The organism is Rhizobium sp. BK196 (assembly GCF_014193255.1).
GTDB lineage: Bacteria > Pseudomonadota > Alphaproteobacteria > Rhizobiales > Rhizobiaceae > Rhizobium.
Map to the genome: position 1 here is coordinate 54707 of NZ_JACHZB010000001.1, position 111144 is coordinate 165850.

Below are 111144 nucleotides of genomic sequence, written 5' to 3' on the forward strand. Positions count from 1 at the left end.
AAAGCCGGCGGGCCGTTGCCTGCCGATGGGGAATAAACTAGGTCTGATATCGCAAGGGTGGGAGTTACAAGTGTGACGGGATTCCGATGGACTCGCTGATCCTGGCTGCCGCACAGGCGCTGGCCGTGGGCGATGCGCTGGGCGCCATGAAGCGCGTAGCGCTGCGCGACGACCCACCGGCGCTGGCGCTCCGCGGCATTGCCATGGCCCAACTCGGCGACCTCCCCCGCGCCAAGGCGCTTTTGAAGAGCGCTGCCCGGGCATTCGGTCCGCGCGAGGCTGTGGCCCGCGCCCGCTGCATCGTCGCGGAAGCCGAAATCGCCCTCGTCTCGCGCGATCTCACCTGGCCGGAAAAGGCGCTGGAAGGCGCGCGCGTGACGCTCGAAAGGCGCGGCGACCGCGTCAACGCCGCCCATGCCCGCCACCTGCAGATCCGCCGCCTGCTCCTGATCGGCCACCTCGATGCCGCCGAAAAGCTCCTCGCCGGTCTCGACCCCTCGCCGCTGCCGCCGGCCGCCCGCGCCGGCCATGAGCTCGCCCTTGCCGGCGTCGCGATCCGCAGGCTGCGCACGGAGCCGGCGCGCCAGGCCCTGGCGAGGGCGGCAGAGGCAGCATTGAAGGCCGATATACCATCCCTCGCCATAGAGGTACGCGATGCGGCAAAGGTTCTGGAAGCACCCGCCGCCCGGCTGATCGATGGCGGCACGGAACGGCTGCTGCAGCTTCAGGAGGTCGAGGCGCTGCTTGCCTCCGATACGCTCGTCATCGATGCCTGCCGCAACGTCGTGCGCGCGGGCGGCGAGATCGTGCCGCTCGCAAGCCGGCCGGTACTGTTTGCGCTCGCCCGCGCGCTCGCCGAGGCCGCGCCATCCGATGTCTCCCGCTCAACCCTGCTTGCCCGCGCCTTCCGCGCCCGCCACGCCGATGAATCCCACCGGGCGCGGCTGCGCGTCGAGATCGGCCGGCTGCGTGCGGCCCTTGCCGATCTTGCTGACGTAAAGGCGACGAGCCACGGCTTTGCGCTGATCCCGCATGATGGACGCCCCGTTACGGTGCTCGCGCCACCAATCGAGGAGGAGCATGCCTTCCTGCTGGCACTTCTCGCCGATGGCGAATCCTGGTCCAGCACGGCGCTAGCGATTGCGCTGAACTTGAGCCCGCGCACGGTGCAGCGGGCGCTCGACGCGCTTGAAGCGGCCGGCAAGGTGCAGTTTTTCGGCAACGGGAGAGCACGCCGCTGGATGATGCCGCCTGTCGTCGGCTTCCCGACGACATTGTTACTCCCCGGCCCGCTGCCGAGCGACTAACATCTCTCCTGTAACAGAGGACGGAAACACCATGAAAACATCGCAGGCAGAGGTCATCCGCGAATATGGCCCCTTCGAAGGCGCGCGCAACATCGGCGGCGTCACTTATGACGGCAGCAAGGTCTGGTTTGCCGCCGGTGAAAACCTGCGGGCGCTCGATCCCGACAGCGGCACGGAAATCACCGCCATCGACGTCGCCGCTCATGCCGGCACCGCCTTTGACGGGCGCTATCTCTTCCAGATCGCCGAAGACAAGATCCGCAAGATCGACCCTGAAACCGGCACCGTCGTCGCCACCATCCCCGCCCCCGGCAAAGGCGCCGATTCCGGCATGGCGTGGTGCGAAGGCAGCCTCTGGGTCGGCCAATATCGCGAAAACTGCATCCACCAGATTGATCCGGAGACCGGCAAGATCCTGCGCACCATCGAATCCAAGCGCCATGTCACCGGTGTGACCTGGGTGGATGGCGAGCTTTGGCACGCCACCTGGCAGGATGACAAAAGCGACCTGCGCCGCATCGATCCCAAGACCGGCGACGTTCTGGAACGGCTGGACATGCCTGATGGCACGGGCATTTCCGGGCTGGAATCGGATGGCAGCGACGTATTCTATGCCGGCGGCGGAAGCAGCGGCAAGGTGCGGGCGATCCGCCGACCGCGGTGAGGAAGCGCGGGGCAACGAAACCTTAACCATAGGAGAACCGCTTCGGAACCGTCTCTCCTGCCGGAAGTTTTCCTTCTGCAATCGAGCAGGTGAAGTGCCATGGTTCAGTCGTTTCGGGAGCGGTATATCACGCGCGAAGAGCATCAGCGGATCGTCGATTATTACCGGAAGCTGGTGGCGCGGCTCTATGGCGATGTCCGGGACCTGCGAGCGCAGGCTGAGGTGCCGGTGAAGGAGGCTCAACCGGCTACCGAACGCGCGGGCAAAGCGCCGCACGACCTTGGGCCGAATGTCGTCAGCCTCGGTTCTTACCGCAACCGCCGGAAATCCCGTATCTGACAACCGATATGCTTCAGGGCTGACACGCTCTGCTGCCCGCCGGAGTGGAACCTTCCGGAATCGCACCCGTTGTCATCATAAGGCGCCGAAACCGGCTGCGAGAGCAGAGGCGGCATCCGGCGCATCGATGATGATCGAATGCAAGGGAGTGATCACATGGCAAATCTTCACAACGAGAACACCCCGACCTTTGCGACGGACACGGCCACGAGCAGCCTGACCGCCTTCTTCGACAGCCGCGACAACGCCGAACGCAGCGTCGAGCGCCTCAAGGATGCGGGCATTCCGGCGGATTCGATCCGCCTGTTGCCAGGCTACGAGGCTGACGGCGACCGCGCCAATGTCGCAAGCGACGACCGCTCCGGCTTCTGGGCGATGCTGGCGGGCTGGCTCTTTCCCGATGAGGATCGCGCCGTCTATGCCGAAGGCCTGCGCCGTGGCGGCTTCCTCGTTTCCCTGCAGGTCGACGATGCAAACTATGAGACCGCGCATGATATCCTTGACGACGAAGGCTCGATCGACATGGACGAACGCGCCGACCACTGGCGGCGCGAAGGCTGGGAAGCCCAGCGCTCCACCGAAGCCCATGACGTCTCGAGCTACGAACGCAACGGTGCGGCGGAAGGCGACATCACCGTATCGGAAGACGCGTTCGCGCCGGATCAGTCTGCAACGGAACGCGCGATGGCATCGTCGACCGTATCGGATGATGCCGCACCGGCCGCCGACGAACCCGCCGTCTCCAATGACGCTCAGGTTGGCGAGGAAACTGGCGTGCCGAAGATGGCATCCGGCAGCAGCGAGACGCTCGAGGAAAGCGCGAAGAAGATGGAAGCGAAACCTCGTAACGATCAGGCAGGCCAATCGCAATCGCAGAGCAGCAGTGGACTGAGCCAGTCGCAGGGTTTTCGGCGGGAATAGACCACGGCAGCTAGCGCCGGCTCACCCCGGCACCCTGCCCCGGCAGGCCCAGGCCACCGACGCAAACGACCGCGGTCCATCAGGCTCTCCGGCCTCATATGCATCCCTGACCGCAGCATCGACCCTCCTGCGCATTTCCGCATCCAGCCCTGCCACATATTTGCCGAGCGGGCCTTCGCCGGCAGCGATCGGCGCCCAGTAGTCGGCAAACGAGCCGTAATCCATGCGGATAGTCAGCGAGGTTTCCTCGACATCGACAAGGCCGTTGCCGACAAAGCTCGCCTTCATCTCTCCCGGCTGTGTCATCGGCTGGAAAGAATAGCGGTGGCGCATGGCTCGCGCATTGGCGTCGATCATCACCACGGTATCCCACATCATGCGCATGCCGGACATGCCGCCATAATGATCCCAGACGGCAGCGGCAACGACACCATCAGGACGCACGACCCGCCGCATCTCGGCCACCGCCTTGCCGGCCTCGGGTACGAAATGCAGCACGAGCAGCGAGAGCGCCCGGTCGAAGCTGTTATCCTCGAAGGGCAGCGCGCAGGCATCCGCCTGCTGGATCGTGACGCGCCGGTCCGTGTTGCGCCGGTTTGCGGCCTCGACGAAGACAGGCGAAAAATCGATGGCCGAGATCGCGCCGAGACGGGGATTTTCCGCCAGCGTGAAGGCGAGGCTTCCCGTGCCGCAGCCTACATCGAGAACGCTTTCCCCATCCGCAAGTCCGGCGAAATCGATGAGCTGGGGCGCGAGCTTTTTGCTCCAGCGTCCCATCAGCTGCTCGTAACCATCGGCACTTTCGACATTGAAACTCGACGGCATAGCAGTCTCCCCTCGAAAACGGCACAATGTCCGCCCCATTTTTACGACTGCGTACCAATCGCCGCAAGCAGAACCAAGCCCTAATTCATCGAGACGATCGCCGCATTGAGCGCAGTCGCATACCCGACCCACAGGCCGTAGGGAATGAACAGCGCCGATGATATCAGGTCCCGCCGCCATGAAAGGCCGATGAAGGCAAGGATCGAGAGCAGCAGGGCGATGATGATCGCCAGGCCGAGTGCGGGAAGCTGCAGGCCGAAAAAGGCCGGCGACCAGGCGAAATTCAGGACAAGCTGGGCGATCCAGGCGATCATCGCAGGCGAAGTCCTGCTCTGCTCGAAAGTCCGCGCGCCTGCTATGCCGATCAGGATATAGAGGATCGTCCAGGCAGGACCGAACAGCCAGTTCGGCGGCGTGAACCAGGGCTTGGCAAGCGCGTCATACCATTCGCCCGGCATATTGATGAGGCCGATCAGAAGCCCGCCGCCCAGGCTCAGCAGAATGAAAACCAGATAATGATCGAACCGGTGCACCGGAACCCCCGCTTTAAGTGACGGTTGAAGTGGCGTCCGGCTGCCGGTCGTCAAGAGCGGTCTCTTCTTCGCCCTCCGTTTCGCAATCACCCAGGTGCCTCCCGAGAACGCAGGGGTGAGAAGAACGTTGCCACGTGACCACAGGCCCGGCCCCACCTCCGTCATGCTGGGGCTTGTCCCAGCATCTGCAACGCCTCTACGAATAGGACCAGGAATAGATCCTCGGGACAAGCCCGAGGATGACGGAAGCTGCGGTTGTCACACCTATAAACCTACGCCCCTCACGCCTTGTCGAGCACGCTCCAGTCGTACCCCTTCGCCCAGTCGGCATAGCTGTGCCAGGCGACATCGGGAAAATCGCGGCGCAGCGCAGCGATATCGGCGGAATAGCCCGTGCGGTCGAACCATTCATACATCAGCGCCGCATCCTCGCTTTGCTGGCGCATGGCCGCAATCGGCAGCTCCTGGAAACGGATCGGCCGGCCGATTGCTTCGGCGAGAATCCTCGCCTGCTCCTCGCCGGAGAGTTCGTCGCCGGCAATATCGAAACGCTTGCCGAAGACCTGTTCGCGGCGCTCGGCAAGCGCGGCGACGAAATGGCCGATATCGTCGATGGCAATCTGCTGCAGCTTGCGGGCCGGCGGCAGGGCTGCGGCATAGACGCCCTGCTTCAGGCCGCCGATCGCCCAGGGAGCGACGGTGTTTTCCATGAAGGCGACCGGGGCGCTGATCGTACAGGGAATGCCGAGCCCGGCGACATGCTGTTCGACCAGATATTTGCTGTCGAAATGCGGAATGCCGGTCTTCCTGTCGGCATCGGCGACCGAGCCATAGATGAGATGGCCGATCCCGGCCTCCTTGGCCGCATCGGCAGCCGCGATCCCCTGGCGTGTCTCCGCTTCGACGCCGGCCTCGTAGCTGTTGCCCATCAGGTACATCGTGTCGACGCCCCTGGCGGCCTTGACGACCGACGCCTTGTCGTCGAGATCGCCGACGACGACCTCGATACCGTCAGCGGCAAGCCGCTTGGCGTTATCGCTGTCCGGCCGCCGTGTCAGCCCCTTGACGCGGTGGCCGCGTGCGGCGAGCGCGCGGGCGACGGCGCCGCCCTGCTGGCCGGTTGCGCCCGATACGAGAATGGTTCTGCTATTGCTCATGTCTCTGCTCCTTCTATTGCCGATGACAATTGCTGATGATGCAGATTTAGGATTGTTGCATTGGGTCATAATGGCCTAAAAATGCCAAACATCGTCCCATTGAGAGCAACAATGATCGATCTCAACGATATCGTGATCTTCTCCCGCGTCGTCGAAACCGGCAGCTTCACCGCCGCTGCCCGGCTGCTTTCCATGCCCAAGACGACGGTCAGCCGCCGGGTTGCGGCCCTCGAACGCGACCTCGGCGTGCGCCTCCTGCAGCGCACGACCCGCAGCCTCGGCATGACGGAGGCCGGGAGGCTCTACTATGCGGAGGCGAGCGCGGCGCTCAGGAAGATCGAGGCCGCCAACATCAGGCTCGCCGAAGCGCAGGCCGAGCCCTCCGGCACGATTCGCATATCGGCTCCCGTCGGCTTCAGTGGCCACTTCCTGCAGGAGGCGATTTTCGAATTCATGGCGACCTATCCGAAAGCCAAGGTTGAGCTGCGGCTGACCGACGAGCGGCTGAACCTCGTCGACAATGGCATAGACCTCGCATTCCGCACAGGACTGCTGGAGGGTTCCACCCTGATTGCCCGCCGCCTCGGCCCCACCTATCGCCTGCTCTGCGCCAGCCCCGCCTATCTCGCCCGCGCCGGCCGGCCTTCCGCACCTGATGATCTCGCGGGCCATGACTGCGTCATCGCCGGGCCATCTGCCGCCCATGCGCAATGGGTGTTGGACGGCCCACAGGGGCCGGAAACGGTGTCGGTATCAGGACGCTTCGCCGCCAATGAAATGCAGGCGGTCATGGAGGCGGCGATCGCCGGCTACGGCATCGCACAGCTGCCTTACGGGGTCGCTTTCGCCTGCATCGCAGATGGGCGGCTGCTGCGCGTGCTCGAGGATTATACGACGGCCTCGGGTGGCCTGCATGTGGTCTATCCCAGCAGCAAGCACCTCTCGCCGCTGGTGCGCGCCTTCATCGCGCTCGCTGAAAAGCGGCTGCGTGCGGCAGACGCGCGAAATGTCCTGCCGGACAGCGCATAGGCACCCTGCCTCAGCTGAACAGTTGCCAAAACCGCCCGATAGGCAGAAGCTCCTTTTCTGTCATCAGGAGAATGCGGCAATGGCGATATCAGCGATATCAGGACAGCCGGCACGATCCGGCAGCGCAGGCATCTGCCGCGGCTGCTGGGACCAGATGCATATGCCGATCCCCATACGCGGCCCGCTCTCGCTGCCGTTGCGCGCCTTCGGCATTACGCGCAGCAAGATGAACCCCGACATCTGCACGATCTGCGAGCGCTCCTTCCAATATGTGAAGAAGCAGCGCCACATCACCGCAGGCGCCACCATCCTCTTTGCCGATATCCGCGGCTATACCGGCCTGTCGGAACGGATCGGCGCAATCGAGCTCAGCCAGATCGTCAGCCTGTTTCAGGATCGCGCGGCACAGGCGATCTGGGCCAATGACGGCATCGTCAACAAGCAGATGGGCGACGGGCTGATGGCGATCTTCAATTTCCCGATCAAGCGCGCGGACCATGCCGCAGCCGCGATCATGGCGGGCAAGGACATCCAGCGCTTATGCGAAGAGGCGCTGGCCGCCCTCGATATCGGCCAGCCGCTCGGCGTCGGCGTCGGCATCCATACCGGCGATGTGCAGATCGGCGAATTCTCCAGCTTCCGCAGCGATTTCACCGCGATCGGCGGCGTGGTGAACCAGGCGGCTCGGCTGGAGTCGCAGGCAGCCCCCGGCGAAATCCTCGTCTCGCTGGAAACCGCCCTCCAGGCCCCCGAACTGATGGGCGGCACCGAAGCACGATCGCTGTCGCTGAAGGGGATCGAGCAGCCGGTAGAGGCGCGGGTTCTGCGGGTCGTCTGAAGCGAGGGCGTGCCACGTGGCACCCCCCGATCGACGCCTCGACCATCCGTGCTATATCTGCCGTCAACCTCTCGCCGCCGAAAACCACAGCAACCGGGGAAGCCCAATGCCATCCACCTTCATCGCCAAGGGCGCCGACGCCTATGAAGCCAGCATGGGGCGCTGGAGCCGCCGCCTCGCAGACCCTTTCCTCGCCTTCGCCGGCATACCGCCCCACGGCCGCGTGCTGGACGCCGGCTGCGGCACCGGCAGCCTGACATTGGCACTATCAACCCACCCCGAACTTACCGCCATCGAAGCCCTGGATTTCGAGGAAAACTTCGTCGCAGCACTCCGCGCCCGCACAGACGACCCGAGGGTAACCGCCCGCCAGGGCGACGTCTGCGCCCTGCCCTATGAAGACAAGAGCTTCGACGCCGCCTATTCCCTGCTCGTCCTGCACTTCGTCTCGAATGCCGAAGAGGCCATCTCCGAAATGCGCCGCGTCCTGAAGCCTCGCGCCATCGCAGCCGCCGCCGTCTGGTCCCATGACGGCATGCCGAGCTGGCGCCTCTTCTGGAACACGATCCGCGCCATCGAACCCGAAGCCGAAGGCAACGGCATACCATCAGGCCCGCGGCCGATGACGGCCGAAGGTGAATTGCGGGCGCTGTTTGAAGGCGCGGGCTTCGCCGATGTCGCGGAGGCGAGGCTGACGATCATGATGGACTACGCCGATTTCGATGATTTCTACCTGCCGAAGGTCTATGGGCAGGGACGGTTTTCGGCGTTCTTCGAGGCATTGCCGGAGGCGCGGCGGGAGCGGCTGCGGGAGGCGCTGAAGGTAGCTTATCTCGATGGCAGGCCGGAGGATGGACCGCGCGGGTTTGAGAGTGTGGCCTGGGCGGTGCGAGGCAGCGCGTAAGACGGTTTAGCGCCGCCTGCCCGTATTGGTGGCCGAACCCGGCTCTGTCAGTACTTCATGTTCCGCAGCTCAGGAAAATCGTAGTAACGCAGCCGCTCATCGCGGCAGCGGTAGTCATTCTTTGAGACGCCCATGATCATGTTCTGCTTTAAGGTAAGGTCGATATAGGACCAGTTCGGGTTGGCACGCTCCGTCGTCCGCGTGCAATAAGCGTAGACCTGCTTTTCAGGATCGAGCAGCACAACGCTCGAAATCTCAGCCTTCACGAAATATCCCGGTTTGATGGTCCCGCGCAGGGCATCCACATTCTCGCGTTTAACCGAGCTGGACGGAGGACGCTGCGAATCCAAGACAGATTGTGGTGCTGGCGTCTGGCAGCCAGCCAGTGTCATCGCGGCGGCACAGAGAAGTACAGTCGTCCTTATCAAGTTCAATCTCCCAAAACGCAAAGCACAAGGCACACAATATTTCCTACAAATATTACGAGAATAATATCCGCAATACACGGTCATCCACAGCCGATGCCGCGAAGCGACACCGGCTTTATGCAAAGGTCAAGAATGCGCCCGACCAATCACCAAGCCTGCTGCGTCGGCATCACAAACACCTCGGCAATATCCATATGCCTGGGCGACTGCAGCGCAAACAGAACCGTCTCGGCAATATCCTCGGCCTTCAGAAACTCCATCTGCGTCTTCAGGTCTTCCATCTGCTGGCGCACGGCCGGATCTGAGATCTGGTCGTAGAGTTCGGTCTCGACAGCGCCCGGCTGCACGCAGGTCACGCGGATATTGTGCTTCTTGCCAAGCTCCATGCGCATGCCGTCCGACAGCGCCGTGATGGCATGTTTCGTCGCGCAATAAACCGTCAGCCCCACAAAGACCTTGCGGCCGGCAATCGAGGAGGTGTTGACGATATGGCCGGATTTCTGCCGGATCATGTGCGGCAGGACAGCGGCCGTGGTGTTCAGCACGCCCTTGATATTGACGTCCACCATCCGCTGCCATTCATCCACCTTCAGCGCTTCGATATCCGAAAGCGGCATCAGGCCGGCATTGTTGAAGAGAATATCGATACTGCCGAAGGCCTCGGCGAGCCTGGAAACGCCAGCCTCTACGGAGGCGACATCGACGACATCCATTTCCAGCGCGATCGCCTGCCCGCCGGCCCGGCCGATCTGCGAGACGAGCTCTTCCAGCCGCTCAGTGCGACGCGCGGCAAGCCCGACCTTGGCGCCATTGGCTGCAAGCTTGAGTGCCGTGGCAGCGCCGATCCCGCTCGACGCGCCAGTGATGAGAGCGATTTTTCCTTGGATTGACATGGTCATTCCCTTTCATTGCCGTCCCTGAGACGGTTGGTTTCGACGGGAACAAACTAGAAGAACCAGACCGGTCCTTCGCTCGGCCGCTTGCTGAGACTGTCGCGGATTTGCTGCAAACAGGAGCAATGCCAGCAAAACTGCGCAACGGCTTTACGCCCGGAATGCGCAGGACAAAAGGCGCTAGCCGCGATACTCACGCGGGCTGACGCCCACCTGCCGGCGGAACACCTGCGCAAAATGGCTGGGGCTGGAATAGCCGAGATCGAGCGCAATAGAGACGATGCTCTGATCCGTCTCCCGCAGCAGCCGGCGGGCCTCGGCCATCTTGAGCTGGATGAAATAGTCTGACGGCGACGAGCCGGTCGACTGCTTGAAGACGCGGGAGAAATGAAAGGGGCTAAGCTCTGCCTCTGTAGCCAGGCTTTCGAGATTGAACGCCTGATCGAGCCCCGCCTCCATCAAGCGAACCACCCGCTGTAGCTTGAACGCTGGCAACGCCCCGCGCCGGGCGGGCGCCGAGAGATCCCGCTTGCCATAATGCCGCACGAGATGAACGGCGAGCGCCTGCGCAATGCCCTGCACAACCATTTCGCTCGGCCCTGCCGATCCCTTCAATTCCCCAAGGATCATCCCCATCAGCCCCGAAATCCTCTCGTCCCGCTCCCCGGAAATATCCGCCAGCCGAAACCCCTCGCCGCCCCCGGCCCCGAAGACTTCCGCAACCGCCCGCTGGTAGATCGGCAGCCCGAGATAGAGATGCATGACACAAAGCGCCTCCCCGCTGCACGTCTCCCACCGCATCTCATAGGGTGTCTCACTCTGCGTCAGATAGAAATCACCGGCGGAGACCTCGACCGACATCCATTCGCCGCCGATGTCGCGCTCCTCGATGCGAGCCGAGCCGGAGACGATCCAGACGAGAAGCGGCTCGGCGACGGCGGGGACGAGGAGATTGGTTTCGAGTGGCTGGTGGGAGAGAAGGTGGACGGAAATGGTGCTCCATGCCGGGCCTTGACTGCGCGCGAGAAGACGGGCGTGGATGCGCTGGCTCAGGGCTTCGGGGGTGGATTTTTCGGGCATGGGTGGATGACACGAGCTACATACGAAAGTCACATTGAAACACGGGAACTGATGCGCACGAGGATATATTCAAAGATACTTTATCGCTCCAGCTTGGTTGTGGGAAAAGTGGATTTCAAAGTAACTTAGAATTGCACACGAAGTCCCAAATTTGTAAGACAAACCGTTGACTTCGTCGATTCGCTGGATAACAACCCGGATGCACTTACGCGAATGGCATTTTAGCTTGGTCGGGCGTTTCGCTAGACCTCACTCGATTGGTTTCCTTTTTGCGGCTCGGAAGGTTCCAAAGCCTTACCGCCTCAATGAGGACGCTCCGCTCGGCAAGACTTTGTAACCTTCCGAGCCTTTGGTAAGTGATCGACGATCTCAACATTGAGAATATACTCGAACTGATAGACCCGGATAAAATCCGGGTCTATCAGCCAACAAGAATAATATTTGTTTGCGGAGGAAAAACCGATATCGCAGCGCAGCCTCCAATATCGCTGCGTGATGCATTTATGCGGATCGCTTATTCCCGCTCCTTTGAGCGCTTCACCCCGATCCTTGCTGAAGAATTGAATGCGTTCTTCCCTAACGGCAACTATAAAGATTTCCTCAGCCTCGAAAGCGATATCGCACAGATTTCGGCAATAATATTGCTATTTTCTGAGAGCTTTGGAAGCGCCGCCGAGCTTGGCGCCTTCGCAATGATTAGCGAGATCGCGCAGAAGCTTTTAGTCGTCATCGATGACAAGCACTATGAGGAAAATTCCTTCATTAAACTCGGTCCCCTGAGGGCACTCGAGATAGCAAATGGTGATGGCTGCGTATGTGTTGTAAACTTAATAGATCTCGGAATTGCCAATATTACCGAGCTCGAGAAGCTAAATGTGGATTTATTCTCTCGCATTATCCAAGACGCATTTCAGCACAGAGAACGGTCAATACCTGATCACAGCACGTTCAATTCAAAGCTGAGCGGACACATTATAAAACTAATAGTTGGACTCATACAATGGTACGGAGCATTAACGGTCGCTGAGATTGAGACCGCGCTATATTGCCTCAACGTAAATTGTCCTCCCGCGCGAATTCAAGATTACCTTCTGTGCGCCCAATTTGCCCAGTGGGTCACACCAAAAAAACGCGGTGTTCAAACATTCTATGTGGCAAAATCAGATACGATGGCTGTGCAATTCGTTGCACGTGCGGGAAAAAAGATGGTCAATCGACAGCGCTGGCAAGCCGAAATTAGAGCACATTGGAAGGCAAATGACGATCTGCGATTTCGCTCAATAGCCGAAGTGATGATTGAGGCGTGATGTGACAGAACTTCTCAAACAGCTTTCGATTGAGACTGGATTGGTGGAAAGCACGGTTCGCCAAATCATTGCAAATGCGCCCGAACGCTACAAAACTTATCACATTTCGAAAAAAAATGGCGGTACGCGAAAGATTGCGCAACCTGCACGAGAGGTAAAACTCCTACAGAGAGCTTTGACTGCCCTCCTGCTAAGCAAGCTTCCTGTACACCCGGCGGCGACCGCATACGTTAAAGGTCGCAACATAAGAGATAACGCGGAGCTGCATTGCCACTCGGGGCCAATTCTAAAAATGGATTTTAAGGACTTTTTCCCTTCAATAACCGCGCGCGACTGGGCTGCATATTGTACTCGAACGAATTGCCTTGCCGATCCTGAGGACATACGTCTTACGTCACTTCTGCTTTTTCATCGTCCGGCGGGGGGGAGAGTCCTTCGACTCGCGATCGGCGCTCCATCGTCACCGATCGTTTCTAACCTAATCATGTTTCCTTTTGATCAGATGATCTCCGAGGCAGTTGCCGTCGACCATGTGATTTATAGCAGATACGCCGATGATCTCACTTTTTCAGGTCCACGTACCGGCCACCTAACCGTCGTCGCAAAAGCTGTCAAAAATGCTCTTAAAGAGATCCAATATCCATCGCTAAAGCTCAACCCTGAGAAAACTACTTACGCGACGATGAAGTATCATCGTCAGGTGACTGGACTGACGCTCGCAAACGACGGTCGGGTTACGATAGGGCGTGACAGAAAGCGAGCATTGAGAGCGCAACTTGATCACTACTACAAAGGTATCTTGCCCTTGAAAGAAATCCCACGACTGGCTGGTAACCTGGCGTTCGTAAGGTCTGCGGAGCCCAGTTTCTTTTTCAAGCTTGTAGAGCGGCATGGCTATCAAAAAATCCATGACATACTTCGCCAAAGCAACCGTAAAAACAAAAAGTTACCGAGTGGACGTAATGAAAGTCCAATATAATACTTAAGAAAATCGTATGCTGCCCGATTTCAGCAAAAGCACTATCGATACTCTTGCAAAGAGAGCGGGTTTCATTTGTTCGAACCCCGATTGTCGAGTTTCGACAGTCGGGCCGAATGCTGAATCAAGCAAATACACGACGATAGGTGAAGCGGCGCACATATGCGGGGCACGTCCCAACTCCGCCAGGTATAATAAGGAGATGTCGGACAGCGCGCGCGGAGAGATCACGAACGCTATATGGTTGTGCAGCAATTGCCACACGCAAATTGATCGAGATCCTGCGCGTTTTCCGGTGGCCATCCTTTTCGCGTGGCGAGAAGAGCATGATAAATTTGTCGCCGTTAAACTTGGAACGCCAAGCGACCGAATAAGAGCCGAGATTGTGTCAGCCCAACTCGACCAGTTTAAGAACTATCCGCCAATAGTAAGACGAATTGCTGCCGATAAACCAATCGGTTGGGAATGGCGGCTCACCGCGGAACTGTTGCGCTACCTTAATCGCCCTGCATTTCGGCAGCTTCATGACTTAACTGAGGGACTATACACACGGCCGACAGAAATAATTGAAGATAATGCGATTACGTGGATACGAGCTAGACTAACCGAAATGGAGACTCTGGTCCCACCGTTGGAGAAGCTTCTATCACGTCTGAGCCACAGTTGGGGGCCACCACGGCAAGAAGGGGATATCTCAGAAATTCATCACATCTGCTTGCTTATAAAACAAGCGCTTGAACAAATAGTTCGGCACGAAGAGCGGCTTCTTTTTGTAGATTTACCGGGAGAATATCGGCCGATTCTCGGAATGTTACGAGATTGCTTAGGCTCGCAAGCACACAAGCTCGCAGATTTGCCGTCGGAACTGGAAGCTATCCTTGCCTTGGTCGGGACGGATAACGGAGGGACGGCTGAAGAGCCGCTTGTCCTTGAGAAAACGATTACGTTTGAACTCCCTCCAGACTGGGAAAACCACATGAGACAGGAGATCGCTAAACTCGCTAAGATCGAAAGAAAAAAACATGAATATAGCGGATCTATTTTCGGCTATACATTGATTATATTTGTCTCTCTTTGCGTAATTTATTCACTGCTGCTATGATTCCTTGATCAAATTTGGCCTGCTCGCCGCAGCTCCGTACCTCACTCCCCCACCACCCCTCCAGCCTTCTTCCAAGCATCAATCCCACCCTCAATATGACACGCACTCCCCACCCCCGCATCCTGCGCCGCCTGCACCGCCATCGCCGACCGCTCCCCGAACGCGCAGTAAAACACCACCCTTTTCCCCGTCGCCACCGCCAGCTCATGCAGCATCCCGCCCTCTGACAGGTTCTCCTGCAGATCCGCATAGGGCGCATGCAGCGCGCCGGGGATCACCCCATGCCGCTCGCGCTCGCTCTTCTCGCGCAGATCCACGATCACCACATCCGCCCGCCCGCGCAGATCAAGCGCCTCCTTCGCGCTCACCGCCCAGCCCTTCCGCGCTATCTCCTCCTGATGCAGCCCGATATGGATGTTGGCGGGGACGGCGACGTCCATCATTTTCGGGTTGGGCAGGTGCAGGTTGTTCATCAGCTCGACATATTCGTCGATCGATTTCACCTGCAGGCGCGGGTTGAAGCGTTTTTCCTCGCCGATGGTGGAGACGGTGTCGCCCTTGTAGTCATGGGCGGGGAAGAGCAGCGTCTCCTCCGGCAGGCGGAGCAGCTTGTTGAAGATCGAGTCATATTGGGCGCGGGGATCGCCGTTCTGGAAATCGGTGCGGCCGGTGCCGCGGATGAGCAGCGTGTCGCCGGTGAAGATGCGGTCGCCCATCAGGTAGGAATAGGAATCGTCCGTATGGCCGGGCGTGTAGAGCACGTCGAGGCTGATGCCCTCGATGCCGACGCGGTCGCCTTCGGAAACGCGCATGGCGACGACATCCGCCTTGGTCTGTTCGCCCATCACGGTGATGCAATGCGTCTGGTCGCGCAGCGCCCCGAGGCCGGTGATGTGATCGGCATGCAGGTGCGTATCGACGGCCTTGACCAGCTTCAGGTCCAGCTCGCGCACGAGCTGCATGTAGCGATCCACCTTTTCCAGGACGGGATCGATGATCAGCGCCTCGCCGCCGCGCCTGGAGGCGATGAGATAGGTATAGGTGCCGGAGACACTGTCGAAAAGCTGGCGGAAAATCATCTGTCCACTCCATTGCGCCGGCGCCAGCGCTTTCTGGCTCTGAAATCGCCAGCCTCGCCTTCGACTGCGAACCGCATCGGACGTGTGCCGATGATATCTTCATGCCGGTAAAAGCGGAAGAAGCCGGAGGGGATGAGGGCCATGGTCCGCCCTCGCCCAATGTGAGTAACTGACGTAAGGCAAGGCTCACTCTCCCCTAAGGTAAGGTCCCGCCGAGACGCTTTTGTTGTGTAAAAATAAAGCAAATGGCCGGCGGCAAGCGCCCCCGGCCATTAATTAAGCAATAGCTGAAATAATTCGCCGCGACTCAAAAAGTGAGCTTACGGTTTCGTCATTCCGGCCTACAATGCTCCACGCTGGATGCTGCAAACCAGTGGAGAAGGGTTGCCCACCACTCCTGTATCGCAGGCGGCCCTTCTCCTTCCATATCGCAAGCGCCGGCCGGTTTCTATTACATGCGTAACATTGTGCGTCTGCATGAAGAATTCTCCTTGGTGGGCCCGGGCTGCACGATGACGTGATCTTCCAAAAGTTGAAGAACACAATCTGCGCCCTAGAACGTTCGGGGGGACGTTTGAGGGAATCTCGATGATCAGAGAGAAAATGTCGGCGAGCCAGACGCCGATGCAGGAAGAGGATGTCGCTCTTTGCCAGCGCGTCTATGAGCATATCTGCGCGGCGAGGCAGATCGCCAGCGACGACGAACGCGAGGAACTGGCCATTCAGATCCTCCATTTCTATCAGCATGGGGTGAAGGATCAGGGAAGCCTGGAGCGGTTGTTGCTGTAGGTGGACGGTTTCTTTTGGTATAGTAGCCGAAGGCGTGAGGATGGTCGGCATATTGCTCCGCTACGCTGATGGCTTTGGCAGCGCGGCCACCCAATCTCCCTCATTCCTGTGCTTGTCACAGGAATCCAGCGGCCGCGTGTCCACGCGGCGGAAGAGTTTGACGTAAGCGCGTCCCAATCGATGAATGGTTTCCGCAAGCACTCTCGTTCAAGAGTCCTCTCGGCTTGCAGACGCAAGCCGGCTGGATTCCTGTGACAAGCACAGGAATGAGGGTGGCCGCATCACCTATCCCACCGCCCCGACAGTTGACCTCCCCACACGAGCCCTACCTAAAACTCCGCTGATATGCTCAGGAGGCACTGGTGACGGCACTTATCGAGGATTACGCGCTTATCGGAGATTGCGAAACCGCGGCACTCGTGTCCAGAAACGGCTCGATCGACTGGCTCTGTTTTCCCCGCTTCGATTCTCCCGCCTGCTTCGCCGCCCTGCTCGGCACGCGGGATAACGGTTTCTGGTCGCTCTCGCCCTCCGGCGGGAAATACAGCGTTTCGCGCCGCTATCGCCAGGACACGCTCATTCTCGAGACCGAGTTTCAGACCGAGACGGGCACCGCCGTTCTCACCGATTTCATGCCGCTGCGCGATGGAACGAGCGATCTGATGCGCATCGTCGAGGGCAAGAGCGGCACCGTCGCCTTCGATATGGAGCTCAACCTTCGCTTCGATTACGGGCGAACCGTTCCCTGGGTCACGCATGGCGAAGACGGCGGCATTACCGCCATTGCCGGTCCCGACAGGCTGACGCTGAACTGCGCCGTGCCGCTGGAAGGCCGCGGGCTGAGCACGGTCGGCTCCTTTTCCGTTGCGGCGGGCGAAAGCCAGGTTTTCACCCTCACCTGGTCCCCCTCGCATCTGCCGCCGCCGGCCCGGCGGCAGGTGGAATATGCGCTGCCGGATACGGAGGAATTCTGGCAATCCTTCGCCGGCAAGTGCCCAAAGGTCGGCAAGTGGACGGAGCAGGTCAAACGCTCCCTCATCACGCTGAAGGCGCTCACTTACATGCCGACGGGCGGCATCGTCGCTGCCGCGACCACCTCCCTGCCGGAAAAGATCGGCGGGCCGCGCAACTGGGACTATCGCTATTGCTGGCTGCGGGACGCGACGCTGACCCTGCTCGCCCTGATGAAGCTCGGCTATTACGAGGAGGCCCATGCCTGGCGCAACTGGCTGCTGCGCGCCGTCGCCGGCTCGCCGGCGCAGATGCAGATCATGTACGGCGTCGCCGGCGAACGCAATCTGCTGGAATGGCAGGTGCCCTGGCTGACGGGCTATGAGGGCTCGCGGCCCGTGCGCATCGGCAATGCCGCCGCCGAACAGGTGCAGCTCGATGTCTATGGCGAAGTGGCCGACGCAATGCTGCAGGCGCGCAAGGGCGGTTTGCCGCCGCACCATCGCACGCGCGAATTGGCGACCGCCATCCTGCCCTTCCTCGCAAAGACCTGGGGACAGCCCGACGAGGGCATATGGGAGGTGCGCGGCCAGCGCCAGCATTTCACCTATTCCAAGGTCATGGCCTGGGTGGCCTTTGACCGCGCCGTCAAGATCGCCGAGGAGGACAACGAGCCCGAAGCCGCCGCCCGCTGGCGCGCGCTCGCCGATCGCATTCATGCGGAGGTCTGCAGGAAGGCTTTCGATCCGGAGCTCGGCTGCTTCACCCAGGCCTATGGTTCCAAGGCGATGGATGCCAGCCTGCTGCATCTCGGCATGGTCGGCTTCATCGCGCCTGACGATCCGCGCTATATCGCGACGGTCGAGGCGGTGGAGCGCAAGCTGCGGCGCGACGGCCTGCTGCTGCGCTACGAGACGCAGGAGGTCGACGACGGCCTGCCATCAGGCGAAGGCGCCTTCCTCGCCTGCAGCTTCTGGCTCGTCGACGCCCTCAACATGATCGGCCGCCGCGACGACGCCCTCAGCCTGTTCGAGCGGCTGCTGGCGATTTGCAACGATGTCGGGCTGCTGGCGGAGGAGTATGATCCCGACGCCAGGCGCATGCTCGGGAATTTTCCGCAGGCGTTCAGTCATGTCGGGCTGATCAACAGCGCGCTGAACCTGGCGCGGGCCGAGGGGCCGGCGGATCAGCGGTCGGCGTGATGGGGGTGGGTTGGGCTCCGGCGACTCCTCCTCTCCCTCATCAAGTCAGATCAGGAGAGGCTGTGCGTTGCGCCCCCGCTCATCCGCCCTTCGGGCACCTTCTCCCCGCTGGGGAGAAAGGGCGCTGTAATGCTCCAGCCCAGCAAAGCATTTTATGTTGCGGTAGAACCGCGTCCTGGTTCCCTCTTCTCCCCCTCGGGGAGAAGGTGCCCGAAGGGCGGATGAGGGGGCTCCGGGCACCACCATCTCGCCATCATCCCTGTGCTTGTCACAGGAATGATGGAGGATAGCGTGCTAGGCCGTCTGCTTGACATAGATCTCGGGATCGCAATCGACGCGCCTGGCCTTACCGTCAGGCGTTTTCAGGACGAGTTCTACGCCGCCACCGATCTCTTTGGGGCGCCAGCGCCAAACCCAATCTCCCTCATTCCTGTGCTTGTCACAGGAATCCAGCCGGCTTGCGTCCGCAAGCCGAGAGGACTCCTTGAAACTGTCCGCCATGGAGCGTTTCTTCACAGGCCAATGGCTGATAAGATTCTTCCGCCGCGTGGACACGCGGCTGCTGGATTCCTGTGACAAGCACAGGAATGAGGGAGGTTGGAGTTGGCGCCGGTGCCCAAAGCAAGGTTGGCGCCCATAAAGACACTACTATTCCAAAATCCGAACGATTCATTCGTTTCCCTTTTGTACTCTCAACCCCTTCCATTTCCGCATGACAACAGCCATATTCCGCCCATGGCAAAATCTCCGAAGAAATCCTCCCCCTCGACCGGTTTCGAGGAAGCTCCCCAATCGTCCTTCGAAGGCGCCCCGCTCAGCGGCAGTGTCGCCGACTGGGTGAAGCAGCTCGAAGCCGATGCCGAGGCCGCCGGCGTAGAGAGCCAGCGCGAAATCGCCTCCAAGGCGGGCAAGCACCGCAAGAAGGTGGAGAACGAGGCGCGCAAACACACCGAGGCCGTCAGCGTCAACAAGAAGGCGACGGTGAGCAAGACGGCGCGGGGCGTCTCCATCGGTGGCTCCACCGACCCGAAGACGCGTGCGGCCGCCGGTCTCAATCCGGTCGCCGGCCTCGATATCTCGCTCGAAGACGCCGGCAATCTGGCGCCCGGCGGCGTCACCGCCACGGTCGAGGCGCTGTCGAAGCTGATCGAGAGCGGCAACCCGCTGCACAAGAACGGCAAGATCTGGACGCCGCACCGCCCTGCCCGGCCGGATAAATCCGAAGGCGGCATCACCATCCGCATGGCCTCGGAATACCAGCCGGCCGGCGACCAGCCGACGGCGATCCGCGATCTCGTGGGCGGGCTGGAGACCGGCGAACGCAGCCAGGTTCTGCTCGGCGTCACCGGCTCGGGCAAGACCTTCACCATGGCCAAGGTGATCGAGGAAACGCAGCGCCCGGCCCTCATCCTGGCGCCGAACAAGACGCTCGCCGCCCAACTCTACTCGGAATTCAAGAATTTCTTCCCCGACAACGCGGTGGAATATTTCGTTTCCTACTACGATTATTACCAGCCGGAAGCCTATGTGCCGCGCTCCGACACCTATATCGAGAAGGAAAGCTCCATCAACGAGCAGATCGACCGCATGCGCCACTCGGCGACGCGCTCTCTGCTCGAACGCGACGATTGCATCATCGTCGCCTCCGTCTCCTGCATCTACGGTATCGGCTCGGTCGAAACCTATACGGCCATGACCTTCCAGATGAATGTCGGCGATAGGCTGGACCAGCGCCAGCTGCTGGCCGATCTCGTGGCTCAGCAATACAAGCGCCGCGACATGGATTTCCAGCGCGGCTCCTTCCGCGTGCGCGGCGATACCATTGAGATTTTCCCGGCCCACCTTGAGGATGCCGCCTGGCGCATCAGCATGTTCGGCGACGAGATCGACGCCATCACCGAATTCGACCCGCTGACCGGCCAGAAGACCGGCGACCTGAAATCGGTGAAGATCTACGCCAATTCGCACTATGTGACGCCGCGCCCGACGCTGAACGCCGCGATCAAATCCATCAAAGAAGAGCTGAAGGGCCGCCTCGCCGAGCTGGAAAAGGCCGGCCGCCTGCTGGAGGCCCAGCGCCTGGAACAGCGCACCCGCTACGATATCGAGATGCTGGAAGCCACCGGCTCCTGCCAGGGCATCGAAAACTATTCGCGCTATCTCACCGGCCGCGACCCCGGCGATCCGCCGCCGACGCTGTTCGAATATGTGCCTGACAATGCCATCGTTTTCATCGACGAAAGCCATGTCACCATTCCGCAGATCGGCGGCATGTACCGGGGCGACTTCAGGCGCAAGGCGACGCTGGCCGAATACGGCTTCCGCCTGCCCTCCTGCATGGACAACCGCCCGCTACGCTTCGAGGAATGGGACGCCATGCGCCCGGACACGATCGCCGTGTCGGCCACGCCGGGCAGCTGGGAAATGGAACAGGCCGGCGGCGTCTTCGCCGAACAGGTCATCCGCCCCACCGGCCTCATCGATCCGCCCGTCGAGGTGCGCTCCGCCCGCAGCCAGGTGGACGACGTGCTCGGCGAAATCCGCGAAACGGCCGCCAAGGGCTATCGCACCCTCTGCACCGTGCTGACCAAGCGCATGGCCGAGGACCTGACCGAATATCTGCATGAACAGGGCGTGCGCGTGCGCTACATGCACTCGGATATCGACACGCTGGAGCGCATCGAGATCATCCGCGATCTTCGTCTGGGTGCTTTCGACGTGCTCGTTGGCATCAACCTGCTGCGCGAAGGCCTGGATATTCCCGAATGCGGCTTCGTCGCCATTCTCGATGCCGACAAGGAAGGCTTCCTGCGCTCCGAAACCTCGCTGATCCAGACGATCGGCCGCGCCGCGCGTAACGTCGACGGCAAGGTCATCCTCTACGCCGACACCATCACCGGCTCCATGCAGCGCGCCATGGACGAGACGGCCCGCCGCCGCGAAAAGCAGATGGCCTATAACCAGGAGCACGGCATCACGCCCGAAAGCGTCAAGGCCAAGATCTCCGATATCCTCGACTCGGTCTACGAGCGCGACCATGTCCGCGCCGATATCTCCGGCGCCTCCGGCAAAGGCTTTGCCGATGGCGGCAACCTCGTGGGCAACAACCTGCAGGCCCATCTCAACGCTCTGGAAAAATCCATGCGCGACGCCGCCGCCGACCTCGACTTCGAAAAGGCCGCCCGCCTGCGCGACGAAATCAAACGCCTCAAGGCCGTCGAACTCGCCGCCATGGACGACCCGCTGGCGAGAGAGGAAGCGAAGTCGATGGAAGGCAAGAACCGCGCCTCCTCCCCTTCTCCCCAGCGGGGAGAAGGTGCCCGCAGGGCGGATGAGGGGGCCACACCCACCTACTTCGCCAAACCCCACCTCGACGAAATGGGCCGCCACGTCGCCACCCCGGCCGACGGCAAGAGCCTCTTCCGCCGCAATACGCTGGACGAGATGACCGTGGGCCGGACGGAAAAGCCGGTGACAGGGCATGTGCCGGAGAAGCCGGATGCCGCCAAGGGCACGAACCGGTTTTCGCCGTTGCTTGAGGGCCAGCCGGAGCGTGATGACATGCGACCGCTGGTGCGTGGGAAGACGGGTGTCGGGAGCTATGAGGAGCCGGGCGAGCAGAAGCGCAAGGGCCGGACGAAGGGCAAAACCGGGCGACCGGGGCGGTGAGGTAACGAACCCTATTTGACCGCAACCACCTGAATTTTTTCGTTTGGCTCCGGCTCCGTCATCACTTTGTAGGCTGACAGTCGCATCTTAAGCGTCGGATACAGGGAATTCAGATCATCGATCATCCGGTTGATGAGTTTGCAGGCGTCCGGCAAGACTGAAGGCATTTGCAATACGGATGAGCTAGGAACAACGTGATATCGATGTAACGGGTTCAGGCAATTAACGAACACAGTACTTCTTGTGCTTGCCCATTGGCCATGTACAAACCCTGACGTCCAGTCATAATATTTGTCATAAACATCTTTGACAGCAGCTAGCTCAGCCATCTTGCGTAAGTTCGCTCCAGCCCAATGCCCAAGATCGATGTCTTGAAACTCCATCCAGCGATCCTCATTCGCAATCCTATGCAGTTCCGCCAAATCGATGAAATCTGGTAAGTTTTCCTGTTTCATATATTTCAGAAATGCCAATTTCGTTTGCCCTGCGCCATATTTGCGGTATTGCAGCCAAAGCGTCTCATTGTCTTCTTGCGTCAAATACCGCAGCAAAATGAATGTCTCCACTATAGTCCGCAGCGTCACCCGGCCATCAGTTTGGCTATGGCCCAAAGATCCAGAAATAAGAGCTAATTGGATAGCATAGAGAGCCAAGCCAAATGCTGCCTCATGTCGCGGATCAGCTTTTGTTGTTGTTATTGTCTTCATGTAGTGATCACTGACCACGTCAGCCAACCTTGATATTTCTTCGAGCACGTCTGCAGGAGCTGTCTCTTGGCTTGGATACTCCGACAGGACTAAGCAAGGTGCATCGTTGAACATCTGCTGCCAGAAGGCTTCGGAGTTGTAAATCGCCATTTTCTGCCGGCCCGCCGGCCAATGTTTTTCGGCGTCCTCCAACTGGAACTCAATTTGCCTTAAGCCAAGTTCCAAGGCTCGAATGCTGGGGCGAACTTGCTCCTGTTGTCCGAAGTTCGGAAAATCTACGATTTCTTTGATCTTGTCCTTCAAAGAAATGTCAAACGTTAGCTGGTCTCGACAACACACGACATATAAAGTCTTAAGCCACCTGATATCCGTAGATTTTTCAGACTGGTGGTCGAAGACGTCAGCTATTGCTGCTGCTAATTGCCTAAGCGCCGCGCCTTTGTCACCCAGCTTCAAATGCCGCTCCCAATGCTTCCTATCTGGCAGCGTCTCAATTGCCAGAAGAGTGCTTAATGTCTCATGCAGCCGCTTATCCGCTAAAATCGGCTTCATCATCACATCAAACTCATCCTCTGAAGCAACGGATAGAAAATTGTGAGTGATGTGCAATTCTTTACGTTTTGGCAGATTCTCAAAGCAATTCTCGATTAAACGTCGGAATACATCGAGATATTCCATGCGATCAATCGATGAAACGACTAGAACAGCCCAAAGAATGTTCGGAACACATTCGTCAATCCAACTTGCCGGATGATTGATAGCCCCTAACCCCGCTCCTGAGAAGGTATCTAGGATTTTCCCTTTGCGGCGCTTCAGCTTATCCAACGGAGATATATTGAGGTTTTTAAAATTTTCTTTTCTAACGTTGCCGTTTTTTGCCATAGGATAAACCCATCTTATTCCCAGTCCCACTATATTAAGCTTAAGGCGAACGCTCGGCGGCGCACAAGTATCAATTTTGGGTTGTTGATGCGCGCGATCGCAGGCTAGAGGTAGATTAGCGACGCAGCCGCTAATTTCGAACTTAAATCAGTATAACGCGGAAGAAGAAGTCGGTGATCACGCATAATAGGGGAAAAATCCGAAACGCTTCAATGCTCATCCTCTGCGTTGTCTTAGCGGAACTAGCTGCCTCCCCCGTTTTCGCCGAGACGTTCAAAACCCGAAAGCACTCCTCCAAGCCCTCTACACCTTCAACACCGACACCGCCTCCGACAACGCCCCCTCGCCCCCGCTGGGGAGAAGGGGGGCGCACCGCCCCCGTGCCGAGGTGCTGATGGCCGCGATTTCAACAAGGTGCCGATCCGCTGGAAGAAGCCCAAAATCCCTTTTATGCGCGGACAGATGACGAACGGGACCAGCCATGACAGTCGCTTCACCGCTCATCCCCGCCAATCACGGCCGCTCCGATTGCGGTGAGCAGATGTGACAAGAAGTGAGCAAAAACTCTGAATTGTGGCAGGCATTCACCAGATTCGATGAACATATCCTGATGGCGGCTACACAGAGCCGTCTTATAAGAAAACTACCATGTCTATGCTTCGTAAGATCGCAGTAACGGGTCTTGTCTCTCTGACCCTCGCAGTTGGCTCCATTGCAACAGTAACGCTCGCGCTGGCGCATGGCGGAGGAGGTCACGGGGGCGAGAGCCATGGCGGAGGAGGCGAGCACATGGGAGGCGAGCACTTTGGAGGAATGGGAATGGGCCACTTCGCCGAAAATCGCGGCGGGGGGTTCTTCGGTCACGACCACTTTGGCCGCGACCACTTCGATGGACGGTTCAGAGATCGCGGAGCCCTTCTGTTCGGCAGCAATGACGACTACGACCGCTGCCAGTGGCAGTGGATGGCAGCGCCTGACGGGCATACAATCAGAGGCGAAGTCTGCTACTGACCGAAGCGGAAGGTCTTACCAGCGAGCCGGTGACCGGCCCAAACCGGAAACCGGCCCTCGGGCGAGCCTGACGTGATTTCTGCACTCTTGCCGCTGCTTTTCTCCCTGAAAGGCTGCGGCAAGACATCATCAGCAATTCGGAACGAGAATACGTCCTCCAGCGCAAGCAGCTCATCGCATCGTATTTTGCAGAGCGTGCCCGCGGCGGCTTTTTCTGTCACTTTGCACGGACAGAAACGCCCGATCAGACCGGAGACCACTCCATGCCAGAACTCCGCATCGACCCCTTTCCCTCGGATGAGGAACTCGCCGTGCTCTGGGCCGCCGCCAGGGATGGCGCCGAGGCGCCGGATTTCACCCGCGTCCTGCCGCGTAGCCTCGCCCATCTCGGCGCCTATCACGACAACAGGCTGATCGGATTCGTCAATGTCGCCTGGGATGGCGGCATCCATGCCTTCATTCTCGACACTTCGGTGCATCCGGATCTGCGCCGGCAAGGTATTGCCACACAGCTGGTGATGGAGGCGACGCGGGTCGCCCGCGAGCGCGGGGCGCAATGGCTGCATGTGGATTTCGAGCCGCATCTTCGGGGCTTTTACCGCGCCTGCGGCTTCAGGCCGACTGAGGCCGGGCTGATCCGGCTCGTCGAGGTGTGAAGCTCAGGAAAGAAGCGGCCGGTAGCCGCCGCCGGCTTCGCGCCGGGTCAGGAAGAAATGCAGGAGATTGGCATAGCCGCGGGCATCATCGATGGCGCGATGCGTATGCTCGATATTGCCCAGCCATTCACGCGGATAATGTGCGATATCGCATTCCCAGGGGCTGCGCCCCGTCGCACCCGCCACCAGCGACAGGATGCAGAGCGGCGGATGGCGAAAGAGACGATCGGAAATCCACGGCCCTTCGAACAGCGGCCGGCCGGTAAAGCGCTTCAGGTAATGATCGAGCCACAGGCCATCGAGCGCCACGGGATGGGCGGCAAAGATCGGCTCGGCCCTGAAGGCTTTCACCCAGGCCACGAAGCGGGCCATGACCTCGGCCGCAGCGTCGGGGTTTTCGGTCGCCGCCGCGAAGGCTTGCGGATGGGCCTGCCAGAAGGCCGTTGTCACCGGGTCCCGCTCCGCGCCCTCCAGCGGCTGCAGCACGGCCTCGAACTCACCGAGGATCTGCCCGGTCTCGGAAACGGCGACGGAGGCGAAAGACAGCATCGAATGGGCGCCAGGTATCGGGCCATCGAATTCGCAATCGGTGACGATGTAGATATGCGGCACGCGCGGTGTGCTCCCAGGAGTGTTTGGTGTTGGCGAGCATAGCGGGATATTTACGGGTTGCCATGGGGGTTCGGTCCCGCACTCCATTGCCCTCAAGCCGCTGCGATAGCGCTCCTTTATCCCCACAAGAAAACACCCGGCCATCCCAAGACGACCGGGCATTTCTCGACCCGCGCCATATTCGGCTTCGGGAGATCAATTATTATGTGACGCGCAGGCTTCGTCCATCGGGGTGGCGTTGCTTGTGCCGCCCTGGGTCTGCAGCTTGCCGGAGCCGGTGCCGCTGCTGCTGGCGTGGTCGGGGCAGCGGACCTTGTTGGTCTTCGTGCCCATTTTCGTGCTGCCGGTCTTCATCTTGTCCGTCGCCATCGGCTTCTTGACGGTGGTGCCGGCGCCGCCGCCGGAATCGGTGGTGTTCTTATCCATCGTGGCGCCGGTCGGGGCCGGGTTGGACTGGGCGAAGGCCGATGTGGCCATACCGAGGGCGAGAAGGGATGCTGCAACGATTTTCATATGCATGGGTATTCTCCTGACAGGATCAATTACTGGTCTCTAGGGAACCGCCGACCGCAGACATTGTTCCCTGGATTTTACCCTCTTCGCCCGCCACCCCTTTTCAATCGCTGCGCGAGCACCATCTCAAGCTTCAATCACTCTCTGCCGACAAGATCATTCCAGAGGGGAAAACGGCCCTATAAAGAGGCATGGCGGAAACGAGCCGACACGCCCATCGAAAAACTTCAAGCCCGGAAAACCCCGCCGGGCTTTTTTCCTGCGCCGTCTATAGCGCAGCGCCCCGAAGAAAAGCGGAAATGCTCCAGACTTCGGGGATCCACCTGGCGCACATCGCCCACGCTCGGAAAGTCACGAAGAACAAGGATTTCGCGAAAAGTTGCCGCAATTCTATCAAGCTGCTGATGACATGTGGCTTTGCGAGGTGGAAGGGCGAGTGGTATGTCGAATCCAATGGGGTACTGGTGGCGAAGCATATTGGCCGCGACCATATCGATGCTTGTAGCGGCATCTTCCGGTGCGATTGCAAGAGATCGGGATCAAACCTTCCCGGTTGCTTATGCAATCATGTTTCGGGGTGTCCCGGTTTCAGGGACTGCACTTTGCAAGCAGATGGTGAAATGCCGGCTTCTCGATCAAAAAGATCCACTGCTTTCACTTACTGTCACACGCCAGGGACGTAATAGCTACGAACTTTATATCGAGTGTGACGACTGCTCGTTTTCGGGCGGAAGGCCGCGTCTCTACGTTAGTGAAGAGCGAGAATTCGGCATCCAGTCTGGGCGTGGCTACGGCATCGTAACTAATCTCGTCGTGCAGCGACGAGAACAAATGGGTACAGTTTTGCTGGCATTTCCAGATGATGACAGGTGGTCGAGGTAGCGGCAGAGAAGGAGTAGAGGTCCCCTACTCCGCAGCTTCCCCCCGCTGCGGCTCCGCGACATCCATCTCCACCTCTTCGAGCGGGGCCAGAACCTCCACCTCATACGAATAGCCTTCGAGCATCGTGTAGGTATGCTCGATCGTCTCGATCTGCTTTTCCGTCTTGCGGATGGCCTCGGCGATGGCTTCGCCCCGGGCGCGCAGCATGGAGCCGAGCACGTCGGTTTCCGGGCGGCGGCCGAGGCGGTCTATGTGTTTGCGCACGCGGGCGCGATGGCGTTCGAGCTCCAGGATGTGGAATCGGCTTTTCACGATATCGTCGGAAAGTTTGCGGCGCATGGCGGCGACCGGGTCGAAGCTGCCGGGTTCGCGCTCGTCGAGGATCACCTCGTTGACGAGCGATTCCAGCATCAGCACGCCTTCGAGATCCCGGGGGTCGGCGAGCTGCGGATCGTAGCCCGTATCGTCATAGACGCGCCGGCGCACCGGATCCTGCAGGAGTTCATAGGCGATCTGCAGCCGGTTGAAATGATCGGTGTCGCCGCCGGCATCCGGATGCGCGCCCTTGGCGGCCTTGCGCCAGGCAAGCCTGATCGCATCGGCATTGGCGTCACGCTCCAGTCCAAGCATGGCATAGGGATCGATCACGCCGGCACTTCCTTCATTCACTGCTTCGTCCCTCCGAGACCTAACCGCAGGCGGACGCCGCATCAAGCCCCGAAACACCCTGCCATAATTGCGGCCGCTCGGGACGAAATTGTGGAACGCGCGGATTTTCCCACAGGTGAAGGGTTAAGGCGATGGGTTTTTCCGGTGTTATGACTGGGAGAGAATTCAGGTGGCGCTGGCTGTCAGGACGGCCGGTCTGAACCAGCCGGAGCCCCCTCACCCTGCCCTCTCCCAGAGGGGAGACGGAGTGTCGCGCCTGCCGCAAATGTCTTCTCCCCATCGGGGAGAAGATGCCGGCAGGCAGATGAGGGGACTCCGGGCGCCGACCTCGCTCTCTTCCAATTGGCAAGGAAGATTGGAAACTCGCACGCACCGTCATCTGCAAGTGGCGCCTCGTCATCCACAAGTTGCATCCTTCACCCTGCCCCACCTTGATACACATCCGCCACTTTCTGCTAACGCCCCGCCAACCATTTGAATAGACATCATTTCCCGCATCGCAAAAAGCCATGCCACAATATTGCCGCTTGCTTTTTGCCCGAAATGCTGGCACGAACTGCAACACTCGGGCATTTCGCATGCCGGTGACTGGACTGAAGTGGTAATGCCTCGTCGGAGCGCCAATTCCGGCAGGGCGGCATGGGTGACACCCATGCGCGTAGATGTTCTTTCCCCGTACGTGACGTCTCGACTGACCCTTCGCGTCCGGCTTCCAGGGCCGAAAGCGCGAAAGCTAAAGCCGTCCGCCTCCCCACCGCCGGGGGTGCGGATAAACTAACTACCAATGGGAAAAGGACTATCCCCATGGCCACCAAGGGCACCGTAAAATTCTTCAACCAGGACAAGGGTTTTGGTTTCATCACGCCGGAAGGCGGCGCCAAGGACGTTTTCGTCCACATCTCCGCTCTCCAGGCTTCTGGCATCCAGTCGCTGCGCGAAGGCCAGCAGGTTTCTTTCGACACCGAGCCGGATCGCATGGGCAAGGGCCCGAAGGCTGTCAACATCCAGGCCTTCTGATCTGATTCAGATCTTTCTGCGTTAAGCAGGTGACGGCGCTCCGCAAGGGGCGCCGTTTTTGTTTTCAGATGGTGCGAGAGGTGCTTATCATATTTGCCTCCCCCCGGAGCCCCCTCACCCTAGCCCTCTCCCCGTTGGGTAGAGGGGACGTGGCCTGCGACGCCTTTGAGAGTGCGGAAACGGTGCCGCAAAACCCCTTCTACCCAGCGGGGAGAAGGTGGCCCGAAGGGTCGGATGAGGTGGCCGCCTATTCGACGTGTACGGCTCGAACGCGGATAAGCTAGCCCTCGGTCAGATACCTCGCGAAAACTCCCGCGCCGCCATCAGCACCGGCATCAGTGCCCTTCCCGCCTCCGTCAGCCGATACTCCACACGCGGCGGCTGCTCGCCGTAATCCTGCCGCTCGATGAGCCCGTCCTGCTCCAGCTCCCGCAGATGCTGTGTCAGCATCTTCTGCGAAATGCCCGGCATGTCCCGCTTCAACTGCAGGGCCCGAACCGAGGGCGCGGCAAAGAGCCGGAACAGGATCGGTAATTTCCAGCGCCCGCTGATCATTTTGAGCACCCGCGTCACATGCGCGACGGAACCGTCAGGCCCAAGACAGACGGAGCGATCTTCCTGTCCTACAGGCACTTTTAAGTGCGTAATTGTGTCGAGCATCGTCCTGTTCTTCTGTGCTTCCTCCGCTCCAACATAGGAAGATCGCGATGGATTTGAAACTCGACGGCAAGACGGCGCTCGTCACCGGCAGCAGCAAGGGCATCGGCGAAGCGATCGCCCGAGGGCTCGCCCGCGAGAAAGCAGTTGTCATCGTCCACGGCCGCGACCGGGCCGGGACGGAGCGCGTGGCCCACGAGATCATTGCCGAAGGCGGCCGCGCTCATGCGGTGACCGGCGACCTCACCATCGACGACGAGGTGGAGCGCCTGATCGACGAGGCGCAGGCGCTTGCCGGCCGGATCGACATCCTCGTCAACAATGCCGGCGGCGCGGGCGAGCCGGAGGACTGGACAAACAGTCGCCCAGCCTCCTGGGCCGCAGCCTACGACCGCAATGTCCTGGCCGCCCTTCGCGTCACCACAAGGCTGCTGCCCGACATGCGCAAGGCAGGCTTCGGCCGCGTCGTCAACATCTCCAGCCTCGCCGGGCTGATGCCGCCTGCCGGCAGGCCGGATTATTCCGCCTGCAAAGCCGCCATGAACGCCATGACCTCTTCCATGGCCAAGGCGGTGGCGGCCGAGGGCGTGACCGTCAATACGATCTCACCGGGCACGATCCGCAGCGCTCGCCTGGACACTCGCTTCCGCGAGGTGGCGGTCGAACGCGGCGTGGCCGCGGATGCCGCATGGGAGACGATCGAACAGGCGGTGCTGCCGCTTTTCGCGGAGGTGCCGCTTGGCCGCGTGGGGACGCTGGACGAGATCGCCGACGCCGTCTCCTTTCTCGTCAGCCCACGGGCGGGATATATTACGGGAGTGAATCTCAGGGTCGATGGCGGGATGCTGCCGGCGATTTAGGGTCTGAGGACGGGCGCAACCGTAGCTCGACCCCGCTGACGCGAGGACGAAAGCTGGAGGAGCGCGCCCTGCACTCATTCATTCTCGCCGAGACAGCTGCCGATATATTCCCCGCGCTTCCAGAGCAAGGCGCTTCGGATAGCTTCGCATCCTTCAGGTGTCACCGGCCACAGACATAGGATACGATCGGCGAGATCCTCGCCCGGCTGCAGGATCGCCTCGATGGCAGCGGCCTCCCGCGCGGTATCGGCATAATCAGGCATCGCCAGTATTTTGCGGTCCGCCACCCTTGCGGCTTCATGGAGCTTGCGCCGGAGCGCGACCAGCACCGCGTCGTCACCATCATCGGGTGTTTGCTCCATCGCGCCGCCACTCGCCTCGATCTCCGCAAGCAGCAGTTCGAGACTGCCCCCAAGATCCTCGCCAGCCGTCAGCCTCATCTGCCATGCTTCCACCGCCTGCCTGCACCGCGCCCGTTCCCGGGCGATTGCCGAGGCAATCGCCCTCTCCTGACAGAAGCCGCCTGAAAGCTGCGCGGCCCGCACCAGCGGCATCAGGTCTTCAGGAATAACCGTCAAGAAAGCCACCCGTTACGCGAAAGAGAGGTTGCCGTTTTTGCCGGCTGGAAGCATGTCACTGCGCAGTGAGAGGAGCCCGCGGACACAGCCGATAGCGCTGCGATCCGTTGGAATGGCGCCCCGTATGCAAGTGCTTTGCTGATGGTGATGTCGCTCCTTTCGAGCGCGCAGGCATGCATGCAAATGTCTCCTGTTGGATATCGCTGCCGTCATAGGGTTGTACCTGCGAATGCCTGCAACAATCAAGGAAATTATTCCTATTTTCGATCACGATCCATATCAGAAGGGACTTTTCAGGGACATGGCAAACGAAGATAGGTTTATGTTCCGCACCGGCACACAAGCGCTCAGACCGCCTCGCTGTGACGCTCGACGAGTTCGGCCCATTCCATTGCCGCGTGGCGGCCGAGCACCGTCTTGTCATTTTCGATGACGGCGGCGATGCGGCGGAAGAGTTCCTCGGCAAAGGGCGCCGGCCTGCCGGATTCGGCGTTGCCGGACGGACGCAGCATGGTGCCTCCGGCAAGATGGATAGCCTCGATGCTGAACCCTTCATGATCGCCCGAGAGCTCGGCCGAGCCGTAGAGCAGCAGGCCGTTGTCGTTCCGGCCAAGGATGGGGATGACGAGCTCGTCGAAATCGAACCGCAGGCTGAAGGCGTTCATCGGCCGATGACCTCCTGCTGGAGGCATTCCGCGCGGATGAGCTGGGCCTCATGGCGGCCCGCCAGCAAGATCACGAAGCCGGCGGCGAGGAGAAGGCCGGCAAGCAGCGGGAGCCCGCCGATGGCATCGAGGCGGCGGACCGCCTGGCTGGATGCAGACGTGAGGAAAGACGCCCCGCTCCTTGCTTCAAAATATCTCGATATCATGCTGCAGCTCCTGCATCGGCTTTGATTTCAGCGATGCGGGAGGATGCGATGCCAATGGTTGAGCGATGGAATGGGCCGGGTTCGGCCTATGCGGCCAGCGAACGTATATCCTTGGCGACGTCGACGAGATCATTGTCGAGCTGATGATCGCGCCCCGGAAGCGCGCAGACGACCGCATCCGGGATCGCCCTGGCGTAAAGCTCGATATGGGCAAAGGGCACGGTATCGTCTTCACTGCCGTGATAGATGAGCACGGGCAGGCCCTCCGGCAGGCTTTCGGAAAAGTCGTCGCACTCGGCGATCTCATCGCTCTCCCATCCGCCGGCACCCATGAAGGGCGGCGCGATGAGGATGACCGCGCCTGGCTCGAATGCCGGCCAGTCCTCGGCAAGCGTATGCAGAAGCACGGTGCCGCCGAAGGAATGGCCGATCAGGATGGCGCCGTCTTCGAGGGTCCGGAATTCGGCGATGACGGCAGCTTTCCAGGCCTGATAGTGCGGGTCCGCTTCATCCGGCATGCGGGGATAGCGGATAGCGTAGGCATCGCCGAGTTCACGCGCCAGGCTGTCGACGAGCTTGTTGTCCCATTGGTCATGGGTGGTTTCGCCGGCGCCCTGGATGAAGAGGATCTGTGTTGGCATGGAGGTGTCCCCTGATGTCGCCATCAGGGAGATGGGTCGATGCGGCGGCAGGACAAGACTGATGGTCTCCACCGCGGTGCCGTTTCTCTTTCACGCAGATAGCCAGGCCGGACGTTGGTCTCAGGAATTCGGGTTTCCGAGAAGCTTCTGCTTGAAAGCCTCGATCAGCCCGTGGGGAGCCGTTTCGCCGAATAAAAGCATGGTGAGTTTGGACGCCTCCGCTGCCGCTGTCGTGCTGCGAGCAAAAAGCTCCTTTTCATAGGAAAGCAGCGCCGCGTCGATATCACCAGACGATGCCGCAATCGACTTGCCGAGTTCGGCGCCGTCATAAATCGCGAGATTGGCGCCCTCTCCCGACGGCACCATCAGATGCGCGGCATCGCCGAGAAGGGTGACGCCGGGTACCCGGCTCCATCGATGCGTTTCCGGCAGCGTATAGATGATACGCGGCACCGGCCCCACGTCGCATCCGGTGATCAGCGCCGTCAGCGATGGAGCCCAGCCCTCGAATTCCGCGGCAATGCGGCTTGTGGCAGATGCCCGCTCGGAGACGTCGATGCTGTCGACCCACGCCTTTGGCCTTTGCAGGGCGATATAGGCGTGCAGCACCCCGTTCGGCTCGCGATGCGCCGTGATGCCCTTGCCGGGCGCGAGCGCGAACATGGAGCCGCCGCCAACAGCTTGCGCGCTGTCGGGGTGACGGACATCAGCATCGTTGAGCCATGTCTCGAAGAAGACCAGCCCGGTATAGGTCGGTGTCGCATCCGAGAGGAGCGGCCGCACTTTCGACCAGGCGCCGTCAGCGCCGATCAGCAGATCGGTCGTCACAAGCTGCCCATCAGCGAATATGAGTTCGTGCCTCCCTTCCCCGAGGGATCGCGCCGACGAGAGCTTGTGGCCCCAGCGCACCGCATCCTCCGGAAGCGACTCCAGGAGAATGCGCCGCAGCTCGCCTCGCTGCACTTCGGGACGCCTGCCCTTCCCGTCATCGGGATTGTCCATGAGAAGCGTCCCGTCCTTGTCGAAGAAGCGGGACTGCTGTCCGCCGGGATGGATGAGGTCAAGGAACTGTTCGTAAAGGCCTGCATCCTTCAGGCCGAGCTGGCCGTTGAAATCGTGGATATCGAGCATGCCGCCCTGCGATCTCGCCTCGGGAGAGGCATCGCCCTCATAGACCGTAGCGCGGATTCCGTTGATGTGAAGGACCCGCGCAAGGACGAGGCCGCCGAGGCCGGCACCGATGATGGCAATCGGAATATGCATGTCAATTCTCCGGAATTATTTAAAATGGAATGTCATTCCATAGTTGGAATGTCGTTCCATCCGTGTCAAGGTGAGGCATGAGAAAACCCGATGGAAGGCGAAGACAGGATTCACTCACGAGGGAGCGCGTGGTCGATGCGTCCATCGCCATTCTCGACGAGGGTGGTGAAAAGGGGCTGACCTTCCAGGCCCTTGCGAAAAGACTGAAGACTGGCGCCGGCGCGATCTACTGGCATGTCGAAAACAAGAGCGACCTCATGGTCGCCGCCTCCGATGCGATTGTCATCGACGTGATCGCCGCGTGTTCGGCCGGCGGATCTCCGGCGGATAAAATTCGCGCCCTCGCCCTCAACCTGTTCGACGCGCTGGACGAGCGTCCATGGCTCGGCTCAGCCTTGGCGCAGACACCGGGGTCGATGCCGACGATCCGGATCCTCGAACATCTTGGCCGGCAGGTTCGGGCGATGGGCGTGCCTCATGAAGACCAATGGACCGTTGTGGCCGCGCTTCTGAACTATGTGCTTGGCGTGGGTGGCCAGAACGCCGCCAACGCCGAGATGGCGCGAATGCAGCATCTCGAGCGCGACGCGTTGCTCGGCGAGATCGCGCTGAGATTGTCGGCCCTCGATCCCAAGGATTTTCCCTTCGTGCAGAGCATCGCCCCGAAAATGCCCGATCATGACGACCGCGCCGATTTCCTGACAGGTATCGACCTCTTTCTTGATGGTATTGCCCGAAGGGTCGCCGACAGCCCGATGGCGTCGGACAGAACAACGGGAAAAGAAGAGCCGTGACACGCAAGAGATGATGGAGGCAACGAAACGTCCTCACCTCCATCAATGGAAGGCTACGTCACCCAGCAGTGACCACCTTCCCTCGCCTCAAAACCACAGCGATCACAAACCCGCAAACCGCCGTCGCCACACCCACGAGAAACACGCTCCCGTACCCCGCCCGATCGGCCAGCACGCCGGCGAGCGGCCCGGTCAGCCCGTAAGCGAGATCCTGGAAGGCCGAGAAGCCGCCAAGCGCCGTGCCGCGCAGATGCGGGGCCACGAGATGCACGACTTCACGCCCCATGGCGGGAAAGATCATCGAGCAGCCGAGGCCGGTCATGAAGGCGCCGATCAGCGCGACGGTGGGATCGGCGGCACTCCAGATCAGCAACTGGCCGATGGCCTCGACCGCGAGCGAGACGACGGCGACCGCCAGCCCGCCATAGCGATCCGGCAGGTGGCCGAAGAGGAGACGCACCAGCACGAAGCCGCAGCCGAAGGCGGTCAGGCCGAGGCCGGCGTGATCCCAGCCGAGATCGCGGAAATAGAGGGTGAAGAAGGAGCCGATCGCGGCAAAGCCCATGCCCTGCAGGCAGACGATCAACCCGTGCAGCCAGATGCGGCCGATGACGGCGGCAAGCGGCGGGCGTTCCCTGTCCGGGTGGGCGGCAACGGCCGGCACGCTGCGTATTGCCGCAAGCCCCAGCAAGGGCAGCGCGGCGCTGACGGCCATCGTGCCGGCAAAGCCGAGATGATCGAGCAGCAGCAGTCCAACAGGCCCGCCAAGCCCGAGCGCGCCGTAGATCGCCGCGCCGATGAGCGCCAGCACGCGGCCGGAACGCTGCGGCCCGACGAGCCCTATGCCCCAGGCGATGACGCCGACGGCGACAAGGCTTTCGCCAAGCCCGATCAGAAGCCGCCCGGCTACGAGGATGGCGAAAGCCGCAGCCGGCGCCTGCAGCGAAAGCCCGGCGGCAAGCGAGATCAGCGCGCCCGCCACATAGAAGGCGAGGCCACGCTGCACGGCGAGCTTGGCGCCCCTACTGTCCGACAGCCTGCCGGCATAGCCGCGGGTGAGGATGGTGGCGAGAAAGGCAATGCCGACACCAAGGCCTGCCCAGCCATTGCCGAGGCCAAGCGCACCGGTCGCGAACACGGGCACGACCGGAAGGGCGAAGGCAACACAGAGATAGGAGATGAAGAGGATCGCGGTCAGCAGGTAAAGCCTTGCCTGCTCGCGATCACCGGTAAGACGGAAAGCCATGAAAACCTCCTGGCAGTTCCCTCGTCGACGGGCACAAAAAAACGCACTCCGACCGGCGAGGATCGATAAGTGCGTTGCTTGACGTCAAACGCTTACGGCCAGAGGACTGGCGTGAGTTGGGAAATACGGGATATGCGGATGGGTGTCAACGATGGCTGTGCCGCCACACCACACGCTTCGTCCCTCTCCCAGGCGATAGCCACTACCGTCCCGATACGGCCTCTATCAGCGCGCGCCTCATGAAGAGGCTTATGGGTGTCGCCGTATAAGGTGCAAAAGGCTCGCATGGCTTGTACCCACCGCGGCGATACAGCTGTTGTGCTTCGACGTTGCGCGTTCCAACTTCGAGCAGCATGGTCTGTGATCCGAGCGTCTGGGCCTGGGCTTCCGCTCGCCGAAGCAGTGCCATACCGATACCGGCCCCCCGCACACCGGCATCCACGATCATGCGCTTAAGCTCCGTGGTGCCGTCACCTCGCTCAAACAGCACGCAAAGTCCGACCGCCCTGTCGGCGAGACGCGCGATGAGAACATGCGTGCCTGGCTTTGCCAGCGACTCCGCCGTGATCGGCCGACGATATTCACCCGGATAGAGCGCTGCGGCGACAGAATCCGACTGCGACAGAAGCACCGAAACTTCGTGCTGCAGCGCAGGTTCGATATTGACGGAAACTTCAGACATCACGCCAGCACTCACCTCGTCAACATCATACGAGCGCAGGTGAATACGGCTGCCGCAGCTTGTCAACAAGCTCGGTATCCAGACCTGAAACGCCGCCCGTATCAGGCCATGAGCGGCGTCACCGCACAACCTCTCCTCCTCATCCCTGTGCTTCTCACAGGAATGAGGGAAGAGAGGGACGCGCCCTTACCGCATCACATGACCTGCACCAGCGGCTGCAGCAGCCCAGCTACGCCTATTTCACCACGCCGGCGTTGAACCTGGAGCGATCGACGAGAACATCCCGCTTCTGCCCCACGAACAGTCCGACAATGAGATTCCTTGCCTTGATGCTTTCGAGCTCAAGCCGGCGCGCGAGCTTGCGCACCTTGCTGAGCGGCAGGAAGACCAGGTCCTTTTCCGGGCGTACGAAATCGGCGCTCTCGGCCTCACCCTCCAGAAACCGCTGCTGGATGACCGGCGCCGGCTCGATCTGGTAGGCGGCAAGCCAGGAGCGGTGCCAGAAATGCGCATCGATCAGCGAATAGGTCGTGGTTTCCGCCAGCATGCGTTTTGCCGCCTCGGGGCCGATGACATAGCCTGCCAGCCCCACGCGGTTCTGATAGACGCGGGTTGCGCCAAAACGGCCGGCCGTGTCCTGCCAGGCGCGCTTGCGGTTGAGGATATGGCGCCGCGGAGCGAATTCGAGGTCGTAGACGCTGTTCCAGGCATCGTTGCGGGCTTCGATAGCGGCGAGAACCGCGGCGATATCGTCCGACAGCACCGCATCGTCTTCGAGGATGAGCATCTTCGCGCCATGCTCTACAACCGCCTGCCAGGCCTTGCGGTGGGACAGGAAGCAGCCGATGTCCTGTCGGCGCGTCGGGCTTGGCCAGTTGCTGGCAGCCGTCTGGCATTCCTGGGTGGTGAGATCGGCAGCTTCGAATGCGTCGAGAAACTCGAAGGATAGGCCATGTGCGGCCATCTGCCGGATCTGGAAGTTCCGCCGAACCTCCTCCGCCTTGCGGCTGATGATCAATATTCTCAAGTAAACTCCCTGGCGCCGAACGCCTGCCATCTCAGCGCAGACATATAGCCATGTTCCGACTTGAGCAAAAGCGGACCGTCGGGGGCGCCATAGCTTTTTCAGAAATTCCTTAAACGCCGCTGGCTCACTGCGGATAAAGGGTCGAGACGCGCCCAGCGAAATAATAGGCGACGATGCCGATCCATTCCCGCAGGCCCGTCGTCAACAGGTCGGCATTGTCGATCGGATGGCCGGCCGACAGCCTCAGGCCCTGTTTTCCGGTCGTACGGTAATCGGCGACCCAGGGCGTGACGTTCATGCCGAGATTGCGGAAGATTGCCACCGCCCGCGGCATGTGGAAACCCGATGTCAGGAGCAGGCAGTGGTCGAGGTTCAGCCGCTGCAGGATCGCCCTGGTATTGATGGTGTTCTCATAGGTATCGCGCGACTCCGCATCATATTCGACACGGGCGGGGTCGATATGGAAATCGTCGAACATCCTGCGGATGACAACCGCCTCCTTGACGTTGCCGCCGGTGAGACTGCCATCGCCGCCGGACATGATAATCCTGGCATTGGGATAGACGCCCGCCAGCCGCACCGCTTCGATATAGCGATCGGCTGCGTCATCGAGGTTGTAGCCACCGCGCACGCCATCGACCTTTGTTGCTATCCCGCCGCCGAGCACGATGACGCAGGCCGCATCGGCAGGAGCTGCCGGCCGCGGAAAGCGGTCTTCGAGCTCCTGCACGATCAGCGCGCCCGCGGTCGTGTAGAAGCTCACGAAGACGAGCGCCAGCGACACCAAACCGGCGGCGATGGCGAGGCGCCGGAAGGAAAAGAGCATCAGCAGCACACTGAGCGCCAGCAGAAAGAAAGAGATCGTCACCGGCTGAGAGACGATCCAGAAAATCTTTGCGAAGAAAAACATGAGCGATGTCGAGGTCCTACTGAAACGCGGCCACGAAAACCTAATCGGGGATTCGGGGCAAGCGGAAGTTGGGCGCGACAGGAGTGATGGAAAAGGATGCGCCCGCCTGATCGCCCCCACCCGTTCTCATTTGAAGATTATCGTTATTGTCGAGTAATATTCAAAAAAGAACGGTATAGTAGCAACATCGGATCTACAGCAACGACGTCATTTTCACAATCACCATCTATCTGTCTGAGGAGGAAGGTAAATGCCGTTTTTGGAATCTCAGGTCAACACGTTCACGGTCAATTTCCAGTACAGTGCTGCGACCACCCAGCTGCCAGGCGGCGGATGGGTGATCACATGGGCCTCGATGCTGGAAGACGGCAGCGGTTCCGGAATCTACCAGCAGGTCTACGACGCGACGGGCGCCCTCGTCGGACCCGAAACCCGCGTCAACACCACGGTAGAGGGCAACCAGGACATGCCGGCCGTGGCGGTCCTTGCCGATGGCGGCTGGGTGGTGACCTGGGGAGACCAGGGGGTCTCCACGCCCGGAGTCTACCAGCAGGCATTCAACGCTGATGGTACGCCGCGCGGTGGCGAGACCCAGGTCAACACCTATGAGGGCGCGGGACAGGGCTCGCGGTCGGTCATAGGGCTTTCTGACGGAGGCTGGGTCGTCAGCTGGCTGTCGGTAGGCCAGGACGGCTCCGGATACGGGATCTACCAGCAGGCCTTCGCTGCCGACGGCTCCAAGATCGCCGGAGAGACTCAGGTCAACACCTACACCGATGGAAACCAGTGGCCTGGTTCGATGGCGCCGCTCGATGGCGGCGGCTGGGTCGTCACCTGGTCGTCGGCAGGTTTGGACGGTTCCGAGACCGGCATATTGCAGCAGGTCTATAATGCCGATGGCACGCCGCGCGGCGGGGAGACCCTCGTCAATACCTACACCAATTCCTATCAGGGCAGCCCAACCGTGGTGGCACGCGACGGCGGCTGGGTCGTCATCTGGGGATCGAATGGCCAGGATGGCTCGAGCGGCGGGGTCTATCAGCAGGCCTACAACGCCGACGGAACGCGGCTCGGCACGGAGACACGGGTCAACACCACGACCGACGGCAACCAGGGCTACCATACCTCCGCAGCGTTGGGTGACGGCGGCTGGGTGGTGATCTGGCTCTCGGGCGATGCGCATATGATGCAGCAGGCCTACAACGCGGACGGGACACCAAAAGGCGGCGAGACGCAGGTCGATACCGAGGGGACATATGCGTCGAACCAGAAGGTGACGGCGCTGGCCGATGGCGGCTGGGTGGTGACCTGGACGGTGATGGGATTCACCGACACCTACTATCATGTCTATCAGCAGGCGTTTAATGCCGACGGGACGAAAAACGGCGATGAAACGCTCCTCAACACGCTGACCCACACCTACCATGATATACCCCAGGTGGCGGCGCTCGATGACGGCGGCTGGATCGTCACCTGGGCATCCGACAGCGACTACAACGGTCCCTACTCCTATGACTCCGGCATCTATCAGGTCCGCTACGATGCCGACGCCCATGCGGTCGAGCTTCCGAGCCACAGCATCTACGGTACCTATCCCGGCATGAGCCTTTTCGGCACGGCCGGCGACGACGCCATCTATGCAAGCGCCGGCGACGATACGCTCTACGGCTATGCAGGCAATGACCATCTTTCCGGAAGCTCCGGCGACGACAGGATGATCGGCGGCCTCGGCAACGATACCTATAGCGTGGACACCACGGCCGACAGGGTCGTGGAACTGGCCGGGGAAGGCACCGACACCGTCCTGACCGAAGTCAGCTATACGCTTTCGGCCAATGTCGAGAACCTCGCGATGGTCGCCGAGGGCAATCTCTATGCGACCGGCAACGCGCTCGATAACGTCATGACCGGCAATAGCGGCAACAACACGCTAGCCGGCGCTCTAGGACGGGATACGCTCCACGGCCTCGACGGCAACGACTATCTCGATGGCGGCGCCGGCAATGACAGGCTGTACGGCGGCTCCGGCGACGACATGCTCGCGGGTGGTACCGGCGACGACTTCATGGATGGCGGCGACGGAAACGACAAATACAAGGTCGACAGCGCCGGCGACGTCGTCCACGACACCGGCGACGGCGTCTGGGATCTGATCGATACTATCTATTCCACCGCGCAAGCCTATTCGCTCGCCGGAACGGGCGCTGAGGCGCTGATCCTTCAGGCGGGCGCCGTGATCGGGATCGGCGATGGCGGCAACAACCAGATAGTCGGCAATGCGGCGGCCAATACGCTCGTCAGCGGCGGCGGCAGTGACGGCCTGACCGGCGGCGGCGGTGCCGATACGTTCGTTCTCGCTGCACCCAGCTCTTCGAACTTCGCTTCCATCGCGGATTTCGGCGCGGACGATTTCCTGTCGTTCCGGTCCAGCGCTTTCCAGGGCATGACCGCATCCACCCTGGATTTCCATGTCGGCAAAACCGCCATCGGCGCAGACGCCCAGTTCTACTTCAACACGTCCGACCGCACGCTCTATTGGGACGAGGACGGAACTGGGGAAGACGACGCTGTTGGAATTGCCATGCTCAACGGAGCTTATGTCCTGCAGTCCGGCGATTTCCTGTTTGCGTGAGGGGCGCTGACAACGGAAGGCAGGGTTTTGCGGGCCGCCGTTTATGCGGCCCTTCCTTGTGAAGAGATGGGCGTTTCGGCGCCCGCTCGCCCTGAACACCGCATGGCCCGCGCTCGCCGTGTAAGATCGAACGCCGCACACGCCTGGCTGCAATCCCCCCTACCTCCCCCCAAGCTCCTGCCCGACCAGCGACAGCCAATAGCGCACCCCATGGGCGATCGCTTTGTCGTTGAAATCATAGGCCGGATGATGCAAACCCGCACTATCCCCATTGCCGATCAGGATCATCGCGCCGGGCCGCCTCTCCAGCATATAGGAGAAATCCTCCGCCCCCATCGACGGCTCGTATGCCGCATTCACTCGGCCCTCACCGGCAACCCTTGCCGCTGCCGCAACGATCGCTGACGTCCTGCCGGCATCGTTGACCGTGACCGGGTAACCCGGCCGCCAGTCGATCTCGGCCTCCGTCTCGAACAGCTTCGCCGTGCCATGCACGATCTCGCGAAAACGCTGCTCAACGGCCTTCCTCGTGTCCGCCTGCATGGTGCGGATCGTGCCGCCGAGGCGCACGGAGGCGGGAATGACGTTCAGCGCCTTGTCGTTGCCCGCTTCCGAAAAGGTGACGGAGACGACGACCGGATCGAAGGGATCGGTGAAGCGCGAGGCGATCGATTGCAGCGCGGTGACCATATGGGCGCTGACGAGAACAGGATCGCGCGTCATGTTCGGCGAGGCCGCATGCCCGCCCTTGCCGTTGATCGTGATGACGAAGCGGTCGGCACCCGCCATGAACGGGCCTGCGCGCGTGGCAAAGGAACCGATCTCCAACCCAGGCTCGTTATGCATGCCATAGACCTCGTCGATGCCGAAGCGCTCGAGCAGCCCCTCCTCGATCATCACCCGCGCACCGCCGCCGCCTTCCTCCGCCGGCTGGAAGATCAGCACGACCTTGCCGGAGAAATCCCGGTTTTCGACAAGGCACTTGGCGGTGGCAAGCAGCATGGCAGTGTGCCCGTCATGACCGCAGGCATGCATGCGGTTGGCATTTTTGGAAGCATAGGGAAGATTGGTCTGCTCCGACATCGGCAGAGCATCCATGTCGCAGCGCAGCGCAATCGTCTTGCCCGGCCCCTTCGTGCCCTCGATGACAGCGACGACGCCGGTCTTGGCAAGCCCGGTCGTAACATTCTCGCAGCCGAATTCGGCGAGCTTGCCCGCCACGAAGGCCGCCGTCTCCGGAAGGTCGAAAAGCAGCTCCGGATTCTGATGGATATGACGACGCCAGCCCTTGGCCTCTTCGGCGACGGCTTCGATGGTGCTCATGATGGTATCCTTGTGATGTGGCCGTGGAGAGCGGCGGCCGAAGGCGGGGTGGCGCGAGACTAGCCGCTGCGGGGGCAATTTGCCAACCGGGGAATGGGCTGGATATGGAATGAGATCCGAAATCTCCTCCTCGGTCGGCATCCTCAGAAGTTCCGCACCCTCTTGACCTAAAGTGCACTTAAGGTTGTAGGGAACGGATCGCGGCATGACAAGATACGCGATCCGGATGTCCGCAATATGTAACCTCAGGGCAATTTCTTTCAATCATCGGAAGGCGCGGTAATGGCCAAACTGCTCGGCGATAGCGACCTCATGGGCCACGACGTGATGGCTAGGGCAATCGATGTCATGGAACTGGCCTTTCGAGCGAGGCTTGATAACAAGATCGTATCGCCGCCAAGGCATCACGTCGCTTTCGGAGAGCATGGCGATCTGGTCTTCACGGTGGGAGGTATCCTTGGGGAGGCTCCACTTGCCGGATTCCGTGTGTACGATACGTTTCAGAATTCGAAGCAGTCTCAAATCGTCGCCGTCTGGTCGGCAAACGAGGGGAGACTGAAGGGCCTGGTTCTCGGGGAACGTCTCGGTGCCGTCAGGACTGGCGCAATTGGCGGCGTGGCGATACGGCATCTGAGCTCACAAAATGCGAAGTCTGTCGCCGTGATCGGTAGCGGCATCCAAGCACGAACTCAGCTTGCTGCGGCCGCGGCAGTCAGAGCGATATCCACTGTTCGTGTGTACAGTCGGGATGTGGTCAACAGAAACGCGTTCGCAGAAGAGATGCAACGCGATCTTAGTGTAGAGGTCACGCCTGTCGACAGTGTTGCGAAGGCGACGATGGATGCCGACATCGTTATCTGCGCGACTTCGAGCCGGATCCCGATACTACATACTGCAGATCTGACGCCGGGCACTCACGTCAACACCATTGGCCCCAAGCTTGTCGGAGGCCATGAGATTGGGCTCGACGTCGCTGATACCGCCAAAATCATAGCCACCGATGCACCTGAACAAGCGCGCGCCTACGCGTCGCCCTTCTTTCTCGCCGGCACGCGACACGAAAACCGAATGATCGATCTTGCTGAGTTGGTTTCCGCGCCCGGAAGGACTCGGTCTTCGCCTGAGCACATCACCCTATTCTGTTCTGTTGGGCTCGCCGGAACCGAAGTTTTGCTGGCATCTGCTCTGCTCGACGCATCTTAATCTCATAGATATCCGGTTCGAGCGCAGTGGTACCGCGCTGGGATATGCCCGAAGCGAACGATATAATTTGATTAAACTTTCGAGGCCACACGCCGTGCTGCGTGTGGCCTCTGATAGGATTGGGTTTAATGCCGTGCTCAAGGCAGGATTTCATGGCTGCCCTTACGATACGCCGCCACCGTCATCCACACAGCCGACAGCAGGAAATAGAAGGCACCAAACCCGGCATAAGGGGCGATGTCGAGAATGCTTGGCGCTGCGGTCCCGTAAGCCCGGCTGAGCATGAAGCCGCCGGCGAGCGTCGATTGCGCGCCGCTGAGGATCATGACCCATTGCGCGCCGTAGATGCGCCAGCGCCGCACGGCCGCTGCAAGCTGCAGCAGACCGGAGAAGATTGCCCAGACGCCGAAGACAGCGAGCACGGCATAGGGGCTGTTGAGGACGGCGATGATGACGGCAAGCGTGGTGATCGTGCTGACGGCAACGTTGAAGGTCTGGGCGGAGTTCGCCTTCAATCCGCCGTTCGAGCGGGCGTCCACGAGGTTCGCCACCGCATCCCAGGCCGGATAGATGACAAGCAGCACGGAGGCGAGCGCCGATTGGCTTCCCGACAGAGTGGCTGAAAGAATGGCGACGATGATCCAGCCGATCGAAAACAGCGCGCGGACGAAATAGTAGGACCGCAACCAGCTCGATTGCGCGGAAGATTGGTTCTGCATGACAGGCTCCTTGTTTGTCTCCCTACTAGTAGGTAGATAGTTTTCGAGAGTCAATCGCCAAACGCGCCTTTCTCTGCCGTCAGGAACACAAGCACGTGAGCCAGCCCGCAGTGCCCGCTTGACAGCCCTGCCTACCAGAAGATAGGCAAGCTGTATGGAACAGACGACTTCGGAAAAGATCCTCGATATAGCGCAGTCCCTCGTCGTGGCGGGAGGCTATAACGGCTTCAGCTATGCCGATATTTCCGAGGCGGTCGGCATCCGCAAGGCGAGCATCCACCATCACTTCCCAACCAAGGCCGAGCTGGTGCAGATCCTCGTAGACCGCTATACGCAGCGCGCCGAATCCGGCCTGAACGCGCTGCGCGAGCACGTCCCCGGCCCTGTCGAGCAGCTGCAAGCCTATCTGAACTACTGGCAGAAATGCATCCTCGATGCCTCGGAGCCTTTCTGCGTCTGCGCCATGCTCGCCGCCGAAATGCAGATGCTGCCGGAGCCGGTCGCAGCCCACGTGCGCCGGCATTTCGAGAACCTGGCCGCCTGGCTGACATCAGTGCTGAAGGCGGGCGCAGAGCAGAAGCTCTTCCGGCTCGCCAGATCGCCCGAAGAGGAAGCGCAGATCCTGATGGCGTCAGTCCACGGCGCCATGCTGTCGGCCCGCGCGCTAGGCGATCCCAGCCTCTTTGCCGCGATCGTCGGCCCCCAGCTCGCCAGACTTAAAGCATAGAGCGCTCAAGGCATAGAAGAGACCGCACGTCATCCCAATGAACCGGGATCGCTAAAGCCCGACGGCATCTGCGCTCCGGCGATCATTATCTTAACAAAAGTGATTTCTTCCGCGCTGCGGGCTTGCGCGGCATCAACGGCAGGCCGGCATCGCAATTGCGTGTGACCAGCGTTTCGGTGACGGATTCGTCCGCATAGGTTTCCTGTGTCCGAATATAGACCGCCGACAGGCACGGATCGAGGGAAAGGGCCTGCCGAACCAGGAATTCAGCCCTTCCAACGTCGCCGCACGCCATGCTCGCAGCAACCTGGTAGAGCGACTTGCGCCTGGTTTGGAAGGGCAGCGTCAAGGCGACACGCATCATCTCTTCGAAACGGCCGAGCGCGTAGAGCGCCGCCACCCGTTCTTCGGTGATCCAGACCGGCAGGAAGGGATCGAGTGTTTCGGCGCGATCGAGCATTTCGAGGGCGCGCTCGGCTTCTCCGGCATAGACATAGAAGGCCGCGCTGCGGCCGAGAATATAGGCATCGTTCGGCGCGAGTTCGTGGGCACGAATGTGATGGTAACGCGACGAAATGAAGTCGCCCGATTTCATCTTGATCGCGCCCATGATGCGATGGGCTTCCGGATCGGATGGGTCGAGGGCGAGCGCGTGTGCCACCTGCTGTTCGGCCTTATCGATGTCGAAGCTTGGCAGATTGCTCCACGAGCAGACATGCATTGCAAACGGACGGCCGAAACCGGGGTCGGCCGCCATTGCCCGCTCGAACCAGGTCATCGCTTCATGGATGTGAATATCCGCCACGCCCACCAGGCGGTGATGGTCAAGACCGCGCAGATAATACTCATAGGCCGTCATGTTCTCCGGGCGCTTCAACCGGGCTGCCGCAAGTTCCGATTGCTCGATCCGTCCGGATACGGTTGCTGCAACACGAGCGATGATCTCGTCCAGCACATCGAGCAATTCCCCAAACGGACGCTTGATACGGTCCGACCAGATGACGAGACCCTCTCCGGTCTCGGTCAGCGCGATGTTGACCCTGAGATCATCGCCCACTTGCCGGATCGAGCCGCTGATGACGTAGCCGACGCCGAGAAGGCGGCCGATCTCGACGGGATCCTTTGTCGTCAGCGCGGTCGCCGCCGAGCGGGAACTGACAAACAACCCCTTCAGGCGGCTGAGTTCGAGCGTCAGGTCGTCGGTAATGCCCTCCGCCAGGAAACATTGGTCCGCACCAGCGCCGGGCGCTACGTCGAAGCGCGCCACTGCGATCGAATTGGTCCGGGGAGACTGGGCAGTATTGGGGGCGGATCGCGTCGGCGCGAACTGAAAGACGTGACGGTCTATCAGTTCGGTGACCCGGTAAATCCGGATCGGCTCCAGAATTCCCTTCAGCTGCCGTTCGCCGACATCTTCGAATCCGCAGGGCGAGACCCGCCGGACCTGGTCGTAGAGCAGCCCTGAAGCCTCGATTGCGCCGGGCGGCGCAGATGCCTCGATGCGCGCGGCGATATTCACCCCGTCGCCGCGCAGATCGGAGCCCACGACGACGACATCGGCGAGATGGAGGCCAAACCGCATATCGCCGCCGCTCGATCCAGGAAGGGCAGCGATCTCGGCGCGCGCCTCGATGGCGGACCTGAGCGCATTGATGGGGCTGGCGAACTCGGCGAGCAGGCCATCGCCCGCCGTGCCGAAGACTCGGCCGTCATGGCGCTGGACAATCATGCGAACGGTCTCGAGGACAGCGTCGATCCGGGTAATCGCCCCTTCCTCGTCCGATTCCATCGCGGAGGTGGAGCCGACGAAATCCCCGACCATGATCGTAGCCAGCTTGCGCTGCATTCTCGATCCTCCCCGCGACAGAAGCACGCGATGAGACAATGTAGCACATTTGCGGGCCTGGATGTTCTGCGATTGGCAATGCTGACGATGCGGTAGCAGGCCCGTGCGACATCAGCGGCCGATGGCGCATGGTTGCAATGTATGGAGGAACCGACATCATAATGGCTTCATCGCTGGCAATGCTCATGTCCGCCTTCGGCCCAAAGCGGACAATCGGTGACGTGTCGAAGGATTACCCAACGGAAGCCCGACCTCATTTTCGATATAGTATCACTCATGTACCTTCTTCCATCGATCTTCAAAATCGCCAAGTAGAGGCCTCATTCGATCTGAAAGAGGCTAAAACAATGAATGAACCCGTTTCCGGCGTGAAGTCACGGAACATCCTAGTGCTAGGTGCAGGTGAGCTTGGAATGCCTGTCCTGCGTAATCTGGCTCGTCGCTCGAAGGACATAGAAGGAGCAAAGATAAGCGTCCTACTGCGCGCAAGCGCCGTAAGCTCCGACTCCTCGTCCAAGCAGCGTGATATTGCCGAGATTCGTGATTTAGGCATTGAGATCGTCGTGGGCGATTTGGTGAACAGCTCAATCGAGGAACTGGCATCCTTATTCGCGCAATACGACACAGTCATCGGTTGCACAGGCTATGCAGCGGGGATCAACACCCCGATGAAGCTTGCCAGGGCGGCTTTGCAGTCTGGGGTTCCACGCTATTTCCCGTGGCAGTTCGGTGTCGACTTCGAAGCGATTGGTCGAGGTGGTCCGCAGGATATTTTCGACGCTCAGCTCGATGTGCGTGAACTTTTGCGCTCTCAGGATAAAACCGAATGGGTCATCATCTCTACCGGTATGTTCATGAGTTATCTGTTCGAGCCCGAATTCGGGGTCGTTGATCTGGAAAAAAGCACTGTCAATGCCCTTGGCAGCTTCGATACCGCTGTCACGCTGACGACTCCCGACGACATCGGCGTGCTCACTGCAGAAATTGTCTTCTACGAGCCGACCATTTGCAACGAAATCGTCTTCCTAGCAGGTGATACGGTCACCTATGGCGAGCTCGCGGACAAGCTTGAAGCCGGTTTGAGCAGGCCGTTCAGCCGATCCGAATGGACAGTTCCAGTCCTGATGGAAGAGTTGGCAAAGGACCCGCAGAACATGATGCGCAAGTACCGCGCAGCGTTTGGTATCGGGCGCGGCATGGCATGGAACAAGGCCAGCACCTTCAACGTGCGCGAAGGCATCGAGGTTACGGATGTATCCGATTGGATTAACGCCAATCTTCGCGGCGAGTAAGTAACCCTAAGCACCGGTCCTCATATCTAACGGTCCCAGCGGAGCGGTGCACGCCCTCATCATCAGAACGTCTGCCAGGAAGGCCTTTCTGGCGGACGAGAATCATAATCTTCGCGTGATTTTCTAAAGAGGTCGGAATTCTCCACAACCCATGTCCACAGAGGGATCATGCGGATGAGAAGACCCATACCCAATTCGGTCAGCTCATATTCCACGCGAGGTGGCATCTCAACAAGATCGTGGCGCGTGACGAGGCCATCTCTTTCGAGCTGGCGTAGGGTACGGGTCAGCATCCGTTGGGTCGCACCATGCATTCGCCTTCCAATGTCCGCATGTCGAAGCCTGCCATAAACCCCAAGAGTGTGTATCACGCCAAGCGACCACCTATTGCCTGCGTGCGTCAGAACCTCTCGTCTAACCCCATCCTCATCCTCGCGAAGGCCGTCGCAGACAGCTTGAGAGTAGTTTAGGATTTCTTCTCTGGTCATTTTCTTGTTTCCGGGAAGCTGCTGTGCATCTTATCAGCACTTTCGAGTGCGCCACACATTTGGTTACGCTCAATCCTTCATGTCAGCAATTGGCGCATGGTTACCATGCCCATCAAGGATTCTGAACCTCGGGATCAATGTCGTTCTGCCAACACAACGGCACAATGCTTGCGCCCAACTCTTCGTGGCGCTTGCTCCACGGCGAGCCGGACCTGCCCTGGTTGGCGACCCGCTCGCGCCAGATATGCCGGCCTTGAGTGAGATCAAGGAGAAATCCTGTGGCTGTGCCAAATTCCTGGCCGCATGACGGGCGCTGGCGACGAGCTCAAGGCATTGACCTGCGCATCCAAGAGGAAGCCCAAGCGGAAAATGGGAGGCGTGCCATGAGCGTTTTGGACGAGCCGAAGGCTCAGCCCCCAATTGGCGGTTTCGGCAAATTGCGCGCATGGATGCGTGATATCGGCCTGCGCTCGACGATCATGGCGACGGCAGCGGTGTTCGGTCTGGCAGGCGCCTTAGTCCTCTTCCTGCTGGGCTTCGGTTCGGCGAGCCGCCTTGCCCTCGCGACAAGCACCGGTGCTGCGCTCGCATTCCTGCTGATCGACATCGTTGCGAAGCTCAGGAACGGCGATTTCGGCCTCGACCTGATCGCCGCCCTTGCCATGGGCTCCACCCTCTGGTTCGGCGAATATCTGGCCGGAGCGATCGTCGCCCTGATGTATGCCGGCGGCCAGTTTCTGGAAGCCTATGCGCATCGGCGCGCAGACGAGGGTATGTCGGCTCTCCTGGCGCAAGTGCCGCGAACGGCACTTCGGCTCCTTGAGGACGGGATGGAAGAAGTCCCCATTCCCGACATCGCGGTCGGTGATATCCTGATGATCCGCAGGGGCGATGTGATCCCGGCGGATGGCACGCTGCTCTCGGCTGCCGCATCGGTCGATCAGTCCGTCCTGACCGGCGAAGCCTTCCCGGTTCACCTCTTGAAGGGAGCACGGATGGAGAGCGGCGCCACGAACGCGGGAGACGCGATCGAGATTCGCGTTGAAAGCCGCGCCGAGGACAGCACCTATTCCGGCATCGTCAAGCTGGTCGAGGCATCCCGGCGTTCCAAGGCGCGGATAGCGCGGCTGGCCGATCGATATGCGATCGCCTTTCTCCTGCTAACGCTCGCAATCGCGGCCGGTGCCGCCCTCCTGTCCGGTGACATGGCGCGCATCGTTGCGGTTCTCGTCGTGGCGACGCCCTGCCCGCTGATCCTGGCCGTTCCCGTGGCGCTAGCGGCCGGAACTTCGAAGGCGGCCAAGGCGGGCGTGCTGGTGAAGGGCGCAGGGCCGCTGGAGATCCTGGCGGATGCCTCCGTCGCGGTCTTCGACAAGACCGGCACGCTGACGGCAGGCGACCCGGAAGTCGTCTCGATCGAGGGCCCTGAAGACCCGGACAGGATCCTGCGCCTCGCCGCATCGCTGGACCAGGCATCATCGCATGTTGTCGGTCGTGCGATCGTCAGGAAGGCCCAGAGACGCCAGCTGACGCTGTCACGCCCGACGGATGTATCGGAGCTTCCGGGCGCCGGGATTTCCGGGCTTGTCGACGGGATCAAAGTGAGCGTCGGCGGCGACAATTACTTCAAACCGGATGGCGCGTCGTCCCGCCCTTCGGAGAAGAAAGGCAGGATGCAGGCAAAGGTCTTCTTCGATGGGTGGCTTGCAGGCGAGATCGGCTTCCAGGATCGCCTGCGCGGCGATGCCGTCGAACTCGTGGCCAGGCTCCGCAAGCTGGGTTTCGGCCGGATCGTGCTTGCAAGCGGCGACGAGCGCAGCGTCGCCGCCGCCATTGCCGGCTCCCTGTCGCTGGATGCCGTCGAAGCGCGGCTGTCGCCCCTAGAGAAGGTCGATGTCATCACCAGGGAACGCGCAGCCGGAAGGGTCATGATGGTCGGCGACGGCGTCAACGATGCTCCGGCACTCGCAGCCGCCGATGTCGGCATCGCCGTCGGCGCCACCAATCTTGCGGCCGCCGCCGAAGCCGCCGACATCGTCCTCATCCGCAACGATCTGAACCGGATCGCCTCGGCCATCGAAATCGCCCGACGCTCCCGCGCCATCGCCGTCCAGAGCATTTTTGCGGGCATCGGCCTCTCGCTCGTCGCTATGATCTTCGCCGGTGCCGGCTTCCTGCCGCCGGTCACAGGGGCCATGCTGCAGGAAGCAATCGATGTGGCGGTGATCCTGAACGCGCTACGGGCGCTGCGCTAGATAATGAGCCCTAAGCTTTACCCAGATGTTTAGGCCAAAATTCCTGATGGACTGCGGCGGCTTCCTCTTCGAGATTCGTCGGACCCTCGACGGTGACGATACGCGCGCCGGTCTGCAGCACCGCCCGGCTCGGCACGTTCAACCCGATCCCGGCAATCTCACCAAGCCGCACCTCCGAGCACGCAAACACCATGCGCCCGATGCCCGACCAGTAGATCGCCCCGGAGCACATCGCGCACGGCTCCGTACTGGTGTAGAGCGTACAGTCGGCAAGATATGCGGTGTCGTAGTGTTGTGCGGCCAGTTTGATCAGGTTCAGCTCGGCGTGGTTGGTCATATCGCGGCCGGTGAAGACAGTGTTTTCGGCGCGCAAGATGACCGCACCGTCCTTCACCAGCACGGAGCCAAACGGTTCGTCTCCGTGTTCCATCGCGGATTTCGAGAACGCAATCGCCTCGCGCAAAAACGGCTCGTGATTTTCCGTCATCGTCTCCCCCAAGAGCTAGAGCGGGATGATCTTTGCTTGGATCCGAGAGATTGCCAAGGGCTGCAAATCGGTTTCAGGTAGGCGATCCGTATCGCCCGCACCGTCATTGTCCGGCTTCAGCCAATGAGTCTGAGCCAATTTGCGCCTGCGCAGGGCTCAGTGGGCGAGGAACAAGGGCAGCTGGCAAGCCTCGATCATCCTTCGGGTCACGCCGCCGAACAGGCTCTGTTGCCATCTCGGATGGTTGTAGGCCCCCATGACGATCAGATCCGCGCCCATATCCATCGCGTGCCTGGTGATGATCTCGTCCGCGCTCTTGCCTTCGCTCGAAAGGCGATCGACCTGGACCTTGACGCCGTGGCGGGCAAGGAAAGCTGCGATATCGGCGCCCGGTTCTTCGCCGTTCACGCCCATGCGCGCCATCGGATCGACCATGGTAACATGAACGACCTCCGCCTTTTCCAGGAGGTCGAGCGACTGGTGGGCGGCCCGCGCTGCCTCATTGCTGGAATCCCAGGCCAACACGACGGCTCTTGGCGATGTGGTTATCCCATGTCGCCCGCGGTTGATCAGGATCGGCGTCGGAGCCTGGAAAAGCGCGCCGTCGAAGATCCGCTTTCTAAGACCCGTATCCTCGGCCGCATCGGATCCCAGAAGCACGAGATCGGCATACAGCGCCCGTTCCGCGATATCCTGGTCGGCCCAGGCAGATTCCGTGTAAAGATCCTGTACCTCGGACGAGAGGTCGTTGCGTGAAAGCACATCCTTGATTTTCAAAGCCGTCGCGGCAAGTTCGTCGATCTCCCGCTGCCTCTCATCCAGCCAGATGGTCGAGACGGCATTGTATTCTCCGAACGACGGGGCCGCGCCGATGGAAACGACGAGCGCGGTCAGATGTGCCCCATGGGCGGCGCAGAAGCTCGTCGCGCTTTTTAGATCCTGCTCGTATCTGTTGCTTTTGAGGATGCTCAGAACTGTTGTGATGGCCATGATGGCTGCCCTCCGTGATGGATATCACGATGGTAGCAATCCGGCTCGATACGGTCTTTGATATCAGTCAACAACGATCAGGCGCGCTTCTCCTAGCAGCTCGGACGCACCTGTGCGGACGTGTCCGATCCGGGAAGCCCCGCCGACGCGCCGGTTCCGATCATGCCGTTGCAATCGGGCGTGCCGGTGCCCATGCCATTGCCCGTGCCGGACAGCCCGCGTACGGCCGGATTCGTCGTGTTGGGATTGGGCAGGACGTTGACGGTGTTGCCGCCGCCGGTTCCGTTCGGCGATATCGTAGTGCCCGTGCCCGTACCGGTGCCGGAACCCGTGCCTGTGCTGCCGGATGTGCCGGAGCCGATGATACTGCCGCCCGAAGTACCGCCAACACTGCCTGTGCCACTTCCGGCACCGCCTGCGCCGCCGCCGACGCCCGATGACTGCGCCATTGCTGACGTGGCGAGACCGACAGAAAGGACGGATGCCGTGATGAGCTTCAGAAGCATGAGAAACCTCCGTTTTGCTTCATGGGTCATCAGGCAGAACCTGAGGCTCGGCGCGAGGTTCCCCCTCATCACGATAAGTTTTGATTTCCTCGATACCGCATGGGTTGCCTCGGCGGGATTCCGGTCGACCCTTCGGTAGGATCGGCTGACTACGGCAATCGGATCGCGCAACCATTGGGTCGCTGTTCAAACGAACAGCCATGTCTTACTAAGAACAGTGACCATTGTCAGGGACATCTAGCCGATGACGATACCCACGACACTTGCAGACTGGCTTTCTCCCGATCGCGCCGCATTGTTGGTCTACGATATGCAGATCGGCATCGCCCGGCAGGCCCCGGGAGCGGAAGAGACGAGCCGTCGCATCGCTGATATCGTTGCGGCCGCCAGGCGCGCCGGGATGAGAATTGCCTTCTGCCGCCACCTTTCCCTGCCGAAGCCGTGGATGGGGCTGTTTGCGACGCGCATGGCGATGGCATGGCAACGCACCGATGATCCCGAAACTGTAAAGCCCTGGTTCCTGCGCGGCAGCGAAGCGGTTGAGATCGTTCCCGAACTCTATCCGCAGGAGCAGGATTTCGTGTTCGACAAGCTTGGCATGTCGGCCTTCGAGGGAACGCCGCTCGAATTTGCCATGCGGGATGCCGGCCTTTCGGCATTGGCGATCTGCGGAATTGCGATGGAGATCGGCATCGAGCCGACCTGCCGCCATGCCGCCGACCTCGGCATCGTCCCGATCCTGATCGAAGACGCATGCGGATATGGAGACGCGGAAGCCGCCAGACGTTCCGTCGAGTCCCTGCGCTTCATGGGCGACACGATCCTGTCGAATACGCAGGAATTCCTGTCGACCGTCGCTCGTCCGCAGTAGCGGCTCGGAGATAGCGCCTTTAGCCCTTCTTCCGGGGCACCGCCTTGCCCGAATTCGTGCCGCCGGCCGGCCGGCTGTCCAGAAAGCGCGAGAGCATGTTGCGTTTTCTCTTGCGCGGCATGAGATCGATGTCGCTCACGAGCTTCGCGCCGCCCTCGCGCCGCTCCAGGGTGATCTTGCGGCTGTGGAACACTTCGAGCTCGGCGCGATGCGCCACACTGACGATGGTGACCTTGGGCAATTCCTCGATCACCATCTCCATCATCCTGTCCTGGCTCTTCTCGTCGAGCGCCGAAGTTGCCTCGTCGAGCACGATGATGTCGGGGTTGTGGAGCAGCAGACGCGCGAAGGCGAGCCGCTGTTTTTCGCCGCCCGACAGGATCTGGTCCCACGGCGCCTCTTCCTCGAGCTTCTCGTTCAGATATTCGAGCCCCACCTTCTGAAGGGCCGCCTTGATCTCGTCCAGTGGCCAGCCGTCCGCGGCATTGGGATAGGCGACGGCGCGGCGCAGCGTACCCGAGGGGATATAAGGCCGCTGCGGCAGCATGAACAACCGCCTGTCGGGATGGAAATCGACGCTGCCGTGACCCCACGGCCAGAGACCGGAAATGGCGCGCACCAGCGTGCTCTTGCCCGAGCCGGACTCGCCCGCCACCAGCACCCGCTCGCCGGGTTCGATTTCGACCTGCGTTTCCTTAACAACGGCGGTGCCATCGTCCAGCGACACGGAGAGATCGTTGAGGCTCAGGATCGCCTCGCTCTCTGTTTCACCATGCTGGATGCGCCCCAGCGCATCGCTCTGCTCGGCCCGTTCCAGCCCGTCGAGCGACATCATCAGCGAAGCGACGCGCCGCGCACAGGCATTCCAGTCGGCAAGTCGCGGGTAGTTGTCGACAAGCCAACCGAAGGCGGTCTGGACGATGGCGAAGGCTGACGCAGCCTGCATCACCTCACCCAGCGTCATGTTGCCTTCGAGAAATTTCGGCGCGCAGAGCAGCACCGGCACGACGGGCGCAATCAGCATCGATCCATGCGAGACGAAGGTCGTGCGCATATATTGGTGGGACAGCTTCGCCCATTGGCGGAGCACATTGGTAAAAGTCTTGTCGAGGTCGTTGCGCTCTTCCTCCTCGCCGCCGAGAAGCGCGATACTCTCGCCGTTTTCGCGCACATGCGTCAGCGTATAGCGAAACTCGGCTTCCACCTGGTTCTTGACCTCGGAGACCTGGACGAAATGCCGTCCGATCACCGCAATCGTCGTCGAGGTGATGAGCGCGTAGAGCACAGCCGTCACGACGAGAAAGCCCGGAATGGTAATGGACATCCCGCCGATCGGCAGCGTCAGGGCGCCGCCAATCGTCCAGAGAACCACAATGAAGGTCGAAGCCGAGAGAAAGGCCGAGATGACGCCGGCGATGAAATCGACGGGCGATTCCGTGGCGATGCGCAGATCCTCGGAAATACGCGCCTCCGGGTTCTTATGATCGCCGCCGATGAGGTTCAGCTGATAGTAGCGGCCGTTTGCCAGCCAGCGCGCAATCAGCGCGGTCGCAAGCCACCGGCGCCAGTGTCGCTGGATCATCATGCGGACATAGACCTGGCTGGTGACGAGGACGACACTGCCCGCCACGAGCGGCAGGAAGATCGCACTCAGATAATAGACGGTGCCGGCATCGTGCCGCTCGATGGCGTCGAATATGCCGCGGTTCCACCTGTTGATCCCGTACTGAAAGCCGACATTCATGCCGATCATGATCAACAGCCCGATCGTGCAGGGCCAGGCAAAACCATCGCCCTTGCGGCTCCAGTAGCCCCGCGCACTGATCCAGAATCGCTTCAGCAGATATTTCTTGCGCGCCCGCTCGGCCTCCTCCGGCGTCAGGTCCGGATCGGGCTCGATAACATCTGGCGGCGGCGCGACCTCGACGGTCGATGCCTTCCCCCGGGGTGTCTCCTCGGCACCATCAGGCTTGGCGCCGTCGACCGATGTCGGCTTCAATTTTGCGTCGGTCATGCCAGCGGAAACGGATTACCAACCGAAAGGTTTCACGAGGGGGCCAAGCTTGGTGCTTGCCGGAAATTAATGTCGGGGAGAACCCGACCCAACGACACAATCCGCACGCGAAAATCCGCCATTCGGCGCTTCCATCATGTGGCACTCCCCGTCCGATGGCTCTCGCTGTCAAAACCGTAAGCTCGTTGCACAAGAGCGACGCGAACCTCGTATTTCGAGTACCAGTCTTGGCGACCTCGCCGCTGTGCTTCGACATGATCGATGACGCTCTTCCATGCGCGGATACTGTCTTCATCCTTCCAGTATGAGATCAGTATTCCGAAGCCATCTGCACCGCGAGCGCTTTCGAAGCCGAGATATCCCGGCTGTTGACTGGCAAGTTTGGTCATTGCGTAACCAATCTCGCCATAACCATCGTCCAGACTTGTACGCTGCGAGGTGAAGCTGACCATATAATATGGTGGTTCTGGCAGGGCGGCTATCTGCATGTGATTTCCTCTGTTTTCGACGCAGAAGCTACTTGGGCGATCCATCTTCCGTCAATTTCGGCGGGACCGCTAGCTCTGCTTCGGGTAGAAGGCGGCGTCTTATGCTTTCCCCGCAAGGCAGCGTTCGTTTGGCCCCGAAGCGGATGACGAAGCCATGAACGGATCTTCCCGCATCGCCGCAACGAGATATTCGATGACGGTTCTCACGCGAAGCGGCATGTTGCGCCTGGACGAGTGGACCAGATTGATCGGCAGGCGGGCCGGCGGGAAGTCGGGCAGCAGATTGATCAGTCGCCCGGCGCCAATGTCCGGTGCGGCCAGGATATGCGAGAGGATAGCGATGCCGGCGCCAGCAAGCGCGGCGCGGTGCACGGCAACGGCATTGTTGACGACGAAACGCGGCGCGACCCGCACCGCGACTTGATCGGACCCATTGGAAAAGAGCCACGAACGGTCATCGCCGCCCCGTCTGTAGCAGATGCAGTCATGGTGACTGAGATCTTCGATCGTCTGGGGAGGAGCTCTTTTTTCCAGATAGGCCGATGACGCGACGAGAAAGGCCGTCGTCCAGCCGATCCTGCGGCATATCAAGCTGGCGTCGGAGACGGGGCCAAGGCGCACTTCGAGGTCGATGCCTTCTCCAATCAGATCGGATGGCTCTTCGCGAAATAACAGTTCGACGGAAAGTTCCGGGTGGCGGTCGAGAAGGGCTGCGAGCCGATCGCTCATATAAAGCCCCAACGGTGTAGGCAGGGAGAGGCGTACCTTGCCAGATGCGGTTCCCACCTGACCAGCAGAGTCGCCGAGCGCTTCCACAGCTTCGATAACCCTGAGAGCCATCGGGATCATCCGTTCGCCTTCGGCCGTGAGCGCCAATGCGGTGGTTGAACGGTGCAGAAGACGTGTGTCGAGTTGGGCCTCCAGTGCCGAAACCTGCCGGGAAACCGCAGGCTGCGTCAACTTGAGATCGATTGCGGCAGCAGAAAACGAGCCTGTCTCTGCAACTCGCAGGAATGTCCGCAACGCGCAAACGATGTCCATTACCGTCTCCTTCGTTCTCGACATAAGCCTTATGTCCGGCACTTGGGTCGGAAGGTCTTTACCCCCGACGAATTACAGATATTATCCATCCTCAAGGATGTCAAATATCCTTAATTCGGAGAGGAACCATGACCCAGCGCCTGAACTACGCCCAGAAATCGCCGGAGCTCCTGAAGAAGCTTTCGGAACTCAGTATGGCCTTGAAGGACAGCGCCATCGAACAAAAGATCCAGGATCTCGTGCAAATCCGCGCATCACAGATCAACGGCTGCGCCTTCTGTCTCGACATGCATGTCAAGGAAGCCAAGATCCACGGAGAGAGCGAACTCAGGCTCTATCATGTCGCCATCTGGCGGGAATCGAACCTTTTCATCCCGCGTGAGCGCGCGGCCCTCGCCTGGACCGAAGCGGTGACGAAACTGCCGGAAGGCGGCATTCCGGATGAGCTCTATGAGCGCGTGCGTGGTCAGCTTTCCGAGAAGGAAATCTCAGACCTTACCTTCTCGATCATGGTCATCAACGCCTGGAACCGCGCCAGCGTCGCCTTCAAGTCAGTCCCCGGTTCGGCGGACAAGCTCTATGGCCTCGACAAGGCCGGCCTCAACTAAGCCCTTCCTGCTGACGACCCATCGAACGACGCGCGCCGCAAAGGCGGACGCGAATGAATGCATCTTTTGACACAGGAGATAAATATGACCCTGCAGAACACTTCTCATCCCGCTAAATCTGGCCCCGAAGAGTTGGTCCCGTCGCGCTACGCGGTGAAGATCGGCGAGATCGACGTGATTGTCGTGAGCGACGGCGTGCTGCCGTTGCCAACCAAGATGCTGGGTTACAATGCCGACCCGACCGAGCACGCGGCCTGGCTGAACGACATGTTCCTGCCACCGGACGCCTTTGACTGGGCGCTGAACGCGGTCGTTGTCCGTAGCGGCGAACAGACCATACTTATCGACGCTGGGCTGGGATTGGACCCGGCGTTGAACTTGCCGCGGGCCGGGCAGCTGATCAAGCGACTGGAGGCTGCCGGCATCGATCTTGGATCCGTGACAGATGTGGTGCTGACCCATATGCACATGGACCACGTTGGCGGGCTGATCGTCGACGGAGTGAAGGAGCGACTGCGTCCAGACCTGCGCATCCACGTGGCGGCTGCCGAGGTCAAGTTCTGGGAATCCCCCGATTTCACGCACGTAAACATGCCTCCCGGCTTCCCGGATGCGCTTCGGGCAGCCGCCAAGCGGTTCGCGGAAGATTACCGTAGCAATCTGCGGACGTTCGAAGACGAGCACGAGGTAGCTCCCGGCGTAGTCGTCTCTCGAACCGGTGGCCACACACCCGGCCATAGCGTGGTTCGCGTGGCGTCCGGCAAGGACCGGCTGATGTTCGCCGGCAATGCCGTCTTCGCCGTGGGGTTCGAGCACCCTGAATGGTACAACGGCTTCGAACATGACCCGGAAGAAGCGGCTCGCGTTCGTGTTCGCCTCTTGCGGGAGTTGGCGGAAACCGGCGAACTCCTGGTGGCCACCCACATGCCGTTCCCATCCGTCGGCCATGTGGCGGTCGACGGCGACCATTTTCGTTGGGTGCCGGTCTTCTGGGACTACTGAGAGCATAGCGGCTGGGGACAGAGCCGGGCGCGCAGCCTTGGGTCGCCCCGGTTCGGCCGACTAGGCTCGCGGCTTCTACAGGGCCGGCCTCTTCGGCAACAACCCACTGAAAGAATGAATGAACAACGCAGCGCACTGGGCGCCGCGAATGGAGAAGCTCATGAAAATCGTCATCATCGGCGGAACCGGCCTGATCGGCTCGAAGACAGCAGAACGCCTTCGCAGGCAAGGACACGAAGTCATTGCCGCCGCTCCGAACACCGGCGTCAATACGATCACGGGCGAAGGTCTCGCTGACGCCCTCTCTGGCGCCTCCGTCGTTATCGACCTCGCAAACTCGCCGTCCTTCGAGGACAAAGCCGTGCTCGAATTCTTCGAAACGTCGGGCCGCAATCTGATAGCGGCCGAAAAGGCCGCCGGCGTGAAACACCACATCGCCCTTTCCATCATCGGCGTCGATCGCCTGCCCGAGAGCGGCTACATGCGCGCCAAGGTCGCCCAGGAAAAGATCATCAGGGAATCCGGCATTCCCTACACGATCGTCCACTCGACGCAGTTCATGGAATTCCTGGCGGGCATTGCCCAATCCGGCACAGTCGGGAACATGGTGCATCTATCGCCGGCCTATGTGCAGCCAATAGCCTCCGACGATGTCGCCGACAACATGACCGCCGTTGCGAATGACGCGCCGATCGATGGCGTTGTCGAGATATCCGGTCCGGAGCGCTTCCGGCTGAACGAGCTTGTCGCCCGCTACCTGAAGGCGATGGGGGATACGCGCAAGGTCGAGGCAGATGCGGAAGCCCGCTATTTCGGCGCCAAGCTAAAAGACACCTCGCTCGTTTCCGACAACAATCCGCGCCTCGGCCGGATCACCTTCGAGCAGTGGTTCGCAACCTCTGCCCGGAAATGAATGGATAATGGTGTGACGCTCCGTGCGACGCACCGCCCAAATCTCAAGAAAGGAATTTCGAGATGATCAAGCCAATTCTCGCCCTTGCCATGACAGCCCTCTTGTCCACCACGGCCTCCGCCAGTGATGTGGGCGAGAAGAACGCCAAGGTTACGCTCGTTTACGAGCACGAATTGCCGAACGTTCCCGGCAAAAGCATGAAAGGGGTTCTGGTCGAATACGGTCCGGGCGGCTTCTCGGACGGCCACACACATCCGCAATCCGCCTTCATCTACGCGACCGTCCTCGAAGGCGCGATCCGCAGCCAGGTCAATGACGGGCCCGTCACGGTCTACAAGGCCGGCGAAAGTTTTTCGGAACTGCCCGGTGATCGTCACGGCGTCAGCGAAAATGCGAGCAAGACGGAACCGGCAAAGCTGCTCGCGGTCTTCGTGGTCGACACGGCCCAGCAGGAATTGACGTTTCCGATCAAGAAATAAGTGAACAGGCCGCGCACCCTGATCCGGTGCACGGCCATCCTTCGACGCGATCAACCCTATCGGTGAACCCCGCAATGTTTAGCGATGACCACTTCTTGCCGCTGCTTCTGATCAACATCCTGGGGATTGCGGGTATCATCGTATGGCACAGTCAGGGCAGAAGCCGTCAGACAGGCCGCCTGATCGCCCAGATTCTGTTCTTCGCCGGCATGAGTCTCGTGCTCTATATGGGGGGCATCGCTCCGCATAAGCCCGATGACGTCTACACGGAAGGTTTTGCCGCGCTGCTTTCCAAATCGGCCAGAATGCTCTGGTGGACCCATCTCGCGTGGACGATCATCGGCTTCATCCACATCTACGTCAGGCTCAATCACAAGCCGCGGGAAGCCCACCTCATCATGGACATAGCTGTCGCCATCATCTATCTCGGCGTGGCGCTGTCGGTCATGGGCTTCGTCTTCGGCATGCCGATCGCCACACTGGTGACGACTTCCGGCGTCGTCGCCGTTATCCTGGGCCTGGCGCTCCAGAATACGCTCGGCGACGTGTTTTCCGGCATCGCTCTGACGCTCGGCAAGGCCTATGCCATCGGTGACTGGGTTGAGCTAAGCAATGGCACCGCAGGTCGTGTCACCGAGACCAACTGGCGCTCCACCAACCTGCTGACCGGCGCGAATAACATCGCAGTACTGCCGAACAGCATGCTGGCGCGACAAGGCTTGACCAGTCTCAGCCGCCCTGACGAGACGCATCAGATCACGTTGTCTGTGCGCTTTGCCGCCGGGCAACGGCCGCGCGTCGTCGAAGACGTCATGCGGTCGGTGTTGCAAGGCAGTACCCTGATCGTCAAGGATCCGCCGCCAGCCGTTGCCCTGAAGACAATCGACGCGATCGCAATCGAGGTGGAACTGCAGTTCCGTGTCGCCAGTCTTGCCATGGGAATCTCCGCCAGGAACGAGCTCATTGAGCTTATCCATGACCAATGCGAGGCAAGCCGTCTTTCGCTGGCCATGCCCGCCGAAAGCCTCGTCTATGCGCCGACCGCAGAGCGGCGAGTCTTCCGCTCCGAGTGCTGAATCGAGCTCATCCCGCGCGCTTTAGAACCCAGTCGAAAGTATCCTTCCAGATGGCCGGAGGCGTTTCCCGCGACAGTATCTCTCCAAGATCCGCCAGCGTGACGCTGCGCAGTTTCTGGCGCCAGGCTTCGTCGGCCTCCCACATGATGCGAGCCACCGCGCAAGGGCTGCTGTCGCAATAGCCTTTAGGACGGCAAGGGTTGTTGGCGCGGATGTTGTCGCAGACAAAGGTCCGCGATTTGCCTTCCACCGCCTCCACTATCTCGAGAAAATTCAATTCCGCCGGCGGTCTTGCCAGGCGATAGCCGCCGGACGGGCCGAGGGTTGAATGAACGAGCCCGGCCTGAGACAGGCTCTGCAGTGCCTTGGATAGATATTCCTTTGGAAGCCCGTGCAGCTCGGCCAGCGCCTTGGTCGACAGATAGCGCCCTTCGGGCAGGCCAGCGAGAATAGCGCAGCAGTGCAGCGCCCATTCAACTTGGCTCTTTAAAATCATTGATCCGTTCCGAGATGGAGAAAATCAGCACATATTATGGATATTAAATATCCCTATATCTATCGTCTGTAAACATCGAGGGCGGAGCCCTCCAAGTCAGGGCATCTCATCGACGAAGGCCCCTAGCAAGTGCGCCACGATCAATGTCGGTCATCGCGATGCGGCCGGCATGACATCAGCACCTTCAATGACATAGGTCGCATAACGATGGTCGCGGATCAGGCTTATCTTTTGCCCTCGCCATTCGAGCAGCATGAAATAGGAAGGACCGTCAGGCGGTGCGTCTGATACCAGCAGTATTTCTCGGCCTTCCAGCAAGGCCGGTTCGATCCTGACTGGCGGATATTCGGCATAATAGGTGAAGAACCGGCCGACATCGGCAGCACCGGAGATTTCCGGCCGCCGCGCCTGACGAAGCCGGACATCGTCGGCCAGCAGGCGGCGCAAGGCGTCCCAGTCACGGGCGTTGAAGAGCGTTGCGAAGTTCAGGGCTTCGGGGCTCGGCGGCGGCGCGACCTCGGACCGAACGTCGGAGACGGCGCGCAACCTCGCCCGGCCGCGCGCCAGATGCGCCTTGACGGCATCGACGCTCAATTCTAGCAGCGCTGCGATATCCGCAAGCGACTCTCCGAGTACATCCTTGAGGATGACGGCGCTGCGTTGCGGCACCGGCAATTCTGCAAAATGGCTGAGCGCTATCAGCACCGTGTCCTGCCGGATCAGCGCGTCTTCGGGGCCGACGGCGCCGATATCGGCGAGATCGAAGGCCGTCTCAAGAGGTTCGGCCCGACGCGTGCTGCGCTGGCGCAGGGCATCGATGGCTCCGTTATGGACGATACGAAAGAGCCACGGTCGCAGCGGCGTGTCCGGCGGGATCGAGTCCGCCGTCGCAAAGACCCTGGCGAACGCATCCTGAATCACATCCTCGCCGTCGATGACAGAACCCACCAGACGGGCAGCATAGCGATGCAGTTCGGGGCGAAGCGCATCCGCTTCGCTCGCGAGCGCTGCCAGCAGAATCTTCCTCTTTGCGTCTTCGAGAGCAGCGTCTTCCGTCATTCGATGACCGTCACTCCCGTATCCCCGCGCACGCCGTAGACCATGGCCCCGGCGAGATCAGTCCTGCCGATCAGGTCGGCGACCATATCGCCAAAAGCCCGCGGCGTCATATCCGGCCAGGTCGCGGCCTGTTCGGCAAATGTCCGGCCCGCCTTCTGAGCATAGGCCGTAATGCCGGTATCGCCCACCCCCGTTCCGACGAACATCTGCCGGGGGACGATGACCCGGAAGCAAAGGCCGAGGCCGAGTTCGGCCGACAGCGCCTCGGCATATTTCGCAATGAACCACTGCGCGCGCTTGGCGCCCGCATAACCGCCCGAGAGCGGCGACCCCTGCACGGCAGCTCCGCTGGAGACCAGAACGACAAGCCCGCCCGGCGCCATCGGCAGGGTCAGGGCCGCCTGTACCCAGTGCAGCGCAGCCTTTACGTCGACATTCCAGTTGGTCGTGAATGCCTCCCAGCCGATCCGGTCGATCCGCTCCATCGGCGGTTCCGCACCGGCATTCATGATGACGACATCAGGTTGCGTCTCCTCCATGATCCGCCATGCCGCGTCGACATCGGTCGCATCGGCCGACAGGGCGGTGACGGCCCCTTGCTCGCCCGCCCCCTGCGCGGCATCAGCATTCCGGGCGACCACGGTGACTTGCGCTGCGCGCGCCACGAATGCTTCGGCGAGCCCCCTCCCCAGGCCTCGGCTCCCGCCGACGACCACAATTCGCTTTCCGTCCAGATCCATCTCTCAGTCCTCATTCGGGTCGGTTCAACCGTTCGACGACGGTCGCAATTACGACGTTCCAGCGAGGCAAAAAGAGTCATTGCCATCTGCGATTTCTGGCGGCCGGCGTTTAAAGATCTGGCTCGGCCGAAATTCGGCGGCGATCGATGTCGGCCTTGAACGGAAGCGGCCGTGGATTTCGCTCTCCCGAAACAACGGCATCCGTGAAGGCACGGATGATTGCGCGCAATTTTCTGATACTATACACTCGCGCGACTGCATTGAGAGCTTCCGTCCGGGGTTTATCATGCGAGGGGAACAACGATCCGATGGGGCATCTGCGGCACCCAGGCGCGACGATGACGACCAGATCGTCCCCATCGCCGGCTCCGCTTTTTCGTCTATCAAGCTGATCAAGAAAAACAGCACGCTCAAACCGTGCAATCGCCTGCTCTACGGCATGTGCTCCACGCATCCCGAAATCATCACCCCAGGCGGGGAAGCGTCTTCATCCTGATCCCTGCAGCCCCGCCGCATTCCGGAAAGGACCTGCCAAATGACCCAGGATTTCAGACTTTCCCGTCGCGGGTTTTGTCTCTGCTGCATGGCTGCCTCGTCATTCGCCGTATCGGGAGGCTGGCTCACCCCGAAACAGGTATTCGCGAAGGCTCAGGGCATCGTCGATCTGATCCGCGACGCTGCCGCCAAGGACCCGATCAAGGTCCACAAGGCAAGGGCCGGCATATCGGTCCTCGAAGGATCGGGCGGAAACATCGCCGTCCTGACGGGGGCGGACGGAAAGGTTCTCATCGACGGCGGCATCACCGCGTCCCGGCCGCGGTTACTCGAGGCCCTGGCCGGACTTGGCAAACAGCCGATCAGTCATCTCATCAACACGCACTGGCATTTCGATCATACGGATGGAAACGCATGGCTGAACGCCGAGGGCGCGGCCATCCTGGCGCATGAAAACACCTGCAAACACCTGATGTCGGTCGTGAGGGTCGAAGACTGGGATTACGAGTTCCCGCGACCGCCGCTCCCCGCGGTGCCCTCGGAAACCGTCGGCGACGAGATGTCCCTCAAGCTCGACAAAGCCACCCTGATGCTGAAGCATCATCCGAATGCTCACACCGATGGCGACATCTCCGTCACCTTCGGCGAAGCAAACGTCGTCCATGCCGGAGACCTCTACTGGTACGGCATCTATCCCTTCATCGACTATTCGACCGGCGGCGGGATCGACGGGCTGATCAAGGCGGTCGAGGACATCCTGGCCAATGTCGCCAATGACACGATCGTCATCCCCGGTCACGGCCATCCCGTCAGCAACAAAAAGGAACTCACCGAGTACAGGACGATGCTGGTCGATATCCGCGGGAACGTCGCGAAACTGAAAGAGGCCGGAAAGCCGATCGACGAGGTCATTGCCGCAAAGCCGACAACCGAGTTCGATGCGAAATGGGGGCAGTTCCTTGTCACCCCTGAATTGTTCACGCGCCTCGTCTATCATGGCGTCTGAAAAGATCGCGCAACGGGAAAGCTGGCCGCACGGTCGCGAGATGCGCAACGTCAGGAGGAGGCATGACGAAGCATCGTATCTATTCGGTAAGCGTGGCAAGCGTTTACCCCCATTATCTCGCCAAGGCCGAGAAGAAAGGCCGCACCAAAGCGGAGGTCGATGAGATCATCTGCTGGCTGACGGGGCATAGTCCGGAGAGCCTGCGCGATGAGCTGGCGCAGAAAACCAGCTTCGAAGATTTCTTTGCGCAGGCGCCGGCAATGAACCCTTCCCGTTCGCTTATAACAGGCGTCGTCTGCGGCGTGCGCGTCGAGGAGATCGAGGAGCCGACCATGCGGGAGATCCGCTACCTGGACAAGCTGGTCGACGAGCTCGCCAAGGGAAAGACGATGGAGAAGATCCTGCGGGCATAGCCGGCGGCCCCGGCCCGCGGCTTCAGTCGACCGCTCCGCATCTCAGATAACGGCGGGGGGAGCCCCCTCACCTTAACCCTCTCCCCGCCGGGTAGAGGGGACGTAGCATACGACGCCTTGGAGATTGACGAGACGGTGCAACACCCCCCCTTCTCGCCGGCGGGGTCCGAAGGACGGGTCGAGACGACCCGTGGCTCGACTCCGGTCAGGTGCCCGAAGGTCGGATGAGGGGGCCGCACACCCCGTTTCAGGGCTTGAATCACTTGACCACAACTCAACCACGGTGCGGATCAGGCCAACAACCCGTGCAGGACAAGATCGATATGGGCTTTCACATAGGCGTCCTTGTCCAGAACTCGCCGCTCGTCGAAGAGCAGCTTGAAGAACAGGAAGGTGATGGCGGGCGCCACGACTGCGTCGGAAAACGCGGCCGGCCCCGAGCGGAATTCGCCGAGCCTTACCCCGTCATCGATGATGGACTGCAATTGCAGGTCGAGAGGATCGATGAATGCCTCGTGGTGTCTATCGACGATATGGGGGAAGCGCGAACCTTCGGCGATGATGAACCGCATCATCTCGCGCAATCTGCGATCGCTGACCATGAGATCGTAGATCTGCTCGATCGTCCTCTGCAGCCGCTCCACGGCGGTGCCCTTCTGCTCGCTTACACGCGCCAGAAAACCTTCCAGCGGCACCGAAATGTGCCTGATCATCGCTTCGAATAGCTGCTCTTTCGTCTCGAAGTAAACATAGACCGTTCCCTTCGTGACCCCCACCCTGGCGGCAATGTCTTCGACACGCGTCGCGACATAACCGCGCTCGACGAACTCTTCGAACGCCGCCTCCAGGATCTCTGCGGGCCGGCGGGCCTTTTGCTCGGCGCGCGTCAACTTCATCGTATCAGGCATGGTTCACCTTGAGCGTTTTTTGTGATCGGGCGTCAAGATAATTTCTATTGACTAACGAGTCAGTCAATATTATCCGTCTGCCGAACCGATGCAAGAGGTCAAATCATGAAAACCGTCCTTGTTGCCGCCTGGCTGGGCGTCAGCGCAGTCGCGCTCGCCTCATGCGAAGAGAAAAGCGCGAGTGAGGCAAAGCCGAAGAATGTGGAAGCTGTCGTGGCCAAGGTCACGCCAACAGTCGAAAACAACGCCATAACAGGCGAAGTCAGCGCACGCGTCGAGAGCGACCTTTCCTTCAGGGTCAGCGGGCGCATTGTCGAGCGTCTCGTCGATGTCGGCTCGTCCGTGAAGGCGGGACAGGTGCTGGCGCGCATGGACGCGGAGGAACAGAAGGCCGATCTCGGAGTCGCCACCGCTAACCTGCAGTCGGCACTTGCCCAGCAGACGCAGGCCCAGCTCGCTTTCGACCGGCAGCAGAACCTCTTCAGGACGCAGGTTGCGACCCGTGCCGCGCTCGATCAGGCCCAGGAAGCGCTGCTGACCGCTGAGGGCGGCGTGAAACTCGCGCAGGCGCAATTCGATACGGCAAAGGACGCCCTCTCCTACACGGAACTGCGCGCCGATGCCGATGGCGTCATTACCGCCAGAAACGCCGAAGTCGGCCAGGTCGCGCAGGCAGCACAGCTCATATTCACGCTTGCGCATGATGGGCCGCGCGATGCCGTCTTCAACGTCTTCGAATCCCTCTATCTCGGCCGCAATCTTGAAAACACCGTTGCCGTCAGCTCCCTTTCGGCTCCATCTCACAAGATAGAAGCTTCCGTGCGCGAGATATCGCCGACGATCGACCCGTCGACCGGAACGATCAGGGTCAAGGTGGGCCTCGAAGCCACACCGGACATGCAGCTTGGCGCTCCCGTCGTCGGCACCTTCCGCTCCAAAGCGCAAAACGCAATCGAATTACCGTGGTCGGCCATGGCCTCGAAGGGCGGCCAGCCGGCCGTCTGGATCGTCGACCCCGCCTCGTCGAGCGTGTCGCTCCGCCCGGTCGATGTCTCCGACTACGAGACCGGCCGTTTTGCCGTGCGCGCAGGTGTCTCGCAGGGCGATATCGTCGTCGTCGACGGCACGAAATTCCTACGACCGGGCGAGGTCGTCGCATACGGCAAGGGAGCCGCAGAATGAATATCCGTATCACAGCCGGCCTTGCGATCCTCGGGTCACTGCTGCTCGCCTCCTGCCAGAAACAGGAAGAAGCGCATGCGGAGCCGCCACGCCCCGTCCTTTCCGTCGTCGTCACGTCGACAGCGGCCTCCGCACTCAGCCTGCCGGGCACGGTCCAGGCCAGGATCGAGACCCAGCTTGCGTTTCGCGTGCTGGGACGGGTCATCGCGCGCAAGGTCAGCGTCGGCGATGTCGTCAGGAAGGGCGATATCATTGCCGCCATCGATCCGCTGGCGCTGGAGCTTGCGGTCAGAAGCTCGCAGTCCGAGCTTTCGAATGCGCAGGCCCAGCTCGCCAATGCCGCCTCCACCGAAGAACGCCAGCGATCCCTGCTCGAGAGCCGGTCGGGAAGCGAAGCGGCCTACGAAGAGGCCGAACTCGGGCGCAAGAGCGCCATCGCAGCGGTCGCCAAGGCGCAGGCCAATCTGGACAAGGCCGAAGAGCAGCTCGGCTACGCGCAGCTGAGAGCCGAATTCGACGGAGTCGTGACGGCGACTTCGGCCGAAGTGGGCCAGGTCGTGGCCGCGGGCCAGAGCATCGCCACAATCGCCCGCCCCGAACAGAGCGACGCGGTGATTGACATACCGGTCGCAAGCTTCGACGGCCTCAAGGTGGGATCGCCCTTCGAGGTTGCCCTCCAGCTGGACCCGACCATCCGAGCAAGCGGTATCGTCAGGGAGATCGCCCCGGAAGCCGAGGCGACGACGCGCACGCGGCGCACGAAAATAGCGCTCGTCGATCCGCCGGCCGCCTTTCGCCTGGGCTCGGTCGTCACCGCGACCGCAACCGTCAACGCCGAGCCGATGATCCTGCTCCCCTCCTCCTCCGTGCTGCTGAAGGACGGAAAGCCTGTTGTCTGGGTGATCGACACGGCCGCCGCCAAAGTTTCCATGCGCCCGATCAGGATCGACGGAGACATCCCCGAAGGAGGCTCCGTTCGCATCGCCGAGGGCGTCAGCCCGGGCGAGCACGTCGTCATCGCCGGCGTTCACAAGCTCGTCGATGGCCAGGCCGTCAGAATAGACTAAGGAAAAATCCCCGTGAAAAAATTCAACCTGTCCGACTGGGCGCTCGAACATCGTTCGCTCGTCTGGTACTTCATGATCGTCTTCATTCTGGCCGGCGCGTTTTCCTATATCGGTCTCGGCCGCGAGGAAGATCCCAACTTCACCATCAAGACCATGATCATCCAGGTGCAGTGGCCTGGCGCGTCCGCCGAGGAAGTGACCAAGCAGGTCACCGATCGCGTCGAAAAGAAGCTGGAAGAGCTTGAATCGCTCGATTACGTCAGGAGCGAGACGGTTGCCGGGAAAACCACGATCTTCGTGGAACTGCTGCCGACGACCAAGGCCAAGGATGTGAATGCCATCTGGATGCGCGTGCGCAACATGATCGGCGACATCAAGGGAGATTTCCCGAGCGGCGTCATCGGGCCGTTCTTCAACGATCGCTTCGGAGACGTCTTCGGCAATATCTACGCCTTTACCAGCGATGGGCTGACGCAGCGCCAGCTTCGCGACCTCGTCGAGAACGCGCGCGCAAAGGTGCTGACGGTTGAAAATGTCGGCAAGGTGGACATTATCGGCGCGCAGGATGAGGCGATCTATCTCGAATTCTCGACGCGGAAGATCGCCGCCCTCGGGCTCGACCAGCAAGCCGTCATCGACACGCTGCAGGCGCAGAATGCCGTGACCCAGTCGGGTTTCGTCGATGCCGGTCCCGAGCGCATCGCCCTGCGCGTCAGCGGTCAGTTCACGTCGGAGGAAAGCCTCAAGGCGATCAATCTTCGCGTCAACGACCGCTTCTTCCCGCTGACCGATGTCGCGACGATCAAGCGCGGCTATGTCGATCCACCCTCCGCGCTGTTCCGCTACAACGGCCAGCCGGCGATCGGGCTCGCGATCGGCATGAAGACGGGTGCAAACCTGCTCGAATTCGGCGAAGCGCTCGACAAGGAGATCGAGCAGGTTAAGGCAGACCTTCCCATCGGCGTGGATGTCGAGCGCGTCTCCGATCAGCCCGCCGTCGTGGACGAGGCCGTGTCCGGCTTCACGCGCGCCCTGTTCGAGGCGATCGTCATCGTGCTTGCGATCAGCTTCATCAGCCTCGGCGTGCGCGCAGGTCTGGTGGTAGCCATCTCCATTCCGCTGGTGCTGGCGATCACCTTCCTCGTCATGGCCTATAGCGGCATTTCCATGCAGCGTATTTCGCTCGGCGCGCTGATCATCGCCCTTGGCCTTCTGGTCGACGACGCAATGATCGCCGTGGAAATGATGGTCGCCCGCCTGGAGGTCGGCGACGACCTCAGAAAGGCGGCGACCTATGTCTACACCTCGACCGCCTTCCCGATGCTGACGGGCACGCTGGTGACGGTCGCGGGCTTCATCCCCGTCGGTCTCAACTCCAGCGCCGCCGGCGAGTTCACCTTCACCCTTTTCGTGGTCATTGCCGTCTCGCTCCTGGTGTCATGGGTCGTCGCGGTCCTGTTCACGCCGCTGCTCGGCGTGACCATCCTTCCGAAGACCATGAAATCGCATCATCAGCAGAAAGGCCGCTTTGCGCGGGTCTTCGCCTGGCTGCTCAGCCTGGCGATGCGCTGGCGCTGGATCACGATTGCCGCCACCGTCGCAGCCTTCGCTCTTTCCATCGGCGGCATGAGCCTGGTGCAGCAGCAGTTCTTCCCCTCCTCCGACCGGCCCGAGCTGATCGTCGACTGGAACCTGCCGCAGAACAGCTCCATCTCGGAGACGAACAGGCAGATCGCGAAGTTCGAACGCGAGATGCTGACGGGCAACAAGGATGTCGACCACTGGACGAGCTATGTCGGCCAAGGGGCTCCCCGCTTCATCCTGTCCTTCGATGTGCAGACGCCCGACGTCTCGTTCGGCCAGACCGTGATCGTCACCAAGGGGCTCGACGTTCGCGACAAGCTCAAGGGCGAATTGCAGGATTATCTGACGAAAACCTTCCCCGGAACCGACGCTTTCGTGAAGCTTCTCGACATCGGCCCGCCGGTCGGCAAGCCCGTGCAATATCGCGTCAGTGGGCCTGACATCCAGAAGGTCCGTGATATCGCCCAGCAGCTTGCCGGCATCGTCGGTCCGCATCCGCTGCTGTCAAACATGACCTTCGACTGGAACGAGCCATCACGCGTGGTCAAGGTCGATGTCCTCCAGGACAAGGCACGCCAGCTCGGCGTCTCGTCGCAGGACATTGCAACGGCACTCAACAGCATCGTCGAGGGATCGGCGGCCACGCAGATCAGGGACGACATCTATCTCGTCAACGTGGTCGGCCGCGCCCAGACCTCGGAGCGAGGGTCTATCGAGACGCTGCAGAACCTTCAGCTTGCCGGCGCGAACGGCAATTCCGTGCCCTTGTCCGCGGTTGCGAATTTCCACTACGAACTGGAGCAGCCGACCATATACCGGCGGACACGCACGCCGACCATCACCATCAAGGCCGCCGTCGTCGGACCGACCCAGCCGGCGACGATCGTCGCCGAACTGCAGCCGAAAGTCGACGAATTCCGCAAGAGCCTTCCGAGTGGCTACCGTATCGTCGACGGCGGTTCGGTCGAGGAAAGCGCCAAAGCGCAGGGACCGATCGTGGCGGTCGCACCGCTGATGCTGTTCATCATGGCGACGATCCTGATGATCCAGCTGCAAAGTTTCAGCAGGCTCTTCCTGGTCTTCGCCGTCGCACCTCTGGCGCTGATCGGTGTCGTCACGGCCCTGTTGCTCAGCAATGCGCCGCTGGGCTTCGTCGCCATCCTCGGTGTCCTGGCGCTGATCGGCATCCTGATCCGCAACTCGGTGATCCTCATCGTCCAGATCGAGCACCTTCGAAGCGAGGGCATGCCACCCTGGCAGGCCGTCATCGAAGCGACTGAGCACAGAATGCGCCCGATCATGCTGACGGCGGCTGCGGCCACACTCGCGCTGATCCCGATCTCCAGGGAGATATTCTGGGGGCCGATGGCCTACGCGATGATGGGCGGCATTGTGGTCGGCACGCTCCTGACGCTGCTCTTCCTGCCGGCTCTCTATGTTGCCTGGTTTCGAATACCCCGCGAAGCCTGACAACGTCGGGCCCGTCCGGATCATTCCGGGCGGGTCATGTCCCACTGACGAGATGAACGGATGCCACAGGTTGGACGAACAGCCTTTGCCGGCAGCAGCTGTCTGGTTGCCAGCTTGCCGCGCGCATTGACCTCATTCGCTGTCAAGCGATCGTGCCTTTCAGCCCTGATGGCTCTCTCGGTATTGGGGGGGTGTGCAGGACGACTGGAGAATGTTCTCCAGCCGCTCGCAACCGCGGGGCCAGGCACGAGCACGGTGGACATGCTGGTGGCAACCACCCGCCAGCCGACCGACAAGCCGGGCGAACTTTACTCCGGCGAGCGGGGAACGGCGATTTCTCTCAACGACATCGTCGTTTCCATTCCTCCGGATCGAAACCGCAAAGTCGGCGAGGTACAATGGCCCTCGCATGTGCCGGCCGATCCCGAAAAGGAGTTCGCCGTCCTGAAGGTCGGCGAGATGCCGACAGAGCGCAAGATCTTTGAATGGTTCAACAAGAAGCGCAATGCGAAGCGGCAGGTCGTCATTTTCGTGCATGGCTTCAACAATACCTACGCCGATGCCGTCTTTCGCTTCGCGCAGATCACCCATGATTCCGGAACGGATGCTGCCCCGATCCTCTTCACCTGGCCCTCGCGCGCCAATGTCTTCGACTATCTCTACGACAAGGAGAGCACGAATTTCTCACGCCGCGCGCTGGAGGATCTGATCCTGCAGGCTGCCAGAAGCCCTGACGTCGGCGAAGTGACGATTCTTGCTCATTCCATGGGATCCTGGCTGACCGCCGAGGCACTACGCGGGGTTGCCATGCGCAACAAGACGATCCCGGCCAAAGTGAAGAACGTTATCCTGGCCTCGCCTGACATCGATATCGATGTCTTTCGCCGGCAGATGATCGAGATGGGGCCGCAACGCCCGCATTTCACGATCTTTTCGTCGACGAGGGATAAGGCGCTGCAGGTTTCGCAATGGCTCTCCGGCGGCGTCACGCGCGTCGGCGGCTTCGATTCGACACCCTACGCCGCGGATCTGGATAAGCTCGGAGTGACCGTCATCGATACGAGCGCCGTCAAAGCGGACGACGCATTGGGCCATAATACCTTCGCCGATAACAGGGACATGGTCCAGTTGCTTGGACGGCGGCTGGCAGGACAGTCTCTGGATACCGGAAAGGCCTCGATCGCGGACCAGGTGGGCATGGCCGCCGTTCGAACGGCCGACCTAGCGGGATCAGCAGCAAAGATTGCGGTCGTCGCTCCGATGTCGATCATCAGCAATGATGCGAAACAGGTGTTGAAACACCAATTTTCCTCGGGGCCGCAGCCGATCGTCGATGGGAAAATTTCATATTAGCCTTGGAGCACCATTTGGCTCCGCTAGCGGCCGACAGCCGCCCTCGGTTTCTCAAGCGCCTCCCGCACCCCGCCCGCGCACCTGCTCCGGAAGGCCGAGCACCGGGCGCGGCAGGCCTTCGAGTGCGCGGTCAGGCGATATAGGCAGCCAGTTCGTCCGGCGTGCCCATCGGAAAAGCCGCTTTCAGATAGTCGAGAAAGGCGGATACGCGCGTGCTCAGCAGCCGCCGCGAAGGATAAAGCGTCCAGAGCGCGATCTCCGGCACGTCGGCATCTCCCCAGTGAATCAGCGAGCCGGCAGCAAGATCGCCACTGACGAGCGAGATCGGAAGGCGGGCAGCCCCCAATCCCATGCGCACCGCGTCACGCACCATTGTCAGCGACGACAGCCTGAGCACTGTGTCCACGGCAATGTCCGACCGGCCGCCCGCTCGCCTGACATGCCAGACGGCGGTCTGATCGCCCGCTCCGCGCACGACGGCCGGAACCACCGAACCATCTGTCGGCCGCACAACAGCCGGGCTCGCCACGACTACCAGACGGTCACGCAGGAAGATCCGCCCGACGAGGCTCTCATCCGGATCCGGATTGACCCGGATCACCAGGTCGTAGCCTTCCTCCACCATGTCGACGGCCCGGTCTTCCGTCGTCACCTCGAGCCGCACGTCGGGATAGGCAAGCGCGAAACCGGCGGCGAGCTTGCCCATTGCCGTCTGCGAAAACAGGAGCGGCGCACTGATCCGCAGCCTGCCGCGCGGCTTGTCCGCACCGGAGGCGATCGCAGCAGCCGTCTCGTCGAGCTCGGTCAGCAGAGCACCGGTGCGCTCGTAAAGCGCCCGCCCCTCCTCCGTCAGCTTCAGGACACGCGCCCCACGCTCGAAGAGACGCAGGTCGAGGCTTGCCTCCAGCTCCGCAACCCGGCGCGAGAGCGTCGCCTTCGGACGTCCGGCGGCACGGGCGGCGCGACCGAACCCGCCATGGCGGGCAACGAGATTGAAATCGGCAAGCGCAAGCAGGTCCATATGTTCCACTCATGAGACGAACTGTCCAGATTAACAGTCTACCGGACCATTTCTGAACCACGCATCTTGAGGATGTCAAGCAACCCAATACGAGAAGGAAAAGACGATGATCTATTCAACTGCGACTGTTCCGGTCAATCCGGAAGGCGAGATCCCGCTTACCCGCGCCGAGGCATGGCAGGGCCTTGTCCTCAAGGCCCGCGATGCCCGCCTGTTCCTGCCGCCCAACCTTTGCACGGCTTGCGACGTGGTGGAAGAAAGCGCCACCCACATCGTGCGCGAGGCGACGATCGCCGGACAGGACCTGCGCGAAATCATAACTTTCGAGCCGGAAAGCAAAGTCACCTTCTTCCAGGCCACAGGGCCGCGCGAAGGCGCGATCGTCAACGAACTGTTCGAGGACGAGCAAGGCGCGCTGCAACTGCGCTTCTATTGCTACCTCGGCCTGCGCGGCAGGGAGCCGAACGGGCCGGAGGAACAGGCCGAACAGGCCTGGACGGATGGCGAGAAGGGCTACAGGAGCGCCCTTCTTTCGACGCTGAAACGCACCCGCGAACTGCTCGCAGCGGGCAATCTCTGATCATCAACCGGAAGCGACGGGACGGCCTGAAATCGGGCGTCCCGCTTTGTGAAAAGGAACGAAGCCATGAGCACTATTGAAACCGATCACCCGAAAATCCTGATCCTCGGCGCGACCGGGCCGACCGGCCGCCTGATCGTCTCTGAGGCGCTGGCGCGCGGCTACGACGTGACAGCGCTCGTGCGCTCGCCCGAAAAGGCCGCCGATGTCAGGGGCGCCAAACTCGTTGTCGGAGATGCGCGCGACGAAAAGGTCTTGCGCCAGGCGCTGGAAGGCCGCGACGCCGTCATCAGCGCGCTCGGCACGCCCGCAAGCCCCTTCCGCGAGGTCACGATGCTGTCGACCGCAACCCGCGCACTCGTCAATGCCATGGCGGCCGAGCACATCTCCCGCCTCGTCTGCATCACCGGCATCGGCGCGGGCGACAGCGCCGGGCATGGCGGCTTCCTGTTCGACAAGCTGATTTTCCCGCTTCTCCTCAAGAAGGTCTATGCCGACAAGAACCGGCAGGAAGCGATCGTGAGAGACAGCGGCCTCGACTGGACCCTGGTGCGTCCCTCACTTTTGAACAACAAGGCCGGTGATGCACCGGTCCGTGCCCTCACCGACCTCTCGGGGTTTCATGGCGGCAGCATTGCGCGGGCGGCCGTCGCAGCCTTCGTTCTCGACCAGCTGCATCAGGACCGCTGGCTGCACCAGGCCCCGCTGATCACGCAGTGAGCAGCGGCTTTAGCGGCAGACAGCCGCTCCCAGTTTCTCAAGCGCCTCCCGCACCCGCCCACGCGCGGCTTCCGGAAGGCCAAGCACCGGCCGCGGCGGAGCAAACCTGCCGAGGCCGAGGAGATCGGCAAGGCTGTACATGACACGGAAACTGCCGAATTCCTTGAACAGCGCCCAGAGCGGCGCAAAGGCTTCGTCGATGCGCGCCGCCTCGGCTGCATCGCCTGCCTGCGCGGCCCGCGTCAGTTTCAACGCCTCGGCGGGCAGAAGGCCGGCAACCACGCTGTACCAGCCGTCGGCCCCTGCCGTGAGCGCATCGGCAGCACCCCAGTCGCCGCTATAGCCGACCGCGAAACCGTCAGGCGTCACTGCCCGGAGACTTGCGATTTCGGCGGCGAAATCGCCCTTGGCCGGCAGCGGCATCTTCATCGCCTTGACGGTGCCGAGCCTGGAAAGGCGGGCGATCAGCTCAATACTGAACGTGAATTTCGTCGTGCCCGGATTATTGTAGATGCAGAGCGGCAGCTGGCCGGCATCGGCGACGGCGGCAAAGTGCTCGTAGACTTCGTCATCGGTCAGCGGCGTATAGGAGACCGGCGCCAGCAGCAGGCCGTCCGCCCCGAGCTCCCGCGCATCGCTGGCAAGCGCCTGCGCCTCGTCCGTCCTGAGCGCCCCGACGCCGACTATGACGGGGATCTTGCCGCCGACCGTGGACATGGCCGTTTCCACCGCACGACGCCGCTCTTGGCGCGACAGGAAAGCATAGGCGCCGGTGCTGCCGAGCAGGCCGATGGAATCCGCGCCCGCGGCCTGGATGCGGTCAAGCAGCGTGGCGAGCGCGGCGGTATCGACGACACCCGAAGGATCGGCCGGCGTGATCGGAAAGGCGGAAAGACCATGAAAAAGCGGCATCTGGAATATCCTTTTATGCGCGTGACAGCAGGAGCTTCATGCCGGCCGCCCCGAAGACGAGCGCCAGCGTGCCCTCGATCCACCGGCGCGCATGGCGATACATGCGCACCATCGGCGCGGTGGAAAAGACCAGCGCATAACCGCAGAAGATCGTGACACTGAGAATGGCGCAGCCCGCAAGGATGATGGCGACCGTCGTCGGCGTCGCGCCGGGACCGAGACCGAGCGTCATGGTCGCGATCCAGCCGAGCAGCGCTTTCGGGTTGGTCAGATGCATCAAGAGCCCGCGGCGATAGAGGCTGAAGCCCGAAGCCCTGACGGCATCGAGCGTCCTGCCCTGCTTCTCGTCGGAGGTCATGGCCGATTTGCCGGCCTTGTAGGCGAGGAACATGAGGTAGAGACCGCCGAAGACCTTCAGGATGATGAGCGCCTGGGCATATTGCGCCAGAATGGCCGAGATTCCCGTCGCTGCCATCGAGCCCCAGAAGAGCGAGCCGCTGACGACACCGGCCGCGATCATCAGCGCCGGCTGGCGGCCCTGGTGCATTGCGACGCCCATGATGCGCATGTTGCTGGGACCGGGGCTGGCTGCGGCGATGATATAGGCGGTGAAGACGAGGGCAAGGTGATGCGGATCGAATGACATTCTGATTTTCCTGAAATGCGCGCAGCCGTCACATGCCGTTCAGGAGCTTGAACGCGATCAGCCACATCACGAAGGCGATGACGGTTTCGAGAATGCGCCAGGAAGCCGGCCGTGAAAAGATGGGGCGAAGCCAGGCGGCACCATATCCCAATGAAAAAAAGAACAGGAAGGAACCGGTTACGGCGCCTGCGGCAAAACCCGCCTGATGGCCGGCAAAGCGCGTCGAGACCGTGCCGAGCAGGATCACCGTATCGAGATAGACATGCGGATTGAGCCAGGTCAGCGCCAAGCACATGGCCATGGTCCTGCCGAAGCCCGCCCCCGCCCCGTTTGAAACCTGTAACGCACCCGAAGACCTGACCGCCGAATAGAGGCTTTTTGCCCCATACCAGATGAGGAATGCCGCCCCGCCATACCGCATGAGCGGATCGAGCCAGGGCATGAGATCCACCACCTGTTTCAGGCTGGTGACACCGATGACGATCAGAATTGCATCCGAGAGAGCACAGGCGAGGCACACCGCGAAAACATATTCGTTGCGCAGGCCCTGGCGCAGGATAAAGGCGTTCTGCGCGCCGATCGCCACGATCAGGCTGAGACCGACGGTCATGCCGGTGAAATAGGTCGAGATGTCCATGATATCAGAGGTTTCCGTCGCGGTGTTGAGACGCTCCGTAGACGGATCGACTGGATTAGGCTAATTAATCATCCTTACGTGAATTAAGAGCAGCTTATCCATGATCGATTACCCCGCCCTTCGCGTGCTGCTTGCCGTCGTCCAGACCGGAAGTTTCGAGAAGGCCGCCGCCGTGCTGAACGTCACGCCGTCGGCCGTCTCGCAGCGCATCAAGCAGCTGGAAGAGCGCCTCGGTGCCGCCCTTGTCGTGCGTGGTACGCCGTGCACGGCAACGGAAAAGGGCGACTGGCTCTGCCGCCACATGGAAAATGTCGGCATGCTGGAAAGCGAATTGCTCGAACACCTGCCGGCGCTGAGCGACCGCGACAGCCCCGAACAGCGCGTCACGCTGCAGATCGCCACCAGCGCCGACAGCCTCGGCACCTGGTTTCTGGAAGCGATGGCGGATTTCTCGAAGGCTTCGAACTACCTCCTGAACATTTCCGTCGACGATCAGGATTACACGGCCGAGTGGCTGGAACGCGGCCGCGTTATCGCCGCCGTCACCAGCATGGAAAAGCCTGTTGCCGGCTGCCGCCGCTATTCACTCGGCGCGCTACGCTACCATGCGACCGCAAGCCCCGAATTCATCCGCCGCTATTTCCCTGACGGCGTCACCCCAGAGGCGCTCGCCCGCGCCCCGTCGCTGACCTTCAACCAGAAGGACCGCCTGCAGGCAGACTGGATCCGCCGCACGCTTTCGACCGACATCAACGTGCCGATCCACTGGCTGCCGGCCACCCAGGGCTTTATCGATGCGAGCCTGCTCGGCATGGGCTGGGGCATGAACCCGATCCACCTGACCGAAAACCATATCAAAGCCGGCCGCCTCGTCGAGCTGATCCCCGATACGCCTCTGGATGTTGTGCTTTACTGGCAAATCAGCCGCCTTGCCGCCGACCGGCTTGCGGGGCTGACGCAGAAGGTGACCGAGGTGGCGAGGCGGTTGCTGGTGTGAGGGTGACGTCGGGGATATAAGCGGCGTCTGCTTTGCGCCACAAGCGACTGCGAAAGGGCTGCCGACTTGAAGCTGGTAAAGGTATCACGTCAAGCTGAATGGGAAGCCTATCATCGGATTCGACGGCATGTGCTGTTTGATCTGCGCGGATTGTCTGGGTACGACGATCGACATCCTGATGACCGAAAGCCCGAGCATCTTCCTTTGATTTTTGTCGATGGAAGCGAGCCCGTCGGTGCCGTCCGTCTTGATTTCATGGGGGACGGGAATGGCGTGGTTCGCACGGTCGCAATTGTCGCGGAGCGACAGCGGCAAGGTATCGGCCGAGCCATGATGACCGCCGTGGAGACGCTCGCCATGGCACGGGAGGTAATTAGATTAGAAGCCCACGCAGCACCCGATGCAGTGGGTTTTTACTATAAAATTGGCTGGGAAATGGTCGATGCCCATCGGCCTGATCCTCTTATGGCAAAGTTTTTGAGATGACCGCAAAACCGAGAGCCAGAACGGAGCCATCGATGACCGCGAACGCTTGTCTGCACACATTCGCAATCGGCGATGTCCATGGGCGTGCCGACCTGCTGGAGGTGATGCTGTCAGGCATTGCAGGCAAGGCGGGCGACGAGAGGATCGATTACCGGATCGTCTTCCTCGGCGACATCATGGACCGTGGGCCGGAGAGCCGCAAAGCGATGGATCTCGTGATCCGGACGCTGCGCGAAAAACCGGGCTCGAAGCTGATACGCGGCAACCACGACGCCCTCCCCCTTCATATCCTCGACGAGACGGACCCGGCCGTTCAGGCAGATCTCGTCAACCACTGGCGGGACCTCGGAGGCAGCGAGACAATGCTCTCCTACGGCCTGCCCTTTGGGGCAGCCATCACCGCAGACGAGATCCGCAGCAGGTTTGGAGACGAGCGCCTGCAATGCCTGCGCGCGGCCGAGCGCTATGTCGAACTCGACCACCACATCCTCGTCCATGCCGGCCTGAAACCAGGCATCCCCTTGGCCGAGCAGGATGCGCATACGCTGATGTGGATTCGCGGCGAGTTCCTGAACGCCAGCGCCTCATTCGGCAAGATCGTCGTCCATGGGCACACGATCACCGCAAGCGAACGCGTCGAAATCTTCCCGAACCGGATTGCCATCGATACCGGCGCCTTCGCGACGAATATCCTGTCTGCGCTTCACATCAGCCCATCCGGCGATGTCGCGGTGCTGCAGGCAACGCAAATCCTCCCCGGCCCCTGCCGTTTTCAGCAAGGCAGGCCCCTCAGCCGGTCTCATAACGATGCTGACATGCTTTTCTAGGATTGGGCAGAGCGACGAAGACGGGCGGAACGGGATCAATTCGGCTCTCGCCTGAACGGCACCAGATTGGACGGCGAGCCCGTCCCGCGATCCGGACCGCTATGCTCGCCCGGTTCCGCGCGCCAATCCGCCAGCCTGTGCGGGCTCGCCGACATCTGGTCACTGAAATAGCGCGTCGGCGTCGTTCCGAGCATGCGGCGGAACATGGCGATGAAGGCGCTGACGCTTTCATAGCCGAGATCGCCGGCAATGACGGTCACGAGCTGCCCCGCAGCCAGGCGCTGCAGGGCGACGCCAATATGCAGCTGCTGGCGCCAGCGCACGAAGGACATGCCCGTTTCCCGCTGGAACAGGCGGCTGAGCGTCCGGTTGCTTGCGCCGACCCGCGCACCCCATTCGTCTATGGTGAACCGCAGGCCCGGCTCGGCGACCATCGCCTCAGTCAGCCGCTGCAGCCTGCGATCGGCGGGCATCGGCAAATGGATCGGTTCGAGCGGTGCTGCGCGCAGCTCATCGAGGAGAACGCCCACGAGACGATGCAGCCGTTCGGGCTCCATCTCGGGGCTATCCGGCCGCGGCTCCAGGCGAAAAATCAGCTCGCGCAGGAAAGGCTGGACGAAGAGAATGCCGCATTCGTCCTTCAGGCCACCGGTCAGTTTCGCGTCGACATAGAGATTGCCGATCTTGATATGGCCGGCCATCCGACCGCTATGGGGGACGCCGCCCGGTATCCACAGGGCGCAATTCGGCGGCACCGTCCAGACACCGCCGGCTGCCCTCATCGTCAGCACGCCGCCCATCACATAAAGCAACTGGGCCTTGCGGTGCCGATGCGGTTCGGATTCGCCGACGAAATTCGCCTCGGTGATGAAACTGAAGGCTGGGCGCGAGACCTCGTCGATCGCAGACGGATCAAATGTCCCTGGAATATCCATTGCCGGTCCTCACGGGTAAGTCTCATCTATCACTGAAGCCGGAGATCAGAGCAACCACGCGTCATCCCTGCTGCCGAGCAGGCTCCGCCCCTTGCGCTCCGCCTCTTCCTCGTTTGCCGCAAAGACGATTGCAAAACCGAAGGCCTTTCCGGCCGTGACAGCCGCAATCTTGATCGCGGCCGATATCGGCCTGCCGCCGTCGATGACGATCATGCCCCGGCAATAGGCCCTCATCCGGTCCTTGATCTTCTTGAAAAACAGCGCCCGCTCCTTGCGCTCCTCCTGCGTCTCGTCCTCGTGATCGTCAGGCGCGTGATCCGTGACCAGCACGAAAGGCCGCCTCTCCTCCAAAAGGGCCTCGATCTGGTCGTTGATGGAGGTTTCTGCATCGGCATCGGTGCGGATGAAGACGACAGGCAGGCGGGAACGATCGAGAAGCATGGGGCAGCGGCCTTTCGAAATGGAAGCAAGTGAGGAGAGACTAGCATTCCGCGCAGGCGCCGGATTTCGCGAAGCTGCCAACAAATGCCTGATATCGGCCAAGTTTTGCGTCAGTTCATTGACTTGAAGGTCTCAAAGATCAGCGCTCTCAGCCAGCGATGAACGGGATCAACATCCATCCGCGGATGCCACGCCTGGACGATGTCGAAACCCGACACGGCGACCGGCAGCTCGAAGGTCCTGATCTGGCTTGTTGCGGCGGATTGGCGATAGGAATTCGGGATCGCGCCGATCAGATCGGATGCCGCCGCAACCGCGATGACAGCTGGAAAGCTTGGCACGATCAGTCTGACATCGCGGCAGACGCCGAGTTCGGCGAGCGCCCTGTCGACCGGACCGGTAAAATCCGCGTGCGGTGAGAAGAGCACATGGCCCCAGGCGGTATAGTTCTCGACGGTGATCTCATCCGCATCGAAAATAGGGTGTCCTGCCCTTGCGAGACCCACATACCGGTCTGCGAAAAGCGTCTGGCAACGCAGTTCCCCGCTTTCAGTCGGCAGGACGCCGATATCCAGATCCACGGCCGCGTCTCTCAAGGATTGAACGTCCTTGTCCGATCGCGGCGCAAACCGAAGCCTTATCCCTGGCGCGGCGTTCGCCACGGCAGCGCTCAGGCCCGCGGCAAAGATAAGCACAAACGCCTCATTGGCACGGATGGTGAAATCGCGGCGCACCTCACGGATTTCCACTGATGACGGCGGACTGAGCACCGTTTCCACAGCGTCTTTCAACGAATGCACGTCTTCGGCAATCGCCAGGGCATGGGGCGTTGCCACCATGCCGCGCCCGGCCGGCACGAGGATCGGATCGCCGAGCGCAGCCCTCAACCGTGACAGCGTCCGGCTCATGGCTGATGTACTGAGGCCAAGCCGGCGCGCCGCAACCGACACGCTTCTCTCGCGCAGCAGCGCATCCAGGGCCACCAGGAGATTGAGGTCGAGGTCGGACATCGCTCCATTTATTCAGGTATGGCGTTTCATGCAACAGCTGTTTGATTTTGTTGCGTCTGGCGCTCGCAGTCATCAAGGCCTAACTAGTCGGCCATCCGATAACGATTGGGAGTCTCTCAATGTCCCTCGCCTCAACCGCACCGATTTCTCAGGATGGCCCAGCATCGCCTCGGCAGTACATGGCCATCGCACTTATACTTCTCTCAGCTGTTCTCGTCGTTCTTGATGGAGCCATTGCCAACGTCGCCTTGCCGTCGATCGCGCTCTCGCTGCACGTGGAAGCGGGCAGCACCGTGTGGGTCGTGTCAGCCTATCAGCTGGCCGTGCTGGTTGCCCTTCTTCCCTGCGGCGCGCTCGGGGAAATCTATGGCGCGCGCCGGGTCTTCCTGATCGGTGTCGCGCTGTTTACCGCCGCTTCGGCTGCCTGCGCCTTCGCGGGCGACCTCTCCCTACTGATCCTTGCCCGTTTCGCGCAGGGCCTCGGCGCGGGCGCGATCATGGCGCTCGCCATGATGAACCTGCGCTCGGCCCTGCCGCAGCACATGCTGGGTCCGATCATCGGCGTCAACGCCATGGTCATCGCGATTTCTTCCGCTGCCGGTCCGGGCATTGCCGGCGCCATCCTGTCCGTCACGACCTGGCCCTGGCTCTTTGCGGTCAATATACCGCTCGGCATCGTCGTGCTGCTCAGCGGAGGTCTTTTGGAGAAGATGCGGGGCACGAAGCGAAAGCTGAACGCCAAGGCTTTGCTCGCCAACACGTCGATGTTCATCCTCTTCTTCTGCGGCACCGACCGGATAGCGACTGCGCCGGCAAGCGGCGCGGTGCTCATTGCCGCCTCGATCGCCTGCCTTGTCCTCCTGCTTCGCCTGGAGCGCAACAGCGACGCCCCGATCATTCCGACGGATCTCCTGGCGGCACCTGCATTCCGCGTGGCGGTCATCGCCTCGGTATCCTGCTTCTGCGGCCAGATGCTGAGCTACATCGCGCTCCCCTTTTATCTCCAGCGGACGTTGCACATGGCTCCGGTTCTGGCCGGTCTCTACATGATGCCCTGGCCGGTTGCGACCGCGATCATCGCGCCATTTTCGGGACGTCTGGCAAACCGCGTCAAGACCGCATGGCTTTGCGCGGCAGGCGGCGCGCTGCTTTCTGTCGGCCTGCTTGTGGCAGTTCTCGGCCCGCCCGATCCGAGAGGCATCGCGTTTCTGGTCGGCACTGTCATCGCCGGCCTGGGTTTCGGCCTGTTCCAGACGCCGAACAACCGCATTCTGCTTCTCTCGGCGCCGAAAGCCAGAAGCGGCGCGGCAGGTGCCATGCAGGGCACCGCACGGCTTCTCGGCCAGACGCTCGGCGGAATCTCCATGTCGCTCATCTTCGCGACATTGCCGCAATCTGCCGCGCTGGAATTTGCGGTCGTCCTGTCGGCCGGCTGTGCGGCAATTGCGAGCCTGGTCAGCCTGAGCCGCGCCCGCTACGAACTGGCAGGACAACAGGGAGAGAGAGGACGATGAGTATCCTGTCCCGGCGCCAAAGCATCCGTTCGTTCCCTGTTAGAACGACCCCGCAGGACCCTCAACCTCACACGCCGACAGCAGCATTCCGAACAACCAGCTCAGCCCGGCATCCAGCATTGCGGCCCGCGGGGCGACGGCGCTCAGCCGGAAACGCGGCAACGGCAGAGGAGCATCGACCGTCACCAGGCCAAAGCGCGGCGCGTAGAGTGCGGCGAAGCGCCGGGGAACGGCAACCAGCAAGTCGCTCTCGCCGGCGATGGCGAGCGCGAACATGAAGTTCGGCACCGTCAGCGCCATCCGCCTGTTTAAGCCCCGCTGTTCAAGCGCCGTGTCGACGAAACCGTGCGGATCACCCCCAAGTGACACGACCAGATGCCGCATTCCGATATAGCGATCGAGCGTCGGTTCCTGCGCGAAGGCATGGCCGGCGCGCATGGCGATGACGAAATCCTCTTCGTAGAGCGTCAAACTATGAAAGCGCGCCGGGATGTCACCGGAAGGCACAATCGCAATATCCATGGCGCGGGCTTCGAGATCGGCAAAGGCGTTGCGCCACGCCCGCGCCAGCGCGCTTTCGCCCTGCTCCGGCAGCAGCTGGCGTATGCTGATATCGATCCCAGGCGCCGACTTTTCCAATCCGGAGAGCAGCGCGGACAGGAAGACCGCGGAAACGCCGTCCGGCGCACCGAGCGTGAAACGGCGGCTCGACCGTGCCGGATCGAAGGGCTCGGCCGTCGAAATCACGCTTCGCACCCTGGCAAGGATTTCGGCAACCGGCGCTGACAGTTCCATCGCCCGGGCCGTCGCCACCACGCCCCTCGGTGTCCTCACGAACAGCGGATCGTTGAGCATGCGCCGCAGGCGGCCGAGCCCGTGGCTGACGGCAGATGGCGAGATATTCAGCCGGTCGGCGGCGCGGCCGACATGGCCCTCCTCGATGACGGCTTCGAAAAGCACGAGGAGATTGAGATCGGCGCGTGAAAGATCAGTTTCATTCAGCATATCGCTGAAATCATATCATTAGCCTCAGCATCAGCAAACTGGCATGTCTGAGGCACGGGGCGTCGCAGCCGCGTTTTCGAACTCCAGCCTTGCAGAGGAGCATGCCATGTCACCGTCTCGCCGATCCCTTCTCGTCGCCGGCCCGGCCGGTCTTGCCTCCCTCGCCGCCGGCGCAGCCAGCAGCCGGGCATCTATGCAGGCGGCCGATCTCGCCCTGATCTCGGAGGAAGCCAATGCCGCGCTGATGCGGGGCGAGGTCGCCACCTACCGGGCGCTGGTGCCGCGCACCGAGAATTTCACCCTGATGTCACCTTTCGGTGGCCCGCCCTCGCGCGAGGCAGACATTACCGAGAAGACCTGGGATGGCATGAGCCGCTTCTTCAGGAACGGGACGCTGAAACAGGAGCTTATCCAGACCTATGCCGGCACCGACATGATCGTGCTCGTCACCGTCGAGCGCGCCAATGTCGAAGTCGGCGGGCTGCCGGCACAGGATTGGGCGCTGCGTGTCACGCTCGTCTACCAGCGCGAGGGCGGAGAGTGGCGGCTTGCGCACCGCCACGCCGATCCACTGCGCCATGCCATTACGTTGCAGCAGGCGGCGGCATTGGGCCGCGGGGCATAGGAGAGCGATCCCCCAACCTCCTCATTCCTGTGCTTGTCACAGGAATGAGGAGGTTGGGGCGGGCCGCGCCACCAGCCCTGCCTGCCCGCCGCCTCCAGAATTATTTGCCCGATACCGCGTCTCTGAACTCCGCCAGATCACTGTTGAAGCGCGGCGCTTCCTCCAAAAATGGCGCATGCCCCGACTTCGCATAGATCTTGGTTTCGACCGCCGGATTGAGCGACCGGGCACGCGCGATGCTCGGCTCGACTTTGACGAGATCGTCCTTACCGCCATAGAGCAGCAGGACCGGCACGCGCGCCTTGGGCAGACCCTCTGCGGCGGAAACGGTCATCGAGGGGACGGTCCGCGTCATGATCCACGAGGCCATCGCGGCATTGGACAGCAAGCGCTCGAAGGTTGTCGTGTCGGGCTTCGTGGCAAAACACAGAGCCAGGAAGGTGTTCACCGCATCGAGGTGCTCTTTCAGCTCATCCGAAGCCATGCCTGCATAGACTTCGGGGTGCGCGGTGATCAGCGCGGCATTGAGCTCGATGACGCCGTCGACATAGACGATCCCGCCAAGGCTGTCGTCTCCGTAGCCGGCAAGATAGTTGGAGATAACCACGCCGCCGAGCGACCAGCCGACGAGGACAGGCTTTTTCGCACCCGTCGCCTTCAGGACCGCCGAGAGATCGTCCGCCCAGCGGCGCCCGTCGCGATAGGCTTCGGCATCGTCGGGCTTGCCTGACAGGCCGTGGCCGCGCATGTCGTAGCTGATCAGCCGATAGTGCTGCAGTTTGGGGCTGGCGACCTGCATGTCCCAGTTGAGATGGCTGCCGAGCAGGCCATGGATGAAAACGATCGCCGGCCCGGCGGGATCGCCCGACTCCTGCACCGCGATCTCGACGCCGTCAGGCGCCCTCACCGTATAGTCCTTCTCCACCGCCATCGCCACGGAAGACAGGCCTATCATCAGGACGACAACCCAAATTGCGCGCATTATTCTTATCATGCCAAAATCCTTATATTTAGTGATCACTACAAACTAACGGCTTGCTTTTTGCTGTCAAGACGTCTTTAGTGATCACTATGAATAAGGTTGTGAAAACACGGCGCGGCGGTCCGCGAACCTTCGACCGGGACGAGGCGATCGACATCGCCATGCGCCTCTTCTGGAGGCACGGATATGAAGGTGTTTCGCTGAACGACCTGACGGCCGCAATCGGTGTCGCGCCCCCAAGTCTCTATTCGGCTTTCGGCAGCAAGGCGGGGCTCTACCGCGAGACGCTCGATCGCTATCTCGGCCTGCCCCGGGCGTTACAGAACATCAAATCCACCACAACCCTTCAGGAGACGGTCGAAGCCATGCTCCACAAGGCAATCGATGCCGTTACCGACCCCGCGGCGGAGCGCGGCTGCATGATCTCGAACGGCATGATCCAGTGCGGGCCGGATCATGCGGAACTGGCCCGCGAACTGGCGGAGCGCCGAAACCAAATGCGTGACATGATCGCGGAAACGCTCGGGCGCTGGCTCGATCCGGACCGCGCCGTCTCCCTCGCCCGCTATCTCGTCGCCGTCCTCCAGGGACTGTCCATCCAGGCACGCGACGGCGCCTCGCGGCAGGAATTGCGGCAGGTCTCGGACGAGGTGATCGCGGGCGTGAAGGCGAGAGGCTTCGGCTGAAACGGCGCAATTGCCGCAGCGCTGTCAGCAGCCTCACTCCTCTTTCGCATCCTCGTCGTCGTCAGCCGCTTTCGGCTTGCGGGACGAGCGCAGGTTATCAAAGCCCATATAGTGGTCTGCGTCGGACGTGTTCCATTTGCCGGCCAGATAGATGATCGTTATGGCCACAGCGAAGATGAGCAGGACATAGAGCGCTTCCATATTTTGGATGTAGCGCGGATAGCCGATCTGAATAGGATCAGGCGATCGCCAGTTCCCCGGCGGGTGCCGCGCGATAGGCTTCCCGGCCTGCGACCCAGGTGCGGCGAACGGCGGGTGCGGCACCATCGGGCCAATCAACCAGCACGAGATCCGCCCGCTTGCCGACTTCGATGACGCCGCGATCGGTGAGTCCCGAGGCGCGCGCCGGATTATCAGAGACGAGCGGCCAGAGCGCATGGAGCGGCGCCACGCCATCGGCCTTCAGCCTTGCAAGCCCGAGCAGCATCGCCGGATAGTAATAGTCCGAGGCGAGAATATCGCAGAGCCCTTCGCGGATCATGTCGGCCGCGCCGATCGAGGCAAGATGGCTGCCGCCGCGCGTGGCGTTCGGTGCGCCGAAGACGATGAAGTCGCCGGCATCGCGCGCAGCCCGCGCCACCCGCCGGTTCATCGGGAATTCGCAGATCCGCGCGCCGCGCTGGCGGAAGAAATCGCGCGTTTCGATCTGGCTGTCGTCATGCGACAGCATCGGCGCGCCCGCGGCCTTTCCGAGTGCTGCAACGTCCTCGATTGCCTCAGGCACCTGCGGCCGGCGCTCCCACATGTTGCGCACGAGCGCCACCATGTCCGGCACCGGGATTTTCGCCCGCTTGGCGCGTTCCGCCATCTTCTCGGCGAAGGCAGGCGTTTCGGGATCGACTGTCGGGAAGGCCGGATCGAGGTCGAACGGCCGCTCCTGCAACGGGATCGACGGATGCAGCATCACCATCGACGTGTGATCATTGAAGGCAATCGACGGCAGGCGCGGGCCGGCAAGCGCCTCGCGGATGAGCTCGACCGCCTCGAAGCAGAAGGTTTCCCAGCGCAGCTGCACGCGATTGTCCACCGTCAGCCGCGGGGTCAGCGCATCGAGGGCGCGCACGATGGCATAACCGGTTTCGACCGAGCGAAGCCCGGGCTCCCAGCTCAGCGTCAGCGCATGATAGGCCGTCGCGATGCCGTTGGCGGCAAGCTGGCGGTCGGTTTCGAGCAGCGCGGCAGGAACCGGCAGCATGGTGCCGGGCCGCGGCATGACCTGCCGCTCGAAGGCATCGCCATGAATGTCCAGGAAAGCCGGCCCAAGCAGATGGCCGCGCCCATCGATGACATCGGCCCCGTCGCGCGCGCCGTCTATATTGGTGATCCGGCCGTCTTCGATCCGCACGGAAGCGGTCTCCAGACGGTCGCCGAATACAACGGTTGCGCCCTCGATGATCACGGCCGGATTGTTCTGCATGGTTCTCATCCCAGGAAAAAGAAGAGGCGCGGCAGCCGAGTCACCGGCTGCGCGCCATCAGCCGCTTCTAACCAGCCGACATGACAGATTTGCGACCGTCGCGGAACACCTCCGATCAAATATTTGAATGACAGACATCGACGGGACGCAATTGGTCGCGACCTCTTGCTCTGCTACCAGAGAGCCGATGACCACACGCTCGAAAACCCCACTCCTGTTCGTCCTGATCGCCAGCGGAACCGTTCTCGGCATTGCCGGGACCGACCTGGTGCTTCCGGCCGTCCCGAGCCTGCCGGGGCAGCTTGGCGGAAGCATCGAGGTTGCGCAGCTCGTGCTTGCGGCTTACGCGTTCGGCACGCTGGTCGGGCTGCTTGCCTTCGGCGAACTGGGCGCGCGGTTCGATCCGCGCAAGCTGCTGATCTGGTCGCTTGTTTTTTTCGGGCTTGCCTCGCTTGCAGCAGCGGAATCTCCTTCGATCGAATGGCTGATTGCCCTGCGTTTTGCCCAGGGCGCCTTCGGCTCCGGCCCTGCCGTCTTCGCGCCCGGCTTCATCCAGGGCCTCTATCCGCACGACAAGGCGGCGGCCGCCATGGGACGGCTCGGTTCCGTTGAGTCCCTGGCGCCGGCGCTGGCCCCGATTGCCGGAGCCTGGCTCTTGGAATTTGGAGGCTGGGAGATTTCCTTCGTGCTGCTGGCGGCGCTTTCGGCGCTGATAACAGCGGCCGTTTTCCGGCAGCGCGCCCATTTCCCGCGGCCGCGCCAGATGGAAGATCACCACAGCTATCTCTTCATTCTGAAGAATCTCGAATTTCTCTTCTACGCGCTGAGCCAGGCCCTGTCGCTGGGCGCGCTGCTCGTCTTCGTCTTCGGCCTGCCGGCCGTGCTCACCGGCCCGCTCGACAGGGGGATCGAGGATTTCGTCATCCTGCAGGTCTGCGGCATCGCCATGTTCATCCTGGCCGCGAATTCCTCCGCACGGCTGGCCGCGAAATTCGGCACGCTCGAGATAATCCGCACCGGCACGGCGATCATGCCCTGCGCCTTTTTGGCGATCTTCGCCTACGCGCTCACGGGCTCAGGCAGCCTTTACGTCCTCGTGCCGCTCTGGGCGATGTTGAATTTCGGCTTCGGCATCCGCGGGCCGATCGGCTTCCATCGGGCCATATCGGCTGCCCGCGGCGATCATTCGCGCGCAGCCGCGATCGTCATCGCCGCGATCCTCGGCATAGCGGCACTGGGAACGACCGCCGTCGCCCCATACATCTCCGTCGGTCTCTGGCCGCTTGCGATCGCCGGTGCCGTGATCTCGGCTCTCGCAATGCTGTCACTGGTACCGCTCAAGAGCCTTGATTGAAGGCCGCTCGCGGGAACATCGTGATGTCGTAAACTTTCGCCATGTCTTACGTCATTCAGTCGTTACCGTCAGGGATATCGCCAATGGGATGGGAAGCACTCCGGCAATGGGGTGAAGACGCGGTTCGCATCGAACCGCTTAGGGGTGGAGTTGCCAACGACGTGTGGAGTGTCCGCATCCGCGGGCAGATCGCGGTCGGCCGTCTCGGCTCCAGGACCGACGCCGATCTCGCATGGGAAGCCGCTCTGCTCCAGCATCTCGACCGGGAAGGCATGACCGTTCCAGTGCCGATCCCGACGACTGACGGCCGGCTGTTCGCGGACGGTCTGGTGGTGATGAAATACATGGAGGGCGGACCGCCCGAGACACAGTCAGACTGGCGCCGCGTGGCCGGCACGCTCCGCGAACTGCATCGGTTGACGCAGGGCTGGCCGCAGCGTCCAGGCTGGAGGTCGTCGACCGATCTCCTGCATGCCGAAACCGGAACGAGGATCAACCTTTCCGCAATGCCGTCCGAGGGCGTTGTCCGGTGCCGGGCAGCGTGGGCGCGGCTGGAAGGGCGTCGGACCTGCGTCGTCCACGGCAATCCAAATAGTCCTGGCAACGTCCGCATGACCGCAGATCGGGTCGCGCTGATCGACTGGGACGAGTCGCACGTCGATGTGCCCGACCTCGACCTGGTGCTGCCCGGCAACGCTGCCGGTCTCGACGACGGCGCGCATGATATCGCCGCGCAAGCATCAGCCGCATGGGAAGCCGCCGTCTGCTGGCAGGACGAGTACGCGGTCAGGCGGCTCGCCGAGGTCCGCGCAGTCTGAGCAGCTTCGGCGGATCAACGGGGAGACAGCCCCCCACGGCGGCAGCTTTACCGAGGCACAGATCCAGGTATTGCTGCTGACCAACACCGTGACGAATGGCTGCGAGTGGGCGGTCGGCTTTCATTCGTTCCTGGCCATTTAGTTGCCGGATGAGAAATCGGCATAGGCCCAGCCTCGTTGCCCCTTCTTACAAAGGCGGCAAGCGCCGTTTGACCGAGGTTCCCTTGATGACCGCCGTGCTCGTGACGGCGTGCTCGGAAAGCGCTTCCAGAACGTCGTCCATTTGTTCGATCGTATGGACCACCAGGCGGGCAAGAAACGGGTCATCGCCTGTGATCTTGTCGCATTCGATAAATTCCGGCCGCTCCTGAATGAGCCGCTCGACAAGGTGCAGCTTGCCGGGGAGCGGTCTGATCCTGACCATCGCCCTTATTTGATACCCAATCGGGCGCGTATCCACATCGATGGTGAAGCCCTTTATGACGCCGGCAGCTTCCAATCGCCGAACGCGCTCGGATACGCTCGGCGCGGACATGCCCACGAGCCGCGCGAGCTCGCTCATCGACAAGCGGGAATCGGAATCGAGCGCGGAAAGGATGCGCGCGTCCGTCGCATCGAGCGTCGACTTTCCAGTTTGAAGGTTATGAGGTGCTTTTGCCTTCGCCATGGCAGGCAATCTAGCCAAGTTGCCCCGGCACTTCCATGGAAATCGCTCCGGTCGCACTGCATGATAGTTTCAACAGGAGACAATCATGCTGCTTGGGATCATCGCAGGCCTTACCACGTGCGCCCTATGGGGGCTGACCTTCGTCGCTCCGCGTGCCGTTGCCCCTTTTACGCCGTGGGATTTGACCATCGCCCGCTATTGCATCTTCGGTTCGGCCTGCCTGTTCCTCATGGTTGACCGACGATTCCGGCCCGCGGGCTTCGCCCCCTCGCGGCTCCTGACCGGGCTGCTGCTCGGCGGAGCGGGATATGTCGGGTATTTCGTCAGCGCCGCCTTCGCCGTTCAGCTCTCAGGTGCAGCGGTGCCGCCTGTTATCGCAGGCACAATGCCGATTTTTCTGGCGATCATCGCGAATTTTCGGCATCGTTCGGCGCCGTGGCATTCCCTGACCGTGCCGCTGTGCCTGATTGCCTGCGGCGTGGCGATCGTGAACGTCGCGGCGATAGGCGCGGCCGACCTCGCAGATATGACGTCGGTTCTGCTCGGCATTGTCGCCAGCCTGGCCGCATTGGCGATCTGGATTGCCTACGGGCTTGCAAATGCCGCAGTCATGCGATCGGCAGATCCGCCCGATGGCCTGCAGTGGACAGGCATCCAGGGCATTGGCGCGGCGATCGGCAGCCTGCTGCTGCTGCCGCTGGCTTCTTTCGAGCCGGCCGATGCCGCATCCACTTATCGTTTCGTTGCATGGGCATTGGTCATGGGGCTTGCCGGTTCGTGGTTTGCGACCTGGTGCTGGGTCGTCGCTTCCCGTCGCCTGCCGTTGGCGCTCTCGGCCCAACTCATCGTCGCAGAAACGGTTTTCGGCCTTGCCTATGGCTTCGTGTTCGAGGGGCGGCTTCCACATCCGGCAGAAGCAATCGGGGCGCTTTTGCAGGTCTGCGGCGTCTCTTCCGCCATCGCAGCTTTCAGCAGGAATCGACCAACGCCAAGGAGTCAGCAGAGCCAGGCACTGCCCGTCACGCAGCGGCGGCGGAACCAGACGTTACCAAAACCCTAACATATTGATTTGTAAGGCTGTCACATTTGAATATTTTGTTGCTGCCCGGCAACAACCCGTCGCCCTGGACACAATCAGGGTCGCTTTTGTGATAAGCTGATCTTGCGGGACAGGCCGAACCCGCGCACAAAAGCACATCCTTTAATCGTATTTATATTAGCAACAACTTCATGAGAGGCAGCATGAGCTTCGGCGTTGTCGGGAATTTTGATAAGGCAAGACTTTTCACGGGCGTCAGCCTTGTGGCGCTGATGCTGGGCTGTTGCATCTCCCCCCCGGCATGGGCCGGCACGTATCCCGTAAACAGTGACGCCGCCCTACGGGCCGCCATTCAGACCGCCAACGCCGATGGCGACGCCAATGCGACGATCGTCTTGACCGGAAGTTTTTCTGTGTCGACGACGGCACTGCCGAACCCGACGAAACCGATCACGATCGATACCAACGGCTTTGTCCTGACGAATAACTACGATGCGACAGCCGGCACGACCAGAGGCACGCTCACGATCCAGCAATTGGTCGGCGCGAATGTCCCCGTCACGTTCTCGGGCACTCTGGTGGCAGCAAGCGCCGGTGCCGCTGCCACGACGGCAGGGCAAGTCGGTGCCGTCGTTACTGCAACCAAATTCACCAATAATGGATCGGTCCGCGGCGGAAATGGCGGCGGCGGCGGCGGTGCCGCAGCCTCTGGCGGCATTGGCGTGCGGGTGGTGGGAGGCTCGTCTCTCACCAATAACGGCACCATCGTGGGTGGCGACAGCACGTCGGCGGGCGGTGGAGCGGGCGTCGCCTACGGCAATTCGGTGGGAGGTCCGAATACAATCCTCAATATGGGGACGATCCGCGGAGGAAACGGGCCAAGCAACGGAACTAGTGCAGGTGTCGGTATTCTCGCGCAAGGCGGAACAGCGGGCCAGATCGTCAATTCCGGCACGATCGAGGGCGGAACGGGTGCTGCTGCCATCGTGGCGTCGAACGGAATAATAAACCTCGATATCGTCAACAGCGGTACGATCCGGGCAGGCGCCGGCCAGACGAACGCGATCAACCGGTCACTGGCGGCAACAACGGGCACGCTGACGCTGGAGCTGCAACCGGGTTCTGTGATCGAAGGCAACATCATCGCGGGCGTGACGCCGACGACAGACGTGCTCCGCCTCGGCGGCACCGGCAGCGACAGCTTCGATGTCTCGGCAATCGGTGCTGCCCAGCAATACCGGAACTTCGACACATTCGAGAAAACCGGCAGCAGTACCTGGCTGCTGACGGGCGTCGGCACCGCGACGACCGACTGGACGATCTATGACGGCACGCTGCTGATCGGCGATCACAGCGCCGCTTCGAGCGTCATCGGCGACATCACCAATTTCGGCACGCTCGGCGGCAGCGGCACGATCTTTGGCGATGTGACGAGTTCCGGCACAGTCGCCCCCGGCAATTCCATCGGTACGCTGACGATAGCAGGCAACTATACCGGCAACGGCGGCACGCTTGCGATCGAAAGCGTGCTCGGCGGCGATGCCTCGCCGACCGACCGCCTTGTCGTCACCGGCAACACTGCGGGCATGACCAACGTCAAGGTCACCAATCTCGGCGGCGGCGGAGCGCAGACCGTCGAGGGCATCAAGATCGTCGATGTCGGCGGCACCTCGGCCGGGAGCTTTTCGCTGCTCGGCGACTATGTCTTCCAGGGCGATCAGGCCGTTGTCGGCGGTGCCTACGCTTACCGGCTCTATCAGAACGGTGTGTCCACCCCGGCCGATGGCGACTGGTATCTGCGCTCGGCACTGACCAATCCGGCCACATCAGGCGCACCCGCGGCACCGCTCTATCAACCCGGCGTTCCGCTTTACGAAGCCTATCCGCAACTCCTGCTTGCCCTGAACGGACTGTCGACGCTGCAACAGCGCCTCGGCGACCGCTATTGGCATGGAGATAGCGCGGCGGCATTGGCCAAAGGACCAGACAATGTCTGGCTGCGCACCGAGGGCACGCATGCGAGCATAGAGCCCGACAGCAGCACCACCGTCGACAGCTACGATTACAACCTGTTCAAGCTGGAGGGCGGTCTCGACGGCGAGCTCTATCAGGACAAGGCCGGCCGGCTGATCGGCGGCCTGACCGTCCATTACGGCACGATATCAGGCGACATCGACTCCCTCTACGGCAATGGCGATGTCGACACGACAGGCTTCGGGCTTGGCGCCACGCTCACCTGGTATGGCGACAACGGCCTCTATGTCGATGCCCAGAGCCAGACCAACTGGTATGACACCGACCTCAAATCCGATCTCGTCGACGGCGCCATGGAAAGCGGCAACAATGGCTTCGGCTATGCGCTGAGCCTGGAGACCGGCAGGCGTTTTGCGGCCTCCGGCCCGTGGTCGATCAGGCCGCAGGCCCAGCTCGTCTATTCCTCCGTCGACTTCGACACGTTCAACGACCGCTACGGCGCACGCGTGTCGCTCGATGACGGCGACAGCCTGCTCGGCCGGCTTGGCGTGGCGCTCGACCGCGAGGAGACAATGCAGCGGGCCGATGGCCAAACGGCACTGGCGAAAATCTACGGCATCGCCAATCTCTACGGCGAGTTCCTGGATAACACGGCGGTCGATGTCTCCGGCACCGGTTTCGAAACGAAGAACGATCCGGTCTGGGCGGGACTGACCCTCGGCGGTTCCTACATCTGGAACGACGATCGCTACTCGCTCTACGGCGAAGTCGCCGCGAAATCCTCGCTGAAAGATTTCGGCGACAGCTATGCGGTTAGTGGAACTGCAGGCTTGCGCGTGAAGTGGTAACCGTGGCGTCGTCCAGGGGATGGGTTCTTCCTGCCTATCTGGTTTTACTTGCTGGTGGCGCTGGGATGTAGCGGCGGAGGCAGGCTCCTGTTTTCGATGCGGCTTCCTGGACGGGGCATTGAGGGCATCGCTCCTCCGTCACCAAGTCAGAAACGAGCAAGGTAGTGCGCCCGCGGTCCCTCATCCGGCCCTTTGGGCCACCTCTCCCCGTTGGGTAGAAGGGGGAACTCGCGGCGTAGCTTGCAACGAGAGACGCTTTGAGACAAGCGAGCCGTTGCAACGACACCCCTTCTCCCCTTGGGGAGAAGGTGCCCGAAGGGCGGATGAGGGGGCCGCGCGCACCGCCTTGCTCGTTTTCTGACTTGGCAAGGAAGATTGGGGTTTCTGCAGTCACCCTCACCCTCCCGTCAAAACACCCCGCCCCCAAACACCTCCGCAAGCACCCGCGTCCCCATATCCGCCTCCTCCTCGGAAAGCCCGGAGAACCCGAAGAGCAGCCGCAACCGATCCGTCGAGACCACATTCATGCGCGACAGCGGCATCACCACCACGCCCCTCTTCAGCGCCGCAGCGGAGACGGCGGTATCATCGTCCCAGCTGCCCGTGCTCCTGACCGTGAGATTGATCCCCTGATCCGGCAGCAGCACCGCCATATGCTCCGCCAACCGCTCCCCCAGAAACCCGGCCAGCATATCGCGCGAGGCCCTGAGCCGTTCCCGCAGTCGCCGCAGATGCGCCGGAAAATACCCCTCCTCCAGAAAATCGGCGATCACCCGCTGCTGGAAGCTCGGCGGGCAGCGGTCGACGGCGGGGCGCACGGCGCGGAAGGCGGGCACGAGATCGGCGGGGACGACGAGGTAGCCGATGCGCAAGCTCGGCAGCAGCGCCTTGCTGAAGGTGCCGGTGTAGAGAACGCGGTTTGCCTTATCGAGGCCGTGCAGCGAGGCGATCGGGTGGCCGTGGTAGCGGAATTCGCTATCGTAATCGTCCTCGATGATCCAGCAGTCGTTTTCCTCGGCATAGGAAAGCAGCCCGAGCCGGCGCGAGAGCGAGAGGACGGAGCCGACCGGATATTGGTTGGAGGGCGTCACGTAGAAGGCGGCGGGCGGCGCGATCATGCCGTCGAGCAGGCGGGCAATATCGATGCCATCGGCGTCGACCGGCAGCCCGACGACCTCGATGCCGTTCAGGACAAGGCATTGCCGGGCCGGCGGATAACACGGGTCTTCGACGACGGCCGTATCGCCAGGCGTCATCAGCACGCGGAAGGCAAGGTCGAGCGCCTGCTGCGTTCCAGCCGTGATGAAGATCTGCTCCGGGCTGCAGCGCACGCCGCGCGAGACGGCGAGATGGGCGCTGATCGCCGCCCTCAGCCGCAAGTCGCCCTGGATGTCGCCATAGCCTTCGAAAGCGTAGTTCATATGCCTGACGGCGATGCGGTTCAAAAGCCGCGCCGTGCGCTCGTCATGGGCGATGCGGCCGGTGACGAATGGCAGCGCCTTCTGCGGCTCGAGGCTCGGCCCGCGCGTGAGGATCGCGGTCGCGGCCGCCGACACGCCGCGGCGGGCGGGTGGCTCACCCTTCCCGTCAATGTCACCGATGCGAGACACGCCCTCCGGTATCGTCGACGCGATATAGGTCCCGGAGCCATGGCGGGCGACCGCAAAACCCTCCGACATCAGGATCTCATAGGCTTCCGCGATGACGCCGCGCGAAATGCCCCATTCCGTTGCGGCAATCCGCGTCGAGAGCAGCCGCTGCCCGGCAGCCAGCCGCCCTTGCGTAACGGCATTCCGTAACGAGAGGTAAAGCTGCCGCGGCAAGGGTGCCGATGACGAGGGATCGATATCAGGCTGGAATGTCGCTGATGGTCCTTCGCGTCTTCTCACAATAGTCACCGGCTCTCTCGCAGCCATTCAAGCGGCTCATTCCTGTGGTTCATCGCACTTCACGCAATCCAAGTGGCCCACAGGATCACGGCAAAGTGGCTCTGTAAAATAGAGAAAAATTGCATTTAATGTAAGCCACTTTCTAGCGGGATTCGCCTTGCATTGCCTGACGGAGACGACATGAACCAACCGAGCCTCGACGTGCCCTGTTTCAGCCAGTGGGAGACGCCCGAGATGACCCTGCCGGTGCTGGCCGAAGGTGCTGATGCCCTGCACCGCGACCCGCTCTGGAGGAATTCCGGCGCCGATACGATCGAGGAATATGCGCGCTGGGCGGTCAATGTCTGCGGCATGGCCTGCCTGAAAATGATTCTGGCCGCTCGCGGCGAGGCCCATCCGATCCTCTCGCTCGCAAGGGCCTGCACCAGCTATGGCGGCTATGTGGTCAACGACGCGGACGCCTCCATCAGGGGGCTGATCTATGCGCCCTTCGTAACCTTCGTGCGCGAGCGCTTCGGGCTTGCGGCCGACGTGAGGACAGAGGTGCAAGCGGAAACCATTCCCGAGATCCTTGCGGGTAACAGCTTCTTCATCGCCTCCGTCAGCAGCACCATCCGCTGGCCGGAGCGCGAGCCGCCGGGCAAGGGCGGCCATCTGGTACTGGTGACGGCGGCCGATGACGAGAGCGTGCGCTTCCACAATCCTTCAGGCCATGACCGCGCCAGCCAGGCCAATGTCACCCTGCCCCTTGCCACGTTCGACCGCTTCTTCGCCAACAGAGGCATCGCCGTCGGCTTCTAGTTTTTGTTTTCAGGAGAATTTCAATGAGCCCTTCCCCATCCAGGCTGCGCATCGCCGTGCTCTTCGGCGGCCGCTCCAGCGAGCACGATGTTTCCGTCATGTCGGCGACCAATGTGATGCGCGCCCTCGATCCGGAAAAATACGACGCCCTGCCGGTCTTCGTCACCCGCGAAGGCCGCTGGCTGCAGAGCCGCCTGACCGGCGGCGAACTTGAGAAGCCGGAGGCCGGCACCGAGCTTTGCCCCGTGCCCGGCGGGCGTGGCCGCCTGCTGGCGATCGCACCGGATGGAAAGACCACTGAGGCCGGCAAGGTCGACATCGTCTTCCCGGTGCTGCACGGCCTGCATGGGGAAGACGGCGCGGTTCAGGGCCTCTGCCAGGTGGCGCGCGTGCCGCTTGCCGGCTGCGGCATCCTGGGCTCGGCAACGGCGCTCGACAAGGATATCGCCAAGCAGCTTTTGAAGGCCGCCGGCCTGCCAGTCGCGCGCTCGGTAACGCTCGATCAGGCAACGCCGCCGGCACTCGAAACCCTCGAAACCGAACTCGGCCTGCCGCTCTTCATCAAGCCGGCCCGCCAGGGCTCCTCGGTCGGCGTGCGCAAGGTCTCCGGCAGCCAGGAATTCGCCCCGGCTCTGTCAGAGGCTTTCAGCCACGACCGCAAGCTCATCGCCGAAGAATTCATCGCCGGGCGCGAGATCGAATGCAGCGTGCTGGAAGACGCAAACGGCGGCCTCTTCGTCTCCCGCCCCGGCGAGATCGCGCCCGCCGAAAGCCACGGCTTCTACAGCTACAACGCCAAATATATCGACGAAAATGGCGCGGCCCTGAAAGTGCCCGCCGACCTGCCCGCCGCCGTAGAGGAGAAGATCCGCGCCATGGCCGCCCGCGCCTTCCGCGCACTCGGCTGCGACGGCATGGCCCGCGTCGATTTCTTCCTGATGGAAGACATGCGCTTCGTCGTCAACGAGGTGAACACCATTCCGGGTTTTACCGATATCAGCATGTATTCCAAGGCGATGGCGGCGAGCGGTGTGGCCTATGCCGAGGTGATCGACCGGTTGGTGGAGCATGGGCTGGCGCGAGGGGCGTGAGTTCTGCCTTTTAGAAAAATACCCCTCCCCACAGGTGGGAGGGGCTAACCTGTGGCACCGCCTCGTTCCTCGCGGGTGTAGCCGGACGCGAGAAATCGGAATTTTGACACCAGGTTCCGGAATTTTCAAATCGCGTTGAAAGGCCTTCGAAGTGCTTTAAAACCTTTTGCGTCCCCTCAGAATCTCCCGCTCATCTCCGATGACCTTTCACCGGCACCGTTGTGCAATGAGGAATGCGGCAGCACGGAGACGGCTGCACAGTTGCTATGTACGCCATCGCACCAACGGCGATCTCCTAGCACATCGGACCTTAGTCCGATTGATGAGCGGATGCCGCCCGCTAAGTCCAATATTTCGGGTTTTAGCGGGACACTATGCCAATTACCGAGTCAGATCGAATTCTATTCAACCGTGTCTGGGCTCTCGGTGCCCAAGCGGTCAAAGACAATCGTATGTCTACGCTGCGGGATGTTACTCTTCATACTCCTACGCTGGAACAATACCAGGATGGCCACGGCCAGCGGATGACTGATATGATCAAGGTCGTTCAGCTAGGAATTTCAAAGCTTCGCAACAGCGGCGCACTCGTCGAATGCGCTGAGCCCAGCATGCCTCCATCCGCGCGTCGCGCCAGCACCAGGTAATCATGATGAGAGCGCGTTACATCCTATTGCTGACTGGTCCGACGAACCGAAAATCAGTCAAAATCCCCTGTCGCTTGTAATTCGCCAAGATCACCTGCCGCTGAAGAGGCAGGGTAAGACGCTCAGCCACTCAGCTTGTCAGAATGACAGCTCTTTCGCTTGCGCATTGATCTTCTCACAGGCATCCCCCAGCGGATCGCGCATCGGCACGAGCGGCGAAACAGCAAGCAGTAGAAGCGCCTTTAAGTGCTTCCAGCCGCCTTCCTCGCCCAGCACCGGGGCATAGGATGTCATCGCGGTGGGTTTCTCGCCATAGAGGCGCTTGTACTCCGCGAAATTGGAGAAGGCTTCGTCGCTGTTGTCCAGGAGACGGAAGCTTTCGGCCGCGGCACCTTCGGCGAGGATGGCTTCATGCGTATCAAGCAGGACGGCGTAATATTCGAGCGGCGCGTCGTCGGCCGGAATGACCGGTGCGATGGTCGTGCCGTTCACGAGATGCTTCACGCGGATCAGAACGCCGTTCAGAAGCAGAGCGTGATCCGGCGACAGGTAGAGATCGGAATGTGGCGTGCGGCTATCCAGCGCATGGCGGGAGATCCGGACCGGCACAACGCCTTCAAGCCAGCGCGCGCTGCTCTTCTTAAACGTCTGGCGGCCAACCCATCTGATCGAGCGGACGCTCCCGTCCGGCAGGGCAACGCAATCGCCGATGCGCAGATCCTCGACGGGCTTTTCACCGCAATCCGTAAGGATCGCCGTTCCCCGCAGGAAGCAATTCGCACCGCCGCTACCAGAGGCTCCATCGGGACGACTGCCATGGGTGCCTCCATGTCCGCCCCACCAGCCTCCGTGTCCACCAGATCCGCCCCTCCCCCAACGATGCCCCATCGCGCTCGCAGGCGACGAGGAAATTGCCGCTGCCAGAGCTGCCAAGCCGGCAATCCTAGCCCCCGCGGCGGCGGTAACACCTAGAAAATGTCTGCGCGCGACATCGCGTGGCAGCTTCGGATCTTCCGTCGATGACATAGCGGGTGTCCTTTTTGAAAACAGTAACACCGACAAATTTTACAATAGGTTCAACGACGGGCAATTTGGCAGAACAGCGGTGGTGTCTACCGAAAAGGAAGGGTGCATTCACCGGACTTTGGTCCGATTGCAGACTTCGGTGCGTGCCCCGTTGCGGCCCGGCCGGCGCCATAAAGTCGGTAGGAATAGGGTGGCTCTCCCCGTCCGGGAGTCGCCTTTTCGACTCTTATTGAGCGTCGGCGATCCGCTTTCTGCGCCGATCACGGCGTTCACGCAGGACCATATGAAGGGCATCAAAAAAAGCACGCGCCTCTACTTTTGTTTTAAAATATTGTTCGGCAGCGTCGAAAAGCTCTCCGAGATCGACATCGGTACGGTCGGCCATCCGCCTTCGGATGAAGACAATAAGCAATTGGTCCATCACACGTCCCCCAGGCCAGCCAAAGCAGAATTGGGTTGCCGCGGCCCGGACCCAAACGAATGTGCCGATTTTTTGTTCCTGCTAGCACGCGCTGGGAACAAAGGGATCGCCCGGCGCCGGCACCACAGGATGAATTCGAGCTGCGGCTTGCCGGTGACGGTGAGCTGTTGCGGGTGGCCCTGCACGATCCGCTGGTCGAGGTGAAACAAAATCCCGACCGCTTTCGCGTTCCACCCGCTGAGAAAGACGACCTGGTCGCCAAACGCCGCCAACAGGCAGCCATTGCGTGGTATCGCCAGGCTACATTGTCCTTCGCAATGCCGGTGACGCTTGTTTCGATCGACGACGACACGTTTATCGAAACTTCGAAGAATCCATGGAGCCAAGTGCCCAGCGATGGCAGCGGGCCTGCGGCTATCAAACGCTATTGGATGAGATGCCCTGAAAACTGACCTGCCGCAATCATTGCCATTCCAGTCGGAGATCCTGCAGCGGGAACGCAGGATGGGCGGGTCTGCCGTCATCTCCTTGTGCCTGGAAACTGCCTGGGAACTAATGACGTACGAGGCTGTTCGAGCTATGACGTTGAGACGACGCTGAGTCCCCGGCTGTCTGGCCCGGCTGACTGGGCAAGCGGCCCTTTTTTTGAGGAGCCTCTCATCATGAAGATTTCGTCCGGATTTCGTTCTCTCGCCGTTGCCGCCACTGCTGCCGCGGGAGTTAGCTTTGCCAGCGCCGCGCATGCGGACAGCGGTACGATCCGCTTCGCCGTCTACAAGGCCGCCTTCTTCGTCGGCGGCTCCGGAGGCGACGGCACGCTGACCTTCCATGGTCGCCGATACCCAATTTCGATTGGCGGCATCTCGGGCGGTCTCGCCTTCGGTGCTTCCAAGACCTATTTCAAAGGTACCGTGCGCCACATACGCCGCGCTCAGGATGTGACGGGCGTGTACGGTGCAGCGGGCGGTGGCGGCGCGCTCGGCAAAGGAGCCCAGGTGATCGTCATGACCAATGACAAGGGCGCCCAACTCGAACTGACAGGCAAGCAGGTAGGCCTGCAAATCAACGCCGATATCAGCGGTATGAGCATCACGGTCAAGTAAGACCGTCAGGCTTGCACCAGGGACGGTCGTTGCCGAAGTGACATCCCTGGCGCGCCCGTTCACGCGGAAGCATCTGCTGCCGAAGTCCGTGTCATGTTCGCGGCCACCGCCGGCTTGATCACTCAACCGGGCTCACAGTCGGGATTGGATAATGCCTGACTTCATACTCTTCGATCAGCAGGAGAAGCGCTGCGCATTGCCGACGAGATGATCGTTTAAATCACAGCTCGATCCGAAATGCGGATCGGCGGCACGACCCTATTTCCACGCCGGTTCGTTCTTCTTCTCGTAGTCGCCAAACGCCTTCTTCAACCCGCCCAGCACTTCGGCGGCGGTTTCGAACATGGCCTTCAGCTGCGGTTCGTCGACCTTCTCGATGTCTGCCCGCAAATGATCCATGATTTCCTGAAGGCGCACCTGCATTTTCTGGGTGTGGTGACGCGGATCGCGATCGGCTTCGCTGACCATTGGTATTCTCCCATGGTTCGTGTTTCGATGAACCGCCAATCCGTTTGACGGTTGCAGGTCAAACCCTTTGCCTCTAGTCTCGGTTCCCGATATCGCTTTTCGAGAGTGAGGGTTATTTGTGGTGATCGATGGAACATCAGGATCTTCTTTCCGGCTTTATCCGCCTCCACGTCCTGCATCATGCGGCCGAAGGCGATCTTCATGGTCTGTGGATGATCGAGGAGCTCGCTCACCACGGCTACAAGGTCTCGGCCGGGACGCTCTATCCGATGCTGCACGCCATGGAGAAGAAGGGATATCTCACCTCGCGAATGGAACGGGTGGGCCGGACGCGCCGGCGGATATACAATGCCACGCCCTATGGCGTGGCAGCCTTGAAGATCGCCAGGGAAAGAGCCAGGGAGCTGTTCCGTGAGGTCGTCGGCACAGGCAATTCATGAAGAGGCGGTCAGCCAGCCGCATGGCACGCCCGGCGAAGTGTTTTTCGCATTCCTGAAGCTGGGGCTCACCTCGTTCGGAGGCCCGATCGCGCATCTCGGCTACTTCCGCGACGAACTGGTCGTTCGCCGCAAATGGATCGACGAGACGGGCTATGGCGATCTCGTGGCGCTCTGTCAGTTCCTTCCCGGTCCCGCCTCGAGCCAGGTCGGCTTTTCCCTCGGCCTTTTGCGCGCAGGCCCCCTCGGCGCATTGGCCGCCTGGGCAGCCTTCACGTTGCCATCCGCAATCCTGCTGGTGATCTTCGCAATGGCGGCGACAGCTTTCGACGGGCCGACGGGAGCCGGCCTGTTGCACGGGCTGAAAATCGTGGCTGTCGCAGTCGTGGCGCAGGCGGTCTGGGGAATGGCCAAAAGCCTGACGCCCGACCGGGAGCGTGCGGGCATCGCGCTCGCAGCCGTCCTCATCGTCACCTTCTCGGCAGGGGCGATCGGGCAGATCGCCGCGATCACCGCCGGCGCGCTCGCCGGCCTCGCGCTTTGCCGCAACGGCCCGGTCACGGGCGAGACGCACCTGTCTTTCCGGGTGTCCCGCTCCTTCGGCATTGCCAGCCTTCTCGCCTTTTTCGCCCTGCTCGGCACCTTGCCGGTCATCGCCTCGGCATTGGGTTCGCAAGGCCTGTCGCTTTTCGATGCCTTCTACCGCTCGGGCGCACTGGTCTTCGGCGGCGGTCACGTCGTGCTGCCTCTGCTGCAGGCGGAAGTGGTCAATCCCGGCTGGATGTCGAACGATACGTTCCTGGCAGGCTATGGTGCCGCCCAGGCGGTTCCGGGGCCGCTGTTCACCTTCGCCGCCTATCTCGGCGCCGCCATGGGGCCTGCTCCGAACGGTCTTCTCGGCGCAGCCATTGGCCTGATCGCGATCTTTCTGCCCGGCTTCCTGCTGCTGCTCGGCGCCCTGCCCTTCTGGGACAGCTTTCGCAAGCGCCCGACGGCGCAGGCTGCGATGCGCGGCGCCAACGCCGCCGTCGTCGGCATTCTCGGGGCGGCTCTCTATAGCCCCGTATGGACGAGCGCCGTTCTTGCGCCGCGCGACTTTTCGCTCGCACTTGCCGGCTTTCTGCTGCTCACCGTCTGGAAAGCCCCGCCATGGATCGTGGTCGTGCTCCTGGCTGCCGCCGCCACGATCCTCGATCTTGTCTGAAGGAGGAATTGCTATGGCCACTGTCAGCGTTCGTTATATCGTCGACGATGTCGACGCCGCGATTGCATTCTACACGCAGTCGCTCGGCTTCGCGCTCACCATGCATCCAGCTCCGAGCTTCGCCATGCTGACCAGAGGCGATCTTCGCCTGCTGGTGAACGGCACGACCGGGCCAGGCGGCGCATCCCAGCCCATGCCGGATGGACGCCGCCCCGAACCCGGCGGCTGGAACCGCATCCAGCTGGAGGTCGACAATATCGAGGACGAGGTCGCACGTCTGAAGGCTTCAGGCGCGAAATTTCGCAACGACATCGTGGCTGGCATGGGCGGCAAGCAGATCCTCGTCGACGACCCCGCGGGCAATCCCGTCGAATTGTTCGAGCCGCCCAAGAAATAACCGAAGCAATTCGGCTCAGGCGGCGCGGTTTGCCGTAACGGCAGGTCCTGCGGCGGCGATCTGGAAGCGCGAAACGATCTCTTCCAGCGCCAGGACCTGCTCGTTGAGCCCCTTGCAGGCCGAGTTGGTTTCCGCCGCCATGGCGGAATTGCGCTGGGTCACTTCGTCCATTGCATGAACGGAGCCGTTGATTTCGCGGATCGCCGAGGACTGCTCGTTCAACGAAGTGACCACCGCCTGGATCAGTTGCCCGACATGCTGCACCTTGGTTTCGATATGGGAGAGCGCTTCGCCGGTGCGGTTGACGAGCGCGACACCCGAGCCGACCTGGTCCGACGATGTCGAGACCAGAACCTTGATCTCCTTGGCGGCATTGGCCGAGCGGGAGGCAAGTTCGCGCACTTCCTGCGCCACGACGGCAAAACCCTTGCCAGCTTCGCCCGCGCGGGCTGCTTCGACACCGGCATTGAGCGCCAGAAGGTTGGTCTGGAAGGCGATGTCGTCGATGACGTTGATGATCGAGCCGATCTGGTCAGACGAACCCTCGATCCGCTGCATTGCCGCGATTGCCTCACGCATCAGTTCGGTGCATTGCAGCGCGGCCTTGCTGGTCTCGTCAGTCACCTGGCTTGCTTCGGCCGATTGGGACGAGGAATTGCCGATGGCCGAGGTGATCTCGGTGAGTGCGGCCGATGTCTCTTCGATGGTCGTTGCCTGCTGCTCGGTACGCTTCGACAGCGCCTCCATGGCGCCGGCGATATCATGTGAAGAATGGCGCAGCGTGCTGGTCGCGCCGGAGACGGCGTCGATCGAGCCGGACAGCGTGTCGACACTGGCATTGAAGGCGGCACGGAGCTCTTCGTAGGCGGATGAGAACCTGGCATCGATGTGGAAGCCGAGATTGCCGCGCGACAGTTCATCGAGTGCGCGGGTGAGCGAATGGATCACCTCGTCACGCGCGGCTTCCTCGCCGGCGCGCTCGGCGGCCAACTGGCGTTGGCGGGCAACTTCGGCTTCCTTGGCCTCCGCCTCACGCAGGTGACCTTCGCGGCGCTCGAGCGAATTGGTGCGGAAGACGACGACGGCTTGCGCCATTTGGCCGATCTCATCGCTGCGCTCGGCAAAGGGCACGTCTTCCGAGAAGTCGCCATTGGCAAGGCCGCTCATATAGCGTCTCATGCCATCGATCGGCAGGATGGCGCGGCGGCGGAAGAAATAGAGCCCGGCGAGCAGCAGCAGGAAGGACGCGAGCGAAGCCGCGGCCGCCGCCGAGGTCCATGTCATGATCTCGTCGGCAGCATTCTTCTCCTGCCCCTTGAGAAAGGTATCGGAATTGACCACGAGCTTCTCGACCGCGTCCTGATGTTCGTGGAACGCGGTCCTGAGCTTCACCATCGGCCCGGTTCCGGCGCCATTCTGCCTCGCCTTGAGTGCCGGGATGACGTCCTCTTCCATCACCTTCCAGAAGATGTCGCCCTTGGCCACTACTTCCTTGTTGAGCTCGTCCTTGAGCGGCTGCGGCAGGCCGGTCGTCTGCCAATAGGCGCGGCGATCCTCATAGGCTGCCTTCAGCGTCGCGATCTTGGCGAGGTTGGCATCGACAAGATCGGGAAAGTCGTTGGCCTCATGCGACAGCATGTAGGATTCGACCACGAAGAGCGGCGGCGGCAGGATGTCGGCAATCAGGTCTTTGCCATAGACGATCTGCTCGTAGATCGGTCCGTTGACCTTGAGCCGCCCAAGGGCTGTCTGCTGCAGCCCGAAGGACGCGAACATGCCGATGGAGACGGCGATGCCCACGATGGCGAGATTTCTTGCAATGGTGAGCTTCATGATGAATCCCTGAAGATGCGGCACCCGGCGTTACGCGCTCCACCCACCTCCTGAGCGAGCACATCTTCGGACTTTAATATTGCATGGTAAATAAATAGTCTCGAATGCAGATTTATATTTGACGCAAACAAGGCCGAAAATGATATTTGTCAATACCAACAGATCTCGCACCAAAAACAAAATGCATCCGACGCCTTAACGGGAGAAGATCCCACGACTCTATTGTCCCCTTCCAATTTCCAATAGCATACTTCGATGATGACCATTTGGGCCTGCTTTCAATTTGCTTTCGAGGCCGCAACTTCGAAGGCGGAGGCCACGGGCTCAGGAACTGGCAGGCATAGTCAAGGTCGAAGCCGGCTCTCACGCAGCAGCAAGTTGAGGGGCGCGCGGCAGCGTGATCGCAAAGACGACCAGGCCAAGAAGCGTCAAGAGGAACCCGGCCCAGACTGCCGAGAGAAGACCGAACCCTGCCGCGATTGCCGCTCCGCCGGCCCAGGCGCCGATGGCGTTGGCAACGTTGAGGGCTGCCAGGTTCATGGCGCCCATCAAGGTCGGTGCTTCCGGCGCAAAGCTTGTCAGCCGCACCTGGATCGTGGGGATAGCAATCATCATCGTAGCGCCGACACCGAAGAGGCCGATCATCAGCAGCGCGACATTCCCTCCTGATGATGCGAGGACTGCCAGTACGATCAGCGCACTGCCGAAGCCGACGACGAGCCCCAACGAAGGGTGGCTGTCGGCGATCCGTCCGCCGATAAGGTTCCCCGCCGTCATGCCGATGCCGAAGAGGGCCAGCGCCAGCGGGATCCATGCTCTGTCGATGATCGCGACATCGGTCACGAACGGTCCGATGAACGTGTATACGGCGAAGATGCTCGCGACGCCGAGGGCAGCGACAAGCATCATGATCCAGACGGAGCCTCGGCGGAGCGAACTCAGTTCCTGTGCGATCGGCCCGCCGTCCAGCGCCTCGGTCCGCGGCACCCATGCCCAAAGGGCCAGAAGCGCCAGCACACCGACACCGGCAACGGCGAAATAGGTGTTCCGCCAGCCGAGGTTCTGGCCAAGAAAGGTGGCGAGCGGCGAACCGATAATTGTGGCAACGGTCAGTCCGGTCATGACGAGGGCAAAGGCCTTGCCGCCATGTCCAGGTCCCACGATATAGGAGGCGACGACGGCACCGGCACCGAAATAGGCGCCCTGCGGCATGCCGCTGACGAAGCGGGCGAGCGCGAACATGCCGAGATTGGCTGCAAGCGCGGAGAGCACATTGCCGACGATGAAAAGGCCGAGCAATGCCAGAAGCAGGCTTTTCCGGTTCAGCCGGGCGGCAGCGAGCGTGACAAGCGGGGCACCGATCACCACCCCGAATGCGTAGGCCGTGATGGCATTCGTTGCCGCCGGTATGCTGATTTCAAGGCTCTCGGCAAAGAGCTGCAGGACGCCCATGCTGGCGAATTCGGACGTCCCGATGCAGAAGCTTCCAAGCGCCAGCGCAAACAGCGTCAAACCCCGGCGCCGGTGTTGCGCCGCATCTGTGCAATGGATCGCTACCGCCTTGCATTGCGGTTCGAAGGCCTTTTGGAACATGTCCAAACTCCTGTAGGCTGCGGGCCGCAGTGTCCTAGTTCGACGGCGCGGCCGCACTGGTGATGAAGTCCGCCACGTCCTGCGGATGCGAAAGCATCACGGCATGGCTGGACTCGATCTCGACGGTCTTGGCGCCGGCCCGCGCTGCCATGGAGCGCTGCTGGCTGGGCGGGATCATGTGATCGTTCTTCGTCACCATGAAGTAGGTGGGCTTTTCCTTCCACGCCGGCGCGGTGATTTTGGTCTGCACGGCGCCGAGCCCCCAGGGAACCTGGGATTCGGCCATGAACTTCGTCTTGGCGGGATCGACATCGGCTGCGAAGGATGTGGGGAATTTCGCAAAGTCTACCAGCAGGAACCCGTCGCTTGGCGGAAGCAGCGGCGCCTTGTCTTCGCCCGGCGTCGGCGCCGTGCCGATGTCGTAGACCGACTCGCCGGCTTGAAGCGCGTACGCGGCAAGGTAAACCAGGCTCTTGACCTTTGGCACGCTGCCGGCCTCGGTGATCACCGCCCCGCCATAGGAATGGCCGACAAGGACGACCGGTTTTTTGGCCCGAGCGATGACCTGCCTTGTGGCATCGACGTCACCTTGCAGTGTAATCGTGGGATTCTGGACAGCCAGAACCTCGTAGCCCTCGGCGGAAAGGATGTCATAGACCTGCTGCCAGCCCGAAGCATCGACGAAGGCACCGTGCACGAGCACGATCGACACAGGCTTGTCGGCTGCGTGGCCGGCGACGGCGGAAGCGGCTGTGATCATGACAGTGAGCAATCCTGTTATTGCGCTTTTCATCGCATTCCCTCCAGCGGGTTAATCGACCTCGATCGGGTCAAGGGTAATCGGTGTCCGGTCGGCGAGATCGCCGATCCTGGCGGCATAGTCCTTGAAGTGCGGCGTATCGCGATGCGCGGCGACCGCCGCCTCGTCGACGTAAAGCTCATCGAGCACGAAGCGGTCGGGATTGGCCTTGTCTCGCCAGATATCCCACCGCAGATTTCCGGGCTCGGCCCGGCTGTGCACCCGCATTGCGGAAAGAAGCGCTCCGAGTTCGGATGCCTTACCGGGACGCCCGGTCAGAATCCCCACGGTCTTCACGCGCGGGGACATGGTTCATTCCCCTCTTGGATGTGACCCATCACGCCCGATCCTTCAGAGCAGCGAGCAACTCTTTTGCCAGCGGTCCTGCCGAGGCGGGATTCTGGCCGGTGATGAGGCGGCCATCGACGACAACGTGAGGTTCCCAGTTGGACGCAGAGGAATACTCGGCGCCCTCCGCCCTCAATGCGTCCTCGAGTTCGTAGGGCACGTCATCTCGGGCATAGTCATATTCCTCCTTCTTCGAGAAGGAGGTGAGCTTCTTGCCACGCACGAATGGCGTGCCATCACCGAGGTTCACGCCGAGCAACGAGCACGGACCGTGACAAACAGCGCTCACCAGCTTGTCCGTGCTCCAGGCGCGCACGACAGCCCTCTGGACATCAGCGTTGCGCTGGATATCGACCATCGGCCCGAGACCGCCGGGGATCAGGATGGCGTCGTAGTCGGCGGCGTCCACCTCGGCGAGCTTGCGACTGTGATTGAGGCGACGGAAGGCCTTGCTCTCGAGAAATCCCTTCTGAGCAGGGTCCTTCTCGTCATACGCGTCATACGGCGTCCATCCGCCTGCGGGAGAGGCAAACTCGATTGCGATCCCGGCCTTGTCGAGCACGTCGAAAGGATGAGCGACCTCGGCGAAAAAGAAGCCGGTCTTGCGACTGTGCGGGCCGATCACGGCTGCGTTGGTCACGATGAAAAGGACATGTTTTGTCATGACTTCCCCCTAATTGAATGACGATGCGTTCAGGATTCGGGCTGCGGTCGTTCCGCAATCCCGTCGCAGTCCCCATGAAGGCGACCTCGCTCGTTTTGAGGTCATGTGCTTTCCTGCGCCTCTGGGCAGCGACGCGTGAAACGGCCTGGCGACAACCCTGTCCCGTTCCGCCCCGCGTCACCGCAACTGGGCCTTGCCGGACACTTGGTCCCTGCCCCTCACTCGTGCTTGAATGCCAAGTTCACAGCCTGCCCGAGCCCGAGTATCTTCGAGCGCGACAAAGACATCGGCGCCGCCGAATTCTATTACTGGCATCTTAAATACTTGGCCGCCTGGGCAGCCACTGCGTTTCTTCCGAGCCAATCAAGGCCACGCCCAGTACGCAGGACTATCAATGCTGGGGGGACCGGGATCTTTACTTACGCAGCCAGTCTACATGCGATTGCAATCTGCCGTCGGTTAATTATGGTAAAATCGTGTTGGGAGCCGCTCCGAGCCACGCCAGCTCTTCGATGACGAGGACGGCGAGACTTTCTCTTTGGTTCGGCCGCCTTCGTCGAAGGAAAAAGATCGTGACGAGCGACCTTGCCGAGCAGCTTTCCCGGTCCTTCTCCTTTGGGCCTTTCGTGCTCATTCCCGAGCGCCAGCTGCTTTTGCAAGGTGACGCCCCCGTCCGGATCGGAGGCCGCGCGCTGGACATCCTGACAACCCTCGTCGAGCGCCCGGGCGAACTCGTGAACAAGCGCGAATTGATCGCGCGGGTTTGGCCGGACGTTGTCGTCGATGATGGCAACCTCAAGGTCAACATGGCTGCCTTGAGGCGAGCCCTCGGCGATGGCGTTGGGACCGCGCAATACATAGCGACTGTCACAGGGCGGGGCTATCGGTTCATTGCGCCGGTTCAGGTCGATGAATCGCCCGTCCTCGCGCCGTCCTCGACGGCGGCGGCGATGCGCAGCCACAATTTGCCGATCGCGACAACGAGGGTCTTCGGGAGAACTGATGCGATTGAGGCCAT

The 111144-nt window shown here is 61.4% G+C and carries 113 protein-coding genes (1 of these 113 running past the window's edge); 56 read left to right on the plus strand and 57 right to left on the minus strand.

Going from position 1 to position 111144, the window contains the following annotated elements; translation table 11 throughout:
- The first annotated feature begins 86 nt into the window (after nucleotides 1-86).
- The 4 genes from FHT78_RS00320 to FHT78_RS00335 all read left to right on the plus strand — a co-directional run bounded on the left by FHT78_RS00320 (nucleotide 87) and on the right by FHT78_RS00335 (nucleotide 3231).
- Nucleotides 87-1307: an HTH domain-containing protein gene (locus tag FHT78_RS00320; RefSeq protein ID WP_183738934.1), complete on the plus strand. Its 1221-nt coding sequence runs from the start codon at nucleotides 87-89 to the stop codon at nucleotides 1305-1307.
- 31 nt (nucleotides 1308-1338) lie between these two features.
- Nucleotides 1339-1971: a DUF5074 domain-containing protein gene (locus tag FHT78_RS00325; protein WP_183738937.1), complete on the plus strand. Its 633-nt coding sequence runs from the start codon at nucleotides 1339-1341 to the stop codon at nucleotides 1969-1971.
- A 99-nt stretch (nucleotides 1972-2070) separates the two neighbouring features.
- Entirely contained in the window at nucleotides 2071-2310 is a 240-nt protein-coding gene (locus FHT78_RS00330; RefSeq protein WP_183738940.1) for a hypothetical protein, read from the plus strand.
- Nucleotides 2311-2466: 156 nt separating this feature from the next.
- Complete coding sequence (locus FHT78_RS00335) at nucleotides 2467-3231, plus strand: hypothetical protein (RefSeq protein ID WP_183738943.1); 765 nt, start codon at nucleotides 2467-2469, stop codon at nucleotides 3229-3231.
- A gap of 21 nt (nucleotides 3232-3252) precedes the next feature.
- Here FHT78_RS00335 and FHT78_RS00340 read toward each other — a convergent pair whose 3' ends face one another.
- From FHT78_RS00340 to FHT78_RS00350, 3 genes are all read right to left on the minus strand, one after another.
- Nucleotides 3253-4056: a class I SAM-dependent methyltransferase gene (locus FHT78_RS00340; protein ID WP_183738946.1), complete on the minus strand. Its 804-nt coding sequence runs from the start codon at nucleotides 4054-4056 to the stop codon at nucleotides 3253-3255.
- An 80-nt stretch (nucleotides 4057-4136) separates the two neighbouring features.
- Complete coding sequence (locus FHT78_RS29160; RefSeq protein ID WP_348644689.1) at nucleotides 4137-4589, minus strand: TspO/MBR family protein; 453 nt, start codon at nucleotides 4587-4589, stop codon at nucleotides 4137-4139.
- A gap of 281 nt (nucleotides 4590-4870) precedes the next feature.
- Entirely contained in the window at nucleotides 4871-5746 is an 876-nt protein-coding gene (locus tag FHT78_RS00350) for an NmrA/HSCARG family protein (RefSeq protein WP_183738952.1), read from the minus strand.
- Between the two features lie 111 nt (nucleotides 5747-5857).
- Between FHT78_RS00350 and FHT78_RS00355 the strand changes: the two genes are divergently transcribed.
- The 3 genes from FHT78_RS00355 (at nucleotide 5858) to FHT78_RS00365 (ending at nucleotide 8517) form a co-directional block, all read left to right on the plus strand.
- Nucleotides 5858-6775 carry a LysR family transcriptional regulator gene (locus FHT78_RS00355; protein ID WP_183738955.1) on the plus strand — a complete coding sequence of 306 codons (918 nt, stop codon included), beginning with the start codon at nucleotides 5858-5860 and terminating at the stop codon, nucleotides 6773-6775.
- Nucleotides 6776-6854: 79 nt separating this feature from the next.
- Nucleotides 6855-7613, plus strand: coding sequence for an adenylate/guanylate cyclase domain-containing protein (locus FHT78_RS00360; RefSeq protein WP_183738959.1), 759 nt, complete (start codon nucleotides 6855-6857; stop codon nucleotides 7611-7613).
- Between the two features lie 106 nt (nucleotides 7614-7719).
- Nucleotides 7720-8517 (plus strand): class I SAM-dependent methyltransferase, encoded by a 798-nt coding sequence (locus tag FHT78_RS00365; protein WP_183738962.1) that lies wholly within the window; start codon nucleotides 7720-7722, stop codon nucleotides 8515-8517.
- 47 nt (nucleotides 8518-8564) lie between these two features.
- On the opposite strand, the gene FHT78_RS00370 is transcribed toward FHT78_RS00365, so the two are convergent.
- The 3 genes from FHT78_RS00370 to FHT78_RS00380 all read right to left on the minus strand — a co-directional run bounded on the left by FHT78_RS00370 (nucleotide 8565) and on the right by FHT78_RS00380 (nucleotide 10918).
- Nucleotides 8565-8909: a hypothetical protein gene (locus tag FHT78_RS00370; protein ID WP_183741766.1), complete on the minus strand. Its 345-nt coding sequence runs from the start codon at nucleotides 8907-8909 to the stop codon at nucleotides 8565-8567.
- A gap of 182 nt (nucleotides 8910-9091) precedes the next feature.
- Nucleotides 9092-9844 (minus strand): SDR family oxidoreductase, encoded by a 753-nt coding sequence (locus FHT78_RS00375; protein ID WP_183738965.1) that lies wholly within the window; start codon nucleotides 9842-9844, stop codon nucleotides 9092-9094.
- Between the two features lie 174 nt (nucleotides 9845-10018).
- Nucleotides 10019-10918, minus strand: a complete 900-nt coding sequence (locus FHT78_RS00380; protein WP_183738967.1) for an AraC family transcriptional regulator — start codon at nucleotides 10916-10918, stop codon at nucleotides 10019-10021.
- A 356-nt stretch (nucleotides 10919-11274) separates the two neighbouring features.
- Between FHT78_RS00380 and FHT78_RS00385 the strand changes: the two genes are divergently transcribed.
- The 3 genes from FHT78_RS00385 to FHT78_RS00395 are packed head-to-tail and all read left to right on the plus strand — an operon-like array spanning nucleotide 11275 to nucleotide 14306.
- Entirely contained in the window at nucleotides 11275-12225 is a 951-nt protein-coding gene (locus tag FHT78_RS00385) for a retron St85 family effector protein (protein WP_183738970.1), read from the plus strand.
- Nucleotide 12226: 1 nt separating this feature from the next.
- A complete protein-coding gene (locus FHT78_RS00390; protein ID WP_183738973.1) occupies nucleotides 12227-13204 on the plus strand; it encodes a retron St85 family RNA-directed DNA polymerase in 978 nt (325 codons plus the stop codon).
- Nucleotides 13205-13220: 16 nt separating this feature from the next.
- Nucleotides 13221-14306, plus strand: a complete 1086-nt coding sequence (locus FHT78_RS00395; protein ID WP_183738976.1) for a hypothetical protein — start codon at nucleotides 13221-13223, stop codon at nucleotides 14304-14306.
- 41 nt (nucleotides 14307-14347) lie between these two features.
- On the opposite strand, the gene FHT78_RS00400 is transcribed toward FHT78_RS00395, so the two are convergent.
- A complete protein-coding gene (locus FHT78_RS00400) occupies nucleotides 14348-15385 on the minus strand; it encodes an MBL fold metallo-hydrolase (RefSeq protein ID WP_183738979.1) in 1038 nt (345 codons plus the stop codon).
- Between the two features lie 588 nt (nucleotides 15386-15973).
- On the opposite strand from FHT78_RS00400, the gene FHT78_RS00405 reads away from it, so the two are divergent.
- Together FHT78_RS00405 and FHT78_RS00410 are read left to right on the plus strand one after the other, a co-directional pair.
- The gene (locus FHT78_RS00405; RefSeq protein ID WP_183738982.1) at nucleotides 15974-16174 is read left to right on the plus strand and encodes a hypothetical protein; all 201 of its coding nucleotides are present in this window, start codon (nucleotides 15974-15976) and stop codon (nucleotides 16172-16174) included.
- Nucleotides 16175-16536: 362 nt separating this feature from the next.
- A complete protein-coding gene (locus FHT78_RS00410; RefSeq protein ID WP_183738985.1) occupies nucleotides 16537-18327 on the plus strand; it encodes a glycoside hydrolase family 15 protein in 1791 nt (596 codons plus the stop codon).
- A gap of 294 nt (nucleotides 18328-18621) precedes the next feature.
- Here the strand turns inward: FHT78_RS00410 and FHT78_RS29165 are convergent, their stop codons facing one another.
- Nucleotides 18622-18828 (minus strand): hypothetical protein, encoded by a 207-nt coding sequence (locus FHT78_RS29165; protein ID WP_246715017.1) that lies wholly within the window; start codon nucleotides 18826-18828, stop codon nucleotides 18622-18624.
- Between the two features lie 234 nt (nucleotides 18829-19062).
- Between FHT78_RS29165 and uvrB the strand changes: the two genes are divergently transcribed.
- Nucleotides 19063-21996: an excinuclease ABC subunit UvrB gene (gene uvrB / locus FHT78_RS00420; RefSeq protein ID WP_183738988.1), complete on the plus strand. Its 2934-nt coding sequence runs from the start codon at nucleotides 19063-19065 to the stop codon at nucleotides 21994-21996.
- 11 nt (nucleotides 21997-22007) lie between these two features.
- Here uvrB and FHT78_RS00425 read toward each other — a convergent pair whose 3' ends face one another.
- A complete protein-coding gene (locus FHT78_RS00425; RefSeq protein ID WP_183738990.1) occupies nucleotides 22008-23585 on the minus strand; it encodes a DUF5677 domain-containing protein in 1578 nt (525 codons plus the stop codon).
- Between the two features lie 648 nt (nucleotides 23586-24233).
- On the opposite strand from FHT78_RS00425, the gene FHT78_RS00430 reads away from it, so the two are divergent.
- Complete coding sequence (locus tag FHT78_RS00430; RefSeq protein ID WP_183738992.1) at nucleotides 24234-24596, plus strand: hypothetical protein; 363 nt, start codon at nucleotides 24234-24236, stop codon at nucleotides 24594-24596.
- A gap of 263 nt (nucleotides 24597-24859) precedes the next feature.
- Nucleotides 24860-25252 carry a GNAT family N-acetyltransferase gene (locus FHT78_RS00435; protein ID WP_183738995.1) on the plus strand — a complete coding sequence of 131 codons (393 nt, stop codon included), beginning with the start codon at nucleotides 24860-24862 and terminating at the stop codon, nucleotides 25250-25252.
- A gap of 3 nt (nucleotides 25253-25255) precedes the next feature.
- Here FHT78_RS00435 and FHT78_RS00440 read toward each other — a convergent pair whose 3' ends face one another.
- The 3 genes from FHT78_RS00440 to FHT78_RS00450 all read right to left on the minus strand — a co-directional run bounded on the left by FHT78_RS00440 (nucleotide 25256) and on the right by FHT78_RS00450 (nucleotide 27889).
- Nucleotides 25256-25864 carry an exonuclease domain-containing protein gene (locus FHT78_RS00440; RefSeq protein WP_183738998.1) on the minus strand — a complete coding sequence of 203 codons (609 nt, stop codon included), beginning with the start codon at nucleotides 25862-25864 and terminating at the stop codon, nucleotides 25256-25258.
- A 195-nt stretch (nucleotides 25865-26059) separates the two neighbouring features.
- Nucleotides 26060-26383 (minus strand): hypothetical protein, encoded by a 324-nt coding sequence (locus tag FHT78_RS00445; protein WP_183739000.1) that lies wholly within the window; start codon nucleotides 26381-26383, stop codon nucleotides 26060-26062.
- A 900-nt stretch (nucleotides 26384-27283) separates the two neighbouring features.
- Entirely contained in the window at nucleotides 27284-27889 is a 606-nt protein-coding gene (locus FHT78_RS00450; protein WP_210289753.1) for a J domain-containing protein, read from the minus strand.
- 843 nt (nucleotides 27890-28732) lie between these two features.
- Between FHT78_RS00450 and FHT78_RS00455 the strand changes: the two genes are divergently transcribed.
- Nucleotides 28733-28945, plus strand: a complete 213-nt coding sequence (locus FHT78_RS00455) for a cold-shock protein (RefSeq protein WP_007818490.1) — start codon at nucleotides 28733-28735, stop codon at nucleotides 28943-28945.
- Nucleotides 28946-29236: 291 nt separating this feature from the next.
- On the opposite strand, the gene FHT78_RS00460 is transcribed toward FHT78_RS00455, so the two are convergent.
- Nucleotides 29237-29605 (minus strand): helix-turn-helix domain-containing protein, encoded by a 369-nt coding sequence (locus FHT78_RS00460; RefSeq protein WP_183739003.1) that lies wholly within the window; start codon nucleotides 29603-29605, stop codon nucleotides 29237-29239.
- Nucleotides 29606-29652: 47 nt separating this feature from the next.
- Here FHT78_RS00460 and FHT78_RS00465 point away from each other — a divergent pair, with 47 nt between their 5' ends.
- Entirely contained in the window at nucleotides 29653-30462 is an 810-nt protein-coding gene (locus tag FHT78_RS00465) for an SDR family NAD(P)-dependent oxidoreductase (RefSeq protein ID WP_183739006.1), read from the plus strand.
- A gap of 74 nt (nucleotides 30463-30536) precedes the next feature.
- Here FHT78_RS00465 and FHT78_RS00470 read toward each other — a convergent pair whose 3' ends face one another.
- From FHT78_RS00470 to FHT78_RS00490, 5 genes are all read right to left on the minus strand, one after another.
- Nucleotides 30537-31040, minus strand: coding sequence for a hypothetical protein (locus tag FHT78_RS00470; RefSeq protein ID WP_183739010.1), 504 nt, complete (start codon nucleotides 31038-31040; stop codon nucleotides 30537-30539).
- A gap of 347 nt (nucleotides 31041-31387) precedes the next feature.
- Nucleotides 31388-31705, minus strand: a complete 318-nt coding sequence (locus FHT78_RS00475; protein WP_183739012.1) for a hypothetical protein — start codon at nucleotides 31703-31705, stop codon at nucleotides 31388-31390.
- Complete coding sequence (locus tag FHT78_RS00480) at nucleotides 31702-31911, minus strand: hypothetical protein (RefSeq protein ID WP_183739014.1); 210 nt, start codon at nucleotides 31909-31911, stop codon at nucleotides 31702-31704. Before FHT78_RS00480 ends, FHT78_RS00475 begins: the two co-directional genes overlap by 4 nt.
- 86 nt (nucleotides 31912-31997) lie before the next feature.
- On the minus strand, nucleotides 31998-32552 hold the full coding sequence (locus FHT78_RS00485) for an alpha/beta fold hydrolase (RefSeq protein ID WP_183739017.1): 555 nt from the start codon (nucleotides 32550-32552) through the stop codon (nucleotides 31998-32000).
- 120 nt (nucleotides 32553-32672) lie between these two features.
- Nucleotides 32673-33815 carry an NAD(P)/FAD-dependent oxidoreductase gene (locus FHT78_RS00490; RefSeq protein WP_183739020.1) on the minus strand — a complete coding sequence of 381 codons (1143 nt, stop codon included), beginning with the start codon at nucleotides 33813-33815 and terminating at the stop codon, nucleotides 32673-32675.
- Between the two features lie 128 nt (nucleotides 33816-33943).
- Here FHT78_RS00490 and FHT78_RS00495 point away from each other — a divergent pair, with 128 nt between their 5' ends.
- On the plus strand, nucleotides 33944-34609 hold the full coding sequence (locus FHT78_RS00495) for a TetR/AcrR family transcriptional regulator C-terminal domain-containing protein (RefSeq protein WP_348644690.1): 666 nt from the start codon (nucleotides 33944-33946) through the stop codon (nucleotides 34607-34609).
- Nucleotides 34610-34667: 58 nt separating this feature from the next.
- On the opposite strand, the gene FHT78_RS00500 is transcribed toward FHT78_RS00495, so the two are convergent.
- From FHT78_RS00500 to FHT78_RS00515, 4 genes are all read right to left on the minus strand, one after another.
- Complete coding sequence (locus tag FHT78_RS00500) at nucleotides 34668-35855, minus strand: arabinose transporter (RefSeq protein WP_183739026.1); 1188 nt, start codon at nucleotides 35853-35855, stop codon at nucleotides 34668-34670.
- Nucleotides 35856-36057: 202 nt separating this feature from the next.
- A complete protein-coding gene (locus FHT78_RS00505) occupies nucleotides 36058-36537 on the minus strand; it encodes a GNAT family N-acetyltransferase (protein WP_183739029.1) in 480 nt (159 codons plus the stop codon).
- A 235-nt stretch (nucleotides 36538-36772) separates the two neighbouring features.
- On the minus strand, nucleotides 36773-37564 hold the full coding sequence (locus FHT78_RS00510) for a glycosyltransferase family 25 protein (RefSeq protein WP_183739032.1): 792 nt from the start codon (nucleotides 37562-37564) through the stop codon (nucleotides 36773-36775).
- A 124-nt stretch (nucleotides 37565-37688) separates the two neighbouring features.
- Entirely contained in the window at nucleotides 37689-38474 is a 786-nt protein-coding gene (locus FHT78_RS00515; RefSeq protein WP_183739035.1) for a YdcF family protein, read from the minus strand.
- Nucleotides 38475-38724: 250 nt separating this feature from the next.
- On the opposite strand from FHT78_RS00515, the gene FHT78_RS00520 reads away from it, so the two are divergent.
- On the plus strand, nucleotides 38725-41106 hold the full coding sequence (locus FHT78_RS00520; RefSeq protein ID WP_183739038.1) for a hypothetical protein: 2382 nt from the start codon (nucleotides 38725-38727) through the stop codon (nucleotides 41104-41106).
- Between the two features lie 159 nt (nucleotides 41107-41265).
- Here the strand turns inward: FHT78_RS00520 and FHT78_RS00525 are convergent, their stop codons facing one another.
- A complete protein-coding gene (locus FHT78_RS00525) occupies nucleotides 41266-42429 on the minus strand; it encodes a M20 aminoacylase family protein (protein ID WP_183739041.1) in 1164 nt (387 codons plus the stop codon).
- Nucleotides 42430-42711: 282 nt separating this feature from the next.
- Between FHT78_RS00525 and FHT78_RS00530 the strand changes: the two genes are divergently transcribed.
- Nucleotides 42712-43632, plus strand: coding sequence for an ornithine cyclodeaminase family protein (locus FHT78_RS00530; RefSeq protein WP_183739043.1), 921 nt, complete (start codon nucleotides 42712-42714; stop codon nucleotides 43630-43632).
- 137 nt (nucleotides 43633-43769) lie between these two features.
- On the opposite strand, the gene FHT78_RS00535 is transcribed toward FHT78_RS00530, so the two are convergent.
- On the minus strand, nucleotides 43770-44351 hold the full coding sequence (locus FHT78_RS00535; protein ID WP_183739046.1) for a DUF308 domain-containing protein: 582 nt from the start codon (nucleotides 44349-44351) through the stop codon (nucleotides 43770-43772).
- Nucleotides 44352-44505: 154 nt separating this feature from the next.
- On the opposite strand from FHT78_RS00535, the gene FHT78_RS00540 reads away from it, so the two are divergent.
- Nucleotides 44506-45078 (plus strand): TetR/AcrR family transcriptional regulator, encoded by a 573-nt coding sequence (locus FHT78_RS00540; protein WP_183739049.1) that lies wholly within the window; start codon nucleotides 44506-44508, stop codon nucleotides 45076-45078.
- An 85-nt stretch (nucleotides 45079-45163) separates the two neighbouring features.
- Here FHT78_RS00540 and FHT78_RS00545 read toward each other — a convergent pair whose 3' ends face one another.
- Nucleotides 45164-46924, minus strand: coding sequence for an adenylate/guanylate cyclase domain-containing protein (locus FHT78_RS00545; protein WP_183739052.1), 1761 nt, complete (start codon nucleotides 46922-46924; stop codon nucleotides 45164-45166).
- Between the two features lie 161 nt (nucleotides 46925-47085).
- Here FHT78_RS00545 and FHT78_RS00550 point away from each other — a divergent pair, with 161 nt between their 5' ends.
- Entirely contained in the window at nucleotides 47086-48216 is a 1131-nt protein-coding gene (locus FHT78_RS00550) for an aromatic alcohol reductase (RefSeq protein ID WP_246715019.1), read from the plus strand.
- 62 nt (nucleotides 48217-48278) lie between these two features.
- Here FHT78_RS00550 and FHT78_RS00555 read toward each other — a convergent pair whose 3' ends face one another.
- Nucleotides 48279-48704: a helix-turn-helix domain-containing protein gene (locus FHT78_RS00555; RefSeq protein WP_183739055.1), complete on the minus strand. Its 426-nt coding sequence runs from the start codon at nucleotides 48702-48704 to the stop codon at nucleotides 48279-48281.
- 449 nt (nucleotides 48705-49153) lie between these two features.
- Here FHT78_RS00555 and FHT78_RS00560 point away from each other — a divergent pair, with 449 nt between their 5' ends.
- Complete coding sequence (locus tag FHT78_RS00560; RefSeq protein WP_246715124.1) at nucleotides 49154-50959, plus strand: heavy metal translocating P-type ATPase; 1806 nt, start codon at nucleotides 49154-49156, stop codon at nucleotides 50957-50959.
- 10 nt (nucleotides 50960-50969) lie between these two features.
- On the opposite strand, the gene FHT78_RS00565 is transcribed toward FHT78_RS00560, so the two are convergent.
- The 3 genes from FHT78_RS00565 to FHT78_RS00575 form a co-directional block, all read right to left on the minus strand.
- The gene (locus FHT78_RS00565) at nucleotides 50970-51446 is read right to left on the minus strand and encodes a nucleoside deaminase (RefSeq protein WP_183739060.1); all 477 of its coding nucleotides are present in this window, start codon (nucleotides 51444-51446) and stop codon (nucleotides 50970-50972) included.
- Nucleotides 51447-51602: 156 nt separating this feature from the next.
- The gene (locus FHT78_RS00570) at nucleotides 51603-52436 is read right to left on the minus strand and encodes a universal stress protein (protein ID WP_183739063.1); all 834 of its coding nucleotides are present in this window, start codon (nucleotides 52434-52436) and stop codon (nucleotides 51603-51605) included.
- Nucleotides 52437-52528: 92 nt separating this feature from the next.
- Nucleotides 52529-52942: a hypothetical protein gene (locus tag FHT78_RS00575; RefSeq protein ID WP_183739066.1), complete on the minus strand. Its 414-nt coding sequence runs from the start codon at nucleotides 52940-52942 to the stop codon at nucleotides 52529-52531.
- A gap of 244 nt (nucleotides 52943-53186) precedes the next feature.
- Here FHT78_RS00575 and FHT78_RS00580 point away from each other — a divergent pair, with 244 nt between their 5' ends.
- Nucleotides 53187-53813: a cysteine hydrolase gene (locus FHT78_RS00580; protein WP_183739069.1), complete on the plus strand. Its 627-nt coding sequence runs from the start codon at nucleotides 53187-53189 to the stop codon at nucleotides 53811-53813.
- Between the two features lie 19 nt (nucleotides 53814-53832).
- Here FHT78_RS00580 and FHT78_RS00585 read toward each other — a convergent pair whose 3' ends face one another.
- The 3 genes from FHT78_RS00585 to FHT78_RS00595 form a co-directional block, all read right to left on the minus strand.
- Nucleotides 53833-55827: an ABC transporter ATP-binding protein/permease gene (locus FHT78_RS00585; protein ID WP_183739072.1), complete on the minus strand. Its 1995-nt coding sequence runs from the start codon at nucleotides 55825-55827 to the stop codon at nucleotides 53833-53835.
- 134 nt (nucleotides 55828-55961) lie between these two features.
- Complete coding sequence (locus FHT78_RS00590) at nucleotides 55962-56315, minus strand: antibiotic biosynthesis monooxygenase (RefSeq protein WP_183739075.1); 354 nt, start codon at nucleotides 56313-56315, stop codon at nucleotides 55962-55964.
- Between the two features lie 99 nt (nucleotides 56316-56414).
- On the minus strand, nucleotides 56415-57356 hold the full coding sequence (locus tag FHT78_RS00595) for a LysR family transcriptional regulator (protein ID WP_183739078.1): 942 nt from the start codon (nucleotides 57354-57356) through the stop codon (nucleotides 56415-56417).
- Between the two features lie 128 nt (nucleotides 57357-57484).
- Between FHT78_RS00595 and FHT78_RS00600 the strand changes: the two genes are divergently transcribed.
- The 5 genes from FHT78_RS00600 (at nucleotide 57485) to FHT78_RS00620 (ending at nucleotide 61434) form a co-directional block, all read left to right on the plus strand.
- Nucleotides 57485-57964 carry a carboxymuconolactone decarboxylase family protein gene (locus FHT78_RS00600; RefSeq protein WP_183739080.1) on the plus strand — a complete coding sequence of 160 codons (480 nt, stop codon included), beginning with the start codon at nucleotides 57485-57487 and terminating at the stop codon, nucleotides 57962-57964.
- Nucleotides 57965-58021: 57 nt separating this feature from the next.
- Nucleotides 58022-58966, plus strand: a complete 945-nt coding sequence (locus FHT78_RS00605) for an MBL fold metallo-hydrolase (protein WP_183739083.1) — start codon at nucleotides 58022-58024, stop codon at nucleotides 58964-58966.
- Between the two features lie 160 nt (nucleotides 58967-59126).
- Nucleotides 59127-59879, plus strand: a complete 753-nt coding sequence (locus tag FHT78_RS00610) for an SDR family oxidoreductase (RefSeq protein WP_183739086.1) — start codon at nucleotides 59127-59129, stop codon at nucleotides 59877-59879.
- Between the two features lie 62 nt (nucleotides 59880-59941).
- Nucleotides 59942-60358, plus strand: a complete 417-nt coding sequence (locus FHT78_RS00615; RefSeq protein WP_183739089.1) for a cupin domain-containing protein — start codon at nucleotides 59942-59944, stop codon at nucleotides 60356-60358.
- A gap of 74 nt (nucleotides 60359-60432) precedes the next feature.
- The gene (locus FHT78_RS00620) at nucleotides 60433-61434 is read left to right on the plus strand and encodes a mechanosensitive ion channel family protein (protein ID WP_183739091.1); all 1002 of its coding nucleotides are present in this window, start codon (nucleotides 60433-60435) and stop codon (nucleotides 61432-61434) included.
- A 7-nt stretch (nucleotides 61435-61441) separates the two neighbouring features.
- Here the strand turns inward: FHT78_RS00620 and FHT78_RS00625 are convergent, their stop codons facing one another.
- From FHT78_RS00625 to FHT78_RS00635, 3 genes are all read right to left on the minus strand, one after another.
- Nucleotides 61442-61930, minus strand: coding sequence for an Rrf2 family transcriptional regulator (locus FHT78_RS00625; RefSeq protein WP_183739094.1), 489 nt, complete (start codon nucleotides 61928-61930; stop codon nucleotides 61442-61444).
- 150 nt (nucleotides 61931-62080) lie between these two features.
- A complete protein-coding gene (locus tag FHT78_RS00630) occupies nucleotides 62081-62989 on the minus strand; it encodes a sigma-70 family RNA polymerase sigma factor (RefSeq protein ID WP_183739097.1) in 909 nt (302 codons plus the stop codon).
- Entirely contained in the window at nucleotides 62986-63729 is a 744-nt protein-coding gene (locus FHT78_RS00635) for an SDR family NAD(P)-dependent oxidoreductase (RefSeq protein ID WP_183739100.1), read from the minus strand. Before FHT78_RS00635 ends, FHT78_RS00630 begins: the two co-directional genes overlap by 4 nt.
- 79 nt (nucleotides 63730-63808) lie before the next feature.
- On the opposite strand from FHT78_RS00635, the gene FHT78_RS00640 reads away from it, so the two are divergent.
- The 3 genes from FHT78_RS00640 (at nucleotide 63809) to FHT78_RS00650 (ending at nucleotide 65643) form a co-directional block, all read left to right on the plus strand.
- Entirely contained in the window at nucleotides 63809-64225 is a 417-nt protein-coding gene (locus tag FHT78_RS00640) for a hypothetical protein (protein WP_183739103.1), read from the plus strand.
- 39 nt (nucleotides 64226-64264) lie between these two features.
- Complete coding sequence (locus FHT78_RS00645) at nucleotides 64265-65230, plus strand: MBL fold metallo-hydrolase (RefSeq protein WP_246715021.1); 966 nt, start codon at nucleotides 64265-64267, stop codon at nucleotides 65228-65230.
- Between the two features lie 62 nt (nucleotides 65231-65292).
- Complete coding sequence (locus FHT78_RS00650) at nucleotides 65293-65643, plus strand: DUF2200 domain-containing protein (protein ID WP_183739105.1); 351 nt, start codon at nucleotides 65293-65295, stop codon at nucleotides 65641-65643.
- A 290-nt stretch (nucleotides 65644-65933) separates the two neighbouring features.
- Here FHT78_RS00650 and FHT78_RS00655 read toward each other — a convergent pair whose 3' ends face one another.
- On the minus strand, nucleotides 65934-66551 hold the full coding sequence (locus FHT78_RS00655; RefSeq protein WP_183739108.1) for a TetR/AcrR family transcriptional regulator: 618 nt from the start codon (nucleotides 66549-66551) through the stop codon (nucleotides 65934-65936).
- 105 nt (nucleotides 66552-66656) lie between these two features.
- On the opposite strand from FHT78_RS00655, the gene FHT78_RS00660 reads away from it, so the two are divergent.
- From FHT78_RS00660 to FHT78_RS00675, 4 genes are all read left to right on the plus strand, one after another.
- On the plus strand, nucleotides 66657-67733 hold the full coding sequence (locus FHT78_RS00660) for an efflux RND transporter periplasmic adaptor subunit (protein WP_183739111.1): 1077 nt from the start codon (nucleotides 66657-66659) through the stop codon (nucleotides 67731-67733).
- Nucleotides 67730-68800: an efflux RND transporter periplasmic adaptor subunit gene (locus FHT78_RS00665; RefSeq protein WP_183739114.1), complete on the plus strand. Its 1071-nt coding sequence runs from the start codon at nucleotides 67730-67732 to the stop codon at nucleotides 68798-68800. The genes FHT78_RS00660 and FHT78_RS00665 overlap by 4 nt, the downstream gene beginning before the upstream one ends.
- A 12-nt stretch (nucleotides 68801-68812) precedes the next feature.
- Entirely contained in the window at nucleotides 68813-71854 is a 3042-nt protein-coding gene (locus FHT78_RS00670; RefSeq protein WP_183739117.1) for an efflux RND transporter permease subunit, read from the plus strand.
- A 168-nt stretch (nucleotides 71855-72022) separates the two neighbouring features.
- Nucleotides 72023-73207, plus strand: coding sequence for an alpha/beta hydrolase (locus tag FHT78_RS00675; RefSeq protein ID WP_246715023.1), 1185 nt, complete (start codon nucleotides 72023-72025; stop codon nucleotides 73205-73207).
- Nucleotides 73208-73337: 130 nt separating this feature from the next.
- Here the strand turns inward: FHT78_RS00675 and FHT78_RS00680 are convergent, their stop codons facing one another.
- Nucleotides 73338-74228 (minus strand): LysR family transcriptional regulator, encoded by an 891-nt coding sequence (locus FHT78_RS00680; RefSeq protein WP_183739123.1) that lies wholly within the window; start codon nucleotides 74226-74228, stop codon nucleotides 73338-73340.
- A gap of 106 nt (nucleotides 74229-74334) precedes the next feature.
- Between FHT78_RS00680 and FHT78_RS00685 the strand changes: the two genes are divergently transcribed.
- Together FHT78_RS00685 and FHT78_RS00690 are read left to right on the plus strand one after the other, a co-directional pair.
- Nucleotides 74335-74808 carry an AtaL-like protein gene (locus FHT78_RS00685; protein WP_183739126.1) on the plus strand — a complete coding sequence of 158 codons (474 nt, stop codon included), beginning with the start codon at nucleotides 74335-74337 and terminating at the stop codon, nucleotides 74806-74808.
- A 66-nt stretch (nucleotides 74809-74874) separates the two neighbouring features.
- Nucleotides 74875-75528: an SDR family oxidoreductase gene (locus FHT78_RS00690; protein ID WP_183739129.1), complete on the plus strand. Its 654-nt coding sequence runs from the start codon at nucleotides 74875-74877 to the stop codon at nucleotides 75526-75528.
- Nucleotides 75529-75537: 9 nt separating this feature from the next.
- Here the strand turns inward: FHT78_RS00690 and FHT78_RS00695 are convergent, their stop codons facing one another.
- From FHT78_RS00695 to FHT78_RS00705, 3 genes are read right to left on the minus strand one after another with little or no spacing between them, the layout of a single operon-like run.
- On the minus strand, nucleotides 75538-76440 hold the full coding sequence (locus FHT78_RS00695; RefSeq protein ID WP_183739131.1) for a dihydrodipicolinate synthase family protein: 903 nt from the start codon (nucleotides 76438-76440) through the stop codon (nucleotides 75538-75540).
- A 13-nt stretch (nucleotides 76441-76453) separates the two neighbouring features.
- Nucleotides 76454-77086, minus strand: a complete 633-nt coding sequence (locus tag FHT78_RS00700; protein ID WP_183739134.1) for a LysE family translocator — start codon at nucleotides 77084-77086, stop codon at nucleotides 76454-76456.
- 28 nt (nucleotides 77087-77114) lie between these two features.
- Complete coding sequence (locus FHT78_RS00705) at nucleotides 77115-77723, minus strand: LysE/ArgO family amino acid transporter (RefSeq protein WP_183739137.1); 609 nt, start codon at nucleotides 77721-77723, stop codon at nucleotides 77115-77117.
- 100 nt (nucleotides 77724-77823) lie between these two features.
- On the opposite strand from FHT78_RS00705, the gene FHT78_RS00710 reads away from it, so the two are divergent.
- The 3 genes from FHT78_RS00710 (at nucleotide 77824) to FHT78_RS00720 (ending at nucleotide 80033) form a co-directional block, all read left to right on the plus strand.
- Complete coding sequence (locus FHT78_RS00710; protein WP_183739140.1) at nucleotides 77824-78720, plus strand: LysR family transcriptional regulator ArgP; 897 nt, start codon at nucleotides 77824-77826, stop codon at nucleotides 78718-78720.
- Between the two features lie 66 nt (nucleotides 78721-78786).
- A complete protein-coding gene (locus tag FHT78_RS00715) occupies nucleotides 78787-79206 on the plus strand; it encodes a GNAT family N-acetyltransferase (protein ID WP_246715025.1) in 420 nt (139 codons plus the stop codon).
- Nucleotides 79207-79238: 32 nt separating this feature from the next.
- Nucleotides 79239-80033 carry a metallophosphoesterase gene (locus FHT78_RS00720; RefSeq protein WP_183739143.1) on the plus strand — a complete coding sequence of 265 codons (795 nt, stop codon included), beginning with the start codon at nucleotides 79239-79241 and terminating at the stop codon, nucleotides 80031-80033.
- Between the two features lie 35 nt (nucleotides 80034-80068).
- On the opposite strand, the gene FHT78_RS00725 is transcribed toward FHT78_RS00720, so the two are convergent.
- From FHT78_RS00725 to FHT78_RS00735, 3 genes are all read right to left on the minus strand, one after another.
- A complete protein-coding gene (locus FHT78_RS00725; RefSeq protein WP_183739146.1) occupies nucleotides 80069-80968 on the minus strand; it encodes a helix-turn-helix transcriptional regulator in 900 nt (299 codons plus the stop codon).
- A 45-nt stretch (nucleotides 80969-81013) separates the two neighbouring features.
- Nucleotides 81014-81409, minus strand: coding sequence for a hypothetical protein (locus FHT78_RS00730; protein ID WP_183739149.1), 396 nt, complete (start codon nucleotides 81407-81409; stop codon nucleotides 81014-81016).
- A 110-nt stretch (nucleotides 81410-81519) separates the two neighbouring features.
- Nucleotides 81520-82419, minus strand: coding sequence for a LysR family transcriptional regulator (locus tag FHT78_RS00735; protein WP_183739152.1), 900 nt, complete (start codon nucleotides 82417-82419; stop codon nucleotides 81520-81522).
- A gap of 179 nt (nucleotides 82420-82598) precedes the next feature.
- Between FHT78_RS00735 and FHT78_RS00740 the strand changes: the two genes are divergently transcribed.
- Entirely contained in the window at nucleotides 82599-83933 is a 1335-nt protein-coding gene (locus tag FHT78_RS00740; RefSeq protein WP_183739155.1) for an MFS transporter, read from the plus strand.
- Between the two features lie 39 nt (nucleotides 83934-83972).
- Here FHT78_RS00740 and FHT78_RS00745 read toward each other — a convergent pair whose 3' ends face one another.
- Nucleotides 83973-84938 carry a LysR family transcriptional regulator gene (locus FHT78_RS00745; RefSeq protein ID WP_183739158.1) on the minus strand — a complete coding sequence of 322 codons (966 nt, stop codon included), beginning with the start codon at nucleotides 84936-84938 and terminating at the stop codon, nucleotides 83973-83975.
- A 43-nt stretch (nucleotides 84939-84981) separates the two neighbouring features.
- Here FHT78_RS00745 and FHT78_RS00750 point away from each other — a divergent pair, with 43 nt between their 5' ends.
- Entirely contained in the window at nucleotides 84982-85563 is a 582-nt protein-coding gene (locus FHT78_RS00750; RefSeq protein ID WP_246715027.1) for a DUF4440 domain-containing protein, read from the plus strand.
- 100 nt (nucleotides 85564-85663) lie between these two features.
- On the opposite strand, the gene FHT78_RS00755 is transcribed toward FHT78_RS00750, so the two are convergent.
- Nucleotides 85664-86545: an alpha/beta hydrolase gene (locus FHT78_RS00755; RefSeq protein ID WP_246715029.1), complete on the minus strand. Its 882-nt coding sequence runs from the start codon at nucleotides 86543-86545 to the stop codon at nucleotides 85664-85666.
- Nucleotides 86546-86634: 89 nt separating this feature from the next.
- Here FHT78_RS00755 and FHT78_RS00760 point away from each other — a divergent pair, with 89 nt between their 5' ends.
- On the plus strand, nucleotides 86635-87231 hold the full coding sequence (locus FHT78_RS00760; RefSeq protein WP_183739164.1) for a TetR/AcrR family transcriptional regulator: 597 nt from the start codon (nucleotides 86635-86637) through the stop codon (nucleotides 87229-87231).
- A gap of 33 nt (nucleotides 87232-87264) precedes the next feature.
- Here FHT78_RS00760 and FHT78_RS00765 read toward each other — a convergent pair whose 3' ends face one another.
- Nucleotides 87265-87432: a hypothetical protein gene (locus FHT78_RS00765; RefSeq protein ID WP_183739167.1), complete on the minus strand. Its 168-nt coding sequence runs from the start codon at nucleotides 87430-87432 to the stop codon at nucleotides 87265-87267.
- Between the two features lie 37 nt (nucleotides 87433-87469).
- Entirely contained in the window at nucleotides 87470-88708 is a 1239-nt protein-coding gene (locus tag FHT78_RS00770; protein ID WP_183739171.1) for an alpha-D-ribose 1-methylphosphonate 5-triphosphate diphosphatase, read from the minus strand.
- Between the two features lie 187 nt (nucleotides 88709-88895).
- On the opposite strand from FHT78_RS00770, the gene FHT78_RS00775 reads away from it, so the two are divergent.
- The gene (locus FHT78_RS00775; RefSeq protein ID WP_183739174.1) at nucleotides 88896-90062 is read left to right on the plus strand and encodes an MFS transporter; all 1167 of its coding nucleotides are present in this window, start codon (nucleotides 88896-88898) and stop codon (nucleotides 90060-90062) included.
- Nucleotides 90063-90145: 83 nt separating this feature from the next.
- On the plus strand, nucleotides 90146-90880 hold the full coding sequence (locus FHT78_RS00780; RefSeq protein WP_183741778.1) for a phosphotransferase: 735 nt from the start codon (nucleotides 90146-90148) through the stop codon (nucleotides 90878-90880).
- Between the two features lie 187 nt (nucleotides 90881-91067).
- Here the strand turns inward: FHT78_RS00780 and FHT78_RS00785 are convergent, their stop codons facing one another.
- Nucleotides 91068-91547, minus strand: coding sequence for an Lrp/AsnC family transcriptional regulator (locus tag FHT78_RS00785; protein ID WP_183739177.1), 480 nt, complete (start codon nucleotides 91545-91547; stop codon nucleotides 91068-91070).
- Nucleotides 91548-91632: 85 nt separating this feature from the next.
- On the opposite strand from FHT78_RS00785, the gene FHT78_RS00790 reads away from it, so the two are divergent.
- Both FHT78_RS00790 and FHT78_RS00795 read left to right on the plus strand, forming a co-directional pair.
- A complete protein-coding gene (locus FHT78_RS00790) occupies nucleotides 91633-92607 on the plus strand; it encodes a DMT family transporter (RefSeq protein WP_183739180.1) in 975 nt (324 codons plus the stop codon).
- A 182-nt stretch (nucleotides 92608-92789) separates the two neighbouring features.
- Nucleotides 92790-95408 carry an autotransporter outer membrane beta-barrel domain-containing protein gene (locus tag FHT78_RS00795; RefSeq protein ID WP_246715031.1) on the plus strand — a complete coding sequence of 873 codons (2619 nt, stop codon included), beginning with the start codon at nucleotides 92790-92792 and terminating at the stop codon, nucleotides 95406-95408.
- Between the two features lie 407 nt (nucleotides 95409-95815).
- On the opposite strand, the gene FHT78_RS00800 is transcribed toward FHT78_RS00795, so the two are convergent.
- Nucleotides 95816-97306, minus strand: a complete 1491-nt coding sequence (locus tag FHT78_RS00800; protein WP_210289730.1) for a PLP-dependent aminotransferase family protein — start codon at nucleotides 97304-97306, stop codon at nucleotides 95816-95818.
- 171 nt (nucleotides 97307-97477) lie between these two features.
- On the opposite strand from FHT78_RS00800, the gene FHT78_RS00805 reads away from it, so the two are divergent.
- Both FHT78_RS00805 and FHT78_RS00810 read left to right on the plus strand, forming a co-directional pair.
- The gene (locus FHT78_RS00805) at nucleotides 97478-98098 is read left to right on the plus strand and encodes a C39 family peptidase (RefSeq protein ID WP_183739186.1); all 621 of its coding nucleotides are present in this window, start codon (nucleotides 97478-97480) and stop codon (nucleotides 98096-98098) included.
- Nucleotides 98099-98121: 23 nt separating this feature from the next.
- Nucleotides 98122-99189, plus strand: a complete 1068-nt coding sequence (locus FHT78_RS00810; RefSeq protein WP_183739189.1) for a D-alanine--D-alanine ligase family protein — start codon at nucleotides 98122-98124, stop codon at nucleotides 99187-99189.
- 782 nt (nucleotides 99190-99971) lie between these two features.
- Here the strand turns inward: FHT78_RS00810 and FHT78_RS00815 are convergent.
- Complete coding sequence (locus FHT78_RS00815; protein WP_183739192.1) at nucleotides 99972-100859, minus strand: Hint domain-containing protein; 888 nt, start codon at nucleotides 100857-100859, stop codon at nucleotides 99972-99974.
- 226 nt (nucleotides 100860-101085) lie between these two features.
- Nucleotides 101086-101280: a hypothetical protein gene (locus tag FHT78_RS00820; protein WP_183739195.1), complete on the minus strand. Its 195-nt coding sequence runs from the start codon at nucleotides 101278-101280 to the stop codon at nucleotides 101086-101088.
- A gap of 59 nt (nucleotides 101281-101339) precedes the next feature.
- Between FHT78_RS00820 and FHT78_RS00825 the strand changes: the two genes are divergently transcribed.
- Together FHT78_RS00825 and FHT78_RS00830 are read left to right on the plus strand one after the other, a co-directional pair.
- Entirely contained in the window at nucleotides 101340-101732 is a 393-nt protein-coding gene (locus FHT78_RS00825; protein ID WP_183739198.1) for a hypothetical protein, read from the plus strand.
- Between the two features lie 210 nt (nucleotides 101733-101942).
- Nucleotides 101943-102383 (plus strand): hypothetical protein, encoded by a 441-nt coding sequence (locus tag FHT78_RS00830; RefSeq protein ID WP_183739200.1) that lies wholly within the window; start codon nucleotides 101943-101945, stop codon nucleotides 102381-102383.
- Nucleotides 102384-102641: 258 nt separating this feature from the next.
- Here FHT78_RS00830 and FHT78_RS00835 read toward each other — a convergent pair whose 3' ends face one another.
- On the minus strand, nucleotides 102642-102851 hold the full coding sequence (locus FHT78_RS00835) for a hypothetical protein (protein WP_183739203.1): 210 nt from the start codon (nucleotides 102849-102851) through the stop codon (nucleotides 102642-102644).
- A 128-nt stretch (nucleotides 102852-102979) separates the two neighbouring features.
- Between FHT78_RS00835 and FHT78_RS00840 the strand changes: the two genes are divergently transcribed.
- Genes FHT78_RS00840 through FHT78_RS00850 form a run of 3 tightly spaced genes read left to right on the plus strand, consistent with a single transcriptional unit; the run spans nucleotide 102980 to nucleotide 104889 of the window.
- On the plus strand, nucleotides 102980-103291 hold the full coding sequence (locus FHT78_RS00840) for a PadR family transcriptional regulator (protein WP_183739206.1): 312 nt from the start codon (nucleotides 102980-102982) through the stop codon (nucleotides 103289-103291).
- On the plus strand, nucleotides 103263-104492 hold the full coding sequence (gene chrA / locus FHT78_RS00845) for a chromate efflux transporter (RefSeq protein ID WP_183739209.1): 1230 nt from the start codon (nucleotides 103263-103265) through the stop codon (nucleotides 104490-104492). The genes FHT78_RS00840 and chrA overlap by 29 nt, the downstream gene beginning before the upstream one ends.
- Before the next feature lie 13 nt (nucleotides 104493-104505).
- On the plus strand, nucleotides 104506-104889 hold the full coding sequence (locus FHT78_RS00850; protein ID WP_183739212.1) for a VOC family protein: 384 nt from the start codon (nucleotides 104506-104508) through the stop codon (nucleotides 104887-104889).
- A 15-nt stretch (nucleotides 104890-104904) separates the two neighbouring features.
- On the opposite strand, the gene FHT78_RS00855 is transcribed toward FHT78_RS00850, so the two are convergent.
- From FHT78_RS00855 to FHT78_RS00875, 5 genes are all read right to left on the minus strand, one after another.
- Complete coding sequence (locus FHT78_RS00855; protein ID WP_183739215.1) at nucleotides 104905-106722, minus strand: HAMP domain-containing methyl-accepting chemotaxis protein; 1818 nt, start codon at nucleotides 106720-106722, stop codon at nucleotides 104905-104907.
- Between the two features lie 363 nt (nucleotides 106723-107085).
- Nucleotides 107086-108315: an MFS transporter gene (locus FHT78_RS00860; protein ID WP_183739217.1), complete on the minus strand. Its 1230-nt coding sequence runs from the start codon at nucleotides 108313-108315 to the stop codon at nucleotides 107086-107088.
- A 34-nt stretch (nucleotides 108316-108349) separates the two neighbouring features.
- Nucleotides 108350-109108: an alpha/beta hydrolase gene (locus FHT78_RS00865; RefSeq protein WP_183739220.1), complete on the minus strand. Its 759-nt coding sequence runs from the start codon at nucleotides 109106-109108 to the stop codon at nucleotides 108350-108352.
- 18 nt (nucleotides 109109-109126) lie between these two features.
- Nucleotides 109127-109423 carry a putative quinol monooxygenase gene (locus FHT78_RS00870; RefSeq protein WP_183739223.1) on the minus strand — a complete coding sequence of 99 codons (297 nt, stop codon included), beginning with the start codon at nucleotides 109421-109423 and terminating at the stop codon, nucleotides 109127-109129.
- A 28-nt stretch (nucleotides 109424-109451) separates the two neighbouring features.
- Complete coding sequence (locus FHT78_RS00875) at nucleotides 109452-110126, minus strand: type 1 glutamine amidotransferase domain-containing protein (protein WP_183739226.1); 675 nt, start codon at nucleotides 110124-110126, stop codon at nucleotides 109452-109454.
- Nucleotides 110127-110698: 572 nt separating this feature from the next.
- Here FHT78_RS00875 and FHT78_RS00880 point away from each other — a divergent pair.
- Nucleotides 110699-111144: the beginning of a winged helix-turn-helix domain-containing protein gene (locus FHT78_RS00880; protein ID WP_183739229.1), read on the plus strand. It continues 2434 nt past the right edge of the window; 446 of the gene's 2880 nt are visible here — the first part of the coding sequence; the start codon lies at nucleotides 110699-110701; its stop codon lies off the right edge, out of view.

What these genes read in the sequence shown, in the direction of transcription:
- FHT78_RS00320 (WP_183738934.1), top strand. Translation starts at nt 87, where the DNA reads ATGGACTCGCTGATCCTGGCTGCCGCACAGGCGCTGGCCGTGGGCGAT.
- FHT78_RS00325 (WP_183738937.1), top strand. Translation starts at nt 1,339, where the DNA reads ATGAAAACATCGCAGGCAGAGGTCATCCGCGAATATGGCCCCTTCGAA.
- FHT78_RS00330 (WP_183738940.1), top strand. Translation starts at nt 2,071, where the DNA reads ATGGTTCAGTCGTTTCGGGAGCGGTATATCACGCGCGAAGAGCATCAG.
- FHT78_RS00335 (WP_183738943.1), top strand. Translation starts at nt 2,467, where the DNA reads ATGGCAAATCTTCACAACGAGAACACCCCGACCTTTGCGACGGACACG.
- FHT78_RS00340 (WP_183738946.1), bottom strand. Translation starts at nt 4,056, where the DNA reads ATGCCGTCGAGTTTCAATGTCGAAAGTGCCGATGGTTACGAGCAGCTG.
- FHT78_RS00350 (WP_183738952.1), bottom strand. Translation starts at nt 5,746, where the DNA reads ATGAGCAATAGCAGAACCATTCTCGTATCGGGCGCAACCGGCCAGCAG.
- FHT78_RS00355 (WP_183738955.1), top strand. Translation starts at nt 5,858, where the DNA reads ATGATCGATCTCAACGATATCGTGATCTTCTCCCGCGTCGTCGAAACC.
- FHT78_RS00360 (WP_183738959.1), top strand. Translation starts at nt 6,855, where the DNA reads ATGGCGATATCAGCGATATCAGGACAGCCGGCACGATCCGGCAGCGCA.
- FHT78_RS00365 (WP_183738962.1), top strand. Translation starts at nt 7,720, where the DNA reads ATGCCATCCACCTTCATCGCCAAGGGCGCCGACGCCTATGAAGCCAGC.
- FHT78_RS00370 (WP_183741766.1), bottom strand. Translation starts at nt 8,909, where the DNA reads ATGACACTGGCTGGCTGCCAGACGCCAGCACCACAATCTGTCTTGGAT.
- FHT78_RS00375 (WP_183738965.1), bottom strand. Translation starts at nt 9,844, where the DNA reads ATGACCATGTCAATCCAAGGAAAAATCGCTCTCATCACTGGCGCGTCG.
- FHT78_RS00380 (WP_183738967.1), bottom strand. Translation starts at nt 10,918, where the DNA reads ATGCCCGAAAAATCCACCCCCGAAGCCCTGAGCCAGCGCATCCACGCC.
- FHT78_RS00395 (WP_183738976.1), top strand. Translation starts at nt 13,221, where the DNA reads ATGCTGCCCGATTTCAGCAAAAGCACTATCGATACTCTTGCAAAGAGA.
- FHT78_RS00400 (WP_183738979.1), bottom strand. Translation starts at nt 15,385, where the DNA reads ATGATTTTCCGCCAGCTTTTCGACAGTGTCTCCGGCACCTATACCTAT.
- FHT78_RS00405 (WP_183738982.1), top strand. Translation starts at nt 15,974, where the DNA reads ATGATCAGAGAGAAAATGTCGGCGAGCCAGACGCCGATGCAGGAAGAG.
- FHT78_RS29165 (WP_246715017.1), bottom strand. Translation starts at nt 18,828, where the DNA reads ATGGCGGACAGTTTCAAGGAGTCCTCTCGGCTTGCGGACGCAAGCCGG.
- uvrB (WP_183738988.1), top strand. Translation starts at nt 19,063, where the DNA reads ATGGCAAAATCTCCGAAGAAATCCTCCCCCTCGACCGGTTTCGAGGAA.
- FHT78_RS00425 (WP_183738990.1), bottom strand. Translation starts at nt 23,585, where the DNA reads ATGGCAAAAAACGGCAACGTTAGAAAAGAAAATTTTAAAAACCTCAAT.
- FHT78_RS00430 (WP_183738992.1), top strand. Translation starts at nt 24,234, where the DNA reads ATGTCTATGCTTCGTAAGATCGCAGTAACGGGTCTTGTCTCTCTGACC.
- FHT78_RS00435 (WP_183738995.1), top strand. Translation starts at nt 24,860, where the DNA reads ATGCCAGAACTCCGCATCGACCCCTTTCCCTCGGATGAGGAACTCGCC.
- FHT78_RS00445 (WP_183739000.1), bottom strand. Translation starts at nt 26,383, where the DNA reads ATGCATATGAAAATCGTTGCAGCATCCCTTCTCGCCCTCGGTATGGCC.
- FHT78_RS00450 (WP_210289753.1), bottom strand. Translation starts at nt 27,889, where the DNA reads ATGCTTGGACTGGAGCGTGACGCCAATGCCGATGCGATCAGGCTTGCC.
- FHT78_RS00455 (WP_007818490.1), top strand. Translation starts at nt 28,733, where the DNA reads ATGGCCACCAAGGGCACCGTAAAATTCTTCAACCAGGACAAGGGTTTT.
- FHT78_RS00460 (WP_183739003.1), bottom strand. Translation starts at nt 29,605, where the DNA reads ATGCTCGACACAATTACGCACTTAAAAGTGCCTGTAGGACAGGAAGAT.
- FHT78_RS00465 (WP_183739006.1), top strand. Translation starts at nt 29,653, where the DNA reads ATGGATTTGAAACTCGACGGCAAGACGGCGCTCGTCACCGGCAGCAGC.
- FHT78_RS00475 (WP_183739012.1), bottom strand. Translation starts at nt 31,705, where the DNA reads ATGAACGCCTTCAGCCTGCGGTTCGATTTCGACGAGCTCGTCATCCCC.
- FHT78_RS00480 (WP_183739014.1), bottom strand. Translation starts at nt 31,911, where the DNA reads ATGATATCGAGATATTTTGAAGCAAGGAGCGGGGCGTCTTTCCTCACG.
- FHT78_RS00485 (WP_183739017.1), bottom strand. Translation starts at nt 32,552, where the DNA reads ATGCCAACACAGATCCTCTTCATCCAGGGCGCCGGCGAAACCACCCAT.
- FHT78_RS00490 (WP_183739020.1), bottom strand. Translation starts at nt 33,815, where the DNA reads ATGCATATTCCGATTGCCATCATCGGTGCCGGCCTCGGCGGCCTCGTC.
- FHT78_RS00500 (WP_183739026.1), bottom strand. Translation starts at nt 35,855, where the DNA reads ATGGCTTTCCGTCTTACCGGTGATCGCGAGCAGGCAAGGCTTTACCTG.
- FHT78_RS00505 (WP_183739029.1), bottom strand. Translation starts at nt 36,537, where the DNA reads ATGTCTGAAGTTTCCGTCAATATCGAACCTGCGCTGCAGCACGAAGTT.
- FHT78_RS00515 (WP_183739035.1), bottom strand. Translation starts at nt 38,474, where the DNA reads ATGTTTTTCTTCGCAAAGATTTTCTGGATCGTCTCTCAGCCGGTGACG.
- FHT78_RS00520 (WP_183739038.1), top strand. Translation starts at nt 38,725, where the DNA reads ATGCCGTTTTTGGAATCTCAGGTCAACACGTTCACGGTCAATTTCCAG.
- FHT78_RS00525 (WP_183739041.1), bottom strand. Translation starts at nt 42,429, where the DNA reads ATGAGCACCATCGAAGCCGTCGCCGAAGAGGCCAAGGGCTGGCGTCGT.
- FHT78_RS00530 (WP_183739043.1), top strand. Translation starts at nt 42,712, where the DNA reads ATGGCCAAACTGCTCGGCGATAGCGACCTCATGGGCCACGACGTGATG.
- FHT78_RS00535 (WP_183739046.1), bottom strand. Translation starts at nt 44,351, where the DNA reads ATGCAGAACCAATCTTCCGCGCAATCGAGCTGGTTGCGGTCCTACTAT.
- FHT78_RS00540 (WP_183739049.1), top strand. Translation starts at nt 44,506, where the DNA reads ATGGAACAGACGACTTCGGAAAAGATCCTCGATATAGCGCAGTCCCTC.
- FHT78_RS00545 (WP_183739052.1), bottom strand. Translation starts at nt 46,924, where the DNA reads ATGCAGCGCAAGCTGGCTACGATCATGGTCGGGGATTTCGTCGGCTCC.
- FHT78_RS00550 (WP_246715019.1), top strand. Translation starts at nt 47,086, where the DNA reads ATGGCTTCATCGCTGGCAATGCTCATGTCCGCCTTCGGCCCAAAGCGG.
- FHT78_RS00555 (WP_183739055.1), bottom strand. Translation starts at nt 48,704, where the DNA reads ATGACCAGAGAAGAAATCCTAAACTACTCTCAAGCTGTCTGCGACGGC.
- FHT78_RS00560 (WP_246715124.1), top strand. Translation starts at nt 49,154, where the DNA reads ATGCGTGATATCGGCCTGCGCTCGACGATCATGGCGACGGCAGCGGTG.
- FHT78_RS00565 (WP_183739060.1), bottom strand. Translation starts at nt 51,446, where the DNA reads ATGACGGAAAATCACGAGCCGTTTTTGCGCGAGGCGATTGCGTTCTCG.
- FHT78_RS00570 (WP_183739063.1), bottom strand. Translation starts at nt 52,436, where the DNA reads ATGGCCATCACAACAGTTCTGAGCATCCTCAAAAGCAACAGATACGAG.
- FHT78_RS00575 (WP_183739066.1), bottom strand. Translation starts at nt 52,942, where the DNA reads ATGCTTCTGAAGCTCATCACGGCATCCGTCCTTTCTGTCGGTCTCGCC.
- FHT78_RS00580 (WP_183739069.1), top strand. Translation starts at nt 53,187, where the DNA reads ATGACGATACCCACGACACTTGCAGACTGGCTTTCTCCCGATCGCGCC.
- FHT78_RS00585 (WP_183739072.1), bottom strand. Translation starts at nt 55,827, where the DNA reads ATGACCGACGCAAAATTGAAGCCGACATCGGTCGACGGCGCCAAGCCT.
- FHT78_RS00590 (WP_183739075.1), bottom strand. Translation starts at nt 56,315, where the DNA reads ATGCAGATAGCCGCCCTGCCAGAACCACCATATTATATGGTCAGCTTC.
- FHT78_RS00595 (WP_183739078.1), bottom strand. Translation starts at nt 57,356, where the DNA reads ATGGACATCGTTTGCGCGTTGCGGACATTCCTGCGAGTTGCAGAGACA.
- FHT78_RS00600 (WP_183739080.1), top strand. Translation starts at nt 57,485, where the DNA reads ATGACCCAGCGCCTGAACTACGCCCAGAAATCGCCGGAGCTCCTGAAG.
- FHT78_RS00605 (WP_183739083.1), top strand. Translation starts at nt 58,022, where the DNA reads ATGCATCTTTTGACACAGGAGATAAATATGACCCTGCAGAACACTTCT.
- FHT78_RS00610 (WP_183739086.1), top strand. Translation starts at nt 59,127, where the DNA reads ATGAAAATCGTCATCATCGGCGGAACCGGCCTGATCGGCTCGAAGACA.
- FHT78_RS00615 (WP_183739089.1), top strand. Translation starts at nt 59,942, where the DNA reads ATGATCAAGCCAATTCTCGCCCTTGCCATGACAGCCCTCTTGTCCACC.
- FHT78_RS00620 (WP_183739091.1), top strand. Translation starts at nt 60,433, where the DNA reads ATGTTTAGCGATGACCACTTCTTGCCGCTGCTTCTGATCAACATCCTG.
- FHT78_RS00625 (WP_183739094.1), bottom strand. Translation starts at nt 61,930, where the DNA reads ATGATTTTAAAGAGCCAAGTTGAATGGGCGCTGCACTGCTGCGCTATT.
- FHT78_RS00630 (WP_183739097.1), bottom strand. Translation starts at nt 62,989, where the DNA reads ATGACGGAAGACGCTGCTCTCGAAGACGCAAAGAGGAAGATTCTGCTG.
- FHT78_RS00635 (WP_183739100.1), bottom strand. Translation starts at nt 63,729, where the DNA reads ATGGATCTGGACGGAAAGCGAATTGTGGTCGTCGGCGGGAGCCGAGGC.
- FHT78_RS00645 (WP_246715021.1), top strand. Translation starts at nt 64,265, where the DNA reads ATGACCCAGGATTTCAGACTTTCCCGTCGCGGGTTTTGTCTCTGCTGC.
- FHT78_RS00650 (WP_183739105.1), top strand. Translation starts at nt 65,293, where the DNA reads ATGACGAAGCATCGTATCTATTCGGTAAGCGTGGCAAGCGTTTACCCC.
- FHT78_RS00655 (WP_183739108.1), bottom strand. Translation starts at nt 66,551, where the DNA reads ATGCCTGATACGATGAAGTTGACGCGCGCCGAGCAAAAGGCCCGCCGG.
- FHT78_RS00660 (WP_183739111.1), top strand. Translation starts at nt 66,657, where the DNA reads ATGAAAACCGTCCTTGTTGCCGCCTGGCTGGGCGTCAGCGCAGTCGCG.
- FHT78_RS00665 (WP_183739114.1), top strand. Translation starts at nt 67,730, where the DNA reads ATGAATATCCGTATCACAGCCGGCCTTGCGATCCTCGGGTCACTGCTG.
- FHT78_RS00675 (WP_246715023.1), top strand. Translation starts at nt 72,023, where the DNA reads ATGGCTCTCTCGGTATTGGGGGGGTGTGCAGGACGACTGGAGAATGTT.
- FHT78_RS00680 (WP_183739123.1), bottom strand. Translation starts at nt 74,228, where the DNA reads ATGGACCTGCTTGCGCTTGCCGATTTCAATCTCGTTGCCCGCCATGGC.
- FHT78_RS00685 (WP_183739126.1), top strand. Translation starts at nt 74,335, where the DNA reads ATGATCTATTCAACTGCGACTGTTCCGGTCAATCCGGAAGGCGAGATC.
- FHT78_RS00690 (WP_183739129.1), top strand. Translation starts at nt 74,875, where the DNA reads ATGAGCACTATTGAAACCGATCACCCGAAAATCCTGATCCTCGGCGCG.
- FHT78_RS00695 (WP_183739131.1), bottom strand. Translation starts at nt 76,440, where the DNA reads ATGCCGCTTTTTCATGGTCTTTCCGCCTTTCCGATCACGCCGGCCGAT.
- FHT78_RS00700 (WP_183739134.1), bottom strand. Translation starts at nt 77,086, where the DNA reads ATGTCATTCGATCCGCATCACCTTGCCCTCGTCTTCACCGCCTATATC.
- FHT78_RS00705 (WP_183739137.1), bottom strand. Translation starts at nt 77,723, where the DNA reads ATGGACATCTCGACCTATTTCACCGGCATGACCGTCGGTCTCAGCCTG.
- FHT78_RS00710 (WP_183739140.1), top strand. Translation starts at nt 77,824, where the DNA reads ATGATCGATTACCCCGCCCTTCGCGTGCTGCTTGCCGTCGTCCAGACC.
- FHT78_RS00720 (WP_183739143.1), top strand. Translation starts at nt 79,239, where the DNA reads ATGACCGCGAACGCTTGTCTGCACACATTCGCAATCGGCGATGTCCAT.
- FHT78_RS00725 (WP_183739146.1), bottom strand. Translation starts at nt 80,968, where the DNA reads ATGGATATTCCAGGGACATTTGATCCGTCTGCGATCGACGAGGTCTCG.
- FHT78_RS00730 (WP_183739149.1), bottom strand. Translation starts at nt 81,409, where the DNA reads ATGCTTCTCGATCGTTCCCGCCTGCCTGTCGTCTTCATCCGCACCGAT.
- FHT78_RS00735 (WP_183739152.1), bottom strand. Translation starts at nt 82,419, where the DNA reads ATGTCCGACCTCGACCTCAATCTCCTGGTGGCCCTGGATGCGCTGCTG.
- FHT78_RS00740 (WP_183739155.1), top strand. Translation starts at nt 82,599, where the DNA reads ATGGCCATCGCACTTATACTTCTCTCAGCTGTTCTCGTCGTTCTTGAT.
- FHT78_RS00745 (WP_183739158.1), bottom strand. Translation starts at nt 84,938, where the DNA reads ATGCTGAATGAAACTGATCTTTCACGCGCCGATCTCAATCTCCTCGTG.
- FHT78_RS00750 (WP_246715027.1), top strand. Translation starts at nt 84,982, where the DNA reads ATGTCTGAGGCACGGGGCGTCGCAGCCGCGTTTTCGAACTCCAGCCTT.
- FHT78_RS00755 (WP_246715029.1), bottom strand. Translation starts at nt 86,545, where the DNA reads ATGCGCGCAATTTGGGTTGTCGTCCTGATGATAGGCCTGTCTTCCGTG.
- FHT78_RS00760 (WP_183739164.1), top strand. Translation starts at nt 86,635, where the DNA reads ATGAATAAGGTTGTGAAAACACGGCGCGGCGGTCCGCGAACCTTCGAC.
- FHT78_RS00765 (WP_183739167.1), bottom strand. Translation starts at nt 87,432, where the DNA reads ATGGAAGCGCTCTATGTCCTGCTCATCTTCGCTGTGGCCATAACGATC.
- FHT78_RS00770 (WP_183739171.1), bottom strand. Translation starts at nt 88,708, where the DNA reads ATGCAGAACAATCCGGCCGTGATCATCGAGGGCGCAACCGTTGTATTC.
- FHT78_RS00775 (WP_183739174.1), top strand. Translation starts at nt 88,896, where the DNA reads ATGACCACACGCTCGAAAACCCCACTCCTGTTCGTCCTGATCGCCAGC.
- FHT78_RS00780 (WP_183741778.1), top strand. Translation starts at nt 90,146, where the DNA reads ATGGGATGGGAAGCACTCCGGCAATGGGGTGAAGACGCGGTTCGCATC.
- FHT78_RS00785 (WP_183739177.1), bottom strand. Translation starts at nt 91,547, where the DNA reads ATGGCGAAGGCAAAAGCACCTCATAACCTTCAAACTGGAAAGTCGACG.
- FHT78_RS00790 (WP_183739180.1), top strand. Translation starts at nt 91,633, where the DNA reads ATGCTGCTTGGGATCATCGCAGGCCTTACCACGTGCGCCCTATGGGGG.
- FHT78_RS00795 (WP_246715031.1), top strand. Translation starts at nt 92,790, where the DNA reads ATGAGCTTCGGCGTTGTCGGGAATTTTGATAAGGCAAGACTTTTCACG.
- FHT78_RS00805 (WP_183739186.1), top strand. Translation starts at nt 97,478, where the DNA reads ATGAACCAACCGAGCCTCGACGTGCCCTGTTTCAGCCAGTGGGAGACG.
- FHT78_RS00810 (WP_183739189.1), top strand. Translation starts at nt 98,122, where the DNA reads ATGAGCCCTTCCCCATCCAGGCTGCGCATCGCCGTGCTCTTCGGCGGC.
- FHT78_RS00815 (WP_183739192.1), bottom strand. Translation starts at nt 100,859, where the DNA reads ATGTCATCGACGGAAGATCCGAAGCTGCCACGCGATGTCGCGCGCAGA.
- FHT78_RS00820 (WP_183739195.1), bottom strand. Translation starts at nt 101,280, where the DNA reads ATGGACCAATTGCTTATTGTCTTCATCCGAAGGCGGATGGCCGACCGT.
- FHT78_RS00825 (WP_183739198.1), top strand. Translation starts at nt 101,340, where the DNA reads ATGTGCCGATTTTTTGTTCCTGCTAGCACGCGCTGGGAACAAAGGGAT.
- FHT78_RS00830 (WP_183739200.1), top strand. Translation starts at nt 101,943, where the DNA reads ATGAAGATTTCGTCCGGATTTCGTTCTCTCGCCGTTGCCGCCACTGCT.
- FHT78_RS00835 (WP_183739203.1), bottom strand. Translation starts at nt 102,851, where the DNA reads ATGGTCAGCGAAGCCGATCGCGATCCGCGTCACCACACCCAGAAAATG.
- FHT78_RS00840 (WP_183739206.1), top strand. Translation starts at nt 102,980, where the DNA reads ATGGAACATCAGGATCTTCTTTCCGGCTTTATCCGCCTCCACGTCCTG.
- FHT78_RS00850 (WP_183739212.1), top strand. Translation starts at nt 104,506, where the DNA reads ATGGCCACTGTCAGCGTTCGTTATATCGTCGACGATGTCGACGCCGCG.
- FHT78_RS00855 (WP_183739215.1), bottom strand. Translation starts at nt 106,722, where the DNA reads ATGAAGCTCACCATTGCAAGAAATCTCGCCATCGTGGGCATCGCCGTC.
- FHT78_RS00860 (WP_183739217.1), bottom strand. Translation starts at nt 108,315, where the DNA reads ATGTTCCAAAAGGCCTTCGAACCGCAATGCAAGGCGGTAGCGATCCAT.
- FHT78_RS00865 (WP_183739220.1), bottom strand. Translation starts at nt 109,108, where the DNA reads ATGAAAAGCGCAATAACAGGATTGCTCACTGTCATGATCACAGCCGCT.
- FHT78_RS00870 (WP_183739223.1), bottom strand. Translation starts at nt 109,423, where the DNA reads ATGTCCCCGCGCGTGAAGACCGTGGGGATTCTGACCGGGCGTCCCGGT.
- FHT78_RS00875 (WP_183739226.1), bottom strand. Translation starts at nt 110,126, where the DNA reads ATGACAAAACATGTCCTTTTCATCGTGACCAACGCAGCCGTGATCGGC.